Origin of the sequence: Mesorhizobium sp. LNHC209A00 (assembly GCF_000502915.1) — a bacterium.
Lineage (GTDB): Bacteria > Pseudomonadota > Alphaproteobacteria > Rhizobiales > Rhizobiaceae > Mesorhizobium.
The window spans coordinates 1-96,779 of sequence record NZ_AYWT01000018.1; the positions used below are offsets into that span (position 1 = coordinate 1).

The following is a 96,779-nucleotide window of genomic DNA, read 5'->3' on the forward strand; positions in this document are numbered from 1 at the left end:
GATCATCTTGCCGACCGACTCGTCGCCATTGCCGGCGATCGTGCCGACCTGGGCAACTTCCTCGGAGGTCTTGATCTTCTTGGCAGCCTTGCCGAGCGCCGCGACGACTTCGGTCACGGCCAGATCGATGCCGCGCTTCAGGTCCATCGGGTTCATGCCGGCGGCAACCGACTTGTGGCCTTCCTGGACGATCGACTGCGCCAGAACGGTCGCGGTCGTGGTGCCGTCGCCGGCGATGTCGTTGGTCTTCGAAGCAACTTCGCGGACCATCTGCGCGCCCATGTTCTCGAACTTGTCTTCAAGTTCGATTTCCTTGGCGACGGTGACGCCGTCCTTGGTGATGCGCGGGGCGCCGAACGACTTGTCGATGACGACGTTGCGGCCCTTGGGACCGAGCGTGACCTTCACCGCGTCGGCGAGGATGTTGACGCCGCGCAGCATGCGCTCACGGGCATCGCGGGAGAATTTTACGTCTTTGGCAGCCATGTTTTAGCTCCTGGCAGGGGCTCGGATAGAGCCCGAAAAATTCGAGTTGAGGGTGAGGCCGATAATCAGCCGATGATGCCCATGATGTCGGATTCCTTCATGATCAGAAGGTCTTCGCCATTGAGCTTGACTTCGGTGCCCGACCACTTGCCGAACAGGATGCGGTCGCCGGCCTTGACGTCCAGCGGGACCAGCTTGCCAGCTTCGTCACGAGCGCCGGAGCCGACGGCGATGATCTCGCCTTCCTGCGGCTTTTCCTTCGCCGTGTCCGGGATGATGATCCCGCCGGCGGTCTTGGATTCGGATTCGACCCGGCGAACGACCACGCGGTCATGAAGCGGGCGGAACTTCGACTTTGCCATTTTTTCTTCCTCGAATGAGAACGGTGAGAAACAGTTCCTCCGTCCGGCGAAGCCGGACAACCTACAACATCCGGCGGCGCCGGAGCTGTGGTTAGCACTCACCAAAGGCGAGTGCTAAGGAGGCGGTGGATAGGCTTCCGACATGAGAGAGTCAAGACGCTGAGAGATTTGCACGGAGCCGGTATGATGATTTGGCGGCTGTCCTGTTGCCGCCGAGGTGCAGCGCAGTTGGCGGCATTGTTCGGCGGCCATCGGTCCGGCAATGGCGTTTCTTCGAAGGAGCAAACCGGCCACGCGGCGTCTTGCAGCCACATGCGCCGCCCGGCCCGATCATGCGAAAATAGGCCCAATATTCAGTAAAAAGGAAGGCTGGTCCGCCGATATCAATTGCTCTGACGAAGCTGGGTCGTCCCGGATAGTCCGTCCTCTGCAGAGTCGAGTATTCGAATATAGTCCGCCGCCAGATCGCAAATAAACATGACGATTACTATCGACGGTGCGTCAGACGCAGGAAGATTGCTATAGCTTCGTCGGAGCGGTCCGATGGTGACTGTGAATTTTCAATGATATACTGCGAAATGACGCATAATCTGGAACTGTTTAAGTTATTGAAATAACCGACGTTTTGGCGCCGGCTCCGTCGGATCAGCGAGGCACTGACACACGGAAATGTCAACCACCGGTGAATCGGGACTCTGATTCGGAATTGATGAATCGCCGATGAGATTTCGCTGACAGCGAGCAGGATCGGCCCGACGTGCTCGCGCGGCGACGCGCCTGGTTCAAGGCCCAGCCTGATCTCAATCCCGAACGGTTGGTCTTTATCGACGAGACCGGCGCATCGACGAAGATGGCTCGCCTGCGTGGACGGGCAAANGAAGCCTACCGGGATACGATCCTAGCGGTGATCGAAGGTCAGGACGACATCACACTGGTCGAGTTGGCTGAATTTCTCAGGGCGGAGCATGCGGTCGTGTTCGCGCCGAGCACGATCTGGCGCTTTCTCGACCGTCACTCGATGACCTTCAAAAAAAACAGCGCACGCCAGCGAGCAGGATCGGCCCGACGTGCTCGCGCGGCGACGCGCCTGGTTCAAGGCCCAGCCTGATCTCGATCCCGAACGGTTGGTCTTTATCGACGAGACCGGCGCATCGACGAAGATGGCTCGCCTGCGTGGACGGGCAAAGCGGGGCATGCGGTGCCGATCTCCGATCCCGCACGGGCACTGGAAAACGACTACTTTTACAGGCGCATTGCGCCTGACGGGCATGACTGCGCCGATGGTCCTCGACGGATCGATGACGGGTGAATGGTTCGCCGCTTATGCCGAGCATGTATTGGCGCCTACGCTTCGAGTTGGTGACATCGTCATCCTCGACAACCTGCCCGCTCACAAAGTCGCCGCCGCCCGGCAAGCGATCGAAGCGGCCGGCGCGCGAATGCTCTTCCTACCGCCTTACAGCCCCGACTTTAACNCGATGACGGGTGAATGGTTCGCCGCTTATGCCGAGCATGTATTGGCGCCTACGCTTCGAGTTGGTGACATCGTCATCCTCGACAACCTGCCCGCTCACAAAGTCGCCGCCGCCCGCCAAGCGATCGAAGCGGCCGGCGCGCGAATGCTCTTCCTACCGCCTTACAGCCCCGACTTTAACCCGTGTATGGATGGCTCCTGCGGGTCAAGGGTATCGGATCGGGTTTGGTGAACAGGTCGGTTGCGGCCATGTATACGGCGTCTGAATGTGCAACGGGATCGCTGCGCGCCCTGATGAATATCCGCTTGGAGAACAGGTCCCACTCAATCGAGCGCGCTCGAGGCGCTTCGGATTAATCGGGGTGTCCTGGTTCTTCGTCTCCGTTTGTTCGCCATCACCTCACTTTGCCCTGACCATTCCGAGAGCCTGNGTCCTGGTTCTTCGTCTCCGTTTGTTCGCCATCACCTCACTTTGCCCTGACCATTCCGAGAGCCTGTCAGGCTGACTGCGGCTCGTAACGCGATCCGTCCCTCAGGACGGCGAATATTGTTCGTGCCATGCGATGCGCCAAAGCGACGGCGACGATCTTCGTCTTCTTTCGCATCAGCATGCCCGATAGCCAGTCCGAGCTCGGCTCGCGCTTGAGTCTGCATCTGAGCATGATCTGCGCCATGGCGCCCAGATACAGCAAGCGTCGGATATAACGATTGCCCATCTTCGAGATCCGGCCCACCCTCTGCTTGCCTCCGGTGGAGTGCGGCTTGGGAGTGAGGCCGAGCCAGGCGGCATAGTCCCTTGCGCTGCCGAAATTGTCGACATCCGGCGTCGTCGCCGCGATGATCGTCGCCGACAGCATCCCCACACCTGGGATTGTGGCTAGACGCTGGCTTGTCTCGCTTTGCGCGTAGGTCTCTTCGAGCTCGTCGGTCAGCCGCTCGATCCGCTTGTCCGTCTCGGCCAACTGATCGAAGAGCAAACTCACAGGCATTCGAGCTACTTCCGGCAGTTGATCCAGTTGATCCTTCAGTCGATNGCTGGCTTGTCTCGCTTTGCGCGTAGGTCTCTTCGAGCTCGTCGGTCAGCCGCTCGATCCGCTTGTCCGTCTCGACCAACTGATCGAAGAGCAAACTCACAGGCATTCGAGCTACTTCCGGCAGTTGATCCAGTTGATCCTTCAGTCGATTGACGTTCTGCGCGCCCTTCGCCGCGATGACGCCGAACTCCGTCATGTGGGCCCGGATCGCGTTGCCGATCTGCGTGCGCTGGCGAACCAGAAAGTCTCGCGTGCGGTGAAGAACCAGAACCGACGAGCAGGCTTCGCTCTTGATGGCGACAAACCGCATGGAGGGGCGTGTCACGGCTTCACAGCTGGCGGCCGCATCCGCAGCATCCGTCTTCCCGCGCTTCACGTAAGGCTTCACATAGGAGGGCGGCATCAGCCGGNGAACCAGAACCGACGAGCAGGCTTCGCTCTTGATGGCGACAAACCGCATGGAGGGGCGTGTCACGGCTTCACAGATGGCGGCCGCATCCGCAGCATCCGTCTTCCCGCGCTTCACGTAAGGCTTCACATAGGAGGGCGGCATCAGCCGGACGTCGTGCCCCATCTCCAGAAGCCTGCGCCCCCAATCGTGAGAACCTGCGCAAGCCTCCATGCCGATCAGGCATCGTGGACGCTTCTGGAAAAACACCAGCAACTGGCTGCGGCGAAGCTGACGGCGTACGAGAACCCGACCGTTCCCATCGACACCATGGATCTGGAAGACACTCTTTGCGAGGTCGATGCCAACTGTGGCAAGTTCTGACATGGATGGCTCCTTTGCTCGGGACGACAACATCCCAACTATGGCGCAATGCGACGCCGNGAGCAGGAGCCATCCACACCATCAATCGAGAATGCCTTCTCCAAGCTGAAGTCGATCCTCAGGAAAGCCGCCGCACGCAACATCCCCGAGCTTTGGGACGCAATCCGCGACGCCTTGCCACGCTTCACCGCCGAGCAGTGCTCAAACTACTTCTGCGCCGCAGGATACGAGCCTGAGTGATCAGATTCTGCTCTAGGNCTTCACCGCCGAGCAGTGCTCAAACTACTTCTGCGCCGCAGGATACGAGCCTGAGTGATCAGATTCTGCTCTAGGCGCCCGCCGCCACGTGCGGGCTACGCCGGCATCAACCGGCGGGCAGATGCGCCGAGGGCAACAAGCGCGCCTGACGCAACGCGGCAAGATCAGCCGAGCCGGTGCAGAAGCAGGCGACGGCCAACTGGCGGATGACGATCTCGAAATGCGCGACAACCGCCTCGGTGGATACCGTAGCCGCGCGCAGCACGCCGGCCGCCTGCCCGGCGATGTCCGCGCCCAGGCGGATGGCCTTGGCCACGTCGACGCCGTCGCTGATCCCGCCCGACGCGATCAGCTTCACCGCTGGCAGCGCCCGACGTACCGCCTGCACGCTGGCCGGGGTCGGTATCCCCCAATCGGCGAACGCCATCGCCACTGCGCGGTCGGCGGCATCGCGGGCGCGCTCGCCCTCCACCGCGGACCAACNCTCCACCGCGGACCAACTGGTGCCGCCGGCGCCGGCGACATCGATCACCGCCACGCCCGCCTCGACGAGCGCACAGGCTACCGAGGGGGACAGGCCCGACCCCACTTCCTTGGCCACGATCGGCACGCCCACGCTGCGCGCGGCGCGAGCGATCTGCGCCAGGACGCCGCGCCAGTCGCGGTCGCCCTCCGGCTGTACCGCTTCCTGCAGCGGATTGAGATGGACGATGAGTCCATCGGCCTCCAGTGCATCCACCGCGCGGCGCGCGAGGTCCAGGCCCTCGGCCTCGCGCAGTTGCGCGGCGCCGATATTGGCCAGCAAGGGAACGTCTGGGGCCAGGCGGCGCAGCGCGCGCGTCAGCCCCTGGGAGTTGCGGGATTGCAGGCTTACGCGCTGCGAACCGACGCACATGGCGATCCCCAAGGCTTGCGCTGCTTCGCTCAGATGCCGGTTGATGGCCTCGGCGCGTGGCATGCCGCCGGTCATGGAACTGATCAGCAGCGGCGCGCGCATAGGCTTGCCCAGCAGGGAGGCGCTGAGGTCGATCTGCGTCAAGTCCAACTCGGGCAATGCGCAGTGTTCGAAACGAATGTACTCCCAGCCAGTGGCCTTGGCCCGTGCCGTTCGCCGATCCAGCACGATGTCCAGGTGGTCGTCCTTTCGCCGGCTCAAGTTGGTGTCGCTGATGCTCGCTCCATCCGCGTCATCGGGCGACGGCGTTGCGTCGGATCGGACCGACGGCAGCGCGCGGACGCCGCCGTCTCCCGCGCGTTCAGGCCGGCGCACGCTCGCCTCCGCCCGCAGCGTCGCTGCGGTAGCGACTGGTTGAGGTCTCGTAGTACTGCGGGCGGATGGCCGCCATGGCTTCGATCAGCGGTCCCCACGGCGGGGGAAAGCGTTCTTGCGCCATCACCCGGTGCAGCATGCGTGTGTGGCCGGCCAGCTCGTCGTTGAGGAACTCCACCACAGGCATGGCCGGATAGCGCTGCAGCAGCAGGATCGCCGCGTTGTCGGCCTCGCCGGCCGATCTATCCTTTTCGCGTCCATGCAGATCGTTCTGCAAGCGCCCTATCGCGGAGATGAGCCGCAGGACCTGGCGAAACCCCGGACGCGCGCGCAAGGTCGCCATGTCCAGCCCCCACAGCAACGACAGGCAACAGAACACGTTCGTGTAGGCGATCGAATCGATGCCGTTGTGCAGGTACTCGGCGTAGGACCAGCGTTCCGCCCCTGCCGCCTGCGCGTGTCCGGCGCGCAGCGCCGCGCAGTAGCACCGGGTATCGTCGAGAAGCTGAGCATAGTCGCGACGATCGTAGGCGAGCGCGGCCAGCGAAGCGCGCAGCACAGCACAGCCCTCGAATCCGGGGAGCGCGCACGGCACGCCCTGCCCCAGCGCCTGCTCCACCGCGGCGAGCTGCTCCGGCGCGATCAGGTCAAGGTCGTTGCAATCGTCGAGCCAGAACAGCAGCGCCAGTTCGCGATAGAAGGCCACGATCAGCGTTTCGTCCAGCGGATCGCGGCCGGTGCGGGCGCTGGTGTCGCGCAGGCTCGGATGGATGCGCTGTAGGATGTACTGGCCGCCCCGGACTGCTTCCACGCCATGCTCGTCGGCGAACCCGGTCAGGGAACGCCCCCACTCCAGCACCTGCTGCAGCGCGCGATCGGTCGGGATCATGGCCCGGCTCCTGTTCCCTCAGCCGAGACGCGCCGCCCCCAGCGAAGCGCCAGCCACAACCCGGCGAGTTCGGCCACGCGCACCACCCGGGTGGGGCAATACAGTTCCTTGCCGATCCACAGCGGCGTCTGGGGCAATGCATGGGCTGCGTGGCGGGCGAGCATCCACTTCAGCGTGCGCGCCACCGCCTGCGCGATGCGCCGTCGCCCTGCCGGCTCTTCGCTCCCGTCCATCACGTGCAACGCGAACAGCGCATAGGCGGTTTCCTCGAATGTGGACGCGCGACCGGCGCCCCAGCCGCCGTCGTCGCGCTGCGCCTGTAGCAGCGCCGCCATCGCGCGCTCGTCGCGCCACTGGGGCTTGCCTTGTGCCAGCGCAGCGATCGCACGCGCGGTGGGATACAGCCAGGAAACGTGCCATTTTTCGTTGTCCCATAGACCGTGCGGGTTGCGATTGGCCTCGACGTAGGCGCTGGTGCCGGCGGCGGGTTTTCCTAACATTCGCAACGCATGCAGGGCATGGATGTTGGTCGACACCGAGGCATTGCGCTCGCCGGGGAAGGTGACGAACAGCTCGCCGACTTCGAACTGGCGCAACGCGTCGGCCGCCGGGTCGCGGCCTGCAAGGCGAAGGACGCACAACGCAACGGCGGTGTCGTCCGCATCGGCCGCGAAGTGCAAGGCCGGGCCCAGACCGCGCACGCCCAGGCGAGCGTCGAGCTGCGCGATGATCACTTGCACCGCCTCAGCGAGCGCGGGATGCGCGAACAGACCGGCCAGATGCAGGGTGTACAGCGACCAGCATGGCTCGAACACATTGATCGGCCAGACGTCGGGAACGACACCTTCGATGCCGGTGCGCGTTGCCCGCGATGCCGCCTGCAGATAACCGTCGGTGCGCCAGACTTGCGCCGTTCTTCCCTGTGTCACGGCGTGCGCACGCCACGCGGCGGTGGCCGCCGGACTGATGCCGATGCTGCCGTCGTCGTCCGGGCATGCGGTGGCCGGCGACGTCCCCCAGGCTTCCCAGGAGTGCAGCAACGGATGGCCGCTCGGCAACGTCGCCACATCCCCCAGCTTTACCAGGCGTGCTTGCCGCAACGGCAACAGCGCCGGGTGGCGCGGAAACGCCAAGCCGCCCAGCAAGGATGCGGCCTCGTTGCACAACTGCGGCAGGATCAGCTCCGCGCCGATGGGCGCGTCTTCCGGCACCGAATGCGCGTAGGGATCGGGCTGGCGCTCGAGGAACCGGATTGCAGCCCGGGCTGCGTCGGGAGCGTCGGCAGCGTCGGGAAGAGGATCGGCACGCTGCAATGCCAGCAACGCCGCCCAGGTAGGCGCATGGCGAAACAGCGGGAAGTCCGCACTTCCCCATCCGCCATCGGCCCGTTGCTGCGCGATGAGCCACGCGTATGCGTCGTGCCGACCGGTGACGTTGCCGTCGAACTGCAGAGCTCGCGCCGTGTCGTATACGGACGGACCGACGCTGCCGCCGTCGCTCATCTCGCTCAGCAGGTGACGCAATTCGGAAAGGATCTGTTCGGACAGCGCGTTCACGCGGGATGTTCCTTCTGCAGAGGGCTAACGAGAACAGAAACGGGCAGACGTCGCGCACGTCGCCGCCGACACGGACACAGTGCAGCATGCAGCGCCCGCCGGCCGATCGCACCAGCACAGGGGCGAGTCCTTACGGATGGGCGCGCTCATGCGTATGGCGCGGACAGATAGACGTTGGCCCGCTGCAGCATCTGCGCCAACCCTTCCGCACGCGGCCCCAGAGGGGCGATGGCCTCCCCGGCGTCGTGCAACAAGTACAGGGCGAACTGGCGCGCAGCCTGCAGCCCCATGATCGACGCGCAGGTCGGCTTCTGCGACGCCGCGTCCTTACCGGGGGTCTTGCCAAGAGTCGCGGTATCCGCCGTCGCGTCGAGAATGTCGTCGGCCATCTGCAACGCCAAGCCATAACATGCGGTGTAGCGATCGAGCGCACTGTACAGCGCAGCGTGCGCGGCATCCTCCGCGATGGAGTATAGCGCGCCCATGCGAACCGACGCGCGCACTAGCGCTCCGGTTTTCATCCCGTGCATCGCCAGGATCCTGTCCAGCCCGGCGTGCTTTCCGACCAACGACAGATCGATGGCCTGCCCGCCTGCGGCACCCTCGGCGGACACCGCCTGCGCCAGTTCGCGCACGAGCGCGATACGGTTGTCGCCCGGCGCATCCAGGCTCGCCAGGGTGAGGAAGGCGTGGGCCTGCAGCGCATCGCCGACCAGGATCGCAGTGGCTTCGCCGAACTTTACGTGCACGGTCGGAAGGCCGCGGCGAAGCACGTCGTCATCCATCGCAGGCAGGTCGTCGTGGACCAGGGTACAGGCGTGCATCATCTCGATGGCGGCGCCGACGTCGTCGAGCATGTGCGCCGGCGTGCCCGCCAGTGCGCCGGCAGCCAGACAGAGTAAGGCGCGGGTGCGCTTCCCGCCATGCAAGGTGGCGTAGCGCATGGCCGCCATCAGCTCTGTCTCACCGTCGTCTTCAGCGCAGAGCAGACGCCCCAGAGCCTGTTCGACCCGCTTTGCGCCGTCCTGCATCCAGATCTCGGGGAGCAGCCCGCCAGATGCGCCGCGCGCCTGCGCGCCCAATCCGCCGGATGCGGAAACGCCGCTTCGGTCGCGTGGAGTGGAACCGGTCTGCATGTTGTTCATGTCCTTGTAGCTGAGACGGCCACGGCGAGCGCAAGCCGTCACACGAGTGCGTGCGCTGAGTGCAGCAATGCGCCCGCCGGCGCCGCTGCCTTGCCACACAGGGCATGCGATGCCAGCTCACGAAAAGCCTATTCGAATTTTCATTGACGGATGTGCGGTAGGGTAATAGCGCCGGCCTTTTTCGACGTCGCTCAGCAACTGCGGCCGCACCCCGGCCTTGTGCATGGTCAGCGCCAAGGCGATGCAGAACTGCACCATTTCCAGCCATACCAGGTGGTAGCCGATGCAGACGTGTGGGCCAGTACCGAACTGCAGCATGTCCACGGGCCGGATCGGCTCCGTGCGTTGCAGCCACCGCGCCAGGCGGAACTGATCAGGCGCCTCGTGCAGCAGCGCCGAGGTCGAGAAATGCAGCAGCGGGATGCATAGATGGGTGCCTGCGGGAATGCGCCGTTGGCCGAGTTGCAATTCCTGCAGCGCGCGACGCGGCAGGAGCGTGGTCGCCGGATGCAGGCGCAGTGTCTCGCGGAACAGCGCCTCGGCGACCGGACACTGCGCCAGGTCCGCGTGCCGGGTCGGCACCGCGCCCACGCGTTGCGCCTCCTCAACCAGGGCGTCCCACAGCACAGGCTGCCGCGCCAGCTCGATTACAATCCAGGCCATCGTCGAGGCAGTGGTGTCGTGACCGGCAAGCAGCAGCAAGCGAATATTCGCGACCAGGACGTCATCGGAGAGCGGACCGTCGCTGCGGTCGAAGGCGCTCACCATGTCGTTGATCAACCCGGTGCGCGCGGCATGCGCGCGTGCGTCGCGGACGAACTGGCGCAACTGCGCGTCGATCCAGTCGCGGGCGGCACGGCCGCGCCGCAAGGGCAGTCCGGGCAGGTCGACCGGTGGCGCGACGATCAACTGCAGCAATTGCCGGTACTTGCGATGCCATCCCGGCAGGTCCTGCGCGGGGATTCCCATGAGGCTGAAGATAAGCTTCAGCATCAGGTCGCCGGTTTCGCGCAGGATGAGTACCTCGCCGCGGGCGCGCCATGCCTGCACCCGCGCCTGGATGACGGGCGCGAACAGGTCGCCGATCCCGGCCTGGGTCAGCCCCCTGGGCAAGAACGCTGCCTTGATGGCATCGCGCGCCTGCCGGTGCGCGCCGCCGTCCAGCGCAACCAACGTTCCGCCAAGCAATTCGGGCGCGATCTCTTCGATCAGCGCCGAGGACACGTCCTTGTGCCTGAGCAGTGAGAATGCGTCCGGATCCACACAGGTCATGAGATGTCCGGCAGGGCCGAAATCCAGCCAGAAGTGGCTGCCCAGCGTGCGTTGCGCGCGCCGCAGCAGGCGCGGCAGGTCGCAGACAATGGCGGGAAGATGCCCGACCAGGGGGAAAGCGCCAGGCATGACCGGGATGTCGCATCGCAGCCGGTGCCGACGGTTGAGTGGATTGAGCAGCATGTCCATCAGCAGCGCGCCGCCGCCGCCGATTCGGTGTCGCCTGCAGGGCGCGCGGCGCAGCTGTTGCCACCGTCGGCATATGTCGGCACATGCGCCAGCATGCCGCCGTCGATGCACACGAGCTGGCCGGTGATGAACGCAGCATCGTCGGAGAGCAGGAACGCCACCAGCGCGGCCACATCCTCGGGGCGGCCGACGCGCTGCAGGAGCTGGTGCCGGCGCAGATGCCGTTGCATGCACTCGTCCAGCTTGGCGAGGAGACGCTCGGTCATGATAAGACCCGGCGCAACCGCGTTGCAGCGTATCTGAGAGTGACCGTACTGGGTGGCGAGCGAAGCCGAGAGCATGTTCATCGCCGCCTTCGACGCGGCGTAGGACGTCTGCGCCGTGTCACCGCTGAGCCCTTGGCACGACGACATGTTGACGATCGCGCCACCGCCGCGGGCGATCATCCGTGGGATGGTCTGCCGGCAGCAGAGCAGCGTGCCGCGCAGATTGGTCGCCATTGTCTGGTCCCAGACTGCCAGGTCCAGGTCGAGGATGGCGCGGTCGCGCGGGGTCAGATGCATGGCGCTCGCATTGTTCACCAGCAGGTCGACCCCCCCGAAGTGCCGCTCCGCCGTCTCGAACAGCGCTGCCACCGCCTGCTCATCGGCGATATCCATGGCTATGGCCAGCGCGTGGCCTGCTTCGGCCGCGATCTGCGCGGTGCAGGCGATGGCCGCCGGGCCATCAATGTCGGCCACCACCACTCTGCCGCCTCCGCGCGCGATGGCGAGAGCGCATGCCTTGCCGATGCCGGCGCCAGCGCCGGTCACCACGGCCACCTTGCCTTCAAACCTTCCCATCGTGTCTCCTGAATTGCATTGGTCTTTCGCGGCATGCCGCTGGGCCTGCGTCGGAGAAGGCGCCGGGTCGGCGCTGGCGCACTCGTCATGGCCAGCGTCGCTTTCGATGACCCGAATGGCGGCGACCGGGCACTGGTTCGCCGCAAGCCGCACGGCGGCGTGCAGCGCCTGCGGGACCGTCGCAACGCACACTTCGGCCACGCCGTCCGGTTCGCGCTGGCGAAAGGTGCCCGGCAGCGTCAGCACGCACTGCCCGGTCGTTCCGCACAGATCCTGATCGACCAGGACGCGCATCTCAGCCCTCCTGCCCATGCAGCCGTACCGGCAGCGCGCGGAACGTCCTAAGGAACGCGGAGGGCTCCCGGGTCGGCTGCTCGGCCAATGCCAGCGTGGGGAAGCGCGCCTGGATCCGCGGCAGGCTCTCGGCCAACTGCACCCGGGCCAGTTGCGCACCAAGGCAGAAGTGGATGCCGTGGCCGAAGGTCAGCATGATCTTCCCGTCGATCGACATGCCAGGACTGGTGCCGTAGAACCGCACGGCATCGAAGCGATCGGGATCGGCGAAGGCGTCCGGGTCGCGATTGCCGGCCGCGATCAGCACGCGCACGTCCGCGTTCTTCGGGATCACCACGCCGCCCAGTTCGATGTCGCGCTGGGCGATACGCGGAATGGAGCTGAACATGGCGGGCGCGTCATAGCGCAGGGCTTCTTCGACGAAAGCCTTCACCCCCACGGCATCTCCCTTCAGCCAGTGCCGCTGTTCGGGATACGCCAGCATCGCCAGGACCGCATGGCCGATGGCCGCGGCAGTGGTGGCGAAGCCGCCCAGCAGCATGCCCCAAAGCATGCTGATCAATTCCGCATCCGACAGCGTCTCGGCATCGTCGTCGTGTGCGCCGACCAGCATTGACACGATGTCGTGGCGGGAGTCGGCGCGCTTGCGCTGTATGAGGTCGCCGAAGTAGGCCTGCACCCTGGCGCTGGCCGCGTCCCCTGCGGCGAGTTGGGGATCGCTGGCGTGCGGGCTCAGGCCTTCCAGAATGGCGCTGATGCCGGTGATGAGCCCGAGAATGTCATCCGGGGGCATGCCGAACAGTTCGCCGAAAACCAGCATGGGCAAGGCCAGCGCGAATTCCTGATGCAGGTCCACTGCCTCCCCGCGCTCCAGTGCGGGCGCCATGCCGTCCAGGCGCGCTGCGACAATGCGAGCGATGGTCGGCCTCAGCTTGTCGATCTGGCCGATGGTGAAATCGCGCGAGATCAGCCGGCGAAGACGCGTATGCGTTGGAGGTTCCTTCATCGCTAAAGTGGACGCCAGCAAACTTAGCGACAGGCTGGTCGCCGCTCGCGGGAAATAGCGCGCCAGTTCGCCTGGCGCCGGCCCCCGAAAAGCATCGCCCGTGGCCTTGAGCGCCCAGTAGATGTCGGCGTGGCGGCTCAACAGAAAGAGGCCCGACGCCGCGCGATGTACCGGATCGTGCTCGCGCAACCACCGCATGAATGGGTACGGGTCCTGAATGCACGCTGGCGACGCCAGTTCGGCGAAGGCGTCCCGGCATGCTGCCGTGGTTTCTTGCACGTCCATCTTGGTCACCTGTTGGCTGGCTGATCTGATCGGCGCGCGGCAGGCGCGCCGGCAATTCGAGAACATCGCGATTCCTGGTGGCATCCGAGCATCACCAGAGCACCGGGAACTCCTCGAACCCACCAGTGATGATCTCCTTGCGCAACTTCAGTTCTTCGGGCGCCACGGCCAGGCGCAGCGCGGGAAAGCGCTGGAAGATCGAACCGAACACCGCTTTGAGTTCCAGCCTGGCCAGCGCCAAGCCGACGCAGTTGTGCGGCCCGTAGGAGAACGCCAGGTGCGGGTTTTCGTCACGTCCTATGTCGAAGATTTCCGGGTAGTCGAAATGGCGCGGATCGAACGACGTCGCCGGCAGGCCGACCAGCACCTTGCTGTCCGCGGGAACATGCACGCCCGCGATGGTCACGTCGGTCCTCGGATATCGCATGATGCCGTCCCAGCCGGCGCCCGGCGGGTACATGCGCAGGATTTCCTCTACCGCCTTGTCCACCAGGGATGGATCGCCGATCAGGCGTTCGCGCTGTTGCGGATGGCGGAACATGGCCAGCAGGCCGAATTCGATCTGCGCGACGGTGCTCTCGTGCCCCGCCACCAGCATGCCCGCCGCCAGGCCGATCGCCTCTTCCTCGGTCGCCTTGCCCTGGTCGACCGCCGCGAGCAGATCCGTCAGCACGTTGTCGCCCGGATCCTGGCGCTTGTCCCGCATCTTGCCGCGAATGTAGGTGCGGAGTTCTTCCCAGGCCAAGCGCGACGCGCTTCGCGGGCCGCTTTCATGCTGGTGCGTCATCACCTCGTCGGACAGCCCAGCGAAAAAGGCGTGGTCCTCGTAGAGCACGCCCATCAGCGCGCCAATGACCATGGCTGGAAGCGGAAAGGAGAGGTGGCGCCGCAGATCGGCGGGCTGGGGCTGGGCCGCCAGCGTCTCAAACAACTGCGCGGCGATCGCCTCGACCTGCTGCGCGAGCTGCTTCACCCTGCCGTTGCTGAAGGCCGGCGCCACGATCGTGCGTAGCCGCGTATGCTCGCCCCCCTCGTGCGAGACCAGCCATCCTGGCGAACCGAGAATCACCGAATCCGGGGTGAATGCGGCCGGCGGCATTCCCGCGGGCCGGAACGCCGCGTCGGACAACACCGCCTTGGCCTCGCCATAGCCTGTGACCCACCAGCCTTCGTGCCCGGACGGGAAGCGCACGCGATGGATCGGACCGTTGGCCCGCAGCGCCAACATCTCGGGCGAGGGCTCAATGTGATCGACCCGCCACATCGGCAGCGTCGGCAAAGGTTGTTCGGGCATGATGGCACTTCACTCGGTAGCGATGGAAGGGCGGAAGGTGACCGGCGGACGCTGCGGCAGCGAAGACCTAAGACGGCATGTAGACGACGTCGTCCGGAGGCAGACCGATTATCAAGATCGGCTAACGCGTAACTGTCTAGGCACATCGCGCGGCGAGATGCAGAACATTATCCTGTACCTTCGAGGTCAGGATAAAGTCCGTGTGGTGAGCCTTTGACTCGCCGCCGGCCAAGAGTTCCTGCGCAAGCGTCGACAAGGGCGGCGAGCTGTTGGGTAAGGGCTTTCGCCGAGGCCCCCCTGCCCATAGACGCTATCCGACGCAGATTTGACATTTTGCTTTTCTTTCTTCGTTCCATTCGTGTCATCCACGAAATGAAAGTCGGTCGGCGGCTCCCGGCCCGCAACGAAGGTGCTTCAAATCTCGTGCCAATTTGGCCGCAGCAGAAAAAAATCGTGGCAGCTTCTCAGCGGCTTAGCCTGAGGCCAGAGAAGAACTAGGCGAAATAAGCCGGTGTCGCGGGCCACAAAGGCGACGGAACAGTGTCGGACAGAACGCCTCGGGCGACCTTTAGGTCGGGCCTGCGACATTCTGGTCCAGTTTCGAACATAAGAGGGCGGCAAACAGACACGATTGGGGAATTCGATCCTCACGGCGCCAAGGCGCTTGCCCAAGAGCGCGCGCTCATGTTGCTGCGAGAGGCGCGTGTTCGCGATAGCCGTGCTGCGCACCCATGAACGCTAGCGGCACACGCTACGACTGGAGTGCCCGCCAGCCTCAGGTGGTGCATCGGCTCGGCTTCCGGTTCTTCTTTGCCCAGCCGGGGCTGAAGCGCCGAATATCCGCACCATTCAGCATCGTTGTTGCCTATGTGACGAGGCGGCATAGCGCGCTCCCGGTCTTCTAAGACACGGCCTCCGAGAAGAAGGGGGCGGTCCAACAGCACCTCTATTTGAAATGGCACGCCGCTTGCTGCTCCTGGTTAGAGCACCATCAAATTACGATGAAAGCGACTTGCACCATGCCCGACGCGCGAAGCTCTAGACAGTGGCCTGAGGAGACGGTGCCCGTTCCCGCTGAACATCGGGACATCGTCTCCTCCGGAAGGCCGTTCTCGGTGGCCGCTTTGCGCATGGCTGGTCCGATGCCGGCACGCCAACACGGACCGCTCGCGCAAATGCCGTTTACCGGTTCTGTTCAGCATGGGAGTGCCCAAGGGCCCCGTCAAAGGGTCACCCAAGCCAAGGCCGGCGGGTCACTGCCACACGACAACACGCTGAACCAGTCCAGTGACCCGAGTCTGCGTGAAGTGACATTTCAGGTCGCCACATGCTTGAGATATTGGCTACTGCCGGCCGCTATCCCTTTTCCCCGGGCACGATCGCGGGTGACCGATCCCGCTTCCGGCGCCATAGCAGTGGAAAGCAAGCGGCTCGACGGTCTCCAGCTCGCTCAGATCGATTGCGTTCGCGTGGCCAAGACCAGCCGCCAAGACGTTCCCATCCGTCGGGATGGAAAAGGAAGTTGTGAGCCGCCGAGGCCCTCATTCCGTGCCCGAGCATACGAGCCTTTGCTCGGAATTGCGCCAGCCTATGCCAGAATTCAACGGCAGTTTTCTTCTTTAGGAGCAACTTGATGACAGTTCAAAAGAAAGTTCCCTTCGTCACCTTTCTCACGCGCGTTCACGATAAGTCAGTCCAGGGGCCAAATCCATATCGCTGGGAAGAAAAGACATCTGACGACTACTTTGCCGGCAAGCGGGTCATCCTGTTCTCGCTGCCTGGCGCCTTCACACCAACCTGCTCGACCTACCAATTGCCCCAGTTCGAAGAGCTCTATGATGAGTTTGAGAAGGAGGGAATTGACGCGATTTACTGCCTCTCAGTCAACGACGCCTTCGTCATGAATGCGTGGGGGAAGTCCTTGGGCCTGAAGCAGGTCGAGCTCATCCCCGATGGCTCAGGCGAGTTCACACGCAAAATGGGCATGCTGGTCGCCAAGGACAATCTCGGCTTCGGGATGCGCTCTTGGCGCTACGCCGCCCTGATCAACAATGGCGTGGTGGAGCACTGGTTCGAGGAGGAAGGTTTCTCCGACAACTGCGAGGCCGACCCCTATGGCGTCTCATCCCCGCAAAACGTTCTCGAAACGCTGAAAGCCGCCGCTTGACCTAGAAAACGTCTCACTGGTGCCAGTGCCGGCCCCAAGAGGCTCCTCGACAGGATTATCGCGCTCACCATGCAATCCTCAGCAAGCCTGCTTCAACGCCAGAAGCAATCCATGGTGGCATCGCCTCAACTCATTGAGTCGATTCGCTTGCTGCAACTGGCGCATACTGAACTGCATCAGTTCGTGGAGCGGGAAATTGAGAAGAACCCGCTCTTGGAATCTTTATCAAGCGATGGCGGGCCTTTTGACGACGTTTCGATTTCGGGAGCGGATCAGCCTGTCGGCCCTGGGGCAAACGCCGTTGAAGGACCGACCGGGGGAGGTTCGCCTGAACGGCTCGGGCAATGGAAATCACTTCGCAACACGACCAACAACCCGCCCGGCAATGGCCCTTCCCTCGACGAGTATGCCACCCTCGCCGAAACATTGCACGACCATGTCGCTCGTCAGATCGCCCTCACTGCGTTCACACCACAGGAGCGGCTGATCGCTGGCCAGCTTGCCGCCGATCTGGAAGACACTGGCTATCTTCGGGCAAACCTTTTGGAGCTGGCCGAGAGCCTGAATGTCCATGAGGCTGTTGTGGAACGGGTTCTCGGAACCTTGCAGCAATTTGATCCACCGGGAGTTTTTGCGCGAAGTCTCAGAGAATGCCTCGAGATTCAGTTGCGCCAGCGAAATCGGCTCGACCCGGCAATGGCAGCTTTGGTTGCCCATCTTGAAAAGCTTGCGCGACGGGATTTTGAGGCACTGAAGCAGCATTGCGGCGTCGATGAAGAAGACCTTCTCGACATGATGCATGAGATTCGGGCGCTCGATCCCAAGCCTGGGAACAGATTCGAATCCGGTGCGTCTGAATCAATCATACCCGACGTCTGGGTCACGCCCTCGCCGCAAGGCGGGTGGCAGATCGAACTTGATCCCGCCACGCTGCCAAAGCTGCTGATCAACCAAACCTATTATGCCGAAGTCACGCGTCAAACTGCCCAAAATTCGAAAGATCAAGCATTTCTCGACGAATGCTTGCAAAACGCGAACTGGCTAATCCGCAGCCTCGATCAGCGCGCCAAGACGATTGTTAAGGTTGCGGCTGAAATCGTGCGTCAGCAGGATGCCTTTCTGGAACATGGCGTCGCCCACCTGCGGCCTCTCAATCTTAGAACCGTCGCTGACGCGATCGGCGTGCACGAGTCGACGGTAAGCCGGGTGACCTCGAACAAGTACATGCTTACCCCGCGCGGAGTCTTTGAACTGAAGTATTTTTTCACCGTCGCGATCGCGTCCTGCCAAGGCGGCGATGCGCACTCCGCCGAAGCTGTCCGGCATCGGATCAAAGCGATCATTGCCGCAGAATCTCCCGGCGACGTGCTTTCCGATGAGGACATCGCTGTCCGGCTGAAGGAAACCGGCATCGATGTTGCGCGCCGCACCGTCACAAAATATCGCGAAGCAATGAACATCCCCTCCTCCGTGCAACGCCGCCGGGAAATGCGCTTGTGTTTTTAGATTTGGGTCAAGGCAGCCAACATCACGTTGCATTGCATCAAAGTGGAGACTTCGTTCATGACCCAATCCGCAGCAGGCGTCATGGACGCTGTTCTGCACGACCCAGAAAAGCCCGTCCCACCGTCTGGTCCCGCATGGGGTGCAGTCATTTCGCTTTCCTTGGGCACATTCGGGCTGGTCACGGCAGAGTTTCTGCCTGTCAGCCTGCTCACGCCCCTCGCGCATGATCTCGGTATNGCGGCTGGACAGGCGATGACGGCGACAGCTATCGTCGGGGCGATCTCGGCGCCGACGGTGGCCATCATCACAAAGCGCCTGGACCGCAGGACCGTCATGTGGACCATGACGCTGCTGCTGATCCTGTCGGACGTTCTGGCGGCCGGCGCGTGGTCGCTGGCGGTTCTCCTGACTGCACGCGTCGTGCTCGGCATAGCGCTCGGAGGCTTCTGGTCGATGTCGGCAGCACTGGCGATGCGGCTCGTTCCAAGCCACCTCCTGCCGCGCGCTATGTCGATCATCCTTACCGGCGTTTCCGTAGCTACCGTCTGCGCAGCTCCAATCGGCGCTTATGTCGGCGATATCTGGGGATGGCGAAGCGCCTTCATGCTCGCCGCAGCCGGCGCCGCCGCTACACTGCTCGTGCAACTCATAACCATTCCGAGACTGCCTCCGATTGGAGTGGCTAGCTTCCGAAGCCTGCTGGATGTGGCCAAGATTCCGATGGTCAAGGTTGCGCTTTTGGTTGTCCTGCTGGTCGCTTCCGGCCACTTCGCCGGAATCACCTATATCCGCGCCTTCCTTGAGAAGATTCCCGCGCTGGATGTCGAGACGATCTCGCTTGTGTTGCTGGCTTTTGGCATCGGCGGATTCTTCGGCAATTTGGCCGGCGGGCTGCTGGCCGAGTACAGTCTCAAGGCAGTCGCGGCCCTTGCACCGCTGCTCATAGCGCTAGCCGCTGTTTCGCTGCTGACGGCGGGAGCATCGGCCTTGGCCTCGGCGATTGCTGTTGCCGCGTGGGGGTTTGCCTTCGGCGCGGTGCCAGTGGGATTGCAGACGTGGATGGTACGGAGGGCCGTTCCCGAGCAGGCCCAAAGCGCCGGTGTGCTGCTGGTCACAGTATTCCAAGTGGCAATCGCAGCCGGCGCGATTTTCGGCGGACTATTGGTGGAGAATGCGGGGATTACCAGCGCCATTGCCTACAGTGCTGTTGCCACGTTCGTCGCTGCCCTCATAGTTTTCCTGCTCGGCCCGAAGCGCGAAACCTAGACCGCCTGACAGGAGAGATCTCAGCAGCGCAGCGGAACGAGAGTTCCAATCGCATGCACGGCGCGGCGCTTCGATTACGCATAGACCAGCGCAAGCGCCTCGCCGGCTTCACCTCCGGGCCACGCGACCTTCCCGCCAGACACGCGAACCTCGCCGGCGCCGGTTTCCATTTGGCGACGGTGAGCGCTGCCGGCGCGATTGAACCCTTGCTGGCGGTCATATCCTTCACGACAAGCCGCGCCGGCCATGCCCACAGAACGCCGGTGACGATGCCGCTCGAATAGCGCAGACAGGTCGGGAATTGCCAGTCGTGTCAACGGCGGCCGGATTACCCTCGACCTCGCGCACCTTGTTTCGGCCGCAGACTATCGTTCGGCAGCTTGATGATGTTGACCGCATAGCCTAGGAGCTATATATGACTTGGGAAGTCGTTTTTGGCGATGAGTTCGATGGGGAGTTCGAGGCGTTGCCCCAGACAGTCCAAGATGAGCTATTGGCCTCGGCTAAGCTGCTCGGTGTGTTCGGGCCCCAGCTGGGGCGACCGCATGCGGATACCTTGAATGACTCGTCGTTCGCGAACATGAAAGAACTTCGCTTCGACGCTGATGATGGTGTCTGGCGGGTTGCGTTCGCATTCGACCGGAAGCGGAAGGCGATCCTGCTCGTCGCCGGCGATAAGTCGGGCGTGAGTGAGAAGCGCTTCTATAAAAGTCTGATCGCCAAGGCGGACAAGCGCTATCAAGGGCATCTCGACCGTTTGGCGGCGGCGAAGAAGGTGAAGAAGTGATGGGACGCAAGCTTGACGACCTAATCGCTGCGCTCCCCGAGGATCGTCGGGAGCGGGTCGACGCGCGTTTCGAAGAGTTAAGGGGAGAAGTCGAGAGTCTCGGCGATTTGCGGCGTGCCGCTGGAAAGGCCCAGGCCGAAATCGCTTCGGTCCTCAAGATCAAGCAGCCTTCGGTCTCGAAGATCGAGAAACAAGCCGACATGTACTTGTCTACTCTTAAAAGCTACGTCGAGGCGATCGGGGGGCAACTCGAACTCGTCGTTCGCCTTCCCTCGCGCGCGCCCCTCCGTATAGAGCGGCTCGGCGACGTCGTGGCTCCCAAAGCCGTCTCCGTCCGTAGCGTTAAAAGAGCGGCAGGTGGACGTAGTCGCACAAAGGCCGCACGCGCCGGCTGACCTCACTCTGTTTCGGCTAAAGACTACCGATGGGGCGAGATGGTCTCGTCGATGCAAGGAGTAGGTATGAGCAACGTCCTAGTTAAGCCAAAGACCGACCTGCCCGCCGTCACACTGCCCGACGTGACCCCTCTCTCCTCGCCCATGCTAGCCCAACTTACCGCCGCGTTGGGAGTCCCTCGCAATGTGCTCGCCGAGGACGACCAGATCGCCCATGCTTGGTCCCAGCTCCCACGCCTGATCAAGAAGATCCCTCCGCACCTGCGCGATGAGCGGATCGTCAAAATGTGTGTCGCCGTCGCCAGCGGTCTGTTCGACGCAGCCATCAACTACGTTTGGAACGCGGCCGTGGTGGAACTGCGTGACAAGGTGCGACGGTTCGGCATCAACGTCGTCCCTCAGATCCTCGACGACAAGTCCTTCGACGAGGACACGCTCCTCGACCTCAAGGACGCCGAGCTGCTCGACCTCTGCCGTAAGCTCAACCTGATCGGTGACGACGACTTCTTCTTCCTCGATCAGTGCAGGGCCACACGCAACAGTTTCTCTATCGCACACCCAGCTGCGGGGACGGTCGACGAAGACGAGTTCCTGAGCTTCCTAAGCCGCTGCCAGAAGCATGCGCTCTCGAGCGCCCACAACCCTAAGGGGGTGGACACAAAGTCCCTGCTCGCCGCGCTGAAAGCAACGAAGTTCAAGAAGGATCAACGACAAGAATGGGAACGCCGTATCCAGGAAACATTCGAGGCCCAGCGCGAACTGATCTTCGTCATGTTACACGGCATCTACTGTGACCCAGCGTCGGGAGAGGAAGCCCGCCTGAACGCCATCGCAATCTGCGAATCGTTCAGTAACGACCTTAGCCCCCGGACCAGGTCGGCGCTGGTGGATCGACACCAGGACTATAAGGCAAAAGGCGACGAAGCCCGTCAGAAGGCTTCGCTGCAGTTCTTCGAGACGCTGGGCCAATTGTCGCTGCTGAGCGAAGCCGAGGTTCACAGTATCTTCACATCAGCGAGTAGGAAGCTCTTAAGTGTGCACAATGGCTGGGATAACTTCCACAACGAGCCGCCCTTCGCCGATCGGCTCCTCAAGCTGTCGCGGAAAAACCGCGTTCCGGAAACAGCGCAGGCCACTTTTGTGGAGGCAGTCGTGACGGCAGCTACTGGCAACTCATACGGCGTCTCGAACGCGGCGTCGCCGTCCTACAATGAGATGGTGAAGTCGTTCTCGCCAAACGAGGTCAAGCTGATGCTGGATCTACCGAAGGCCTCAACCCTCGTGGCAAGTCGCATCACATCGAACAGCGGCTGCGAGAAGCGGTTCCGCTCGCTCGTCGCTCTCGTTGATGCCAAGACGGTTCCCACGGGCTCGAAGAGCCTTTACGCAAAATGGGTTCCTAAGCCTTGATTCGCTGCGTTCCCGCTGACCCTGTTTCGCCCCTAGACTACTGTATGTAGGTGACCGGCAACCCGCTGGTTCGCAAAAAGGGGACGGCGAGGTTGAACGAGGAAGAACCCCCGGGATCAGATCCCGTCGCCAAGGCGTTTGCCTTCTTGTCCAAAGCCCAGAAGGCAGCCGAGGCGAAGGACGCACTAGGCATGATCGAGGCGCTTCATGCGAGTGGCTACCTCGCCGGTCTGAAGCGTATGCTCCAGTCCAAATGGTCCAAACTGCCCGCGGCCGATGTCGACGATAGCGTCGCCGAGGCGGTCGAAGGCGCGTATTCCGCTGTTTCGACAGGACGCAGGGTCGGCAGCATAGGTGCCTGGCTCTGGAAGGCGGCTGACAACATCGCGAACGGCCGATGGAACCGCGGCCACCTCGATATGCGTGAGATCGATGACGCGTCGGACTGCGCCGGCGAGATCGAACTATCCCCCGACGAGCGACGCGAGGCCGACGACCTTGCCGAATACCGGCGGACCGAAGCAGTGCGATTCGCACGCCAACTGCTCAGCGCGGTCGGTCACGGTCAAGTTCGGGACGTGATGGAACTCGTCATCGAGGCTGTCGAGGCAGGCGAACCCGACCTCTCTGCTGAAGTTGTCGCTGACACACTCGGCATTGGCCGGGACGCCGCGCGCGCGCTCATGTCGCGCGGGCTCGACCGGCTCAAGACCGCCGCTCGAACCCATGGGATCGAACTGCCCGAAGAAATCCCGTCCGACTTGGGCGCCAACGACAACGCCGAGTTCGAAGAGGAAACCTACCAATGAATGACCTCTCCAATGAGTTCCGCGAGCTTATCGCTGCAGCAGAGCGCGTCTCTGCCGACATGGGGAAAATCGTCCGCGACGTATTGCAGGCTGGCCTCGATCAGCCTCTCGACCGAGACGAGGCTCGCACCCTGCTTGGTCGCGTGCTCACGGTCATGCGCGAACGCGCCGAGGCGCGCGAGGATCGTGTGGTTGCAGCACAGATGACGGCGGATATCGACACGCTCATTGACCGCGTCGAGGCAGTGCGTGTCGCACTCCGCCCTCAGAGCCCAGCCGACCAGCCAAGTATACAGCTTGTCAGCTATAACGGAGTCCAACCGCGACCCATCCGCCCCACGCCTGTGTTCCACGAACGGAGCGTCCCGGTATGGGAGGGCTTCGTCCGCACGCGTGACATCAATCTTTGGGGTGAGAACCAACGTATCGATATCCACCTGAACCAATTCTTCCAAGTCCATGGTCGGACGCCGGAGGCAGACGAGCTGTTGGCGATCATGCTCGGGAAGATGAGTCTGCCAGGGCTCGCTGAGGACGACCAGTTCGAGATTGAAGTGCTGGCACGCAGCATTGCGGCAAACGGCGTCCGCAAACCCCCCATAATCGACCGGGAAGGCAACCTCCTGGACGGCAACCGTCGGATCACGGCTTGTTACTTCATTTTGAACAGCAACGACTTCGACGCTGACCAGAAGCGACGCGCCGAGTGGGTGCAGGTATGGCAGCTGACAGAACACGCAACCGAGGACGACCGCGAGGCAGTCATCGTGTCGCTCAATTTCGAGCCAGATCACAAGCAGGACTGGCCTCAGTACGTGAAGGCGCGGAAGGTCTACGAACACTGGCAGGCCCTCCTCGCGCTAGAAGGACGCGCCAATCCAGCGCCGGCACGGCAGAAGGATATCCGCCGGGCGATCGCTCGCAAGTTCGCGATCGCCACGGACGAGGTCAGCCGTTATGTCGGGATGATTGAACTCGCATCGGAGTTCGAAGACTACCATGTCACGGAAGGAAAGAAGGACAAATACGCCGTCAAGCATAAGGCAGAGAAGTACTTTCAGTACTTCGATGAGCTCGGGAAAGGTCGGCGTAATGGCGTGCTCGCAGCCTTGAACGACGATGAGAGCTTCAAGAGCCTCGTCTACGACCTGCTGTACGACGACAAGTTTAAGAACTGGAACCAGATCCGCGAACTACGCGCCGTCTCCTTAGATGATGAGGCTATGGCGTGTTTCCGTGAAGCCGGACAGCGCAACCGGAAGGAGGGGCAACAACTAATCGATACGGGGATCGCGCTCTCGAAAGCAAATCGAGAGGTCGAGCGTACGGTCGGAGCCAACAAGCGCGTAGAGGTCTTCACGAAATGGCTCGAGAACGCGCCGGTCAAGATTTTTCGGCCAGGCCCTCCCGATGCGCTCTCCCAGGAGAACCTTCACCGCCTGTATCGAGCACTAAAGCTTGTTGAGAGCTACGTCGTGCCTTCCGATGCGTCGACCTCGAGCGAAGCCCACCATGCGGGATAAACAGTGGGTTGGTCAGACCGCCGCCGATGTACGTGTCGGCGACGGGCTCGATGGTCTGTACTTAACCGAGAGAGACTCCCGAGACGCGTTAGGCCTGTTAGCCACTGTTAAGGCCGCGCTTGGTGGAGGCAACTCGGTGCGGCGCTCTGCGAACGGAGTGTTCGTGCCGCACCAGCTTGCCAGTCAACTCGAGCGGACTGACGATCTTATCCTGCGGTGGACTCCGGAGGCACGCCGCTTCGTTGAGAACAGGCGTCGTGCCTCCGAGGTCTTCGACGTAGCGGTGCGTCACGTCCAACGGCTCAAGGCTGAGGGGTCGGGCGCGGCCCGGGCTGAGGTCGAGGACAGCGCGGGTCTCGCCGTTCTCGACGCGCATCAGGTGCTTAATGTCGCGGCCATGACGATCAAGGAGGGGTTCGGGCTCTGCGTTTTCGACGAGCAGGGCGCGGGCAAGACAGTCACCCTTATCTACGCGTTCGACCTTCTTGCCGCTAGGAATGAGGCTGATCGCGTCTTGATCATTGCGCCCAAGAGCATGGTGCCCGAGTGGCCGAAGGACTTCGGGCGGTTTAGGCCAGACCTCTACCGCATAGCAGTGGTCTCAGGGTCTGCACGCGAGAAGCGTCGTGTTTTGCAGGATGACCCCGAGGTACTGGTCACTAACTTCGAAACTGCGGTGAGCATGGAGGGAGAACTCTCCGCACTTCTCCGCAGCCGTCCAGGCCGGACGGTACTCGCAGTCGACGAGTCGTTCTTTATCAAGTCCATGGACGCGCGGCGAACCCGCGCCATCCGGCGGCTCAGGGAGTGGTGTGGTCGCGCTTACGTGCTGTGCGGGACGCCCGCGCCGAATGCTCCACAGGACCTTGTCCAGCAGTTCAGCCTGGTCGACTTCGGCCTTGCCTTCGAAGGTCTCGAAGTCCCTACTGATCGAGCGGAGGCAGCTCCCGTCGTGCAGTCCGTCATCGACAAGCGTGGCCTCTACACTAGACACCTGAAGGCGGAGGTCTTGCCCGACCTCCCAGCGAAGAGCTTTCAACGCATCTTCGTCCCGCTCGCCCGGCAGCAGCGACGCCTCTACGAGCATACCCTTAACGAGTTGGTCTCCGATATCGAGCAGACCGACGAGAAGGAGTTCGGGCGTCGATACGCCAACTTCCTCGCCCGCAGATCTGCGCTCCTCCAGCTGTGCTCGAACCCCTCTGCGATCGATCCCTCATACAGCGAGACGCCCGCGAAGCTCGAAGCGCTAGACGCCGTGGTCAGCCGGTTGATGTCTGCGAACGAAAAGGTGCTGGTGTGGTCGTTCTATACGCAGTCGATCACAGCCATTGTCGAGCGCTATAAGGCGCATGGAGCCATGCGCTACGACGGGCAGGTTACCGACATCGACACGCGTAGAGAGACGGTCCGCCGCTTCCAGGAGGACAACGAGTCGATGATCTTGGTGGCCAACCCGGCGGCTGCGGGTGCCGGCCTCACGCTACACCGTGCAAGATTTGCAGTGTACGAATCGCTGTCCAACCAAGCGGCGCACTACCTGCAGAGTCTCGATCGCATCCATCGGCGCGGCCAGCAGCGGGACGTTGAGTATCTCATCTTGCTCTGCGACAAGACCCTCGAGATCCAGGAGTATGAGCGGCTCGTGACCAAGGAACTGGCCGCACAGTCGCTCCTCGGAGACGTGGTCACCCCTCCGCCCACCCGGGATACTTTCTTGGAAGAGGCTCGAGCTGCCGCTGACCTCCTGATGAAAGATTGATAATGGGTGTGCCAAGTCAACAGCACGACGCGCTGCGACTGACGGACACATTGGCAGTCATTGACGGGTTCTAGACTAAGCAACCGTGACTTTCCCGCGCTTCGCCTACACCTGTACGTCCGCCCGGGCAGAAGGGTTGTCGCGGCTCTCCGCATGGGATGGCTTGGTGCGACCAGCAACTTGTCAACCCGCATTGCTTTGGCGCTGGGAGTATCCCGCTGAGGGACAGAGTGCCCAAAGGGGACACTCTGGGCACTTGGGACGCATGGGTCGGCACAGCTCTCGACCGTGCTGGAGTACATTTACGTGGTAGTCGTACCGACAGTCCGGCGGCACCGCTGGTTCCAGATTCGCGACGAAAAGCCGGCTCGGCGCATCTCCAACAAGCATCAGTCGGCGGGACACGCGAGCAACGTGCGTATCGACCGGGAGCAGCTCGCGACCGAGGCTGTACATGAGCACGCACTTCGCGGTCTTCAGTCCGACGCCGGGCAGCGTCGTGAGGAAAGTCTCTGCGTCTCTGTCCGTCATCCGTTGGAGCGGTTCGAGTGTGACCTCGCCAAAGTCTCGGGCGAGTTGGTTGGCGATAGCCACCATACGTGGCGCTTTCTGGTTGGCGAGACCGGCATCTCCGATGAGCGCTTTTAGGACAGTCAGATCCATTTTCAGCAGTTGCGACCAGTTAGGCACAGCTGCCTTCAACCGGTTGTAGACACGCTCATAGCTCGGTCCTGTCGTCATCTGGGACAAGAGGATAAAAAAGAGCTCGTCGAGAGCGTCGTCTTTGTTATTCAGCCGCGGCGAGCGGTACCTCGCCTTCAGCAGGCCAGTCACCCGCCGCGCTTTCTCCGTCACAGATCGTCGGCTCCTCGTACAGCTCAGGGACCTCCGCGACTGCGGGCAGGCGCATAAGCGCGCGGAGTTCATCTTCAATCTCAGGCGCCGCGTATGCAAGCGCATCTCGCCGCAGCCGGCCTGGTTCTTTGTACCAGCCAGTGATCGTCTCTGTCTCGGTATCGTTCCGCATACGCGGTGGGTTCACGATTGTCCGAGGACGTTTCATGAGCTTTGTCAACAGATCGAGGTTGAAACACTCGACGTGCCCAAACCGTCCGGCAACCGAAGGCATAGACATGATGTTGCGGAGTGCACGGCCGGCTGCCTCGCCGAGGCCGAGAGGGACAGCGTTACCGACTTGCTCATATTTTTTGCGAACTGGGCCGGCGAATATCCAGTCGTCGGGGAACTCCTGGACACGAGCATACTCACGTACACTCAGCGGACGCAGCTCGGTCGGGTGACAGAGGCTCGTCGCTTTGCTATCGGGACGGGTCGTTAGAGCCGGACTCGGTCGATCCCAGGCAAGGCGGCGGAAGAAGCCAGACCGACCGCCCCATGAGTCGAACGCGCGACCGAGCGCCTCTTTGCGCACCTCATGTGGCAGGTCGCGCCAGTTGCCGCCCTCAGGCACCTGTTTCAGGAACTTCTCCCTGGCCGGGGAGAACGTGTAGAATTCTGGAAGCGGATCCGTGAGGCCGCCTACGGCATCCCGTAGAGTGCGCCATCGGGATTTGCCTTCCGCACCGTCCCGCGTATGCGTCGGCACCGGCATCTTGAGGGCTTCACCGTCGCGGCTCCCCAGCAACAGGAGACGTTGCCGCGTCTGGGGAGTCCCGTAGTCCGCGGAGTTCAGGATGTCGAAGACAGTGTAGTATTTCAAATCTCGCAGGTGCTCCACGACGACCTGGAATGCCGAACCGAGCTCTTCGTCAGGTGCAAGGGGCGGGTGTCCCGGACCACGCTTGCTCAGCGGCCGGTGCCGGGCGGCTGCCGACAGAAGCCCGCGAACGTTCTCCATGACGAAGAACCGCGGCTGGCTCTCGCGCACCACCCGGACGAAATGCTCGAAGAGCTCCCCGCGAGGATCAGCGAGCGAGCCGCGTGCTCCGGCCGTGCTAAAAACCTGACACGAAGGGCCGCCGGCAACCACAACAGGGTCACCCGGCCTTAGGCCGGCTATCTCAAGGATCTCCTCTGTCGACACGCCCTCGATAGGACGGTCGATCAGCGGCAGATCCGGCCGGTTCTTCCGGATCGTTGCTACCGCATAGGGGTTGCACTCCAGAGCCACAGCCACACGGAAGCCAGCCCTCTCCAGGCCAAGGTCCAACCCCATAGCCCCTGAGAAAAGCGAGATGACCGGGAGATCCGGCGCGTCAATTGCGTCGGCCACTCTGCACCTCCAAGCCAAGTTGTAATTGCCCGCGGTTCACGTCCTCGAAGAGTCGGGTGAGGGCGAGTTCGATCACGTAGCGTTTCGTCAGCCGCGGGTGTCGACGGTCGGTGACATCTAATAAGCCCTCATAGATCTTAGGCTCGACCGTGACCGTGAGCCGCGGCTCGTCCTTTTTCATATCGCGTAAACCCCCAAGTGCTTCGGCACAAGAATACACCAAGACTCACCAAAGGTCACCAAATATCTGGCCCCGGTAGCGGGATTGCGCCGGGCGAGGCTCCAGTGATCAGACCTCATTGCGTGATCGAGGCGAAACTGTGCACCGCGAACAATCACGGCGGTGAACCGCGGCCGTGTAGCCGCCGCAACCGCCAGGCAGGCGAGCAGCAACGGCCCGGAGAACACCAGTTGCTCGGCGGCGATGGTGCGGGTCGCATCCTGCACCGCTATCATGACGGCGCCCGCCGAAGCATGGCGAGTAATCGGACAGCATGCACAGCATTCAATCCCCGAAGGGGGCAGTCGACAAGAGACATATGGCGCGGCGCGAGCTCTGACGCTGTACGACTGACGCAAGCGGCTCTCAATCCTGGGCGTTGTCCTTGGTCCGTGTGAGGCGGCTTTCGCCTTCCTCCGGGCCGAAGCAGCTTTCGAAATCATTGCAGTCCCGGCAATTGGGGGAGCTGCACAGCGAAAAGCCTTCGGCCTCGCAGAGCTTGCGATAAAAGTATTTTTTCCATTTCATGTTTTGGGTGTTGCCGGCCGCCAGCGTCGGAAAATGCCAGGCGAGCAGGCGGCCGAGGTCGGTTCGATTGAAAAGGCCAAGGTCCTGCCAGAGGTGGTCATTGCGCATGGCACGCCGGGCGATGATCTTGGCGAAGCGGGCGCTCGCCGGGTCGCCATGTCGGGCATGCGCCAGCAGCAGTCCATGCAGAAGTTCTTCTTCCAGATCCGGCTCGGGCTCGCTCACCTCTTTCAAGCCAAACGCGTTGATAGGAAAACCAGGGAAACAGCGGACCAGGACATCGCGCAACTCGGCGCGCGAAAGTCCGGTTGCCTCCGTCGCCGTCGCCTCGCCGGCCTCGATCTCCTCGAGCGCACGTGAAAGCACACAGGCAAGCACATGCTGGTCGAACCTCCTCTCCAGCTCAATGTGCGGCCATTGGCCGGTGCTGAGCCGGGCATAATGTTGGGCAAATATGGTGCGTTCTCCTGGGTTCGTCCTATCAATTCATGCAGAGACCCGGCCTGCCGCAACATGGGCCGGGCAGTTCTTCGGGTGTACGCAGTCGCGGATCGCCTCGCGGTCGAGTAGTTCGGCAATTCTCGTCTGGTCCACTCGGCTCTGTCGCAAATTTTGTGATTGGAAGGAGGCGTTTCGCGAACCGCGGGGCCCTGCCGTTTGCGCCTCACGGGGAACACAGGCGCCGGAAATGCCCCTGCACAGTTGGACGTGAACCGTGCGGGACAGAGGTCGCGTGCTGAGTGCGGCCACATGGTTCAAGCCCGCCAGACTCTCGGTTGAATGAGTCCTCAAAGCGCGCAGCGGGTGAGTTCCAGCGCACGTTCAGGACAGGATCGCACGCCTCGTGATGCAGGCAGTTCCTCCCCTTCCGCAACTTCAATGTCACCGAGCAGGATGTAACCGTCATCATCGAGTTTGAAGATGTCAGGCGCTTGCGCCGCGCATCGCGCGTGGCCCTGGCATTTGGCCTTTTGGACGATGATGCGCATGGCACTGCCTCCATTGTTTGTGCCCGGCTCGGGGCGGGCCTAAGACCAGTCCAGGATCAAATTTTCGATCCCGAACACATGGCCGCCAGAAGTTATCGGCGCCGTACCCTGCTTGATCCTGAAAGCCGGGATGCGCGCCAGCCACTCCTCCAGACCAATGACAATCTCCCGCCGGGCAAGGTGTGAGCCAAGGCAACGGTGGGGACCATAGCCAAACGCTGCGTGGCGGTTGTCCTCCCGCTCCAAATCAATCGTGTTGGGGCATGCGAATTCCGCCGGGTCACGATTGGCAATCATAGTGGCGCAGGAAACATAGTCCCCCTTCCGGATCGGCGCGCCTTCGAAGTCGATATCTTTCGTGGCCACGCGGATCAACTGAATGGGCGGATAGGCCCGCAGCAATTCTTCGGTTGCGAGCGGGATGCGATCCGGTTCGCTCCGCAGCAATTGCTGATCTTTGAGGTTGCGTGCGAGGTACGCCAAGTCAAAGCCTATAGCTGCTGCGACCGTGTCGAGCCCAGCGACGAAGACAAGCACGCCGATGCCGCGGACTTGGGTGTCCGTCAGCCGGCGGCCCTCGACCTGTGCCTGCACGATAAAGGTCATGAAATCGTCAACCGCCTCCTGGCGGCGCATGGCTGCAAGTTCGTCGATGAATGCCACGATCGTCCGGGCAGCCACAGGTCGTTCCTTATCGTCGCCGTGGAGCAGATCTTTCCCCCAGCCGACGAATGTATCGAGTCGGTCATGAGGCAACCCCAGAAAGCGAAGAAAGGTGCTCACCGCGAAAGGAAATGCAAAATCCTTCATCACGTCGCAGCTTGTGCCCGACGCGGCGATCCTTTCGATCAGCTCGACCGCCCGTTCGCGGACAGCCGGTTCCAAAGCCAACACCAGCTTTGGCGAAAGCAGCGGATTGAGCAGTGAGCGAAAGACGCCATGGGCCGGTGGATCGAGCTCAAGCGGGATCGTCGGCCAGTTTTCACCCAGTATGGAGGAGAAGATGCTGCGATGGCTGGAAAAAGTCTCTGCGTCCTGCAGCACCTTGCGCTGGTCCGCGGCACGGGTGATGACCCAGGTACCCCGGCCATCTTGCGTGTTGTAGCGGGAATAAAAGATCGGCGGCCCGTCATGGACGCGAGCGACAGCTGCGTGTGGATCCCCGTTGGGTGTTGGTGACATGCCTGGCGATGTGAACAGGCTGAAGTCCCTCACCATTTCGGGCGGGACATGATCTGGAACGGGGTTGGTCGCCATTTTGCTTTCTCTACATTGGCGTTCATGGCTCGATTGAGATCGTACCGCTGTTCATAAGTCGATTTCCAGCATGGCTACGTCTCTTGTCGGGCGCCTTCTAGATTCTGTCGGCCGATACAGCCCACCTGCACCAGCGCGGATGAGATCGGTTGCGAAGTCAATCAGAAGGGGCATCTCCGCCGCGCTGCGGTCATGAAGCAAAGCCGCCGCTTATCCCCGTTAGGGTTGAGAGGCTGGTCAATCACCGCTGAACTCCGTGACGCACTGCTGATGCCCTGCTGATCAAATTGTCGAAGCAAGTCGCGTGCCGGATAGGCGTACCCATGGCGCTGCACCAAGCGACGCCGCCTGCACTGGGCCCGCCGCCGCTAAGTTGATGATCACCTGTCCATCATTCTTAGGAAAACGTCCGACAACCGACATCCACGGTCGGTCTTGTCGAGTCCGCGACATCGGGCTGTTCGGCCTGGCTGCTGCTGCACAGCCTTCCGGTCGAGGATCGAGGAGATTGCTCGCACGGCCCGGATTGAGCAACGACGCGATCCAGCGCAAGGATCGGGTGCGGTCCGACAAGGTACGACGGCGCTTGCGCGCGATGATCGAAATTATCAACAAGGTCGAGCCGCGCTTCGGTTCGGCGCTGATAACTTATGCGTGGTATCGCTCGCAGCCGCTGCAAGGATTTCCGGTCAGATGGCGATACACTCGTGCGCAGCGGTCCGGCCGACGACGAACCTGACTGTATCGACGCGGGCAATTCCGGCGTGCACACCTAACCGTGCGTATGCGCTACGACGGCACATGGACCTAAATTTCCTCGCGAGCCGCTGTCGGAACGTGGTGCCGAGTCCTATAGCGGCCGGTTCAATCCGAGGGCCTGTCGGCACATTCTATACATCCCTGTCGCTCGGACCGGGAATGCGTGGCAGACTCTCGGCCAGAAACCGCCAGTCGCTGCGCTCGCGTTCGCCTTCCTTGCGCGTGCCGAAGAACTGGATGATCATCTTGCCGTCGGCGCCATAGGCTTCAATGGACGTGACGTGACCGTCCCTCGTCGGCTTGCGCACGGCCCAGACCTCGCGGATGTGATGGGTCCTCAGATGCAGATGGAAGGTCTCGTCGAGCACATTGATCCGCGGCCCGATCTGCTTGACCGACTTGATCGGGCCGGAATGGATCTGGATGCAACCACGATTGCCGACAAAGCACATGATAGGCATCTCGTCTTCGGCCGCCTGTTGGAACAGGGCGCCAACGGCATCATTGTCGAGCAGCCAAGCGTAATCTTCGTCGGCCATACGCATTGCCTGGCAGCGGCTGAGCTTCAGTGTCTTCAACATATGGTAGAACTGATGCACGTCGCTCAGCCGGCTCCAGTGCTCGCGTAGGTCGTCGGCCGTGGCGGCTTGGTCTGGACGCACTGCTTTATCGCGCGCACCGCCCGCTTCGACCGATATGATCGGCTCCTGGTCGTAGGATACGAGCTCTGCCGTCAGATCCTGATAGGCGTGCAGGTTCGAGGCGGGCCTGAGATGTACTTTGTGCATCGCCTCGCCGGCGGCATCAAAGAATTGCAGGCTGCGGCGGATCTCGGCTCCCTCGCGCTTCTCGACGGCGAAGCCATACGCCCACGCTTTCGGGAAGATGCGCAGGTCGATGTCGTCGCCGAGCACCATGGCATGCTGGTTGCCGGTGACCACTTTGTCGTAGACGCCGATCTTTTGGTGCACGGCACTTTCGTTGCGGGTGAGCGCCATCACCTCGCCGACCGCTTCGAGGCCCGTCAGCAGATCATCGACGCGCGGCTCGATGCGCACCGCGCCGTGACCACAATGCGCCGCGACCAATTCGGCTTCCGAAATGCCCAATCGAGCGGCGAGATCATGCTCCCGGATTTTCGGATTGTCTTTGCACGCCCGCCGTATTTCGTCGGGCGACGGTTTCTGGCCCTGGTCCATGTCTTACCCCTGGTTCTACCTACGTGTAAGGATCAGCTGCCCTGCCGGGGAATCTTCAGCCGATAGGGCGGCCGTAATGCTCGCCCCTGATCTGCTGTTGGCCCGTGAACAAAGTGTCGCTGGACAGCGTGCACACGGCGTCGCACCCCCGCGAAAACCGGTGAGCAGGCACATGCCGATGGTATCCCGTTGAGCCGGTCGGCGGCTACTGGGCGGTGGTGAGCGAGTGTGGGTGTTGTCCCAATCGGCCAGGCGGGCATTCGGATGCCACGGGCGGCGCTGCTTTGCCAAGCGAGGCGTATCTGACCCGGTCCTGACATGTTGCTCCCTTGCTTCGCCCCATCCATCGCGAGGGCACCCACGGCATGATTGTGGATCGGCATGCTCTTGCCGCCTCGCCAAACGGAGCCTCAAAAACCGTGCCAATTGCGCCGAAGCAAGCTCAGAAGAAGTTCTGTATTTGGTGATGTGAGTTCAACCAAGAACTCAGGCCCAATATCCCTCGTGGCAGACCCGACAAACCCGACAGTACGTGTCGGTTGGCCGACAGCTTCGCAGCAATGCACTCACAAGAAGCACGGCAGTGTCAGAGATGCCGCGCTGTGTTGAAACGTTTTTTTCGCTTTGGCACGGTGCATGCGACGTGATGCGCAAGCAGGTCCCGGACTGAGGAGAATGGAGCCATGATTACGCTCACCGACAACGCTGTTGCCGCCTTCAAGACTGCTCTTTCCCGCGCCAGCGAGCCGGCGGAAGGCTTTCGCATTGTGGTCGAGGCCGGCGGCTGCGCCGGCTTCAAATACTTAATGGGCCTGGAGAGCGTGTCGCGCGAGGGCGACGCGATCACTGACACAGATGGGATCAAGCTGTTCGTGGACGCGGGCTCCCAACCCCATGTAGCCGGCATGACCGTCGACTTCCTCACCGGGCTCGAATCCTCCGGTTTTGTCTTCGATAACCCCAATGCGCCCGAGAAGTGCGGCTGCGGCAAGTCCTTCAGTTAAACGCCCGAAGCGCCTGTGCGGCCGACAGACTGATTTTGCGGCAGAGGAGACTTATATGGCCGGCACGACAGATGCGTCCTAAAGAACAAGGAAACCGGATCTCGGGACCGCCATTCGCTTCCGGTAGGGTGCAAAGAACGCCGCCTCCCGAAACAGCTCGGGTCCTGGTGTCACCCGAGCTGCTTGCGGACAGATCGCGCTGCTGTGCCAAATTCGGCTCATCGAAGACCTTATCGCGTTCGGGCCGTCCTTACCTGCGGGCTGACGGCGGCCACTGCGAACATGTCCATCTCGACGGAGATCCGGTCTGCGTCAAACACTCCGGGCGTCTGCGCGGGCTGCCAGTTCAGGCCCATTATCATCAACGGCATGCGCCAGAGGCTCAACGAGTCAGTCCGCGCCGCGTCATTCTGGTCAACTGAGGATCGCACCTATGAAGCCTGTCTACCTCGACAACAACGCAACCACACGGGTCGATCCTGCAGTCCTGCAAGCGATGTTGCCGTTCTTCAGGGATCAATTCGCCAACCCTTCGTCGGCGCACGCTCTTGGCGCCTCAGTCAGTGCGGCGGTGACAAAGGCGCGGAGGCAGTTGCAAGCGCTCATCGGCGCGGAGTTCGACGATGAGATCACCTTCACCTCGGGTGGGACAGAAAGCGACAATGCAGCGCTTCTTTCAGCGCTCGAGGCGGCGCCCAACCGAACCGAGATCGTTACGTCCGCGGTCGAGCATCCCGCCGTGCTGACGCTTTGCGCGCATCTTGAGAAGACCCGCCGCGTCAAGGTGCACAGGATCCCGGTGGATTGCCGTGGCCGGCTCGACCTCGACGCCTATATGGCCGCCCTCACCGCACAGGTGGCAATCGTTTCCATAATGTGGGCGAACAACGAGACTGGTGTGATCTTCCCCGTGGCCAGGCTTGCCGAGTTGGCCAAGGAAGTGGGCGCCCTATTCCATACCGATGCTGTGCAGGCGGTCGGCAAGCTTCCGATGGACCTGAAGTCGACCTCAATCGACATGCTGTCGCTCTCCGGCCACAAGCTGCACGGGCCGAAAGGGATCGGTGCGCTTTTCGTAAAACGTGGCGTGAACTTCCATTCGCTGATCAAGGGGGGCCACCAAGAACACAACCGGCGTGCCGGCACCGAGAATACGCCCGGCATAGCCGGGCTCGGGACGGCGGCCGAACTCGCATTGAAATTCATGGACGACGAGACCACACGGGTAAAGTCGCTCCGCGATCGTCTGGAGGGCGGGATCCTCCAGCGCATCCCAGGCACCTGTGTCACTGGTGATCCCCTGCAACGGTTGCCCAACACCGCAAACATCTCCTTCGAACATGTCGACAGTGATGGAATTCCACTTCTCCTCAGCCGCATTGGCATCGCGTGTTCCTCTGGCTCGGCCTGCACCTCCGGCTCTCTGGAACCAAGCCATGTCCTAAGCGCGATGAAAACGCCGCACGCGGCAGTCCGCTTCTCCTTGGCGCGGGACAACAGCGAAGAGGATATCGACCGGGTGCTCGAGGTCATGCCGGCAATCGTGGGGAAGCTGCGCAGCTTTTTCGGTTCTGGGCCGGGTAATCCGGTCTATGCGTGAGCGGCAGAAGAACAGGCTACCGGTCATGACCCGTCATGTCTCTCTCAACGATACGACCTTGCGCGATGGCGAGCAGGCCCCGGGCGTCGCCTTTACCACGACGGAAAAGCTGGAGATCGCCGAGTCTCTTGCGGCGGCCGGCGTCACAGAGATCGAGATCGGCACGCCGGTCATGGGCGCCGACGAGATCGAAACAATTCGCGCCGTGGTCGCGCGGCGTCTCCCGGTTCGGCTCATGGCCTGGTGCCGGATGACGTCGCTGGATCTCGATGCAGCGATCGAGAGCGGCGTCCACGCCGTCAATCTATCGCTGCCAGGGTCGGACATCCAACTTGCCGCCAAGCTCGGCCTCGACAAGGCGGGGGCGCTCCAGGTCATCGATCATATGGTCAGGCGCGCCGCCGCCGCCGGCTTCTTTGTCGCGGTGGGCTGCGAGGATGCCTCGCGGGCCAATCGGGATCATCTCGCCCGCGTCATCGAGACGGCTGCACGCGCCGGCGCAAGCCGCGTCAGGCTAGCCGACACGGTCGGTGTTCTCGACCCGTTTTCGACCTTCGAACTTGTCGCCCAGCTCGTGGCGCGGTCTCCAATCGACCTTGAATTTCATGCGCACAACGATCTCGGACTTGCTGGCGCCAACACGCTAGCCGCGATCCGCGCAGGCGCGCGTCATGCCTCCGTCACCGTCCTGGGGCTCGGCGAGCGTGCGGGCAATGCCGCGCTGGAAGAGGTGGCCGCCGCGATGGCGGTCTTCGGCGGCGCGGATACCGGCATCGAGCTGACCGCATTGCCCGGCCTGGCCGCCGAGGTGGCCTGGGCCGCCCGCCGGCAGACCGCGGCCACTAAGCCGGTCGTCGGCGCCGATGTTTTCACCCACGAATCCGGCATTCACGTCGCAGGGCTGCTGAAGGACTCGCGTACTTATCAGGGGCTTGATCCGGCTCTCGTGGGCCGCTGCCGGCGGATCGTCATCGGCAAGCATTCCGGCGCCACTGCGATTGCCCATGTGCTGACCGAAAGCGGTCGCGATCTCGACCCGGATCTGGCAGCCGCTGTGGTGGCCCGCGTCCGGCGCGAGGCGGCCGAGACCAAATCGACGCTCACTGCAACTCAACTGGTCGAGCTCTACGACAAAATGTGCAGCGAGGCGTCCCTCTTCGAGCTGTGCGGGTCCAGGTCAGCCGTGCGCGCGCGCGCAAAGGCCACAGTTTTGCGACCAGGGAGAATGCAATGAATTGTTCCGCTGACAGCCGCCCCATCGATGTCACAGACATCCTCGCACGACTGAAGCGCCTGTCGGCCGCGGAGGAGTTCTTCTCAGTCCTTGGCGTCTCCTATGACCCCAAGGTGATGAATGTCTCGCGGCTCCATATAATGAAGCGCGTGGGCCAATACCTTGCCGAAGAGGATTTCTCCGGTCTGCCCGACCAGGTGATTGCCGCGAGGGTGCGCGCGACGCTCGAACGCGCTTACGAGGATTTTGCGATTTCCTCGCCGCTCACGCATCGGGTCTTCAAGGTGCTCAAAGACCACGATCCGAACAAACCTGCCGCGCCGGGTCACACCTTTGTCCCGTTCGACTCGGTACTGAAGCGGTTCGGACGGGAATGAGCGGCGACAAGGGTTGCGACGCGACAATGTCGAGCAGCCGACAAATCCGGTCATCACCACAGCGCCGTCAGAAGCAACCAGCCGAAGTTGTAGGAAGGGGGCAGCGCAAGAGACTTGGCACGAATTATGCGGATCAAGGAGATAACCGCAATGCCCGCACCCGGACAGGAGCCTAGAGAAACCGCCAATGCACATCGTAATCTGCATCAAGCAGGTGCCGGACTCGGCACAGATAAGGGTCCATCCGGTGACGAACACAATCATGCGCCAGGGTGTTCCGACCATCATCAACCCTTACGACCTGTTCGCCCTCGAAGAAGCGCTCAGACTGCGCGATGCCTATGGCGGCGAAGTCACTGTGCTCACCATGGGTCCGCCCATGGCAGAGGACGCGCTGCGCAAGGCGCTCGGCTACGGCGCCGACCGAGCGGTGCTCTTGACCGACCGCTATTTTGCCGGCTCCGACACGCTGGCGACCTCGTTCGCCCTTTCCCAGGCAATCGCGAAGGTCGGCGAGACGTTCGGCACGCCAGACCTCGTCTTCACCGGCAAGCAGACGATCGATGGCGACACCGCCCAGGTCGGGCCCGGCATCGCCAAGCGCCTCGGACTCCTGCAACTGACCTATGTCGCGAAGATCCCCTCTATTGACCTTGCTGCAGGCGAGATCAAGGTCGAGCGCCGCTCCGAAGGCGGCACACAGATGCTGAAGAGCAGGCTGCCTTGTCTCATCACCATGCTAGAAGGCACAAACGAGATCCGCCGGGGCTCGATCCACGACGCCTTGTGCGCCGCGCGCAGCCAGGTCTTGAAATGGAGCGCGGCCGACGCCGGCATCGAGGATCTCACCAAATGCGGCCTGCGCGGCTCACCGACGGTCGTCAAGCGTGTTTTCGCCCCTCCTGCTCGAGCTGAAAAGGCGGCACTAATCGACACCGCCGAGAAGGCCTTGCGCGATGTCGCTGACGAACTCATCACCGCAATCTTCACCCGCCAGCCGGCGCTGGAACATGAGCTCGCCTTCAACGGCGGCGCGTGACGGCAAGGAGCAAAACGATGTCGACCGCGAACCGCGAAACCCCTCGCCCTGCCGCCGACCGCGCCGGCATAAAGAAGGAGCTGCCCGCCCATTTCAAGGACTACCGGCACGTCTGGGTCTTCATCGAGCTCGAACGCGGCCAGGTCCATCCCGTATCATTCGAACTGCTCGGCGAAGGCCGCAAATTAGCAGACAAGCTTCAGGTCCAGCTTGCAGGCGTCGTGCTCGGACCGCCTGGAGAGGCCGTCGGGAACGCCGTTGCCGAAGCATTCGCTTATGGTGCTGACCTTGTCTACATCGCCGAGGCGCCCCTGCTCGCCGACTATCGGAACGAGCCTTTCACCAAGGCGATGACGGATCTGGTCGATACCCACAAACCCGAAATCCTTCTTCTCGGTGCCACCACACTCGGCAGGGATCTTGCCGGCTCCGTGGCGACGACCTTGCAGACAGGGCTCACGGCCGACTGCACCGAACTCGATGTGGATACCGACAGTTCGCTCGCCGCCACGCGTCCGACTTTCGGCGGTTCCTTGTTGTGCACGATCTATACGCTCAATTTCCGCCCTCAGATGGCGACAGTGCGGCCAAGGGTCATGCCCATGCCGCAGCGGACGGATAAACCGGTCGGGCGTGTCATCCGGCACAAGCTCTCGCTTGCCGAGGACGAGATCGCTACCAAAGTCCTCGGCTTCCTGCCGGACAATCAGTCGGCAAAGGCAAACCTTGCCTATGCCGACGTCGTGGTTGCGGGAGGCCTTGGTCTTGGCGCGGCGGAGAACCTGCAGCTTGTGAAGAACCTCGCGCGAGCAATCGGCGCCGAGCATGGCTGTTCGCGCCCGTTAGTCCAGAAGAGCTGGATGCCAGCTGATCGGCAGATCGGCCAGACTGGCAAGACCATCCGGCCGAAGCTTTACATAGCGGCCGGGATTTCCGGCGCCGTCCAGCATCGGGTTGGCGTCGAGGGGGCGGATCTCATCGTGGCCATCAACACCGACCCGAACGCGCCGATTTTCGATTTCGCTCACCTCGGAATCGTCACCGACGCGATCCGCTTCCTGCCGGCACTGACGGAAGCCTTCACCCGGCGGCTGTCGCCCCACAGTCGCGATAAGCTTGCGAGCTAAGGGACGGACATGATCGAGGAAAACTTCGACGCCATTGTTGTTGGGGCAGGCATGTCCGGGAACGCAGCTGCTTACACCATGGCCAGCCATGGCCTAAAGGTGCTGCAGTTGGAGCGCGGTGAATATCCGGGCTCCAAGAATGTCCAAGGTGCCATCATGTACGCGAACATGCTGGAGAAGATCATCCCGGATTTCAGGGACGATGCGCCTCTCGAGCGGCATTTGGTTGAACAGCGGCTTTGGGTGATGGACGACACATCCCATACCGGGATTCACTATCGGTCGGACGACTTCAATGAGGCCAAGCCCAACCGATACACAATCATCCGTGCCCAGTTCGACAAATGGTTTTCGCGTAAGGTGCGCGAGGCCGGCGCGACGGTTCTGTGCGAGACGACCGTGACGGAGCTCATCCGTGACGCCAAGGACAGGGTGGTCGGAGTCCGCACAGATCGGGCCGGCGGAGCCATCTACGCGGACGTGGTCGTTCTCGCAGAAGGTGTCTGCGGACTGCTTGGCACGCGAGCCGGCCTGCGCCAGATGCCGAAGCCACAAACCGTGGCGCTCGCCGTTAAGGAAATGCATTTCCTGCCCGAAGAGGTCATTGAGCAGCGGTTCGGCGTCAAGGGCGATGAAGGCTGCGTGATCGAGGCGGTGGGCACGACCTCCCGCAGCATGGCCGGGCTCGGCTTCCTCTACACCAACAAGGAGTCGATCTCACTGGGCATCGGCTGCCTCGTCTCCGATTTTGCCGGGATGGTCGAGAGCCCCTACGTTCTCCTTGATGCCTTAAAGAGCCATCCTTCGATCCGGCCGCTGATCGCCGGCTCGGAAGTGAAAGAATATTCCGCACACCTCATTCCCGAAGGCGGCTACAAGGCTATTCCGCAGCTGTTTGGCGATGGTTGGGTCGTGGTCGGCGATGCCGCGCAACTGAACAACGCCATTCACCGCGAGGGTTCGAACCTCGCCATGACCTCCGGCCGCATCGCGGCTGAGGCAATCATCGAGGTCAACAGCCGCAACGCTCCAATGACCAAACGAAATCTCGCTCTTTACAAGGCCATGCTGGACAAGTCCTTCGTGGTCAAGGACCTAAAGAAATACAAAGATATGCCGGCCTTGCTCCACACCAATTCCTGCAATTACTTCACAACTTATCCGCGGTTGATGTCGCAAGCCGCGCAGAACTTCATGCGTGTCGACGGCACGCCGAAGATCGAGAAGGAAAAGGCGACCACGGCGGCCTTCATCAAGGCGCGCTCGCGTTGGGGGCTGGTCAGCGACGCGGTCCGCCTTGCATTGGCGTGGCGCTGAAGGGAGACGAAATGACGATCGCAGTGACAAAGTCACGTGTCGAGGACAAGCTTTACCAGAACCGCTACTTGGTGGATTCCGGCCGTCCGCATATCAAAGTGCGACCGCACGAGAGGCCAAGCGCGAACTTGCTCGCGCTTACCCACGTCTGCCCGGCGAAATGTTATGAGTTGAACGACAAAGGTCAAGTGGAGATCACTGCTGACGGCTGCATGGAGTGCGGCACCTGCCGGATTTTGTGTGAGACCAGTGGCGAGATCGAGTGGAACTATCCACGCGGCGGTTTCGGAGTCCTCTTCAAATTCGGATGACCGACGCACGCACGTATTAAGAGGGGTGATCTTGATACAGTTAGGTCTCGCCCAACGCCAAGTCTATTTTCTTTGCTTCGATCGTCGCTTTGACGAAGAGAAGCTCGTGAATACTATGCTTTCAGAATTCAGATAAAAAAGGAGGAGCACTCTGGACGACAACCCCTGAGGTGTTTCCATGACCCACGGACCGCAAGATCGGGTCGACGAGGTTGGACCTCGGGAGACCCGCCCTGAACCGCCCAGCAAAAGCATGCCCCAATCAGATATCGCGCTCAGAGGACTCTACGAGATATCGAAGGTGCTGACCGCCCCCAGCGAGCTGGAGATTACGCTCGCCAATGTCGTGAACGTCCTGCCTTCATTTCTGCAGATGCGTCACGGAGCAATCGTTGTCCTGGACGCTGAAGGAGAGCTGGAGATTGCCGCGACTGCCGGCAATACCCACGTACGTCAATCAGGCACTCGCCGCGTCATACCACAGGCCGTAACAGATCAAATCGTCGCTACGGGGACGCCGCTCTTCATACCGGACGTGCGCAAGTCCCAACTATTTCAGGCTGACCTTCAAACGTCTTCGAGCATCGGAACCATCCCAATTGCCTTTATCGGTATCCCGCTAAAGGCTGATCATGATATCCTTGGGACATTGTCGATCGACCGCGCCGGAGACGGCGCCACCGACTTTCGCGACGACGAGGCCATTTATTTCCTGACGATGGTCGCCAAGCTTGTCGGCCGGACCATCCGCCTCCATCGCGCCCTGAGTACAGATCGTCAGCGGTGTGGCCATGAGCAATCGGGACCGGAGAAATCGCCCAACGAGGGGAGGACGTACGACCCTGCCCGGCATGCGGATGCCAAAATCGACGGGATCATCGGGGAAAGCCCCGCACTCAAGCAGGTGCTCGAAACCGGCTCGGTCGTAGCAGGGACCAATTCCACCGTGCTTCTGCGGGGTGAAAGCGGCACCGGCAAGGAATTCTTTGCGCAGGCCATCCATAAGCTCTCACGTCGGAGGAAGAAGTCTTTCGTCAAATTGAACTGCGCCGCACTGTCTGAAAGCGTTCTGGAGTCAGAACTGTTTGGGCATGAAAAGGGCGCTTTCACGGGTGCTATCTCCCAGCGCGCCGGTCGTTTTGAATTGGCAAATGAGGGAACGCTGCTACTTGATGAAATCGGCGAGATTTCGCCGGCCTTTCAAGCCAAGCTGTTGCGTGTCTTGCAGGAAGGCGAGTTGGAGCGAGTCGGCGGCACCAAAACGCTACAGGTCGACGTGCGCCTCATATGCGCCACCAACAAGGACCTCGAGGCGGCCGTCATAAAAGGGGAGTTCAGGGCCGACCTTTATTACCGCATCAATGTCGTGCCAATTATCCTGCCTCCGCTCAGAGAGCGAACCGGCGATATTCCGCGCCTTGCGAACGCCTTCCTCAACCGGTTCAACAAGGAGAACGATCGCACACTAGCCTTCGCGGCGCCGGCGCTTGACCTGATCTCGCAATGTTACTTCCCTGGTAACGTCCGCGAGCTGGAGAACTGCGTCCAAAGGACGGCCACACTTGCGCGCTCAAGGACGATCACTCCATCCGATTTCGCCTGTAAGAAGGGCCAGTGCCTTTCCTGGCTCCTCTGGAAGCGAGCCGACCGCTCGAATGGCGGCAATGCCATCGACGATCTCGCACGGGTCAACGCAGTGCCGGTCGGATTGCGGCTGCCGGCCAGTTGCATCGGTGCCTCCGCAGGCAAGATATCTCCCCTTACGGCCGGCGATCCGAACGATCCCGCTTGTCCCCCGCGTCTGGCGGAACGCGACCGGGTGATCGACGCGATGGACAAGGCCGGTTGGGTTCAGGCCAGGGCGGCTCGTATCCTCGGCCTCACGCCGCGGCAAGTCGGCTACGCCCTGCGCCGGCATGGTATCGTGGTGAAGAAATTCTAGACGTCGTGATGACGTCAACCGTAAGCAGCCCGGAGTGGTCTCGCTCACGCTCTGCGCGCCCGAGGCTGCTAGCCTCGCGACCCTATTTGCGTGTCCACTGTCGTAAGCCCGACAAAGGTTTGTCGGAGCAATCCGAAGAAATCTGACACGACAAGCCTATTCGTGAACCGAAACAGCTCTTTGAGCTGGCATAGCTCTTGCGCTTTGAACTGCGACATCACGCAGCAACGGAGCCGTTCATGTCTGCACCGGCAATTACGCTTGAGAGCCTCAGCACGACATTCGGTGACCAGTTGCTTGGCACCATGAAACCCGGTGGCTGCGCGTCATCCTGCGGCTCGTCGACAAAGCCCGACGACACGGATCCGGCTGTCTGGGAGAAGATCAAGGATCACCCCTGCTTTTCAGAAGAGGCGCATCACTATTTCGCGCGCATGCACGTCGCGGTCGCGCCGGGCTGCAACATCCAGTGCAACTACTGCAATCGCAAATATAACTGCGCCAACGAAAGCCGGCCTGGGGTGGCCTCTGAAAAGCTGACGCCCGACCAGGCGCTACGCAAGGTGATCGCGGTCGCCAACGAGGTGCCGCAGCTTTCCGTCCTCGGCATCGCCGGACCGGGCGATGCCTGTTACGACTGGAAGAAGACGAAGGCAACCTTCGCGCGGGTCGCCAGGGAAATCCCAGACATCAAGTTTTGCATCTCCACGAATGGGCTGGCGCTGCCGGACCATGTCGATGAGCTTGCCGACATGAATGTCGATCACGTGACGATCACGATCAACATGGTCGACCCTGAGGTCGGTGCAAAGATCTATCCTTGGATCTTTTACGACCATCGCCGCTACGTCGGCATCGAAGCCGCCCGGATCCTGCACAAGCGGCAGATGTTGGGCCTGGAGATGCTGACCGCGCGCGGCATCCTCACCAAAATCAACTCGGTGATGATCCCGGGCGTGAACGATGAGCATCTGATCGAGGTGAATAGATGGGTCAAGGAGCGAGGCGCGTTCCTGCACAACCTCATGCCGCTGATTTCTGACCCGGCACACGGCACGCATTACGGACTGAGCGGGCAGCGCGGCCCAAACGCAATGGAGATGAAAGCTCTTCAGGATCGTGTCGAAGGCGGCGCCCAGTTGATGCGCCACTGCCGGCAGTGCCGGGCAGATGCCGTCGGCATGCTTGGCGAGGATCGTGGCCAAGAATTCACGGCCGACCGGATTCCCGGCGAGGTCACCTACGATGCCAGCAAGCGTAACGCCTATCGGGAGCTGGTCGCGCAGGAGCGCCGTGATCACGTGGCGGCCAGAAGCGAAGCGATCGGATTGGTCAAGGCAGCGAGGCCCGGCAAATCCGTCCTCTTCGCGGTGGCGACCAAGGGCGGCGGCCGCGTCAACGAACATTTCGGCCATGCGAAGGAATTCCAGGTTTACGAAGCCTCGCCGAGAGGCATCAGCTTTGTCGGGCATCGCAAGGTCGAGCAGTATTGTCTCGGCGGCCGGAGCGCAGAGGCCACCCTCGATGGCGTCATCGCAGCGCTGGAAGGCGTAGACATCGTGCTGTGCGCCAAGATTGGAAATTGCCCGCAGGATCAGCTCGCGGAGGCTGGAATACAAGCGACCGATGCTTATGCCCATGACTATATCGAGACCGCAATCAGTGCGATTTGCGCCGCCGCATCTGGAACTCCCGCACTCGCGGCGACGGCCTGAGCTGTCTCATTCATTCGGACCAGGAGTTAAAATGGCTTTCAAGATCATCGCATCCCAATGCACCCAATGCGGCGCCTGCGAATTCGAATGTCCTTGCGGCGCGATCAAGTTCAAAGGCGAGAGCTACGTGATCGAGTCACAGAAGTGCACCGAATGCGAGGGGGTCTTCGATGCGCAGCAATGTGCCTCGGTATGCCCGGTGCCGAAGACCTGCGTTCCTGCGTGACCACATGGGCTGCCGACATGGTTGGGCTGCCTACGCAGGACGCCTGGAACGCCTTGTTCACAATCTGCAGCCCCACGAGAAATGAGGGAACGGACATGTCGCTCGGACGCGAAGAGGAGATCGAAATCCGCAGGCCGCCACGCTTCATGCCGGGAGAGCGGGTACGTGCTACTCGCCACATAAAGAATGACGGCACCTATCCTGGCAGGGAGATCGGCGAAAATCTCGTGCGGAAGGGCGACGAGGGATATGTGCGCGACATCGGCACCTTTCTCCAGCAGTTCTTCATCTATGCGGTCGAGTGGATCGACCGTGGCACCGTCGTCGGCATGCGAGCGCGTGAACTGATGAGCCTCGACAAAGCCGAGGCGTCCTGCAGTGCTGAAAGCAATTCCAATGAAGGGACGGCCAGATGAAAGTCATGATCCGCAGGACCGATGCTGGCTTGTCGGCGTATGTTCCCAAAAAAGACCTCGAAGAGCCGATCATCAAGCTCGAGAAGGAAGAGTTGTGGGGCGGAACTATTACGCTCAGGAACGGGTGGCGGCTCCTCCTACCCGATCTTCCACGGGATACGCGTCTGCCGATCACTGTCGAGGCAAGGAAGGTTTCCGAAGAGGACTGATGCTGCCCCTAGGTGCGTCGCGAGGAAACGAGCATGAACACGATCCTGACATCGGACCACCTCGTCATAGTGCGGGACAGTTTTGCCGATAAGCTGCTTGACTTGGCGAAGGAAGCGCTCGCCGCCGATGAGGTGATCCCCTATCTCGGTCCGGGTCTTCTTGGGTTGAACTGTGCGGAACCGCCTGTGCCGCATACTCCGGAGGTCGTTGCCGCGGCACTCAATGCACGGGCGCCCGCCCCTTCCAGGATCCGCACCAATATGTGGTCGGTTGCGCAGTTCATCGAACAGCGCCGGCATCGCCGGACGCTTCAAGCTTGGATGACCGAGATATTCGCAGCGCCGGTGAGGCCAACCCTCCTCCACGCCTGGATCGCAAGGCTGCCGCTCTCCCTCATCATCGACAGCTGGTATGACAGCGCGATGCGCACGGCTCTCGTGGAGACCGGCCGAACGGACGTCGTTGAGATACAAGGCGTCACGCGGGCGAACGAAATCGGCAACATTTGGACGAAAACCTACGATTTGTCCGGGAGGGAACTCGACGCTCGATCGGGGGCAAAGACGGTCCTCTATGCACCTCACGGGAGTAGTAGGCCCTCGCAAAACTTTCTCGTCGCAGATTCCGACTATGTCGAAGTCCTGACCGAAATTGATATCCAGACACCGATCCCAGACGTGGTGAAGGAACGGCGCATCACCCGTGGATTTTTCTTCGTTGGCTGCCGCTTCAACGATCAGATGCTGCGCACCTACGCCAGACAGATCATGAAGCGCTCCCGCGGTCCCTACTGCACTGTAATGGACGCGGAAACCCTGACCAGAAACGAAGCGCGTTTCCTTGCGGCAAGCGGAATCACGGTGATCGACATGCCACTTAGTCAAGCGGCGGCTCGGCTTCTGGGAACGGGCAAGGCTGCAGGTTGTGGACAGGATTAAAATGGCGGTCGCCTTTGATGATGCGTCCTTCGGCTTTCCTCGAAGGCGCAAAATGCAGTCGGGAATACACCCGTGAACAGTGATGCTGTCGGCAGCGCAACGAACGCTCTGAATTCGTTGACCCATGTTGAAGCGGCCCGCTGGGGCCGGGATTTGAGTACGCTGTTGCGCATAACGCGTATGAATTTTCGGCATCCCTGGCAGGTCGCCTTCGCTATGGGCTCGACGATCATGGCGGCAATCCTCCAGTTGCTCATTCCCCAGCTTCTCGGCCGGGCTGTCGACCAGGCCCAGACAGCCATGGGGGGCGGTGTCGCCGGGAGCGCGGCAGGACAAGCGCTCTGGACCCCGGCTCTCCTGCTGCTCGCCGTCAGCGCGCTACGCGGCCTTTTCACGATGGCGCAGAACTATTTTGCCGAAGCCGTCGGGCATCATGTCGCGTACGAACTGCGGCTCGCCTACTACGACAAGATCCAGCGTCTCAGCTTTTCCTTTCACGACCGGGTCCATTCAGGCGATCTGATCACCATCGGAATGCTCGATCTCCAAGGCGTGCGGATGTATTTTTCCACCGCGCTCGTTCGCGTGGTCCTGCTCACCATGCTGATCGGGATCGGCGCCTACATGATGACCTCGACCGATCCCATGCTCGGCCTGGTCGCGCTGAGCTTCGTGCCTTTTGTCGCCTGGCGCTCATCGACCACACAGCTTAGGCTGCGCGCCACCTGGCTCGACCTCTATGAGCGCCTTTCGGTACTAAGCCGCGTGATGAAGGAAAACCTCGCAGGCATCCGCGTGGTCCGCGCTTTTGCGGCTCAATCCTATGAGATGCTGAAGTTCGACCGCGCTTCCAAGAACGCGCTCGGCCTCGCCAAGGATCTCGTTGACATCTACGTACCCAGCACGTCGGCGATGACCTTGTCCTTCTTTTTCGCAATGGGATTGGTGCTTTGGATCGGTGGCAACAAGCTCGTCGCTGGCGAGATCAGCGTCGGAACCATGGCGACCTTCCTGACCTTCATGACCATCCTGCAAATGCCAGTCCGCCAGATCGGCCTCATGGTCAATGCCTTTGCCCGCGCTTCCAGCTGCGGTTCGCGGCTTTTCGGTCTCCTCGATCAGGAGATCACGATCAGGGATGCTCTCGAGGCCAGACCGCTTGAGATAAGCGACGGCACTCTGCGCTTCCACAATGTCTCATTTGCGTACCCCAATGTCGAAAACCGCGCCATTCTGAAGAACCTCAGCTTTGAGGCCCGGAGAGGCGAGACGATCGCGATCGTCGGTCCCCAGGGTTCCGGCAAATCGACGATGGCTCATCTGATCCCCCGCTTTTACGACGTGACCGGTGGCGCCATCACGTTGGACGGCCAGGACATACGCAATGTCACCCTCGAGAGCCTTCGCAAGGCGGTTGCCGTTGTACAGCAGGATGCGTTCCTATTCACCACCACGATCGAGAACAACATCGCTTATGGCGACCCCTGGGCGAAGAGACAGCGAATTGAACACGCTGGCGAATTCGCCCAGCTCCACGACTACATTCTAGGGCTCCCAGCAGGGTATGAGACGGTCGTGGGAGAACGCGGCGTCTCTCTCTCTGGCGGCCAGCGCCAGCGTCTCACGATTGCTCGCACCATGATGCTGCGCCCCTCTGTCGTCGTTTTCGACGACTCGATGGCCGCGATCGATGCTGGCACCGAGCAGCGCATTCGCGCGGCGACGCGGCGCTTCGCCAAGGATCGGGTGACGATCATCATCGCGCATCGGCTGAGTGCGCTTATGCATGCCGATCAGATCCTTTTTGTCGATAACGGCGAAATCGTAGAACGCGGCAAGCATGAAGAGCTTCTGGCGAAGCGGGGACGCTACAAAGCCCTTTACGATCTCCAGACGCGCCCAGGTGATATCATATGACCCAGTATGGGGGCGCCCGCTGATGGACCAAGGCCCCGGCGAACTCGAAGCCGAACGTGACGACGGCAGACGCCCTCCGCGCGCGGTCGTCGGCTCGCACCGGATCGAGGAGGAGATGTTCGGCCGGGCTTTCGACAAGAGCATCCTCCGCCGGATCTGGGGCTTCGTCCATCCCTATCGGGCAAAGGTAGTTGTCACGATTGTCGCGATGCTGATCTTCACCGGGACGCAGCTTCTCATCCCCTTGATCATCCGCTACGCGATCGACAACGGCATGAACCCGGCAGGGAGCGATCGCTCAGCCCAGCTTGCGGCCGTCGGCGCGTTCCTTTCGGCGATTTTGGTCAATTTCGCCGCCGGTTACATGCAGGAAACCTTGGATGGGAAAATTGCCGAAACTGTCCTGTTCGACATCCGCCGCGCCATGTTTGGCCATCTGCAAAAGGTTTCGCTCTCTTTCATGGACAAGACTGAGGTCGGACGCCTGATGTCGCGCCTGCAAGGCGACGTTAACTCCATACAGGAGTTCCTGGAAACCTCGGTATATTCCCTAGGCGATGTTGCACTTCTCTTCGGCATCGTATTCGTAATGCTGTGGCTCGACTTTCGCCTCGGCCTCCTGACGCTGTCGGTTCTGCCGATCCTGGTGATCGTCCGCATTGTCTGGCTGCCGCGCGCCCGCGACGCCTTCATGGCTGCACACGAAACCAATTCCGTCGTCAATGGCGCGCTGGCCGAAGCCATTCACGGCGTGCGGACCATACAGTCGATGGATCGCCAGCAGGTGAATTTCATTCTTTTTGACGACCGGGCCCATGCCAACCTCAGGACCCAACTGATCGCTGCCAGATATGCACTGGTCATGGTGCCTATCGTCGATGGCCTCACCGGCCTCGCCTTGGCCGCCGTTATTGTGGTTGGCGGCTCGATGGTCGTGAATAGCGGTGTAGATGTGGGCGTGTTGGTAGCCTACCTGTTTTACATCCAGCGCTTCTTTGACCCGATCCGCTCACTCACCCTGCAATATTCGATCATGCAGCGCGCCATGGCCTCAGGCAAGCGCCTGACCGATGTGCTCGACGTCAAGATCGATGTTCAGGACAAACCCAATGCCGAGGTGCTTTCGCCCGAAATGGACGGCTCGGTCGAGTTTAGGGACGTCACCTTCGGCTACGATCCGAACCGTTCGGTTCTGAAAAATGTCTCCTTCAGGGTCAATCCCGGCGAGACGGTCGCACTGGTCGGACCGAGCGGTTCTGGCAAATCGAGTGCGATGGCCCTGGTCCACCGCTTCTATGATGTTCAGCAGGGTCAGGTGCTGGTCGGCGGGCATGATGTGCGCGACCTCACCCAGGAATCGCTCGGCCGCCAGGTCGCCATGGTGCTGCAGGAGCCATTCCTGTTCACCGGGACGGTCTTCGAGAACATTCGATACCAGAAGACGGACGCCACGCGCGACAAGGTGATCGAGGCGGCGAAGGCGGTCGGCGCGCATGACTTCGTCATGAGCCTCGCCGACGGGTATGAGACCCAACTTGGCGAACGCGGCGACAACTTATCTCTCGGCCAGCGCCAGCTTATCAGTTTCGCCCGCGCCCTCGTCGCTGACGCCAAGATCCTCGTGCTCGACGAAGCGACCGCCAACATCGACAGCTACACGGAATTGCAGATTCAGAAGGCTCTGATCAAGCTGCTTGAAGGGCGGACTGGCCTCGTCATCGCCCACCGTCTCGCCACGATCCGGGGGGCCGACCGCATCATCGTGCTTCAGAATGGCCAAGTTGTTGCGACTGGCAACCACGATGAGCTAATAGCTATGGGCGGCCTGTATTCCAAACTCTACTATCTCAACTACGCCTCCTTCGACGACATTCCCGAACACGATACCACCGTCCAAGCTGGCTCCCAGACCTGAGTTTTTGGCGGCTTGTGGTAGTGGCGTTGACTTTCGGGCGTGTCGGCGGACCACTCAGGCCACCGCAGACGGCTAGCAGGCAGCATTCAAGGACAAGCACTCCTCGCAGTTCGTGAAGACCGGCTGCGAACGATTTCCTCCAGCATCGTATCCCGACCGCGGTGCACCCCCATCATCGGGCGAGCTCGCTCCCGTTGGTGGCTGGGCGCAGCAAAGCCGCTCGCGAGCGCGCCCTCAACAGCGCCGTAGCGAGTGGCGGCTTTGCTACCGCCGGGCCGCTGATGAAGCTGGATGGGGGGCGCCGCACCGACGCCGCCCCAGGCGAGAAGAACCTCTGCGGCGGGCTATGGGCAACGGCTAGCGCGTGCGCGACGAGCAGACGGGTGCCTGCATCGTGACGCGCTCGGCCATCATCTCCTTAGGATCATGCAGGTTCACAAGATGGCCCAGACGCCAGCCAACGCACAAACCTGGTATTCTGCCGCCGGCTCGTCGTCAGTTTGGCCTCCCTCCCGATTGCCCGTCCCCACCACGTGCACGCTAGAGCACGTGGATGTGAGGGAGCGCTGTACAACGATTCAACCTCAGACTGCGAATTTCATGGTCAGCCAAATCGAGCCATGATTTCGGATTTAATGGTCGTCGCGGTGTACAGGGAAGCATCTAGCGGCAGATTTCCAAATGCCAGTTGACAAAGCAGGTAGTTGGCACCTGCCACTTCCAACTGACCTAACAGAGCTTTTCGCACAGATTCTGCTGATCCTACCACGCACAATTCACTCTCGACTGCCGCATCGAAGGTCAGCGGCAGGTTTGGTGGAGTGGGGATAGCGTTAAGCTCGTAAAGGAATTGAAAGCTCTTGAGCCAGCGTTCGTAAGCAGGTGCCGCGAGCGAATAGGCATGTGTGTCACAACGCCCAACCACGACCATGCGGAGCAATCCGATAAATTGCGCCTGATCCCCCGCGCCAGCGTTGTCCTCTCGATAGGCGCGGAACGCATCAGTAGTTTTGCGAACAGAAGAGGAAGGTCCTACACACGCGATATTTGTTCCATTCGCAGCCGCCCAAGCTGCGGACTCGGGTCGATTGGCAGCGACCCATGTCGGCGGATGTGGACGCTGATGAGGTCTTAGCGTCAAAGGAACCTCATTGAGATCAAAATGGCGGCCTTGATAGCATAGCGTGCCGACCTTCATCGGATTAACAAGTATTTCCATGAGGATTTCGCTGGCTTCGGCATAACGGCCCGGCACCGCGTCCGCACCAATCCCGAAGTAGCCCAATTCGATCGGGAGAGCACCGCGCCCTATGCCCAGTTCGAGCCTGCCACCGCTCAACTGGTCCAGCATACAGATCTCTTCGAACGCACGCAGCGGATGATAAAGCGCAAGCAGCATCACCAAGGGTCCGAGACGCAAGCGCCGGGTGCGCTGGGCGACGCTCGATAAGAACAGATTCGGCGATGGACCTCTCCCATGGGGAGTACAGTGGTGTTCTGCCAGATGATAGGCATAGAACCCTAGCTGATCGCACGCCTCTGCTAATATCAGGCGATCTTCGTACTGCCGGGCGATATCGCGGCCATCCTCGTCCAGATGATCGAAGATGCCGAACGCTAGGTTTGAAGGAAAGACGTTTGTCACTCGATAAGTCCCCGATTTTAAAAGCAGGCTGTTCTCTTGCTGGGACGACCAAGCAAGTCGGAAGAGATGTGTGTGATCGCCGATTAGCGTCAGCGTAACGAAGAAGCAGAGCCTGACGCTTCCCTGCCCTTGGAGCTTGGCACCGTTAAGCTTCCAGCAATGTCGCCAGCGGCAGCAAGAAATGCATCCATCTGCTCTTTTGCGCCGATGCTGACGCGGATGCAGTGTTCCAAGCCTTTGTCCGGAAAAAACGCGACAAGTATCTTTTGCCTTTCCAATGCTGCTTGCCACCATGAGCCGTCCTGTCCCGCGGGGACACGGGCCAGCAAGAAATTTGCGCGGGAGGGCGTTACGGAAAATCCGAGTTGCGACAGCGCGACTGTCACTCGCTCTCGTTCATCCTTAATGTGCTTGTGGTTCTCTGCGTAGGCGCCGCGATGCGCAAGCACGCTGATACCAACGGCATGCCCGATGACGTTCATGTTGAAGACGTTCTGGATGTTTCGCAGCCTGCCAATAATTTCAGGGTGACCGAAACCGAAACCGACGCGAATGCCGGCGGCGGCATAGCTTTTCGAGAATGACCTCAAGATCAGAACGTTCGGATACCGGTTGATGAGGCGCAGGCCATGATCGGGTGCAAAGTCGACGTAGGCTTCATCAAGGACAACCAAGCGGTCCGATTGTGCTACGAGGCGTTCGATATCGCTTATGGGGAGGAATGTTCCGGTCGGATTGTTTGGATTGGCCAACATAATGAACTTGGCGTCTTTTGCCGGACCGGAAAGCAATTGCTCTATTGGCAGGGAATGAGCTTGACATCCGATTTCGAGAAACTCGGCGCCCTGAATCATGGCAAGTTTGCGGTTGAACGAAAACCCTGGCGACATCATCGCAACCTTATCGCCAGGCGCGAGGAAAGCTCTGTAGATGAGTCCGAGCAGTTCAGACGACCCGTTGCCTGCGATGACCTGATCCCTGGAAACGCCATAGGTGCTGGACGCCGCTTCCCTCAAGCTGATGTTATCGTCATCCGGATATAGATACTGGCACTTGAGGGCCGCCACTGCACTTTGCATTATGATTGGCGGCAACGGAAACGGGTTCTCATTCGTATTCAGCTTGACAAAATTTCCGTCCGGCGCTGGTCCGTTGGACGGCAGAGCATCTAACTGTCGCGTCACTGGCGGAAGAGCCGAAAGCACAGTTTGCAGTTTTGCATCGGACATATTTAACTCCGTTCAGTCACACAGGGGGCATCCGTATGAGCTCGCAACGAGAGCAACATGGCGGACAGGATTGACGATGGAAGCGTTGCCTCTCACACGATGGTCGCAACGCAGACACGGGAATTCGGCCAGGCTGTCCTCGGTGAATCGAGTGGACGCGGACGCGGATCTGCATCGCTGCCGCAAGGCGCTAAGCAGCTCAGCTCATCTCCTCGGTTTCAGATACGCTTGATCTCGACGCCGTATTTCCTTAGCACGTAGCCAATCTGGCGCGGGGTCAGTCCAAGGAGGCGCGCTGCCTTTGCCTGCACCCAGCCACATCTTTCCATGGCAGCAATGACACGCTCTATGTCGGGGTTCCTCGCGCCAATTGGGTGTGTTGCACCGGCACGCGGGACTGTAGTCGCTGCCGCATCCGGCGGCGTGGCCGGATTCGCTGACTCCGGCAGGATCGGCGCTGGTTGCAGCGCGGCCATGCCCGATCTGCACTTCCACAGCGCCTCGGCAAAGCATTGGCCTTGGGAGCAGGCAAAGTCGTTTCTCCCGATTGAGAGTCCCTCGGCCAGGATCGCTGTCCGGTGCACGCAATTTTCAAGCTCGCGAATGTTGCCGGGAAACTCACATTTCATCAGCACTTCAATCGCACGCGGGTCGAAGGTGAGCGTACAGCCGTTCTCGTCGTTGAAGTTCTTGAGAAACTCAGCTGCGAGGAGCGGAATATCGCTGCGCCTTTGGCGCAATGCTGGTACCAGCAAGGGGACCACGTTGATGCGGTAGTATAGGTCGGCGCGGAACTCATTCCTTGCAACCGCCTCTTCCAGGTTCCTGTTCGTGGCGGCAATCACGCGAACATCGACCTTGATGGTCTGATTGCTGCCGACGCGCTCAAACTCCTGCTCCTGCAGCACGCGCAGTAGCTTTGCCTGGAACGAGGCCGAGATCTCGCCAATCTCATCCAGAAACAACGTCCCCTTGTCAGCGAGCTCAAAGCGCCCCTTGCGGGAATTGAATGCGCTTGTGAAGGCACCCTTCTCATGACCGAACAATTCGGATTCCAAAACTGTCTCTGGGAGCGCTGCACAATTGAGTTTAACGAAGGGCCGCTTGGCGCGCGGCGACAACTCGTGAATTGCCTTGGCAGCCAGCTCCTTTCCGGTACCGGACTCGCCTCGCAACAGAACGGTGGTTTTTGCCTTGGCTACGACCGCGATCTTCTCCAGCAGCGCGCTTATCGCCGGACTGTCACCGATCATCCCCTCGACATGAACCTTTTTGCGTCGGGGTGCAGGGTGCTTAACACCAGAAAATTTCGTTTGCAGCCGGTCTTCCAACTCCGGCGGTCGCTCGCGGTCGCCCGCGGAGAAACGATGCAACTTGACTGTCTGTCCCACCATGTTGGCAATCATGGTGAGCAGCCGGACATCGTAATCGAGCCGATAGCTTGACCTGCTTTCCAAAGCCCTGTCCATAGTCAGCGCGCCTACCGCGTTCCCATCAACACGAATGGGAACGCCGATGAACGACACGGTGTCGGAGGCCCCAAGCACCTCGATGTCAGCGGCAGTGAAGGCCGGATGCATCGCTATGTCCTCGGCGATGAGCGGCGTGTCCGTCGTCACAATCTGATCGATGGCGTTGCGCGGCACGCGCGACCGGGAGGGCTCATTGCTGTTCGTGTCGCAGTCGCCGGCCACGGTGATGTCCAGTCCGCCCTCGGCATCGCAGAGAGCGATGATGCCGTGCCGCATCTGCACAAACGAGTGCAGGAGATCAACGACCTTGGTCAACGTGAGTTCGAGCCGGGCGGGATCGGTGAGTATTTTCGATATTTCGAAGATTCCGGTGAGGGCGCGCTCGTGCAATGCCCCATTCGCAGGATTCGTCTCGGACGTTGGACAACCCCTTATCGCATCCGGCAGCGATATGCCGCACTCGCTGGCATTTTGTTCTGATTTGCGAATGTTGTGGTGCATGTGATCCTCGATCTCGCGCCATCAAACGTAGGCCGGCGGCATGTGCGCCCGCGACGTCGCGAGCAAGCGCGAAAATACTCCGACGTGAACTCGTGGCGCCGCCGTTTGGTCGAGTGCAAAGCGGATCGAACCCTGATGCATCGCTTGGCTCTCCCCTCCACGAAGGCTTGGCCATGGTCTCGGCTTGCACCAAGGCAACCACACGTTGTTCTCAAAAGACTGGAGCGAGGCGGGATAGTCAATCGAGCTTTCTTTCATTCGTGAAAGGAAACCTCGCGGCATATGATAGAATTCATCAATTCTGTTTTTGCCATTGAACGACGGAAATACTTGCGCCGGCGATGCGGTGCCGAGCGGCTGACCGCGCCGAGTGTAAATGCCGGGCCGTGCCATTCACCAGCGCCGAGGAGGGGCGGGAGCGATAATAACCGCCAACGACACTGGTCGGTTGCCGGCAACCGCCATTTTTTCTCGAGTTGATCATGCGGCGGCGGTGTCGCGTGTGAAGGCGCGAAGCTGGCGTCGAGTACGGCTTCGTAGGCGGTGCCTCGCAATTTCTGAATCGCATCGTCGTGGTCAGCACCAACGGCGTCAATCTCTACGTCTCGACGTCGCGCGGGAGCGTTGCAAAGAGCACAGCAATTCTCCGCTCTGATGCCACCGATGAACCGCGAGCCAGAGGGATCGACCGGCAGCACTCTGTCAGTGAACATCAACGGGTCGTGCTGGACCCTCGTCATTCCGCCTTGTGCCAGCGCATTCATCCCATCATGGGTGCCACGGCTAGTCAGGGAAAGCGAAGCTCTCGGCCTCCTCTAGACCAACGGATGGGGCTTATAACAGGCGACCTATTTGGTACGCGCTGGCGCCAGCGATGCGGCCGGCTAAAACGAGGAACCCACCACGCTCTGTGCAGCAAAACCGCTAGCCAGAGGGATCGACCGGCAGCACTCTGCCAGAGACCATCAAGGGCGTGCCGGACCGCGGCCTATCCCGCTGGTCTGACACCGCATTCCTCTAATTTGGCGAGCCCACGTCAGTTCAGGTCATGCGGATTCATCTGGCATGGGTATTGCGGAGGCGTTGGTGCAGCGTTCGACCGGAGCGCCGCGATAGGGAGAAGCCCGGGAGAAGTCACGCCACCTCGATCCGGTCAGGGAGAGAGAAACAGTGTCAGCTGCACAAGTTCGCGGCGCGAGTCCCGCGCCCCGCAAACCCTTCTACACCAAGCTCTACGCCCAGGTGCTTGCCGCCATCGCGCTCGGCGTCGCAATTGGGTATTTTTATCCGGAGACCGGCGAGAGCCTGAAGCCGCTGGGTGATGCCTTCATCAAGCTGGTCAAGATGATCATCGCGCCTGTCATCTTCCTGACAATTGCCACCGGCATTGCCGGCATGAACGATCTTCATAAGGTCGGCCGGGTCGCCGGTAAAGCAATGGTCTATTTCCTCACCTTCTCGACGCTCGCGCTGATCGTCGGCCTCATCGTCGCCAATGTCGTCCAGCCTGGCGCCGGCCTCAACATTGATCCGGCCTCGCTCGATGTCCAGGCCGTGAATACCTATGCCGCAAAAGCCAGCGAGCAGTCGGTCACCGGCTTTCTGATGAACATCATCCCGCCAACGATCGTCGGTGCCTTCGCGGAAGGCGACATCCTGCAGGTGCTGTTCTTCTCGGTTCTGTTCGGCATGGCGCTTGCGATGGCCGGAGAGCCGGGCAAGCCTGTCGTTTGCTTCCTTCAGGCGCTCATCGCGCCTGTCTTCAAGCTCGTTGGAATTCTGATGAAGGCCGCGCCGATCGGCGCTTTTGGCGCAATGGCCTTCACCATCGGCAGATATGGCATCGGTTCGGTGGTCAACCTCGCGATGCTGGTCGCGACGTTCTATTTCACCGCCTTCCTCTTCGTGTTCGGGGTTCTCGGCGCGGTCTGTCGCTACAACGGCTTCTCGATCTGTTCTCTCATTCGCTACATCAAGGAAGAGCTGCTGCTTGTCCTCGCAACGTCCTCCTCGGAGGCGGCGCTCCCTTCGCTGATGCAGAAAATGGAGAAGGCGGGCGCCAGGCGTTCGGTTGTGGGTCTCGTCATCCCGGCCGGATACTCATTCAATCTGGACGGCACGAATATCTACATGACGCTGGCGGCCCTCTTCATCGCGCAGGCGACGAACACGGATCTGTCCATCGGCGATCAGGTGCTGCTGCTGCTCGTAGCAATGCTTTCCTCCAAGGGCGCTGCAGGTGTCACAGGCGCGGGCTTCATCACCCTGGCGGCTACGCTCGCCGTAGTTCCGAGTGTTCCCGTTGCTGGGATGGCACTGATACTCGGCATCGACCGCTTCATGTCCGAATGCCGGGCGCTGACGAATTGCGTCGGCAACGCAGTGGCATCCCTCGTCGTCGCCCGCTGGGAAGGAGAATTGGACCGAGCACAGATGAAAGCCGCCTTCTGCGGTCATCAGCTTGCCGAGGCATCAAACCGGCTACCCTCCTCCCAATAAGGTGGGCGGCCCACGACCTGTTAAGTCGCCTAGCTGGTCACATGAACTGAACGACCGACCCGCAGCCTCTAAACGGCTCCTCACGGACCATGTAGCCGAAGCGCTAAATGTGTGAGTGCAAACCGTCACCGCCCTTTAAGCGAATGAGCCTTTCAGTATACCCGGCCGGTTTACGTCTGGAATGATGTTCGTCCAACACGCTGTTGGCCATTCGTATGGGACGTTTTCACTTTGCCACCCGAAACCGAAACGCGTTAGGCGACAGAGAGCCGGCCCGCGTCAAAAACCGATCAGAATAGGGACCTATGACCAAGCGCCCCACAATTGCCGATCTCGCCCGCGAAGCCCGAGTCAGCGTAGCAACGATCGATCGGGTTCTGAACGCCCGCCATCCGGTGCGAGAGGAGACCGCGCGGCGGGTCCACGACGCCGCCCACGCGATCGGCTATCATGCTGCCGGGCTAATCAAGCAGCGCTTGCGGCGAGACCTACCGCACTACCGTCTGGGCTTCATCTTGAGAAAACCGGCCCAGCATTTCTACCAAGATTTTGCGCGCGAGGTCGAAGCATCGGTCAATTTGGCCCAGTCCTTCCACGGCATTCCGCTCGTCGAATTCGCCCCGTCACATATGCCGAGCGACCTGATCGCACGGCTCAAGGATTTGGGCGCACGCTGCCATGCGATCGCGATGGTGGCACCGGACCACCCGAAAATTACAGCAGCGGTTGAGGACCTCAAGGCCAAAGGCATTCCGGTTTTCTCGCTGCTTTCCGACTTCGCCGCCGGCGTACGACAGGGGTATATCGGCCTTAACAACCGCAAGGTGGGGCGCACGGCCGCTTGGATGGTGTCGAAGGTCGCAAAACGGCCCGGCAAAGTGGCGGTTTTTGTCGGCAGCCATCGTTTCCAGGGGCACGAGCTCCGTGACGTCGGCTTTCGCTCCTATTGCCGTGAGAACGCGCCCACGTTCGAGGTGCTGGATCCTGTCATGAACCTCGAGAAACGGCAGATCACCTACGAGGCAACGCTTGATCTCATGCAGCGAGAGCCCGAGCTCGTCGGCTTCTATGTCGCCGGCGGCGGCATGGAGGGCGCCATCTCCGCGCTCCGAGAAGAGGGCAAAAGTCGCGATCTCGTCGCGATCGTGAATGAAATCACGCCGGAGTCTCGGGCGGCGCTCGCAGATAATATCGTCACGATGGCGGTCGCCACGCCAATGCGCCGACTTTGCCGGGAGCTGATAACGCTGATGACGCGGGCTATCGAGACCGGCACCGCTGAAACACCCGGACAGACATTTCTCCCGTTCGACATCCATCTGCCGGAAAATATATGAAACTCATGGGCTCTATCGTGAGCGGGGAGTTTCCTTTCAAACGAGAGAAAGTTGAATGATGATCCCATCCCGCGGGGTGGCCGCACCCACGGACCTCAGCCGGGCAGAATGTAGCGCCGATTAGATGAACGGATCGGCCACGCGTTCAGGCAGAAGCGCGGGGTCAATTGCCTGGGTCCGCAGCGTCAAGCTCGACCGGCTTCATTGCCAAGTGCCCGACTTTCTCGGTGCAGGGGACTGTCGTCGACGCCAGTAGCCGAGCGAGGCTGGCACAGATTGGATCGACCACGTCGACCGCCATCTCCTCGCCTGGCCGCGCGTGAAAAGCCGCGGCAAGGCCTGCGACGTTGGCATTTAAGTGGGGCTGAGCATCTTCTGGGACTCCGCAAGCAAAATCGGAGGCGGCAGTCAATTCAGTAGCTACCCCGGGCGTGTGTTCTGCTCGTTCCTGGCCGTCGTACTTGACGAGCAACTGCGCCGCTCTGCTGGGCAAAGGCCCGGTGTTTAAGTGGGGCTTAACATCTTCCGGGACTTCGCACGCGAAATCGAGGTGGCAGTCGGTACCAACAACCGCAAGGTCGGATCGGCGTGCCCGAGGGGCTCAATGATTTCAGGCAAAGGCGCCAGGCAAGATGCCTCCCGCACCATCATTTCCCGCATCCACATGCTTGCCGGATCAGTATTGTGAAGCTCAGGCCACTGGACGGCCTCCGTGAATGCGGGAGGAGGAAGTGGCGGCGGAAGTTGGACAATCCGCAGGGGTGTTGTTTTTGCGAAATGCTGCGCCAGCCGTAGGGGCATGGTCCCGATGCGGTTGGTGCCTGACAGGACGGGCGCGATCAGGCTAAAGCCCTGTACGACGACCTCGACACGTCTCTCGAAACCGTGCTCGAGCAAATACCATTCCTCCATGGTGGGCTGCCGGGTGTGCCTGAATTTGAGCACGACATGCCCCATCGACAAGTATCGCTCGAATGTAAGTGGCTCTGACAGCTGCTTGTTCGTGCCGCAGCCTACGCACACGAGCATATCTTCGAACAGGGCTGCGCGAGGATGTTTCGACATGAACACTTCCGGCATAATCAGAAAATCAAGGTCGCCGCGCCGGAGAAGCTCCTCGGGGTCGTCGCAAATAGGCAGACATTCAAAGCGAACGGCGGGAGCTTCCCGCGCAGCACGCTCTACGATCTTCTTAAAAAATACGAGCGTGATGTAATCGGAAAGCATCATCCGGAAGAGACGATCCGATTTGGCCGGGTTGAAAGCGTCGGAGGAAATAATCGATAGCTGGATGTGCAGCAATGCCTCCCGGACTGCTGTGGCGAGCCCGTCGGCGCGCGGTGTCAAAATGAGCTCGCGGCCGTTCATCGTAAATAGCTCATCGTTGAAATAGGCGCGTAACCGAGCAACGGCGGCGCTCATGGCCGGCTGGCTCAGGTTGATACTGCGAGCCGCGGCAGTGACTTTACGCTCCCGCATCAGAGCGTCCAGCACAACGAGGAGATTTAGATCGAGTCCCTTGAAACGCATGTCATGTTCTATCCAACGTGTGGATGCGTATCATTCAAACAATCAATTTTACGAATTTACGAGCCATGCATTAGAGGAACGTTAATGAGCGACGTCAAGCTCAAATCGACGACACGGGCCGGAACTTCGAGAGAGCGTCTGGCTCACCTTCGCCAACGACAACGGCTGAATGCAGCCAACAGCGCCGCTTTGGTCGGGTAATGCGGCCGCAAAAAACTAATATGAAGAGAGGTCCTGAATGCGCCATCAGGTGCAGTGGAAGTTGTGCTGGGAAAACGAGTTGCAGCTCTCCGATCACGTTGAGCTCGCCGAGTTCTTTCGTGATACGTACGGGCCGACTGGGGCGTCCAACGCAGAACCGTTCGAAGGTAGTCGAAGCTGGGCCGGAGCCAGGCCTGAACTCCGCGTGATCGCCTATGATTCAAGTGGTGTAGCGGCTCACATGGGCATACTGCGCCGTTTCATCAAGGTTGACGCGGTCGACCTGTTGGTGGCTGAGCTGGGCCTGTACGGGGTACGCCCGGACCTTGAGGGTCTCGGAATCGCCCATTCGATCCATGTCATGCTTCCAATACTGCAGGAGCTTGGCGTTCCATTCGCTTTCGGAACGGTCCGGGACGCGCTGCGGAATCATGTTGAGAGGTTCGGGCGGCGATACAGGCCTTTGGCCGTTTTGTCGGGAATTCGCGTGCGCTCGACCCGACCAGAGGCCCGCCTCGACCTGCCGCCCACACGCATCGATGAGGCACTCACCATTGTTCTGCCGGTTGGACGGCCGATCAGCGAATGGCCCACGGGCACGATGATAGATCGGAACGGACCAGAGCTATGAGCCGTCCCGATTGCTTGTACGAAGTGCGCCGTGAGTGCTCTGACGGCACCGGCCGTCGCAGCGTTTATCTGACGTTTGACGACGGTCCCAATCCACTTTTCACACCGGAGATTCTCGATGTGCTGGCAGAGCAGCGGGTGCCGGCGACTTTCTTCGTCATCGGCGCCTACGCCTTAGAGCACCCAGATCTAATCCAACGGATGATCGCAGAAGGGCACGAGGTAGGCAACCACACGATGTCTCATCCGGATCTGTACCAATGCGGTTTCGGCGAAGTGCAACGTGAGGTCTTTGAAGCGAACGACGCCATCATGAGAGCGTGCCCGCAGGCCTCGGTGCGCTATGTTCGCGCGCCCTACGGCGCCTGGAGCGAAGAAGTCTTCACAGCGTCACAGATCGCCGGGCTGGCGGCCCTCCATTGGTCCGTCGACCCTCGAGATTGGTCTCGCCCTGGGGTCGACGCGATTATCGATAAAGTGCTCGCCTCTGTCCGGCCGGGCGCAATCGTACTCTTGCACGACGGATGCCCTCCCGGCGAGTTGGGCCGGGGCGCTCACGCCGGTCTGCGCGACCAGACGGTCACGGCGCTGTCCCGGCTGATTCCAGCATTGCGTGAGCGCGGATTTGTAATCCGCTCACTTCCTCAACATCACTGAACAAACGAGATCCCATGACTCTTCTTGGTACAACCAGCACTGTGGCCATATCGCTTTATGCGCTGCTCTCGACTGCTTATAAGAGCATGCAGGGGCTTTATGCTCTGCCGACAAACGACTCATCGGCGTTGGAGGTTCTCGTCGGCTCCGATCAACTGCCCAGCGTGGATGTCATCGTCCCCTGCTTCAACGAGGATCCGCGCACGCTTTCAGAGTGCCTGGCTTCCATTGCCGACCAAGAATACGCCGGAAGACTTCGGGTCTATGTGGTTGATGACGGTTCTGGAAATCGCGAAGCCTTAGGAACTGTCCACGAAGCCTACGCGCGCGACCCTAGGTTCGACATCATTTTGCTTCCCGAGAATGTTGGAAAGCGCAAGGCGCAGATCGCCGCGATACGCCGCTCATCAGGGGATTTGGTGCTTAACGTTGATTCAGACACGTTACTCGCGTCCGACGTCATTGCCAAGCTTGTACCGAAGATGCGAGATTCAGCGGTCGGCGCAGTCATGGGTCAGTTGACGGCCAGTAACCGGACCGAGAGCTGGCTGACCAGGCTGATAGACATGGAGTACTGGCTGGCTTGCAACGAGGAGCGCGCGGCGCAGGCTCGCTTCGGTGCCGTTATGTGCTGTTGCGGCCCATGTGCCATGTACCGCCGGTCTGCGCTCCTTTTGTTACTGGACCAGTACGAGTCGCAGTTTTTTCGGGGCAAGCCAAGCGACTTCGGTGAGGATCGCCATCTTACTATCCTGATGCTGAAAGCAGGCTTTCGAACCGAGTACGTTCCGAGCGCCATCGCGGCCACAGTCGTCCCGAACAGACTAGGGCCGTATCTGCGCCAACAACTCCGTTGGGCACGAAGCACATTCCGGGACACGCTGCTTGGGCTGCGCTTGCTGCCCAGCCTGAATAGCTATCTCACGTTGGACGTGGTCGGACAGAATCTCGGCGCGCTACTCCTCGCCGTATCGGTATTAACGGGCCTCGCACATTTCGCACTGACAGGCTCTGTGCCTTGGTGGACAGGACTGACGATTGTGTCCATGACCATGCTCCGATGCAGCGTGGTAGCATTTCGTGCCCGACAGTTTCGATTTCTGGGCTTTTCGCTGCACACGTTCATCAACATCTTTCTCTTGCTTCCGTTGAAAGCCTACGCGCTGTGTACATTGAGCAATAGCGATTGGCTGTCGCGAGGCTCTGCTGTCGCTACATCGAACACTGGGGGAAAACAGGCCCCCACCCAAACTCCGATCACTGGTTCCAGCAGGGCAGAATTCTCGCCCCATGCGGCTCCGCTTCGCAGGCTCAATCTTGCGCGGGATTCTTCGGAATTAGTGCTGTCGGGCAACATTTGCGGCGACGAGTGATCGCTAATTACCTAGTGGACGAGAGGTGCACGAGTTTGACCCAGAACGTGAATCATCAGTTGCTTGATCGGGAATTGGCCGCAGACGATCCGTGGCTTCTCGACGGCAATCCGTTCGAGCGGAAGCGCCACACGCAAATGCTCCAGCTGGCGCTTGCCCAAGGCTCCATTTCAAATGCCCTCGAAGTCGGGTGCGCTGCCGGCGCATTCACGGAAAAACTAGCCCCCTACTGCCAAGGGCTCACCGTCATCGATGTCGTGGCGCAAGCGATTGCTCGAGCACGTCAACGGATAAACGAGCCGTCGCGCATCAACTGGATAATCTCCGATGTTCAACAGTTTTCGACCGACGAGTTGTTTGACCTGATCGTTGTGGCGGAGGTCCTCTACTATCTCGAAGACATAGCCGAGATGCGCGCGGCCGTCAAAAACCTGGTGCGGGTGCTTGCGCCTGGCGGGCATCTGATCTTCGGATCGGCAAGGGATGCTAATTGCCGTCGCTGGGGTCACGCCGCTGGTGCTGAGCCGGTCATCGCCATGCTGAACGAAACGTTGATCGAGGTAGAGCGTCTTGAGTGTCGGGGCGAGTCGGTCAACGAAGACTGCTTGCTCGTCCGTTTCCGAAACCCGCTTTCCGCTTCCTGATGAATCGAATCTATCGCCGTTAACCTGGAGACACTATGCGCATCTTTGCTATCAAGCTGACCCATGATGGGGCGATCGCCCTGGTCAAGGATGGACGGCTCGTCTTCTGCGTTGACCAGGAAAAGCGGCACAACGATCCGCGTTACCAAGCCATCGACAATCTCTACGCAATTGTCGCCGCTTTACCGGAACAGGGGCTAAATCCTTGTGACGTCGATCAGTTCGTTATCGACGGCTGGGATGGCGAAGACGAGTCACAGTTTCAGGTCCGGCAGGCAACCAAGCAACCGCCAGTCTTGGCGTCCCTCTCGGTAAAATGAACCCATGTCCATGGTAGCGATCGATCTTACTGACGTAAGCAAAACTTATGACAAGCTCGTCGTCGACAGACTGTCGTTCCGCGTTGCGGCGGGGGAATGCTTCGGGCTCTTGGGACCGAACGGCGCGGGCAAAAGCACGATTGCGCGTATGGTCCTCGGCATGACATCGCCCGATGCGGGGAAGATTACTGTGCTCGGCGTTCCAGTGCCGGCGCGCGCGCGTTTGGCACGTATGCGCATCGGCGTGGTTCCGCAGTTCGACAATCTTGATACCGCGTTCACTGTACGCGAGAACCTGTTGGTGTTCGGGCGCTACTTCCGGATGAGCAGACGCCAGATCGATGCGGTCATACCATCGCTGCTTGAGTTCGCCCGCCTCGAGAACAAAGCGGATGCGCGCGTCGCCGAACTGTCCGGCGGCATGAAGCGGCGCCTGACGCTCGCGCGTGCGCTGATCAATGACCCGCACTTGCTGGTGATGGACGAGCCGACCACCGGCCTCGATCCGCAGGCCCGCCACCTGATCTGGGAACGGCTGCGATCGCTGCTGGCGCGGGGCAAGACTATTCTTTTGACTACCCATTTCATGGAAGAGGCCGAGCGGCTGTGCGATCGGCTGTGCGTTATGGAGGAGGGGCGCAAGATCGCCGAAGGCCGCCCGTCCGCACTCATTGACGAGCAGATCGGCTGTGACGTGGTCGAGGTCTACGGCGGCAATCCGCATGAACTGGGTGCGCTGATCCGGCCGTACGCACAGCGCATCGAGGTGAGCGGTGAGACGCTTTTTTGCTATGCACCCGATCCGGAGCAGGTGCTGGCGCAGCTACGCGGGCGCGCGGGTCTACGCCTTCTGCAGCGTCCCCCCAATCTCGAGGATGTGTTTTTGCGGCTAACCGGGCGCGAGATGGAGGACTGAACAATGGGCGAACGTTATGCGGCGGGCATGCCCGCCAATGCGTGGAATTGGGTCGCGGTTTGGCGCCGCAACTATCTCGGATGGAAGAAAATCGGGCTTGCATCGGTGCTCGGCAACCTCGCCGATCCGATGATCTATCTGTTCGGTCTCGGCTTTGGAATCGGAACAATGATAGGTCCCGTTGAGGGCACTTCGTACATTGCGTTTCTCGCGGCTGGCATGGTTGCCACAAGCGCGATGGCATCGGCGACCGCTGAAACGGTTTACGGGAGTTTCGGCCGCATGGGCGACCAGCGCACCTGGGAAGGAATGCTATGCACTCAGCTGACGCTCGGCGATATCTTACTCGGCGAATTGGCGTGGGCAGCCACCAAGGCCCTGATGGCGGGCACAGCAATCACTATTGTTGCCACCACGCTAGGCTACGCATCGTGGCCATCCATCCTCTGCTTGCTGCCAGTCATCGCTCTCAGTGGCCTCGCCTTCGCGAGTCTAGCGATGGTCGTCACGGCGCTTGCGCCCAGTTATGAATATTTCATATTTTATAATACGCTTGTTATAACACCCATGCTCTTCCTTTGCGGCGCGATGTTTCCGGTCAACCAATTGCCCGGCGCTTTTCAGGACATCGCCTCCTTGTTGCCCCTCGCACATGCAATTGACCTCATTCGTCCGGCGATGCTTGGCCGTCCGGCCGGCAGCATGGGCCTGCATATCGGCGCGCTTTGCATATACACGGTTTTGCCGTTCTTCCTATCGGTTGCTCTGTTTCGTCGTCGGCTGATGCGTTGACGCTCTCACCATTCGTGAAATTGATTGTTTGGGCGATACCCATCCACGCGTCGGATAGGTCAATGCATGCGTTTTAAGGGACTCGATCTAAATCTCCTCGTTGTGCTGGACGCTTTGATCAGGGAGCGTAAAGTCACCACCGCAGCCCGCAGTATTAACCTGAGTCAGCCGGCCATGAGCGCCGCCGTCGGTCGGTTACGCGCCTATTTCAGCGATGAGCTATTTACGATGAACGGCCGCGAACTCATTTTGACACCGCGCGCGGAGGGGCTCGCCACAGCAGTCCGGGAGGCATTGCTGCACATCCAGCTGTCGATTATTTCCTGGGACCCCTTTAACCCGGTCGGATCGGATCGTCGCTTCCGCATCATCCTTTCCGATTACCTCACGCTCGTATTTTTTAAGAAAATCGTAAAGCGTGCTGCGCGGGAAGCTCCCGCCGTCCGCTTCGAATGTCTGCCTATTTCCGACGACCCCGAGGAGCTTCTCCGGCGCGGCGACGTTGATTTTCTGATTATGCCGGAAGTGTTCATGTCGAAACATCCTCGCGCAGCCCTGTTCGAAGATATGCTCGTATGCGTAGGCTGCGGCACGAACAAGCAGCTGTCAGAGCCACTTACATTCGACCGATACTTGTCGATGGGGCAGGTTGTGCTCAAATTCGGAGACACCCGGCAGCCCTCCATCGAGGAATGGTATTTGCTCGAGAACGGTTTCGAGAGACGTATCGAGGTCGTCGTACACGGCTTTAGCATGATCCCGCCCCTTCTATCAGGCACCAGCCGCATCGGGACCATGCCGTTGCGGCTGGCGCAGCATTTCGCGAAATTAACACCCTTGCGGATTGTCGAACTTCCGCCGCCACTTCCTGCCGCATTCACGGAGGCCGTCCAATGGCCTGCGCTTCACAATAATGATCCGGCAAGCCTATGGATGCGGGAAATGATGTTGCAGGAGGCATCTCGTATGATTGCCCTGCCTAAGAGCACCGGACGTCTCAGTTGTCGGCCGAATTGAGAAACTGACCCCTCGGTTATGAGAGGAGGCATGGATGGCGATTGGGATTGGGCGATTCCTGCATTGTCGAGAACGATGCAGGGAGAGCAGATCCTTCAGCCTGAAGAGGTGGCAGCGATGCTGCGGGGCATGAGGTTGGCGGGGAACCGACGGGCGAAGGAATTCGGGTGCGCGCGCAACACCGTGCCTCGGCATCTAAGCGAGGGCGGGACTGTTCCGTTTCGCAAGCCCGTGCGGCCGACGGCGTTTGACGGACTGGACGATTGGCTGCGGGAGCGCTTCTTCCCCCATGGGTCGAGCCGGATGACGATCTCGACCTGCTCCAGATGCACCGGGAAACCTTGCGCGGTCGCGCAGCACGTCGCGGCTCGCCTGTCGGTCTTGCGGTCTTGCGGCCTCGAGTTCGGACTCAATCGCGCCGAGCCCGGTCTGGATTCGAAGGCGAAGGCCTGCTGGGCACGTTCGAGCTTCTCGGAGCTGCGACCGAAGCGGCGCGCTCCAGCTGCTTGACCATCCCTGAAGGTCGGCGAGCCTCTCCTGGGCACGCTCGTTGAGTGTCGCCATCCGGACGATCTCGGCCTTGAGTGTTCGCTCCGGAGTTGTTGTAGTTCGGCCTTCTCCGCCGCCATGGGGACGAATATCGCCTTGAGCGGAACGATTTCGTGGAGACGGGCCAAAGCGCTTCTCGTCATGACGCCGACAAAAGCTTATTTTGCACGGCCAGAGGCCCGCCTTTTGCGCCTGAGTCACTTCGCCACGGCCTATCCGGCCGACGTCGGACGCCGTCTGCGATCGGCTTAAGCGCGCCAGTCCATGCCTTCGACGAGCGCCATCAGTTGGGCGCGGCAAGCCGGATCACGCCGTTCTCCACCCGCGGCCAGCGGAACTTGTCCTCGTCCAGCGCTTACGGTGCGGGTATGCCGGCGTCGAGCAACAGAGAGAAGTTTGGGGCGGAACTAGGACGGCTTACGAAGTGTTGTCCCGGTCCAGTTTGAGTGTCCAATCTTCAGATCGATGCTTGGGCGACCAGATTCCCCGCCGCCTGCGAGCCCGCTACTGCTCAGCGGAAGGGCGAAGTGAACGTGAATGCATCCATTTCGTAAATGTGTGTCTATCCAAGCAATCGATTTCTCTAATTACCCGATGAGCAATATGAACGCGTCAGGCAGGGTGCATCATCAGGAGTATTTTTCGATGGCAAACATTATCGAGGGTAGCCCGGATGCCGAAACACTCCTCGGCACCAAGGGTGAAGATTGGATGGAGGGTTTCCAGGGCGGTGACTGGATTGACGGTCGTGGCGGCAACGACGAGATCTCGGCTGGCCCGGGCAGTGACCGAGCCCTTGGCGGCGAGGGTAACGACCGCATCTTCGGCGGAGATGGCTGGGACGATCTCTCCGGCGACAACGGCCGCTTCAACGCGCGCATCTCCGGTGAGGACAATGACAGGCTCAGCGGCGGGCCCGGCCAGGATGTCCTCTACGTGGGTGACGGCCAGGATACGTTGACCGGGGGCACCGACAATGACACGTTCGTGTTCCAGTTCCACAATCCGGTGCCTGGGGTCGATCCGAGTGTCGGGTCGAAGCCGGACATTACCACTATCACCGATTTCAACCCGGCGGAGGACAAGTTCGCCTTCGATGCGGTGGGCCTCTACAACGACGGTTTTGGCGCGAACTTCGTCAACAACGCCAGTATACAGTCCGGCTACCCGGTGAGCAGCTTCTACAGTGGCGCGGCCTCGGGTGCGAACGGCGAACATGTCGTGGTAATCACTGGCGAATCTTTCAACTCTGCTGATGAGGCAGCGGGTGCGATCTCCGGCGAGCACGCCGGCGACATCATTGTCTACCAAAGCAGCTACACCGACAGAGTCGCAACTCTGGCCTATGTCACCGGCGACGGCAGCGCGCACGAGTTCGCCCACCTGGGCGGTGTGGTCACCGTGGCCGACCTAGGCCTGACCGCGTCGGACTTCACCTTCGTTTGATCCAGAAAACCGATACGGAACCGCGCCCCGCCCCCCTGGGCGGGCGCTTTCCCGTCTCCGCTACTTGCGATGGGCCGGGGCGCCCGGGAGCAGTCGCAGCGTGTACAGCTTGACGAAGCCCTGCACGTCGCGCTGGTCGTACACCGAAATCTCCCTGAAGGCGTGGAGGCGGAAGCCTGTTCGGGCCCTTGCGGCCGGCCACGATGAATCCCTTCCAAACCTTCAGCCGGACGGTGTTGTTGTTGACCCGCTCCATTAGATGCCAAACCAAACATATTCGGCGGGAGCACTGATCCTGAATCAGCGAGTCGGTTGCCGCTCGGGGAGCAATATAGGGAGCTGGGTCGCCAGATCCTCACGGAGACCTACGTGAGTAACCATTCCTTGAAGGATTCAGCTTTGAGACCTTTCCCTCTGACTTCCGCTATTTGGGGAATTCTGTTGATCAGCGGCGTGGTCAACGTGCTTGCGCTGATCTCGCCGCTGTTCATGCTTCAAGTCTATGACCGCGTTCTGGCAAGTGGCAGCGTATCGACGCTGGTGGGGCTCGTCGTGCTTGCTGCGGGGCTTTATGCGTTCCAATGCTTGCTCGACATTTTGCGCGCCCGCGTGCTGCTGCGGATTGGCGAGCGTTTCGATGGAGAGTTTTCCGGACGCGTTCACAATGCGATCGTTCGCCTTCCGCTTTCAACGCGCATGCCGGGCGACGGCTTACAGCCGCTTCGCGATCTCGACAATGTTCGCGGCTTCTTAGGTGGAAACGGTCCGACAGCGTTCTTCGATCTGCCATGGATGCTGTTTTATCTTGGCATTTGCTTCCTCCTTCATTTCTGGATCGGCATGACGGCACTTATCGGGGCGGTCGGTCTCACATCTCTGACACTCCTTGCCAACACTCTCTCGCAACGGCCGATAAGCGATACCGTTTCCCACAACATGGCACGCAATGGTCTGCTGCAAGCAGCGCGTTGCAATGCCGAGGTCGTGCAAGCTCTCGGTCTTGGAAAGCGGATCGCTGCCCGATGGCAAAAGGCCAATGCCAAGTTTCTGGCCGCCAACCGGAAAGCTGGGGACGTGGCAGGTGGGCTGGGTGCCATTTCAAAATCGCTGCGCGTGCTGCTGCAATCGGCCATTCTTGCCGTCGGCGCGTACCTTGTCATCAGACAGGAGGCTACGGCCGGGGTTATGATTGCCAGTTCGATCATGATGGGGCGTGCGCTGGCTCCGGTCGATCTGGCCATTTCAAGCTGGAAACCTTTCCTCATGGCGCGCCAGGGTTGGGCGCGGCTGGAGGACCTCCTGGAAAAGGTTCCTGAATCCGCTGCCGTTATGCCAATGCCTGCACCTGAACGCGAACTGCGCCTCGAAGGCGTGACAATCGTTCCGCCCGGCGCAAGGAAGCCGACCGTGACCGGCCTTGCGTTTGCCATTCAGGCGGGAAGCGCACTCGGGATCATCGGTGCATCGGGCTCGGGCAAGTCGACACTCTCGCGCGCCATCGTCGGCGCATGGGCGCCGGTCGCCGGAAAAGTTCGCATCGACAGCGCAAGCCTCGATCAATGGGACCGGGAAGCACTAGGCCGTCATATCGGCTATCTGCCGCAAGGTGTTGAACTGTTCGACGGCACCATTGCCGAAAACATCGCTCGTTTTGAAGATAATCCTGACCCTGAGGCTATTGTCGCCGCGGCGAAAGCAGCGGGCACGCACGAACTGATCCTCCGATTTGAGCACGGCTACGAAACTCCGATCGGTGAGGCCGGATCGGCACTTTCCGCCGGGCAGCGCCAGCGTATCGGTCTTGCCCGTGCTCTTTATCGAGACCCTTTCCTTGTTGTGCTGGATGAACCCAATGCCAATCTCGATTCGGAAGGCGAGGCTGCGGTCGTTAAGGCGATCGCCTCCGTGCGCGAGCGCAAGGGCATTGCGGTTGTCGTCGCCCATCGGCCCAGCGCCATCCGCGCCGTGGATTTGGTGTTGGTGATGGAAGGTGGACGGCAGCGAGCATTCGGTGCGCGTGGTGAAGCGCTTTCCAAAGTCCTGAAGGGGACAGCGATGGCAAGAGGCGCTGGCGTCAAGGCCATCGAATCTACACAGGATAACGTGGGAGAGCGCGCTGACATGGAGGATCCCGGTGTCCGGCATTCATCAGAACAATGACGTTTCCAGCTCCATTCGCCGCCACCTGGTGGCGGGCCTTCTGGCGAGCGTAATCTTTGTGGGAGGAGCCGGAGCCTGGGCGACCTTCACGAATCTCTCCGGTGCGGTTGTCGCGTCCGGACACTTTGTCGTCGATTCCTATGTCAAGAAGGTGCAGCACCCGACCGGCGGGGTGGTGGGAGAAATCCTGGTGCGCGAAGGCGATAAAGTAAAAGCCGGCGACATCCTCATGCGGCTCGATGCCACCCAGACGCGCGCTAATCTCGCCATAGTCACCAAGCGGCTCGATGAGCTCGCCGCCTACCAGGCACGACTCGATGCTGAGCGTGACGATCTCGCGGAGATCGCCTTCCCGGACTGGCTGCTCGCCCGAAGAGATGTTCCGGACGTAGCTTCGGCAATACACAGCGAGACGCTGCTGTTCGAATTCCGCAGACAATCCCGCGACGGAAAGCAGGCGCAACTGGCGGAACACATTACTCAATATCACCACGAGATCGAAGGATTCGAGGCGCAGGAAATTGCCTGTGAAAAAAGGATCGAGGTTCTCCTAAAGGAAATTGCTGTTCTGAGTGGGCTGCGCGACCAAGGCATTGTCTCGGACCAACGGTTGAACAGCCTGAAGATCCAGGTTGCCACTTTCGGTGGCGAACGCGGTGAGAAGATCGCAGATCAGGCACAGACAGCAGCCCGCATAGCCGAAACGCGCCTGCAGATCCCGCAGATCGATCAGGATTTCAAGACCGAAGTCGGCCAGGAGCTCAGAGAGGTTCAGGCGCAGGTCGGGGAGTATGGTGAGCGCAAGGTGGCGGCTGAACAAGAACTGCGACGGATCGATATCGTCGCGCCGCAATCAGGCACCATTCAACAACTCGCAGTTCATACGGTCGGCGGAGTGATTACGCCCGCCGATCCGATCATGCTAATCGTGCCGGAAGGCGACGATCTTGCGCTTGAAGTACGAATCACCCCGAAGGACATCGACCAAATCCAGCTTGGTCACAAGGCCGTGCTGCGGATGTCAGCCTTCAATCTGAGAACCACGCCGGAATTGAACGGATATGTCAGCCGGATCGCAGCCGATCTGGCGACGGACGAAAAAAACGGCATTTCGTATTACCTGGTGCGTTTATCGGTTCCGCATGCGGAACTGACGAAGCTCAAGGACCTGACGCTCGTGCCCGGCATGCCGGCCGAAGCGATGGTCAAGACGGGCGAGCGTACGGCGCTTTCCTATTTTGTGAAGCCGCTGTCGGACCAAATCAGTCGGGCATTCCAGGAGGAATGAAAGTAATCTGATCTGATCCCCAGAAACTGGACCGTTCAGAATTGGAGTTTTCCGCTGTAGTTTCCCGGCTGGGAGAGGAGCGGAAGCGATGAAAGCATCGAAGTTTTCGGACGCGCAGAAGGCGTTCATTCTGAAGCAGGGCGGATGGGTTTCCTGTGGCGGAGATCTGCCGGAGGGCCGGGATCAGCCAGGCGACCTATTTCAACTGGAAGAAGAAATATGACGGGCTGCTGCCGACAGAGATGAAGCGGCTGAAGCAGCTCGAGGAGGAGAACGGCAAGCTCAGAAAGCTGGTCGCCGACCTGTCGCTGGACAAGGAGATGCTGCAGGACGTGATCCGCCGAAAACTGTGAGGCCTGGTCGCAAACGCGAGCTGGTGGCCGATACCTGTGCTGATTGGAACGTGTCGATCCGGCGAGCGTGCCGTGTTCTGGAGTTCGACACCTCGACCTATCACTACAAGTCCCGCCGCCGTGACCAGGCCGGCCTCGAAGCTCGGATCAAAGACATCTGCGCGACGCGGGTTCGCTATGGCTACCGGCGCGTGCACGTGATGCTCACGCGGGAGGGCTGGGACATCAACATGAAGCGGACCTATCGCATTTACAGGGACTTGGGCCTTCAACTGAGGAACAAGACGCCGAAGCGCCGGGTGAAGGCGAAGCTGCGAGACGATCGCCAGCCAGCCGTCGAACCCAACGACGTCTGGGCGATGGACTTCGTTCACGACCAGCTCGCGACGGGCAAGAAGATCCGGGTCCTGACTGGCATGTATGGACGGCCTCCGCGTGGCAAGGGCTTTCTGATATTGATGACAGGTTGGTCGGGTGCAGGCATGTATTCGGCCTTTGAGTGCGGCCTGTTCATGCCGCTGGCCTTGATGAAGTCCGCGGATCGGATCCCAGACAGGTCAACGCGCTTTTTGAGCGGCACCCACTGAGCGGGTTTTTCCGATCCCGGTTCGACCGTCCGTCATCACACCATCAGCACCTCACCAACCTCTGTGCTTCCTCTGCGACTACGTCACTACGCCGGTGAATCCGCGAAGCGCTTGCCCGTAGTCATCAGCGCCCAGACGATCCGGGCCATCTTGTTTGCCAAGGCCACCGCAACGACGTTGTACGGCTTTTTCGCCAGAAGCTCGGCAGCCCAGCGAGTGGGTGCCGCTTTGCCCTTACGNCAGAAGCGAAGCACGGCATGGGCTCCCACAACAAGAAGGCGACGGATGTAGGGATCGCCTTGCTTGCTGATCCGCCCGAGCCGATCCTTTCCTCCGGATGAGTTCTGTCGCGGCACCAGGCCAAGCCAAGCCGCGAGTTGCCGGCCGGATTTGAACAGGGAAGCATCTGTCACGGTCGCAACGATTGCGCTGGCGGTGATCGGACCGATGCCGGGGATCGTTTCGAGGCGACGGCTCAACTCGTGCGAACGATGCCAGATGTGAATCTNCGGTGATCGGACCGATGCCGGGGATCGTTTCGAGGCGACGGCTCAACTCGTGCGAACGATGCCAGATGTGAATCTGTCGGTCCAGCTCACAGACCTTCTCGTGCACCTCACGCAATTGCTGTACCAAAAGAAAGAGGGCCGATCGGGCAAGCGGGGGAATGAGGTCGTGCCCCTCGTCCTCAACCAACGCGACGAGCATGCTCAGCCCTGTAGCACCCTGACGAGTGATGATGCCCAACTCCGCCAAGTGGCCGCGCAAGGCGTTCACCAGCATTGTCCGCTGCCGGATCAAAAGCTCGCGGACGCGATGCAGCATCAACACGCTCTGCTGCTCCTCGCTCTTTGTCGGAACAAAGCGCATCGTCGGTCGCGTGACCGCCTCGCAGATTGCCTCGGCATCCGAAGCATCATTCTTCTGCCGCTTCACGTATGGCTTGACGTATGACGCAGGCATCAGGCGAACCTCATGCCCCAGAGCCGTGAGGACACGAGCCCAGTGATGGCTCGTTGCGCAGGCTTCGATGCCGATCAAGCACGCCGGCAAGGATGTAAAGAATGCGACTACATCCTCGCGACGCAACTTCCGGCGGACAACCACTGCGCCCTGCGCGTCAACGCCGTGCACCTGAAACACGTGCTTGGCGACATCCAGACCGATGGTGCTAACCTTCTCCATGGACGGCTCTCCCTCATGTGACTTTCGACAGCCACACTTTGGCACATTGCGATGCCGGGAGCGGAGGCCGTCCACCTCATCAGGTCAGTGGCTTCGTGGCTGATGCGCGTCGTCTTGTCGTCCGGGAAGCGCCGGGCAATCTGCTCCGCTCCAGGCCCTGGCCCATCGCCGATCCTTTCGCGGGCATGCGGCGGCCCTNGGGAAGCGCCGGGCAATCTGCTCCGCTCCAGGCCCTGGCCCATCGCCGATCCTTTCGCGGGCATGCGGCGGCCCTTCCACGAAACGGCGGGACCAGGAACGGGAGCGCCGCTCGGGGCCTCGACGACGCCGGCAAGTCTCTCTTCGACATAAATGCGCAAGGTTGTGTTGAGCGCAAGCTTGGTCGGTTCGCCCTCGGCGCTTGTGGCCGCCAGCGCGCCCTGCGCGGCCAGCTTGCGCCAGTGGAAGAGCCGGTTGGGCTGGACGCCGTTGCGACGCGCGACAAGGCTTACCGTCACGTCCTGCGCGTAGGTATCCTCGACCGTCGACAGCTTCTCCGCCGTCGTCCACCGCCGCCGTCGCTCACGACCGTCCAGGATCTCTATCTTCGGAATGCTACCACTCATAGCCACGACATTACTCCTATCCCTTATAGTCCCTTATCAAGATGGAGATCTATGTCCGGGTCATTCGGGGGCTATTTCACTCGTCGTCCGGGACCTCGGTGAGGATGAAGACTGGCTCGCCGAAGTCGCTATCGAAATGGAACCCGAGGACGGTCTGATCTGAGCCTACGGCTCCCCGACCACGAAGACGGGGTGATGGCCTTCTCTCTCGCCGGATGGATACGTGCTTGACCGCCACGCCCACGAAACATGAGGAAGACGAGTCTGCGGCGAAGGGCTATGCTGTTTTTGCGCAACGACTTCGTTCGCGATGCGAGGCGATGAGGCCGACATCAAGGCGCCCATCAATGCGCTCTACTTAACGCGGCTCAACCCTCCCTTACGCGACCTCGAGGAGGTACGGACCCGACCCCCTCAAGTTCCCTGTGGCCCTGTCGTCATCGGAACCGAGGCAGGTCGGTTCGCGACACATTGCCCGTTCGCCTCCTGCCCGGCACGATCGCTTAAGTCATTGGTTTCCGGGGGAAAATCTTTTCTATGGGCTTCTGTGGAATTGGCACGAGTATTGCGGCTAGCTGCGGTGAGGGACGGATGCGGCATGGCGCTTAGGTCGGCTACCAGTCCAGCGTAAAGCCCTTCCCACTATCTCAATGGAGAGAGTTATTCCATGAAGTTGCACGCCATGAACTCCGCGAGGGCAGCCACGTGGGTACTTATTGGAACCTTTCTTGGTACATGGATATTTTCTGCAGGGAAGTTGATCGGCAGCGATATCCCCGTTCTGCAGGTTGTTTTCTTCCGCTACATAGGTGGCTTCATACTACTTTTGCTGGGCATAGGATTCTCGAACACCGGAATGCGCTCTTCATTCGTGAGCGCCCGCCCTAACCAGCATCTTATGCGCGCCTTCTTGGGGTCGAGCAGCATTGTGTGTTCATTGTATGCAGCAAGCCATATGCCTCTATCTGATGCCGGAGCAATTAACCTCACAGAGGGTATATTTGTCGTCCTCATGGCCGCCACGTTTCTTAACGAACGCGTATCAGCATCACGCTGGTTGGGTACAGTAATTTGCTTGCTTGGCGCTCTTGTCGTTATGCGTGCAGCTGGCAGGGACCACAAAGAAGAGACCGCTAGACTGTTGATAAACGTGGCGAGTTGGCCAGCAGCAGCAGCCTTCGTCGGGGCGCTCTTGGAAGCCTGTGACTTTGTTTTGATGAAGACGCTTTCGGCCAGAGAGCCGGCAGTAACAATGATACTTCACGTAAATGGCTTGAGCGCATTATTTTTACTTATTCCAACCTTGGTTTGCTGGCACGCGCTCACAGCATACCAACTGTCGTTGCTCGCCCTCCTTGGACCGGTCGCGATCGCAGCTCAGTATTGCAATGTTAAGGGCTTCCGCCTTGCTGAAGCGTCGTTGCTTGGTCCAATCCACTATTCCAGCGTCCTGTTTGCCGGACTGATTGGTTATTTGGCGTTCGGGGAGCAGCCAAGTCTAGCGTCAATAATGGGGAGTGTACTGATCATAATTGGCGGATTTGTCGTAACAAATGCGCCCGCTCAGACAAGAACACCCAATGAGCTACCCTGATAAAGGTATCGATTTCGCACACAAAAATACACGCATGGAGGTGCTCTGGCTATTCCATATTATTATCTATCGTGTATTCCACCACGTGGCGCTGCTTCGGGGACCGAGCATCGCCTCCGGAAGGTCAGCATTACTGGTGAAGCACTGGGCAACCATAAGGGCGCCCCACCATCGTTGCAGCAGCGTAAGGAACCGCTCCATGCTCAGTACCGAAAAGTCACACAAGAAGGCCGGCAAAGTCCTTGATCGTAGCAACGCGATATATGTCAAAACCGTACCTCGCAAGGGTCGCGGTGTATTTTCCAATATCCCTTTCAAATACGGAGATGTAATTGAGCGAGCGCCGACATGGGGATTTGAGGAGATGGACGCAGAACTTGTCGAACGTACTGGGCTATTTGAGTATTACTTTGTTAGATATGATCGCCAACAGAGGAATGACCCGATGAGCGGCTACGTTGTTTTCGGTTTTATTTCAATAGTCAATCACTCTTTTACTCCAAATACAAAAATAGTGTGGACCGATGAGGAATCCGGTGCGTGGGCCAGCATCGTGGCAATAAAGGATATAAAGGCGCACGAGGAAATCACACATCGCTATACAAATATCTCGGATTATCCTCCTAATATTAAATTCGTGGCGTGAAAGTGAAATAGTGGTATTCGAGGGCTTCGGCTGCTGACGGACAGCATACAATTGTCCTATTGTAGGCGGGTGAAGGAGGCGGAGGTCGTCAGTGGTGTTCGCGCTGGCCGTCCCACCGAGGTCGCCGAGAAGCTGAAGGCGCTGGAGCGGAAGAACCGGGAACTGCGTTAGGCCAACGAGATCCTGCGCTCAACAACCTTGCGCATTTATGTCGAAGAGAGACTTGCCGGCGTCGTCGTGGCCCCGAGCGGCGCTCCCGTTCCTGGTCCCGCCGTTTCGTGGAAGGGCCGCCGCATGCCCGCGAAAGGATNTCGTGGCCCCGAGCGGCGCTCCCGTTCCTGGTCCCGCCGTTTCGTGGAAGGGCCGCCGCATGCCCGCGAAAGGATCGGCGATGGGCCAGGGCCTGGAGCGGAGCAGATTGCCCGGCGCTTGACGATCGACTTCCCGGACGACAAGACGACGCGCATCAGCCACGAAGCCATCTATCAGGCCCTCTTCGTTCCGGGCCGCGGAGTGCTGCGTCGCGAGCTGATGACATACTTGCGAACAGGACGTGTATTGCGGGTCCCCAGGGCGCGCGTACGTTGGCGAGGCAAGGGCTTTGTCGTGCCAGAGATCATGTCAGCCAGCGTCCGGCCGAAGCGGCCGACCGCGCGGTGGCGGGATACTGGGAGGGAGAACTCATTCTCGGTTTTGGCAGTTCGGCGATCGGCACGCTGGTCGAGTGACGACGCTCTTCACGATGCTGCTGCATCTTCCCCGCCACGTGGGGCACTGCGAAGCTCCTCGCACAGAACGGGCCTGTGCTCGCGGGACATGGAACTGAGGCCCGTGCGTGACGCGATCACGCGCACCATCATCCGAAGAACTGCATTGTTCGCTGCCGTGGGATGAGGGAGCCGAAACTGGCTCAGCACGATCGTCTCAAGATCGACGCGGGTGTCCAGGTACTTCTGCGATCCACAAAGCCCATGGCAGCGCGGCATCAACGAGAACACCAATGGCTGCTGCGTCAGTACTTCCCCGAAAGGCACCGACCTGAGCATCCACAGCGCCGACGAGATCGCCGCCGTGGCAGCGGCCCTCAATGGCCAAGGGCCGGCGTCGAGCCTTCGGTCGGCAGTGTCGGTGATCCTACGACAACGCACTCGCCGAAAGCATCAACGGCTTCTACAAGGCCGAGGTTATCCATCGGCGTGGGCCGTGGCGGAGCTTCGAGGCCGTCGAGTTCGCCACGCTCGAATGGGTCGACTGTTCAGCAATCGCCGGCTGCTGGAGCCCATGGGCAACATCCCGCCGGCCGAAGCCGAGGAGCGCTACTACGCCATGCTGGCAGCGCCGGCCGTGGCAGCGTGACCTCAAACGAAACGGCCTCCGGCAAACCCGGCGCGGTTCACTAAGCACGATCCAGTCTGTTATAGTGACTCGCCCAAGGACGCCTCGAATATTTCAAGCCCTTGGGTCATGGTCTCGGAGTCGATCGTAAGTGCAGGTAAAAACTTTATGACCTGATCAATGGGTCCGCATCGTTCTACGATCAGCCCCTTACCAAATGCCGTTCGTGCCGTAGCCTCCGCGATTTCGGCCCGTTCACAGTCAAATCCCAATGCCATGCCCCGTCCTCGAACAGCGAAACTGTTCCCATGTTTGAGGGAAATCGCCTCAAGTCGGCGCCGCAGTAATTCCCCTATGCGTAGCACACCCTGCGAAAAAGTTTGTTCCCGCCAATAAATATTTAAAGCTGCAGTAGCACATACGAGCGCTAGGTTATTTCCTCGAAACGTGCCGGTGTGCTCTCCCGGTTCCCATGCGTCCACCTCTTCTTTTATCAACAATACTGACAGAGGCAGACCGTACCCACTTAGCGATTTCGATAACACAACGATATCTGGCAACAATCCTGCGAATTCGAAGCTAAAGAATTCGCCCGTTCGACCACAGCCCATTTGGACGTCGTCAACTATGAAGAGGGCATCCACGTCTCTAGCAACGGCTTGAATTGATTGCAACCATTCCTTGTGAGCGACGTTGATGCCCCCTTCGCCCTGTACAGATTCGACCAGAATGGCAGCTGGAGAATCGATTCCACTGCTCTTGTCCAGCAATAATTTTCGTATGTATTCGGCCGTGTCAACATATGGTCCAAGATACCCATCATAAGGCATGAAAGTTACACCAGATAAAGAAGCCGCACTGGCCTTACGATGAAAGCGATTGCCCGTGGCAGCGAGCGCTGCTAGACTCAGACCATGATATCCATTCGTGAAGGAAATGATATTTTGACGTCCTGTGACTTTGCGGGCGAGCTTTAAAGCTGCCTCCACTGCGTTTGAACCTGTTGGCCCCGTGAATTGAAACCGATATTTCAGACCCCGTTTGCGAAGAATGACAGAGTCGAAGGTCTCCATAAATTCAAGTTTGGCAGGAGTTGCCATGTCAAGCCCATGGACCACAGCATCCGAGGATAGATAGTCCGTCATAGCCGCTTTGATCTCATGATTGTTGTGGCCGTAATTCAGTGCTCCAGCACCGGAGAGGAAATCGATGAATTTTCGACCGTCCTCAGTTAACATGATAGAGCCGTGCGCTTGGCTAAAAAAGGTGGGGAAGGAGCGTGAGTATAACCTGACGTTCGATTCCATAGCTTCGAAGGCCTGCATATTGAGGCACTGGCCACTAGTTGCACCCATGGTTCTGTCCCTTTTCAAGTGATACTCGACACAGCTAGCCCGCTGTACTGACTACACGAACGGTTACAACCGACACGCACCGTGCTTCCCTTTGAAAACATCTCATGATCTTCGGCCTCGACGATGAGCGTCAACGCATTCTAGGTGCTGGATAACAGCCTCGAGGAGAGAGTTTCAATAATCGTGCCAACTGCGCGGAGCGAGGTCAGGACAAATTATTTGATAGTTAAGTCAATGCGTTAAAAACGAATACACCTCCTGGATACAGGTGAACATGGTCGCGTCGGGGTTTCGACAAACACGACAGCAGGTGTCGGTTGCACAGGCGCGCAGGCCCCCCATCAGATCCTATGAGGAGGGTAGATAGCGACTTGCGCTGTGGCAAAGTGAGATTGCTGAATCAACACCCCATCCTGGAGGCAAGCATGCCCGTTGCAGCTCACCAATCCGAAGCGCCGACCATTTCATGGAGAAGGAGATCTACGAGCAACCGGAAGTCGTCGCCCTGCGCTCGGTCACTATATCAACGTCATAGAGAATCGCGCCGATGCGATTTCCAGCATCGATTTCGCCAGAATCCCGAGCCTGGCGATCTCTGCCTGCGGCACCGCCTATCTCGCCGGACTGATCGGAAAGTACTGGTTGGAGCGCTATGCGCGCCTGCCGGTCGAATCGACATGGCGTCCGAATTACGCTACCGCGAGATCCCGTTGTCGCCGCAGTCGGCGGCTCTTTTCATTTCGCAGTCGGGCGAAACCGCCGATACGCTGGCATCGCTGAGGTACTGCAAGGAGCTTGGGGCTGAAAATTGGCGCCGTCGTCAATGCCGCGAATCGACCATCGCTCGGGAGGCCGATGCGGTCTTCCCGATCCTTGCAGGCCCGGAGACGGGCGGTCCGGCGCGGCCTTGAACACGCGATGATAATCATCGACATGTCGGCTTGTATAAGGAAGGCTCCGAACAAGCGTTTCGCAGCGGCCGCCTGATGGCGGAGACTGGCTGCGCCTCCGTCTGAAGCGCACTCGGGAGGCAGAGCCTCGATCGTTCGGCGAGCGCTTGTCGCTATGGAGACATGCCTTACTGCCCTTGCCACTTCGCGATGCGCAAACTTTTTGCTCAGTTCAGTTTTGGCCTTCGCACCTGCACAAAATTATGCAAAACCGTTCACCGCTTTAAAATTTGACGCAAGGGAAGCGTGCCGATGAGTGTGGCTGTCGAAACAAGGGCGCTGACGCCGCCGGAAATTGCAGCGCGCAAGGGCAAGGATCGGATCGCCTGCCTGACCGCATACACGACACCCGTTGCGCAGCTTGTTAATCGCCACTGCGACATCGTTCTCGCCGGCGATAGCTCCGGCAATGGTGCTTCACGGTCTACCGTCAACGCTGAGGGTCACGCTCGACATGATGATCATGCACGGCAAGGCGGTGCGCCGCGGCCTTGATCGGGCTCTGATGGTCGTCGATATGCCGTTTGGCTCCTATGAGGAAGACCGGGAACAGGCTTTTCGCAATGCCGCGCGGCTGATGGCGGAAACCGGATGCGCCGCCGTCAAGTTGGAGGGCGGCGAGAGCATGGCCGAGACGATCCATTTCCTCACTGCCCGCAGCATCCCCGTTATGGCCCATATCGGGCTGACGCCGCAATCGGTCAATGTATTTGGGGGCTACAAGGTCCAGGGCAGGGGCGAAGACGGCGACAGAATTTCCGCGCCGCGATTGCAATTGCCGAAGCCGTGGCGTTCGTCGTTGTGCTGGAAAAGGTCACTGACCCGCTCGCCCAGAGAGTAACCGCTGAAGTCACGATGCCAACGATCGGGATCGGCGCCTCGGCCGCCTGTGATGGACAGATCCTGGTCGTCGACGACATCCTGGGCATGTTCACCGATTTTCGGCCGAAATTCGTCAAGCGTTACGCCGAACTTGGTTCAGAAGCCGATGCCGCGATTGCGGCTTACGCGGCTGATGTGCGGGAAGGGCGCTTTCCGGCGGCCGAACATCTCTACGCCGATCCGCCGAAGGCCGGAGACGTCGCATGAGCGTGCCGATCGTTCGAACCGTTGCCGAGCTTCGCACCGTTGTCGCGGGTTGGCGCTGCTTGGGCGCCAGCCTCGCTGTGGTGCCGACCATGGGGGCTTTACATGAAGGACATTTGACACTCGTGCGTGCCGCGCTTCAGAAGGCTGACCGGGTGATCGTGACGCTGTTCGTCAATCCGAAGCAGTTCAACAGTGCGGCCGATTTGGCCGCCTATCCGCGCACCGAAAGCGAAGATGCTGCAAAGCTCGCTCCGCTGGGCGCACATCTGCTTTATGTTCCGGATGCGACTGAGATGTATCCCGCTGGCTTCGCCACGACCGTTTCGGTGTCCGGTATCAGTGAGGGCCTGTGCGGCGCGTTCCGGCAGGGCCATTTCGATGGCGTGGCGACCTTCGTTGCCAAACTCTTTTTGCAGACCAGCGCTGACTACGCGTTTTTTGGCGAAAAGGACTTTCAGCAGCTTTACGTCGTCACGCGCATGGTCCGGAACCTGGATATTCCGATCACCGTTGTCCCTATCCGACAGTCCGCGAAGCTGATGGTCTCGCTCTATCATCACGTAATGTCCGGGCTCTCGCCAGCCGAGCGGGCCATTGCCCCAAAACTACCATCGGTCCTGCTCGAGAAGGCGGAGCAACTTGCGCGCGGCTCTCCGGTCATGCCAACACTTGCCGAAGCGCGCGCAGCAATTCTGGCCGCAGACTATCGCGAGGTCGAATACCTGGACTTCGCGCGAGGCAGACCTGCAGCCGATGACAAGCCTTGACCGACCGGCGCGCCTCCTTGCAGCAACTTGGCTCGGCGACACCCGGCTCATCGACAACGTCAGAACATTACCGACCGTTTCAACAAGTGAGCAAGCTTCGCCGCGTTGAGACACCTCCGCAAAGAAGGTTCTTCGAGCAAAAGTAGGAAAGCAATGGGGGCGATGAGGGCGACAAGATCGTACGCGCTGTATCGGTGCGCGATCGTTTGGCCATCGGTGCGGGTCCCGTTCGCCGCAAGCAGCAGATTGGCTGCGCTCATGCCGTGAGACTGACCGCCGCGTCTACACGTCGGGGCGGCGCACAGCAGAGGCATTGAGTTCAAGGCACGGCGAAGGACATGCAAATTGTCTTTGAGACATTTCTAGAAAAGCTGTCGGAAAACGCCGATGAGACCGACTTCCGCGACGCCATGGCTGGTGCGGCCCCAAGCGCGGCTGGGCCTGGGAGTTCTTGCGGCGCAATCCGACATTCCGGCATGATTTGGCCATTGCACTGGAGCGGGCCGAATGGTTGGAACACCGGACATCGCTCGACATTATTGCGTCGCGCGTCGACCTGGCGCGCTCGGCGTTCTGTTTCGCGGACCCCCTTGGGCGTGACAAAGCCGTATTTCTGCAACGGCTGTGGGCACTCGAATGTCTCAACAGTCTTACGGCGGACGGGCGACTGCCAAAAACCCTGTTTCTGTCGGAAACGCGCGGTCGCTGCCTCCGCTTCTCCTGCAGGCGCTCGACGGTTCGCTAGCGGGGGCTTCGCACCGGGAAATCGCCGAAGCGCTGATCGGCAAACTGCGGGTCCAGGACGACTGGAAAGATCCTCGCGACCATCTGCGCGACCGCATCCGCCGCGCCATTCGCCGTGGTCATGCGCTGATGAATGGCGGGTACAGGGCGTTCGTTGCTTGAGCGCGACGGAACGCATTGCCCATTTCGTCAGCTGGCGAACAAATCCTTGTAACCAGTCGTGACCATCCAGTTCGCACGGTCGAGATGACTTCGAAGAACCTTCCGGGCGCGCTCCGTTTCGCATGCCGGATCGATGCCGAGGATCAGATGCGCCATCTCTTGTTCGCTGGCGTCGTCGGCGGAAGCGTCCAGGAGCCTCATGTAGGTTGTAAAGTGCTCCTTGTCATAGGCTGTGAGGCCGTCCGACCATGGGCCTTCGTCGCAATCGGCGTGTTCGATTTAGGCTGTAACATCGCTGGATGATATCTCCGGACAATGCCCCCCGCGAAGACCTCCGCCAGCGGATTCCGACGCTCAATCGCTCAATCACCACCACCTGCACGACGGTCTCACCTTTCGGGATTCCTGTCCGTCAGCGCGAACCGCGCCGCGGAAGCGGCGGTGTAGCGAATGACCGTTTCCCGACCCAGCAAGGCCGCTCCTCGAATGATCCGGGTCGATTCCCTTCTGTAGGGCCGACCATAAAAAGGGCGCACGAGGCGTCCTCATTTCAGATCGGCTGTCGGAAAGCCGCCTTCGCCTTCGCTATCAGAAGCGGTAGGTGACACCTGCGCCTATCAACCACGGATCGAGAGCGGCCTTCCCCGTCAGCTTCGCGCCGTCCACCGTGACGTTGAAGTCTGGCTTGAGGAAAAGTTTCTTCACGTCGAAGTTGACGCCCCAGTGCTGATCCACCATGTAGTCGAACCCGACCTGCAGCGCGGTGCCGAACGTGTTCTTAACCCTGAGAGCATCGGCGCTGCCGGCATCCTGGTTATAGAAGATCGTGTAGTTCACGCCGGCGCCAACATAGGGCTTGAACGCGCCAAAATCAGTAAAATGATACTGCAATGTGAGCGTGGGCGGCAGCAGCCAAACCTTGCCGATATTGCCTAGCCCGCCGATCGCTCCTTGGCCCTCGATGTTGGAATAGGTGGTGCCGAGTATGAGTTCGGCGGCGATGTTGTCCGTGAAGAAATAGGAGATATCGAGTTCCGGCGTCACAGTGTCCGAATAGGAAAGACCGGAGCCGGGCACTGCATGGACGTAGCCCGAATCTTCAGTGATGACCCCGAACGCACGCAGCCGGATCTGCCAAGGGCTTGGCGCTTCCGTGACCGAGGCTCCTGCCTGCGGGACGCACGCGGGGTGCGCAAGGTCCGCCGCGACGGCCTGCTGTCCCACCGCCATGAGGATCACGGCAGCTGTTACTCCTCGCGCCACGCCCATTCGCTTTCTCGCCATGGTATTCTCTCCTTGCTCATCAGAAATGATGCGATGCACTATGAAAAATCCTGCTGGAGTCGACGGAGCGCTGATGCGCAGTTTGCGTGGGACAGCGCACACATTCTGTCCTCACTTGTTGAAACGTTGCTCTGGCTGGGTCCGGTCGCCTATCGAAGGCGACCCGCCTGCCAGCCGATCGCACTGCGAAGGAATTTGTTGCCCAGGGCAATAAATGCGGCCCGCCCCCGACTGTTCTTGCCGTAGCCATGCCCGCCCGCGCTGGCCTCGTAGAAGTAAGCCGGATAGGCCAAGAGCCTGCAGCTTTGCGGCCATCTTGCGCGCGTGGCCCTGGTTGACGAGGTCGTCCCGCTTCGTGGTGGCGAGCAGGACCGGTGGATACGGCTGTCCCGGCGTCGCGGCGTGATAGGCCGAGATTTCCTTCAGGTCGTCAGCCTTGTCGGGATCGCCATATTCGTCGATCCAGATCGCGCCCGCCAAAAGCCTGGTGTAGCGGCGCATGTCGACAAGCGGAACTCTGCAGAACAGTGCGCCGAAACGCTCAGGATAGCGTGTTAGCATATTGGCGATCAGCAGACCGCCATTACAGCCGCCCTCGGCGGCAATCCGCCTCGGAACCGTAATGCCCCTTCGCACGAGGTCGGCGGCAACCGCGGCGAAATCGTCATGGGCGAGACGCTTGCCCTCCCTGCGACCGGCCTCGTGCCAACGGGTACCGAACTCGCCGCCGCCCCGGATGTTCGCCAGCACACACGTGCCGCCGCGTTCGAGCCACAGCTCGCCGAGGGAAGAGTTGTAGTGGGGCAGGAGCGATATGCCGAGCCCGCCGTAGGCGGTGAGGTGAACCGGGGCATCCCCACTCACGTTAGCCGGGCCGATCTGCGTATAGGGGATCATCTCACGATCGGTCGAGACTGCCTCGTGGCGCGTGACCACCAGCCCGGATGCGTCGAAACTCTCCGGTTCGCGCTTCATGATCACTGGTGCTCCGAGAGACGCCGCGGCATTGAGGTCGAATAGGAGAAGCTGCGGCGGCGTGATCGGGTCCTGAGCCGAAACGAGCACCTCTCCATTGCTCTCGTGACATTCCGCATCGAGTGACCAGAGGTGAACAGTCCCTTCGGCGGGCACGGTGTCCAGCACTCGGCGCGTCCATTCCCGGCGGCCGGGGGTGAACATCTCGAAACGCGGAACGAGGTTGACGAGGTAGGAGATGATGAGCTTCCCGTCATTCCAGAAGAACGACTGCAGAGAGCGCCTGTCGCCTGGTTCAAAGACGGTGCCAAAATCGCGCTCGCCCGCGATAAAGGAGGAGAGGGAGATGCCGATCAGCGCGTCCCCGGCATGGGTCATCCCTCCCACTGTCCATGGCTTGCGCGGCTTTACCGCCAGCCAGTCGCCGAAGCCGCTCCACGAGGCGTCCCAAGGAAGGTCGATCTGCATCTTCGGCCCGCTTCTGTCACCGATTCGGCCGATCTTCTCGAAGCAAACCGGCGTCTCGATGAACCAAAGGCGCTCGCTCTCGGCGGTGCGATCCAGTTGGCCAGACACGCCGTTGGACTCGAGACCGGTCTCAAAGATTAGCGGTGCAGTGAGCGGATCCGCGCCACGCTTCCACAACCGAACGGTGCGCGCGTAGCCGGAGCGGGTGGCCATGCCCTCACCAAGCGCACTGGAAAGCAGAAGCGTGTCGGGGTCGAGCCATTCAATGCTGCCCTTGGCCTCGGGGAGATTGAAACCGTCGGCGACAAAGCTCAGAGACACAAGGTCGAATTCCCGATGCACGACCGCATCGCTGCCGCCGCGCGACAGGCGCAGAACGGCTCTTTGCCGTCTCTCCGGTTCGAGGGACGCGCCGCCCCAGACCCAGTCCTCTCCGTCGCTAGCGGCGAGGGCGTCGAGATCGAGCAGTAGCTCCCAATGGGGATCCACTTTCATGTAGGCGGCAAGGGTGGTCCGGCGCCAGAGTCCGCGCGGATTTCCGGCATCTTGCCAGAAATTGTAGAGGTACGGGCCGCGGCGGGTGATCAAGGGAATCTTGTCAGGACGATCGAAAATCGCTGTCAGGGCGTCGTTGTCCCGCTCGAATTGCGTTCCACCGAAGTGCTCCAGGGTCCTGGTCGACTGGCTGGCGGCCCAGTCAAGTGCCCGTTCGCCTTCTACATTTTCGAGCCAAACATAGGGATCATCGTCGGGAGCATCCAGCGTTGGGCGAAAATCGAATGCGGTCATGTCCGGATAACCCGAAGAGTGATGTCGCCTGGAAAACAGGCGCAAAGTCTTCCGTCGGCCCGGGAAAGCTCAGTTTTCGCGGCTGCGACCGCATGTTCGGTGCGCATGATCATGGGATGATTTCTCCTCTGTCCGTGCCGCAACGCGTTTTGCGGACTGCGTTGCAGGTGTCGTGCCAAATGAGAAAATCGCTTCACAACAATGACATGGCTCTGATTGCGGTGTGTCTCATGTCCGACTTTGTTGAAGACCCGACAACGAGTGCAGCCGTGACCGCCTCATAGAACCTCCTGTGCGAGCTCGGTGGGCACTGCGGAATAAGCAGTGAAGCTCACCGCGAAACTGGCCGAGCTTCGGATCGACATCGGCGACGGGGCGATCGACGATCACTACGTCGCCGGTCTCGGGCGCGGCACAGCCTGACGAGCTCCGCGGCGGCGATCATCGAATACCTGCGTACGATGGCTCCATTCTGGCCCACCGGTGGGCGCGCAAAAGACCGCTTTGCGGCCTCATCCCTCCGCCTGGATTGAGTCGCAGCGGCCGAATGGCGCACGTGCTTTTGGAACCGGCAGAGTGGTCATAACGCAATTGTCTTCCGGCTATCTTTCCAGAGATTCGACAATCCAGTTGGTGAAGGCCCATATCGCACAATCATTGATGCGCTTAGGTCTGGGCATGCGCCCATCACATCTCATCAAGAGCATCGATCCGACACCGACATAGAGAATTGCTTCTCCATTTAGAGGCCTCGCGGCGGACGGGATTGCGTCACTCTTCATGATCGGATGTCGCCCTATCGAGCCAGTGCGACGGCACGATAGGGCGAAGGATCTGGCAGCTCTTGCAACTGCCGACCTCGATGGGAGAAGCCATATCGCGATCTGTCCGGCAGAGACACCAGGTTATGTTGCCGTCCGTTTATGAAGGTTCGTGCTGGTCTCAATAAGCGAAGTATTCTGGTGCAGAAAGGTGCCCGATTTGCTATTCGGAAAAGGCGATGTCGACGTGCATATGGGCGCGGCCGTGAGCGTCCCACTTAATGTCGGATTTCCGACAGGACAGCAAATCCGCCAACCGTTGTTTAATAAGGCTTTCCTTCTCTGGCATGGCTTATGCGCGGAATTCTCCGAATGCATCAACGAGACGTCCTCAATGATCATGCGCACCGAAAATGCCGTCGCCGCAGTGAAACCGCGCTCTCGCCTGCTATCAAGTCGCCGAAAGGCCGGTGCGCCATGGTTGAGGCGGGCGATTGCACCGGCTTCAAACAGCTTAATAGACTTGGAAAGCGTCTCGCGTGACGGCGCGGGCATCCAAACGGGCGGAAAGGACATACATCGTTGCCCCACGTCGCCGGCATGACCCGTCGATTGTCACTGCGCTGGAATGCTCGGGTATACATGCGCCGACCCGAACGCGCTGGACAAATCCTCGCAAACTCGGTCGGCACCGGGGCTCGCAAACGCTCGCGAGGAGCCCAATCACTGTGGCCGATATTCGCCGCGAACAAGCCGCCTAGTGGGAAGACGCTATAGGAGGAAGCAGGTGGAGTCATCTTGCGTTGGGATCGGTGCTGGCCCGTCCAATTTGAGCCTTGCGTGTCAGATACACGAGCAAGTTGGGAAAGGGGCAGTGTTCCTGGATCGGCAGGTCGACTTCCGCTGGCATCCAGGCATCGCATTCGATTCCTCAGAGCTCCAGGTCAGCCACTTCAAGGACTTGGTCACTCTAGTGAATCCGCGATCAGCCTACACTTTTGTAAACTTCCTGCATGAGAACGGGCGTCTGTATCACTTCCTGAACGCACAGTTCGAAGCCGTGCTCAGAGTGGAGTTCGAACAATACCTGAACTGGGTCTTCCACAGGAACCCACTTGTGCGTGGCGGCGAGACAGTGCGCGAAATCCGCTTTGACGGCGAGTTTCAGGTACGGACGGATAAGGCGGTCCTCGGCGCCAGAAACGTTGTGGTCGGCATTGGCAAGCAGGCGCAAATTCCGCCTCAATTTCAGGGCTGGATTGGACGCAACCTGTTCCACTCATCGGTTTTACTGCACATCCACCCTGAGGTGCGGAGAAAGCATGTCTGCGTGGTCGGCGGAGGCCAGTCGGGAGCCGAGGTGATGTTGCACCTTGTCGGCCTGCCGAACGAACGGCGGCCTGCCTCGATCACTTGGGTCTCGCAGCGCGAAAACTATCTGCCTCTGGACAACAGCCCGTTCACAAACGAGTTGTTCATGCCCTGCTTTTCGGATCGCTTCGCGGCGATGAGCGAGTCGCAGCGTAAGCTGCTCCTGCGGCGTTTCGTGCTTGCTTCGGACGGCATTTCGGAAAGCACGTTGCGCGCGATCTATCAGGCGCTGTACCGCCATGCATTTTTCGAGCCAAACCGATGCGACATCACACTGCGGCCGGGCTGCACCGTCTCGCACTGCATCAACGCCGGACCGGGTCACAGGCTGACCCTGCAGCATGGCATGGACGAGGTCGAAGAAGTCACGGCTGACATCGTCATCCTGGCCACCGGTTACGAGAACGCGGTCCCAAGCTTGTTGGAACCGATCATGGGCCGCTTGGAGCAGATCGACAATGAATTAGCTATTCGCGAGGATTTTTCGGTGAGCTGGGACGGACCGTGTGACAGACGCATCTTCGTACAAAATGCGAGCCTCGGGCAGCGCGGCCTGGCCGATCCGAACCTAAGCTTGCTGGCCTGGCGCGCGCGTCGCATCCTCGATAGCCTTCTTGGGCGCGCGCCATGCGCGAACCTCGAGCATCCTGGCTTCATCACCCATACCTCGATCGAGAGCTGGCCCGCCCCCGCAGCCGAAGAAATGGGCAGCGGGATATGACTCTTCTACTTTTGCACATCAGCGGTCCAGCATACTGGCAACGATGTCCGCCTCCGCTGCGGCGAAGGCCGGAGTCTTCTCCGATGTCACCGCGCCCCAACAAGCCCTTTGGCCAAGCGGCGCATCGCATTATTCTGGGGGCGTGCATTTCCCCCGCGGTTTCCAACACCGTACCAGGTCGCTCACTCGAAAGAGCGCCGTGGTCTTGGCGGCCATGGCTGGGTCGGCAGTTAGCGGATGGCGCGGGCCTTTAGCGATGCGTGTCGTGGTTGGACCGGGTGAAGCGATTGATACGGCCCAATTTACGGAACCCCTGGATCCGGCTGAGCCTGACATAGGCTATCTCGCGCCGAGCTTCTGCGGACAATATCCGCCGGAGCGGAACGCACTTAGCATCGCCGTCCCACATCACGTGAGTTCCGTCTCCGTGGACCCGCAACTTGATCAGCGCCCGACTGCCCTAATTGGGATGTCCGACCAACCAGTCTTTCCAACAGGAGGCTCTTCGCATGTTGACTGATGCACAAAGAGAAAAGTGGCAGAAGGACGGATACGTCAGGCTCGAAAGGATCTTCGATCCAGCGGCTCAGGAAGATATCTCTACCTTTGTCGAAGATATGTCACGCTGGGCCGTCAGCGATGATAAATGGCTCATGTGGTTCGAGAAGACGACGGACAATCGAAAGATCACCTCCAAGATGGAGAATTTTCTCGACTTCCATGGTCCATTGCGTCGTTTGCTCTTAGAAGATCAGCGCATAAAGTCAGCGGTCGAGGATTTGCTTGGCGAAGCTTCGCGCAGGCTCAAGGAGTTGCTGATTTTCCACTATCCAGACAGCGGCGGCTATCTCCCGCATCAGGACATTTATCACATTCCACACAAACTCCCCGACCGCATGGTCCATGCGGTGGTTGCCATAGGCGTCGACGACTCCGACCCGGAAAACGGCGGGCTTTTTTTCAGCCCCGGCAACCACGAAAAGGGGGTGTTTCCTATGGATGCCGGTGGGGTGATCTATCCTCATGTTGCCGAAAAGTTCTCCTGGGAACCCGTACTATGGAAGGCTGGCGACATCTTCATCTTCGACGATTACGCACCGCACTACTCACGACCGAACAAAAGCAATCGTTCTCGGCGGACGCTCTACTTGGTGTTCCAGCGTGCTTCAACTGGCGGGCCGACCCGCGCTGAATATAACGTGCTTAAGCGCGCCCTTAACCCGCCCGAGGGCAAAGTGGCCGATCTCGACAATCTCAAGCCCCCAAATGGCATCTTCTATCGCGATTGAGCTCACGCAGGCCAGGCGGAGGCATGCACAGACTGATCGACGGCACAAAAATGCGCGGACGGTATGGCCGTCTGATTTGCGGGCTCGCGGAGCATCGACCGCAGCCCGTTACGACGCTTTGGCACGTGGATTGTGGAGGTGGTCGCAGGCGGTCTTCTGTGTGCCTACAGCCCGACCAGTGCCCCCCTTGGTCGCCCGCTTGCCGGCCCAGAGCTGCACTATCCTAGCCGGGCCGCCAATGGTCGGACTGCCGTTTCTCTCCACGAATTGCACGGGAGGCTGTTGCGTTGGCAGCCGAAATCCCACTGCTTCAACAGGTTAGGTTCGTTGTCATGCGCAAGTACACGTTTTCTCGAACGGAGCTGTCGCTGGCGTTCGGTATCGACACGGCCACGCTTGGAACGGGCAGCGCTCGCACGGGGTTTTCATTCGGAAAGGTTGGACCCGGCGTCACATCCGAGCCCCATCGGCACGACGAAATCGAGGCCTTCGTGGTCCTGTCTGGTGCGGGCAAGGTCACCACCGACCGGGGGGAAATCTCGGTCGAGGCGGGCGATGTCGTTCTGTTTCACCCTTTTGAAGCGCATGTGCTGCGCAACGATGGGGACGAAGACCTAAATTTCGTCGATGTCTACTGGCGAGACGACGACGCCGCTCATCATGTCGCTGCAAAGCTCACGGCTCCCCGCGCGCCGACTTTCGTCTTCTCCACGCCGCCGACGCCAAACGGCGATCTGCATCTGGGGCATCTTTCCGGCCCCTATTTTGGCGCCGACGTCTACACGCGCTTCCTGCGCATGAAAGGGGTCGAAGCCTATCATCTGACTGGGAGCGATGATTTCCAAAGCTACGTCGCGACACGCGCCGATGCCGATCAATCGACTCCTGCAAACGTGGCGCGCTACTACGCCGACGAGATACGCGCCACGCTTGCACTTCTCGATTGTGAGCTCCACAGCTTCCAAGCCACAATGGGCGATGACGGTTACGGCGAGTTCCAAACCGCGTGTTTCCGGAGTCTTCTGAGCAGCGCGGCGGTAGATTTGCGCCAGAGCCCTGCGCTTTTTGATGCTGTGACAGGCCACTATCTTTACGAGCCGGATGTTGGCGGCCTCTGCCCCGATTGCGGCGGCTCCGCCGCTGGCAACATCTGCGAGGAATGCGGTGCCCCAAACCTTTGCCACGACTTAGGTGCAGCGCGGTCACGGAAGTCTGCCGAGGCGCCGGTGGTCGGCTCCCTCCGCCGTCCGGAACTTGCCATGGACCAATGCTACGACAATATCGACCGGCATCTAAGAGCGTCGGGCGTCCCGCTACGGATCTTGGATCTCTTCGCGCGCCTGCGCCAACGCGGCGACTTCTCAGTACCCATTACCCACCCCTCGGACTGGGGCTTGCCGGCCGAGGGGTTCCCGGGGCAAGTGATCTGGGTGTGGCCGGAGATGGCATTCGGTTTTCTGTACAACATCCAGGCGCTCGGCCGCTCGATGGGTCGCGACTGGAAGGCGAAGATGCCCGGCAACGACTGGCAGATTGTCCATTTCTTCGGCTTCGACAATTCGTTCTACCACGCGCTACTCTACCCCGCTCTTTACGCCGAGGTCTTCTCCCACTGGACGCCACGCATCCGCTATCACGTCAACGAGTTCTACCTGCTAAACGGCAAGAAATTCTCAACCAGCTGCCGCCATGCGGTCTGGGGCAAGGAGGTTCTGAGCCCAAAGACCGTCGACGTCGTGCGCCTTCATTTGGGCCTGACACGCCCGGAAGGTGAGCGGACGGATTTCACGCTGGACGCACTGCGCCGCACCGAGAACGAGGTGTTCCAAAGCATCTGGCTGAACTGGCTTGAGGCGTTGAACCAGGAAATCAAGCACGATTTTGCCGGCCGTGTACCGGATGCCGGCGACTGGAGCCCGGTCGACCGCTCCTTCTTTGCTCGCATAGAGATCTATCGCGCTGCGATGGAGCGCGCCTATTCGGACGAAGGCTTCTCGGTTCGGCGCGCGGCCACTCAGGTCTGCGAATTCGTGCGCGATTGCGTGATCTACCGCGGGGCGCGAGACTTTGCGGCGGCGCGACGTTTCTATCCTGCCCGCAATCGGACTTCGCTAGCCCTTCAGACGACGGCCGCTGCGATCCTGGCACCGACACTCGCTCCGCTGATGCCCCGCTTCGCCAAAACGCTGGCGCGAGGCATCGATGGCGCCTTTACCGAAACATGGCCCCGGTCCGTCCAGCGCCTTGCGCCCGGGACGCGCTTTGATCTCGGACCCGTGTTGGTGTTCTACGCCAAATCCGGCAATCCTCATCTCGATGACGAGGAAACACTATGAGCCCAAAGGTGCACCAGTGAGCTGTCCCGATCTCGACCAGATCTGCGCGGCAATCAAAGCCGACGATGCCAAATATCTTGACTCGCTGTCACTGGCGAGGGAAGCCGCTCTGAACGGTAGAGACTAGTTAGCTGACCTGAACCAACGCGTCGTCAAACAACCTGGCCCGCCCCTTCAAGGACTGCTCGGCCGATCGCTTCCCAGCCCTTGCTGTTCGTGTCGAAAATGCGTGTGGGCTCGACTGGGCTGACCAACCTCTTCGGCATCGGGATTTCCGTCCTCCAGCCGGTCAAGGCTGTCATTCGGTTCGACCCGCTTGGTCAACCTGGCGCGCCCTGGACCGTGCGCCGATCACCAATGTGGATGCGAATATATGTGAATTGTAGGATCGCTCCTCGATTGGGAGCTGAGGGGCGGTCTGCAGCCGAGCAAACACGCAATCCTGAGGAGCCCCCTAAAATAGCTGGATGTATCTCTCGACGAGACAAGCGTCTGCATTGTCGGCGAAGACGGCGCGCATGCCGCGTGATGGTACCTTCGATTCTGTCCGAGCGTGTACCGGCGCGGCAGGCAGCCGAAGAACAGCTGAGCTACTGATATCGGAATGGAGCAGGTCCAAATTCTGCCCCTGAAGCCGGATATTGCTCAATCAGCGTTGACGATGGCTTGGTGCACAAGCTTCCAACCAGACCGCGCAACGACAGCCCGTCGCCTGAGGATAGTCGGCCAGGGCCGCCAAATCGCAAGCGTATCCTCCGTCGCATTGGAGATCGCTCGCTTCTTGGTAACCCGTCTGTGAACCCTGCAACCCGATGCTTCAGATGCCGCCCATGCAGAGGTATTTCATTTCGAGGTAGTCCTCGAGGCCATGGCGGGATCCCTCCCGCCCGATGCCGGACTGTTTTATCCCACCGAACGGCGCCGCTTCCGAAGACATCCGGCCGGTATTTACCCCGACCATTCCATATTCCAAGGCCTCGGCGACACGCCAGACACGCTTCAGTTTAGAGGCATAAAAATACGCCGCGAGGCCGTAGATCGTTTCATTGGCATCACGCACGACCTGATCCGCATCGTTGAAGCGAATAATCGGTGCGAGCGGCCCGAATGTCTCTACTTGCGCCACGGTCATCTCGCTGGTGACACCGGTCAGGACCGTTGGTTGGAAAAGCGTGCCATTCGTGCCGACGCGTTTGCCCCCGCATCGAATTGCGCCGCCTTTAGCTACGGCATCGGCAATATGGGATTCAATCTTGGCCAAAGCCTGCTTGTCGATGAGAGGCCCGATGTCCACTCCGGGAGCGAAACCGTCACCAACTTGAAGTTGGCGAGCCCGTTCCACGAATTTCTCGACGAACTCGTCGTGAACGCGCGACTGGACGTAAAGGCGGTTCGCTGAAACGCAGGTCTGGCCGGCATTGCGGTACTTCGCCTGGATCGCACCGTCAACCGCGGCATCGATATCGGCATCATCGAAGACGATGAAGGGTGCATTGCCGCCGAGCTCTAGGCTGACTTTTTTGATCTGGTCCGAGCACTGGCGCATGAGTAGGCGCCCGATCTCAGTAGACCCGGTGAAGCTGATCTTGCGGACCTTGGGATTTGTGCAAAGTTCGCGGCCGACCGCGTCACCTTCGGACGCATAGATCAGGTTGACGACGCCTTCGGGGAAGCCTGCCTGATGGGCGAGGGCGAACATTGCTCCAGCCACGAGCGGCGTCTGTTCAGCGGGCTTGAGGACAATCGTGCAGCCCGCCGCGAAGGCTGGCGAGATTTTGCGCGCCACCATCGAAGCCGGGAAATTCCATAAGTTATCGTGCCGACCACCCCGATGGGCTGCTTGATCACCAGCATTCGGCGGTCCGTCGATGGTGCGGAGATCGTCTCGCCATAGACGCGATTTGCCTCCTCGGCGTACCATTGCAGATACGCCGCAGCATGCGATATCTCCGATTTGGCCTCGGCAAGCGGCTTGCCCATCTCCGCAGTGAGAATTGCAGCGAGATCGTCGGTGTGGTCGATGATCAACTCATGCCATCGCCATAGAACATCGCTGCGCTCACGCGCGGTAAACCCTGCCCATCCAGGCTGCGCGACATAGGCCTTCTCGATTCCAGCGCATGTCTCTTCGACTCCCATGTCAGGTAGTTCTGCCAGCACTTCGTCGGTCGACGGGTTGAGGACCTCGAATGTCCGCTCTCTAATGCGCGTGCCAAGTGCCGGCAGGCGATCGATGGGTCCAAACAGGTCAGGGGATCTCAGGTGACGGATCATCGGCGGGCACTGGAGTGAGCCCCGCGGGCCGGACAGAGTCAGGCCGCTGATTTGACCGTTTGCCGGGTGTGTTGATCCTCGAATTGCATTGGACTGAGATAGCCGAGTGCTGAGTGAAGCCGTCGGCGGTTGTAGACCTCCTCAAGGAAATGCGGAAGGTGTTCGATGACATCGGCGAACGTCTCGAACGCCATCGGATAGACGGCCTCGACTTTGAGCGTCTTCATGAAGCTTTCCGCCTTTGCGTTGTCGTAGGGATTGCCGCGCCGGCCCATGGAACCGACCAGGCCGTGGGCGGCAAGGTGATCGCGATAGGCTGTCGCGGCATATTTGGCGGATTCAAACGGTCGTCGCAACAGGGTCGGTTTCTCTTTTCATGAGCCATTGGTCAAGCGCTTCAGCTGGCG

The 96,779-nt window shown here is 60.4% G+C and carries 74 protein-coding genes and 16 pseudogenes; 57 read left to right on the top strand and 33 right to left on the bottom strand.

Annotated elements, in window-relative coordinates:
* Positions 1-486: TCP-1/cpn60 chaperonin family protein (locus tag X739_RS0135550; RefSeq protein WP_280940066.1), on the bottom strand; the 486-nt coding region annotated here is incomplete at its 3' end.
* Positions 487-551: 65 nt separating this feature from the next.
* The gene (groES, locus tag X739_RS140310) at positions 552-848 is read right to left on the bottom strand and encodes a co-chaperone GroES (protein WP_006203049.1); all 297 of its coding nucleotides are present in this window, start codon (positions 846-848) and stop codon (positions 552-554) included.
* Between the two features lie 736 nt (positions 849-1,584).
* Between groES and X739_RS1000000169590 the strand changes: the two are divergent.
* Positions 1,585-1,722: pseudogene (locus X739_RS1000000169590) on the top strand (IS630 family transposase); the annotation flags it as partial.
* Positions 1,699-2,506 (top strand): annotated as a pseudogene (locus X739_RS1000000170080) (IS630 family transposase); the annotation flags it as partial. The pseudogenes X739_RS1000000169590 and X739_RS1000000170080, both read left to right, overlap by 24 nt.
* A gap of 313 nt (positions 2,507-2,819) precedes the next feature.
* On the opposite strand, the pseudogene X739_RS1000000170785 reads toward X739_RS1000000170080, so the two are convergent.
* A pseudogene (locus tag X739_RS1000000170785) lies at positions 2,820-3,359 on the bottom strand (IS110 family transposase); the annotation flags it as partial.
* Between the two features lie 169 nt (positions 3,360-3,528).
* Positions 3,529-4,131 (bottom strand): annotated as a pseudogene (locus X739_RS1000000170790) (transposase); the annotation flags it as partial.
* A gap of 81 nt (positions 4,132-4,212) precedes the next feature.
* On the opposite strand from X739_RS1000000170790, the pseudogene X739_RS1000000170795 reads away from it, so the two are divergent.
* A pseudogene (locus X739_RS1000000170795) lies at positions 4,213-4,368 on the top strand (IS630 family transposase); the annotation flags it as partial.
* A 124-nt stretch (positions 4,369-4,492) separates the two neighbouring features.
* Here the strand turns inward: X739_RS1000000170795 and fni are convergent.
* The 9 genes and pseudogenes from fni to X739_RS140265 all read right to left on the bottom strand — a co-directional run bounded on the left by fni (position 4,493) and on the right by X739_RS140265 (position 14,428).
* Positions 4,493-5,557, bottom strand: coding sequence for a type 2 isopentenyl-diphosphate Delta-isomerase (fni, locus tag X739_RS140295; protein WP_031252413.1), 1,065 nt, complete (start codon positions 5,555-5,557; stop codon positions 4,493-4,495).
* A gap of 85 nt (positions 5,558-5,642) precedes the next feature.
* Positions 5,643-6,545 carry a hypothetical protein gene (locus X739_RS140290; RefSeq protein ID WP_023795950.1) on the bottom strand — a complete coding sequence of 301 codons (903 nt, stop codon included), beginning with the start codon at positions 6,543-6,545 and terminating at the stop codon, positions 5,643-5,645.
* Positions 6,542-8,101 carry a hypothetical protein gene (locus X739_RS140285; protein WP_023795951.1) on the bottom strand — a complete coding sequence of 520 codons (1,560 nt, stop codon included), beginning with the start codon at positions 8,099-8,101 and terminating at the stop codon, positions 6,542-6,544. Before X739_RS140285 ends, X739_RS140290 begins: the two co-directional genes overlap by 4 nt.
* Before the next feature lie 146 nt (positions 8,102-8,247).
* On the bottom strand, positions 8,248-9,237 hold the full coding sequence (locus X739_RS140280) for a polyprenyl synthetase family protein (RefSeq protein ID WP_023795952.1): 990 nt from the start codon (positions 9,235-9,237) through the stop codon (positions 8,248-8,250).
* Positions 9,238-9,363: 126 nt separating this feature from the next.
* On the bottom strand, positions 9,364-10,707 hold the full coding sequence (locus tag X739_RS140275) for a cytochrome P450 (protein WP_023727162.1): 1,344 nt from the start codon (positions 10,705-10,707) through the stop codon (positions 9,364-9,366).
* Entirely contained in the window at positions 10,707-11,549 is an 843-nt protein-coding gene (locus X739_RS0135570; protein ID WP_023727161.1) for an SDR family oxidoreductase, read from the bottom strand. The genes X739_RS140275 and X739_RS0135570 overlap by 1 nt, the downstream gene beginning before the upstream one ends.
* A gap of 6 nt (positions 11,550-11,555) precedes the next feature.
* Positions 11,556-11,843, bottom strand: a pseudogene (locus X739_RS1000000171415) (ferredoxin); the annotation flags it as partial.
* Between the two features lies 1 nt (position 11,844).
* Positions 11,845-13,134: a cytochrome P450 gene (locus X739_RS140270; RefSeq protein WP_031252414.1), complete on the bottom strand. Its 1,290-nt coding sequence runs from the start codon at positions 13,132-13,134 to the stop codon at positions 11,845-11,847.
* A gap of 91 nt (positions 13,135-13,225) precedes the next feature.
* Entirely contained in the window at positions 13,226-14,428 is a 1,203-nt protein-coding gene (locus tag X739_RS140265; protein ID WP_023795954.1) for a cytochrome P450, read from the bottom strand.
* Positions 14,429-16,061: 1,633 nt separating this feature from the next.
* Between X739_RS140265 and X739_RS140255 the strand changes: the two genes are divergently transcribed.
* The 11 genes from X739_RS140255 (at position 16,062) to X739_RS1000000170800 (ending at position 26,701) form a co-directional block, all read left to right on the top strand.
* Positions 16,062-16,595, top strand: coding sequence for a peroxiredoxin (locus X739_RS140255; protein ID WP_023766875.1), 534 nt, complete (start codon positions 16,062-16,064; stop codon positions 16,593-16,595).
* 69 nt (positions 16,596-16,664) lie between these two features.
* Positions 16,665-18,101, top strand: a complete 1,437-nt coding sequence (gene rpoN / locus X739_RS0135580) for an RNA polymerase factor sigma-54 (protein WP_031252415.1) — start codon at positions 16,665-16,667, stop codon at positions 18,099-18,101.
* Positions 18,102-18,158: 57 nt separating this feature from the next.
* Positions 18,159-19,367 (top strand): MFS transporter, encoded by a 1,209-nt coding sequence (locus tag X739_RS140250; protein ID WP_031252416.1) that lies wholly within the window; start codon positions 18,159-18,161, stop codon positions 19,365-19,367.
* A gap of 53 nt (positions 19,368-19,420) precedes the next feature.
* Entirely contained in the window at positions 19,421-19,651 is a 231-nt protein-coding gene (locus tag X739_RS140245; RefSeq protein ID WP_023795958.1) for a hypothetical protein, read from the top strand.
* A 131-nt stretch (positions 19,652-19,782) separates the two neighbouring features.
* Positions 19,783-20,154, top strand: coding sequence for a type II toxin-antitoxin system RelE/ParE family toxin (locus tag X739_RS140240; protein ID WP_023766880.1), 372 nt, complete (start codon positions 19,783-19,785; stop codon positions 20,152-20,154).
* Positions 20,154-20,549: an XRE family transcriptional regulator gene (locus X739_RS140235; protein WP_023766881.1), complete on the top strand. Its 396-nt coding sequence runs from the start codon at positions 20,154-20,156 to the stop codon at positions 20,547-20,549. The genes X739_RS140240 and X739_RS140235 overlap by 1 nt, the downstream gene beginning before the upstream one ends.
* Positions 20,550-20,615: 66 nt before the next feature.
* Complete coding sequence (locus X739_RS140230) at positions 20,616-21,959, top strand: hypothetical protein (RefSeq protein ID WP_023795959.1); 1,344 nt, start codon at positions 20,616-20,618, stop codon at positions 21,957-21,959.
* A 191-nt stretch (positions 21,960-22,150) separates the two neighbouring features.
* Positions 22,151-22,768: a hypothetical protein gene (locus X739_RS140225; protein WP_156939986.1), complete on the top strand. Its 618-nt coding sequence runs from the start codon at positions 22,151-22,153 to the stop codon at positions 22,766-22,768.
* On the top strand, positions 22,765-24,291 hold the full coding sequence (locus X739_RS140220; RefSeq protein WP_023795961.1) for a hypothetical protein: 1,527 nt from the start codon (positions 22,765-22,767) through the stop codon (positions 24,289-24,291). The genes X739_RS140225 and X739_RS140220 overlap by 4 nt, the downstream gene beginning before the upstream one ends.
* Positions 24,281-26,053: a DEAD/DEAH box helicase gene (locus tag X739_RS140215; protein ID WP_023795962.1), complete on the top strand. Its 1,773-nt coding sequence runs from the start codon at positions 24,281-24,283 to the stop codon at positions 26,051-26,053. Before X739_RS140220 ends, X739_RS140215 begins: the two co-directional genes overlap by 11 nt.
* Positions 26,054-26,359: 306 nt before the next feature.
* A complete protein-coding gene (locus X739_RS1000000170800; protein ID WP_245273950.1) occupies positions 26,360-26,701 on the top strand; it encodes a hypothetical protein in 342 nt (113 codons plus the stop codon).
* A gap of 139 nt (positions 26,702-26,840) precedes the next feature.
* Here the strand turns inward: X739_RS1000000170800 and X739_RS01000000166615 are convergent, their stop codons facing one another.
* The 6 genes from X739_RS01000000166615 to X739_RS140185 form a co-directional block, all read right to left on the bottom strand.
* Positions 26,841-28,286 (bottom strand): DNA cytosine methyltransferase, encoded by a 1,446-nt coding sequence (locus tag X739_RS01000000166615; protein ID WP_023795964.1) that lies wholly within the window; start codon positions 28,284-28,286, stop codon positions 26,841-26,843.
* The gene (locus X739_RS140205; RefSeq protein WP_023766888.1) at positions 28,270-28,467 is read right to left on the bottom strand and encodes a hypothetical protein; all 198 of its coding nucleotides are present in this window, start codon (positions 28,465-28,467) and stop codon (positions 28,270-28,272) included. The genes X739_RS01000000166615 and X739_RS140205 overlap by 17 nt, the downstream gene beginning before the upstream one ends.
* Positions 28,464-28,742 carry a hypothetical protein gene (locus X739_RS140200; RefSeq protein WP_023795965.1) on the bottom strand — a complete coding sequence of 93 codons (279 nt, stop codon included), beginning with the start codon at positions 28,740-28,742 and terminating at the stop codon, positions 28,464-28,466. Before X739_RS140200 ends, X739_RS140205 begins: the two co-directional genes overlap by 4 nt.
* 130 nt (positions 28,743-28,872) lie before the next feature.
* Positions 28,873-29,490 (bottom strand): nitrogen fixation protein NifQ, encoded by a 618-nt coding sequence (locus X739_RS140195; protein ID WP_031252419.1) that lies wholly within the window; start codon positions 29,488-29,490, stop codon positions 28,873-28,875.
* A gap of 332 nt (positions 29,491-29,822) precedes the next feature.
* Positions 29,823-30,023, bottom strand: coding sequence for a ferredoxin (locus tag X739_RS140190; protein WP_023770879.1), 201 nt, complete (start codon positions 30,021-30,023; stop codon positions 29,823-29,825).
* Between the two features lie 39 nt (positions 30,024-30,062).
* The gene (locus X739_RS140185) at positions 30,063-31,280 is read right to left on the bottom strand and encodes a cytochrome P450 (protein WP_031252420.1); all 1,218 of its coding nucleotides are present in this window, start codon (positions 31,278-31,280) and stop codon (positions 30,063-30,065) included.
* A gap of 435 nt (positions 31,281-31,715) precedes the next feature.
* On the opposite strand from X739_RS140185, the pseudogene X739_RS1000000170805 reads away from it, so the two are divergent.
* Positions 31,716-32,056 (top strand): annotated as a pseudogene (locus X739_RS1000000170805) (hypothetical protein).
* Between the two features lie 114 nt (positions 32,057-32,170).
* Here the strand turns inward: X739_RS1000000170805 and X739_RS140180 are convergent.
* Positions 32,171-33,238: a hemin-degrading factor gene (locus tag X739_RS140180; protein ID WP_031252422.1), complete on the bottom strand. Its 1,068-nt coding sequence runs from the start codon at positions 33,236-33,238 to the stop codon at positions 32,171-32,173.
* Positions 33,239-33,921: 683 nt separating this feature from the next.
* Here X739_RS140180 and X739_RS140175 point away from each other — a divergent pair.
* The 16 genes from X739_RS140175 (at position 33,922) to X739_RS140100 (ending at position 50,526) form a co-directional block, all read left to right on the top strand.
* The gene (locus X739_RS140175) at positions 33,922-34,242 is read left to right on the top strand and encodes an iron-sulfur cluster assembly accessory protein (protein ID WP_023795970.1); all 321 of its coding nucleotides are present in this window, start codon (positions 33,922-33,924) and stop codon (positions 34,240-34,242) included.
* Between the two features lie 433 nt (positions 34,243-34,675).
* Positions 34,676-35,842 carry a cysteine desulfurase NifS gene (nifS, locus tag X739_RS140170; RefSeq protein ID WP_023795972.1) on the top strand — a complete coding sequence of 389 codons (1,167 nt, stop codon included), beginning with the start codon at positions 34,676-34,678 and terminating at the stop codon, positions 35,840-35,842.
* Between the two features lie 25 nt (positions 35,843-35,867).
* On the top strand, positions 35,868-37,076 hold the full coding sequence (gene nifV, locus X739_RS140165) for a homocitrate synthase (RefSeq protein WP_023795973.1): 1,209 nt from the start codon (positions 35,868-35,870) through the stop codon (positions 37,074-37,076).
* The gene (nifW, locus tag X739_RS140160) at positions 37,073-37,453 is read left to right on the top strand and encodes a nitrogenase stabilizing/protective protein NifW (RefSeq protein ID WP_023795974.1); all 381 of its coding nucleotides are present in this window, start codon (positions 37,073-37,075) and stop codon (positions 37,451-37,453) included. Before nifV ends, nifW begins: the two co-directional genes overlap by 4 nt.
* A gap of 187 nt (positions 37,454-37,640) precedes the next feature.
* Entirely contained in the window at positions 37,641-38,492 is an 852-nt protein-coding gene (locus X739_RS140155) for an electron transfer flavoprotein subunit beta/FixA family protein (protein WP_023795975.1), read from the top strand.
* 17 nt (positions 38,493-38,509) lie between these two features.
* Entirely contained in the window at positions 38,510-39,619 is a 1,110-nt protein-coding gene (locus X739_RS140150; protein ID WP_023795976.1) for an electron transfer flavoprotein subunit alpha/FixB family protein, read from the top strand.
* A gap of 9 nt (positions 39,620-39,628) precedes the next feature.
* Positions 39,629-40,936: an FAD-binding protein gene (locus X739_RS140145; protein WP_023795977.1), complete on the top strand. Its 1,308-nt coding sequence runs from the start codon at positions 39,629-39,631 to the stop codon at positions 40,934-40,936.
* Positions 40,937-40,947: 11 nt separating this feature from the next.
* Complete coding sequence (locus tag X739_RS140140) at positions 40,948-41,247, top strand: ferredoxin family protein (RefSeq protein WP_023678245.1); 300 nt, start codon at positions 40,948-40,950, stop codon at positions 41,245-41,247.
* A gap of 253 nt (positions 41,248-41,500) precedes the next feature.
* On the top strand, positions 41,501-43,189 hold the full coding sequence (gene nifA / locus X739_RS140135) for a nif-specific transcriptional activator NifA (RefSeq protein ID WP_023795978.1): 1,689 nt from the start codon (positions 41,501-41,503) through the stop codon (positions 43,187-43,189).
* A 239-nt stretch (positions 43,190-43,428) separates the two neighbouring features.
* The gene (gene nifB / locus X739_RS140130) at positions 43,429-44,904 is read left to right on the top strand and encodes a nitrogenase cofactor biosynthesis protein NifB (protein ID WP_023795979.1); all 1,476 of its coding nucleotides are present in this window, start codon (positions 43,429-43,431) and stop codon (positions 44,902-44,904) included.
* Between the two features lie 31 nt (positions 44,905-44,935).
* Positions 44,936-45,130 carry a 4Fe-4S dicluster domain-containing protein gene (locus tag X739_RS140125; RefSeq protein ID WP_023795980.1) on the top strand — a complete coding sequence of 65 codons (195 nt, stop codon included), beginning with the start codon at positions 44,936-44,938 and terminating at the stop codon, positions 45,128-45,130.
* A gap of 95 nt (positions 45,131-45,225) precedes the next feature.
* Entirely contained in the window at positions 45,226-45,546 is a 321-nt protein-coding gene (locus tag X739_RS140120) for a nitrogen fixation protein NifZ (RefSeq protein WP_023760366.1), read from the top strand.
* Entirely contained in the window at positions 45,543-45,755 is a 213-nt protein-coding gene (gene nifT / locus X739_RS140115; protein WP_023795981.1) for a putative nitrogen fixation protein NifT, read from the top strand. The genes X739_RS140120 and nifT overlap by 4 nt, the downstream gene beginning before the upstream one ends.
* A 33-nt stretch (positions 45,756-45,788) precedes the next feature.
* Positions 45,789-46,694 carry an SIR2 family protein gene (locus X739_RS140110; RefSeq protein WP_023795982.1) on the top strand — a complete coding sequence of 302 codons (906 nt, stop codon included), beginning with the start codon at positions 45,789-45,791 and terminating at the stop codon, positions 46,692-46,694.
* Between the two features lie 72 nt (positions 46,695-46,766).
* Positions 46,767-48,611 carry an ABC transporter ATP-binding protein gene (locus tag X739_RS140105; protein ID WP_031252430.1) on the top strand — a complete coding sequence of 615 codons (1,845 nt, stop codon included), beginning with the start codon at positions 46,767-46,769 and terminating at the stop codon, positions 48,609-48,611.
* Between the two features lie 22 nt (positions 48,612-48,633).
* Entirely contained in the window at positions 48,634-50,526 is a 1,893-nt protein-coding gene (locus X739_RS140100) for an ABC transporter ATP-binding protein (RefSeq protein WP_023795984.1), read from the top strand.
* A gap of 604 nt (positions 50,527-51,130) precedes the next feature.
* Here the strand turns inward: X739_RS140100 and X739_RS140095 are convergent.
* From X739_RS140095 to X739_RS1000000169605, 4 genes are all read right to left on the bottom strand, one after another.
* On the bottom strand, positions 51,131-52,171 hold the full coding sequence (locus tag X739_RS140095) for an LLM class flavin-dependent oxidoreductase (RefSeq protein ID WP_023795985.1): 1,041 nt from the start codon (positions 52,169-52,171) through the stop codon (positions 51,131-51,133).
* An 89-nt stretch (positions 52,172-52,260) separates the two neighbouring features.
* Complete coding sequence (gene hisC, locus X739_RS140090; protein ID WP_031252432.1) at positions 52,261-53,400, bottom strand: histidinol-phosphate transaminase; 1,140 nt, start codon at positions 53,398-53,400, stop codon at positions 52,261-52,263.
* Between the two features lie 218 nt (positions 53,401-53,618).
* Complete coding sequence (gene nifA, locus X739_RS140085; RefSeq protein ID WP_031252435.1) at positions 53,619-55,373, bottom strand: nif-specific transcriptional activator NifA; 1,755 nt, start codon at positions 55,371-55,373, stop codon at positions 53,619-53,621.
* Positions 55,374-55,627: 254 nt separating this feature from the next.
* Positions 55,628-56,137: a hypothetical protein gene (locus X739_RS1000000169605; protein ID WP_156939988.1), complete on the bottom strand. Its 510-nt coding sequence runs from the start codon at positions 56,135-56,137 to the stop codon at positions 55,628-55,630.
* Positions 56,138-56,543: 406 nt separating this feature from the next.
* On the opposite strand from X739_RS1000000169605, the gene X739_RS140080 reads away from it, so the two are divergent.
* Together X739_RS140080 and X739_RS140075 are read left to right on the top strand one after the other, a co-directional pair.
* Positions 56,544-57,872, top strand: coding sequence for a dicarboxylate/amino acid:cation symporter (locus X739_RS140080; RefSeq protein WP_023770900.1), 1,329 nt, complete (start codon positions 56,544-56,546; stop codon positions 57,870-57,872).
* A 305-nt stretch (positions 57,873-58,177) separates the two neighbouring features.
* The gene (locus tag X739_RS140075) at positions 58,178-59,209 is read left to right on the top strand and encodes a LacI family DNA-binding transcriptional regulator (RefSeq protein ID WP_023736284.1); all 1,032 of its coding nucleotides are present in this window, start codon (positions 58,178-58,180) and stop codon (positions 59,207-59,209) included.
* A 504-nt stretch (positions 59,210-59,713) separates the two neighbouring features.
* Here X739_RS140075 and X739_RS140065 read toward each other — a convergent pair.
* Positions 59,714-60,739 carry a LysR family transcriptional regulator gene (locus X739_RS140065; RefSeq protein ID WP_023795989.1) on the bottom strand — a complete coding sequence of 342 codons (1,026 nt, stop codon included), beginning with the start codon at positions 60,737-60,739 and terminating at the stop codon, positions 59,714-59,716.
* Positions 60,740-60,977: 238 nt separating this feature from the next.
* Between X739_RS140065 and X739_RS140060 the strand changes: the two genes are divergently transcribed.
* The 13 genes and pseudogenes from X739_RS140060 to X739_RS1000000168590 all read left to right on the top strand — a co-directional run.
* Entirely contained in the window at positions 60,978-61,571 is a 594-nt protein-coding gene (locus tag X739_RS140060) for a NodA family N-acyltransferase (protein ID WP_023795990.1), read from the top strand.
* Complete coding sequence (gene nodB / locus X739_RS140055) at positions 61,568-62,227, top strand: chitooligosaccharide deacetylase NodB (protein ID WP_023795991.1); 660 nt, start codon at positions 61,568-61,570, stop codon at positions 62,225-62,227. Before X739_RS140060 ends, nodB begins: the two co-directional genes overlap by 4 nt.
* A 14-nt stretch (positions 62,228-62,241) precedes the next feature.
* On the top strand, positions 62,242-63,600 hold the full coding sequence (gene nodC / locus X739_RS140050) for a chitooligosaccharide synthase NodC (protein ID WP_023795992.1): 1,359 nt from the start codon (positions 62,242-62,244) through the stop codon (positions 63,598-63,600).
* Between the two features lie 35 nt (positions 63,601-63,635).
* Positions 63,636-64,244 carry a nodulation methyltransferase NodS gene (gene nodS, locus X739_RS140045; protein WP_031252438.1) on the top strand — a complete coding sequence of 203 codons (609 nt, stop codon included), beginning with the start codon at positions 63,636-63,638 and terminating at the stop codon, positions 64,242-64,244.
* A 35-nt stretch (positions 64,245-64,279) separates the two neighbouring features.
* Entirely contained in the window at positions 64,280-64,564 is a 285-nt protein-coding gene (locus tag X739_RS140040) for a carbamoyltransferase N-terminal domain-containing protein (RefSeq protein ID WP_023795994.1), read from the top strand.
* A 4-nt stretch (positions 64,565-64,568) separates the two neighbouring features.
* Complete coding sequence (gene nodI / locus X739_RS140035; protein WP_023736276.1) at positions 64,569-65,480, top strand: nodulation factor ABC transporter ATP-binding protein NodI; 912 nt, start codon at positions 64,569-64,571, stop codon at positions 65,478-65,480.
* Between the two features lie 3 nt (positions 65,481-65,483).
* Positions 65,484-66,272 (top strand): ABC transporter permease, encoded by a 789-nt coding sequence (locus X739_RS140030; protein WP_023770906.1) that lies wholly within the window; start codon positions 65,484-65,486, stop codon positions 66,270-66,272.
* A 66-nt stretch (positions 66,273-66,338) separates the two neighbouring features.
* Positions 66,339-67,289, top strand: a complete 951-nt coding sequence (locus tag X739_RS140025; protein ID WP_023770907.1) for a LysR family transcriptional regulator — start codon at positions 66,339-66,341, stop codon at positions 67,287-67,289.
* A gap of 30 nt (positions 67,290-67,319) precedes the next feature.
* A pseudogene (locus X739_RS1000000170810) lies at positions 67,320-67,580 on the top strand (hypothetical protein); the annotation flags it as partial.
* A gap of 903 nt (positions 67,581-68,483) precedes the next feature.
* Positions 68,484-69,284 carry a hypothetical protein gene (locus X739_RS140015; protein WP_023795997.1) on the top strand — a complete coding sequence of 267 codons (801 nt, stop codon included), beginning with the start codon at positions 68,484-68,486 and terminating at the stop codon, positions 69,282-69,284.
* 384 nt (positions 69,285-69,668) lie between these two features.
* Positions 69,669-71,444 (top strand): type I secretion system permease/ATPase, encoded by a 1,776-nt coding sequence (locus X739_RS140010; RefSeq protein ID WP_245273951.1) that lies wholly within the window; start codon positions 69,669-69,671, stop codon positions 71,442-71,444.
* On the top strand, positions 71,419-72,732 hold the full coding sequence (locus X739_RS140005; protein WP_023795999.1) for an HlyD family type I secretion periplasmic adaptor subunit: 1,314 nt from the start codon (positions 71,419-71,421) through the stop codon (positions 72,730-72,732). Before X739_RS140010 ends, X739_RS140005 begins: the two co-directional genes overlap by 26 nt.
* Before the next feature lie 88 nt (positions 72,733-72,820).
* Positions 72,821-73,498, top strand: a pseudogene (locus X739_RS1000000168590) (transposase); the annotation flags it as partial.
* Positions 73,499-73,758: 260 nt separating this feature from the next.
* On the opposite strand, the pseudogene X739_RS01000000166625 reads toward X739_RS1000000168590, so the two are convergent.
* Positions 73,759-74,857: pseudogene (locus X739_RS01000000166625) on the bottom strand (IS110 family transposase).
* Complete coding sequence (locus X739_RS1000000171240) at positions 74,743-75,462, bottom strand: transposase (RefSeq protein ID WP_023796004.1); 720 nt, start codon at positions 75,460-75,462, stop codon at positions 74,743-74,745. Before X739_RS1000000171240 ends, X739_RS01000000166625 begins: the two are co-directional and overlap by 115 nt.
* Positions 75,463-76,129: 667 nt before the next feature.
* On the opposite strand from X739_RS1000000171240, the gene X739_RS140000 reads away from it, so the two are divergent.
* The 4 genes and pseudogenes from X739_RS140000 to X739_RS01000000166630 all read left to right on the top strand — a co-directional run.
* Positions 76,130-77,056 (top strand): DMT family transporter, encoded by a 927-nt coding sequence (locus X739_RS140000; RefSeq protein ID WP_023796005.1) that lies wholly within the window; start codon positions 76,130-76,132, stop codon positions 77,054-77,056.
* A complete protein-coding gene (locus tag X739_RS0135620; RefSeq protein ID WP_198026173.1) occupies positions 77,043-77,702 on the top strand; it encodes an SET domain-containing protein-lysine N-methyltransferase in 660 nt (219 codons plus the stop codon). Before X739_RS140000 ends, X739_RS0135620 begins: the two co-directional genes overlap by 14 nt.
* Before the next feature lie 198 nt (positions 77,703-77,900).
* Positions 77,901-78,791, top strand: a pseudogene (locus X739_RS1000000170820) (IS30 family transposase); the annotation flags it as partial.
* An 8-nt stretch (positions 78,792-78,799) separates the two neighbouring features.
* Positions 78,800-79,058, top strand: a pseudogene (locus tag X739_RS01000000166630) (integrase core domain-containing protein); the annotation flags it as partial.
* Between the two features lie 59 nt (positions 79,059-79,117).
* Here X739_RS01000000166630 and ectB read toward each other — a convergent pair.
* A complete protein-coding gene (ectB, locus tag X739_RS139995) occupies positions 79,118-80,362 on the bottom strand; it encodes a diaminobutyrate--2-oxoglutarate transaminase (RefSeq protein ID WP_031252447.1) in 1,245 nt (414 codons plus the stop codon).
* 490 nt (positions 80,363-80,852) lie between these two features.
* On the opposite strand from ectB, the pseudogene X739_RS139990 reads away from it, so the two are divergent.
* The 4 genes and pseudogenes from X739_RS139990 to X739_RS1000000170090 form a co-directional block, all read left to right on the top strand.
* A pseudogene (locus tag X739_RS139990) lies at positions 80,853-81,285 on the top strand (SIS domain-containing protein); the annotation flags it as partial.
* 520 nt (positions 81,286-81,805) lie between these two features.
* A pseudogene (gene panB / locus X739_RS01000000166635) lies at positions 81,806-82,431 on the top strand (3-methyl-2-oxobutanoate hydroxymethyltransferase).
* Positions 82,428-83,198 carry a pantoate--beta-alanine ligase gene (locus X739_RS03520; RefSeq protein ID WP_023796014.1) on the top strand — a complete coding sequence of 257 codons (771 nt, stop codon included), beginning with the start codon at positions 82,428-82,430 and terminating at the stop codon, positions 83,196-83,198. Before panB ends, X739_RS03520 begins: the two are co-directional and overlap by 4 nt.
* Positions 83,199-83,834: 636 nt before the next feature.
* Positions 83,835-84,104, top strand: a complete 270-nt coding sequence (locus X739_RS1000000170090) for a DUF2285 domain-containing protein (RefSeq protein WP_023796016.1) — start codon at positions 83,835-83,837, stop codon at positions 84,102-84,104.
* A gap of 27 nt (positions 84,105-84,131) precedes the next feature.
* Here X739_RS1000000170090 and X739_RS0135645 read toward each other — a convergent pair whose 3' ends face one another.
* The 3 genes and pseudogenes from X739_RS0135645 to X739_RS03510 form a co-directional block, all read right to left on the bottom strand.
* Positions 84,132-84,383 (bottom strand): DUF2285 domain-containing protein, encoded by a 252-nt coding sequence (locus X739_RS0135645; RefSeq protein ID WP_031252449.1) that lies wholly within the window; start codon positions 84,381-84,383, stop codon positions 84,132-84,134.
* Positions 84,384-84,692: 309 nt separating this feature from the next.
* Complete coding sequence (locus X739_RS139985; protein WP_280940067.1) at positions 84,693-85,373, bottom strand: OmpW family protein; 681 nt, start codon at positions 85,371-85,373, stop codon at positions 84,693-84,695.
* A gap of 164 nt (positions 85,374-85,537) precedes the next feature.
* Positions 85,538-87,620: pseudogene (locus tag X739_RS03510) on the bottom strand (prolyl oligopeptidase family serine peptidase).
* Positions 87,621-89,168: 1,548 nt separating this feature from the next.
* Here X739_RS03510 and X739_RS139980 point away from each other — a divergent pair.
* The 3 genes from X739_RS139980 to X739_RS139970 all read left to right on the top strand — a co-directional run bounded on the left by X739_RS139980 (position 89,169) and on the right by X739_RS139970 (position 94,098).
* Positions 89,169-90,473, top strand: a complete 1,305-nt coding sequence (locus tag X739_RS139980) for a lysine N(6)-hydroxylase/L-ornithine N(5)-oxygenase family protein (RefSeq protein ID WP_031252452.1) — start codon at positions 89,169-89,171, stop codon at positions 90,471-90,473.
* Between the two features lie 509 nt (positions 90,474-90,982).
* A complete protein-coding gene (locus X739_RS139975; protein ID WP_023796023.1) occupies positions 90,983-91,762 on the top strand; it encodes a phytanoyl-CoA dioxygenase family protein in 780 nt (259 codons plus the stop codon).
* Between the two features lie 332 nt (positions 91,763-92,094).
* Positions 92,095-94,098: a class I tRNA ligase family protein gene (locus X739_RS139970; RefSeq protein ID WP_023796024.1), complete on the top strand. Its 2,004-nt coding sequence runs from the start codon at positions 92,095-92,097 to the stop codon at positions 94,096-94,098.
* Positions 94,099-94,915: 817 nt separating this feature from the next.
* Here the strand turns inward: X739_RS139970 and X739_RS01000000166645 are convergent.
* Together X739_RS01000000166645 and X739_RS139960 are read right to left on the bottom strand one after the other, a co-directional pair.
* Positions 94,916-96,372, bottom strand: a pseudogene (locus X739_RS01000000166645) (NAD-dependent succinate-semialdehyde dehydrogenase).
* A gap of 38 nt (positions 96,373-96,410) precedes the next feature.
* Entirely contained in the window at positions 96,411-96,728 is a 318-nt protein-coding gene (locus tag X739_RS139960; protein ID WP_023796028.1) for an integrase core domain-containing protein, read from the bottom strand.
* Positions 96,729-96,779: the final 51 nt, after the last annotated feature.

Coding starts and splice junctions, on each gene's coding strand:
- X739_RS140215 (WP_023795962.1), top strand. CDS start 24,281: ATGCGGGATAAACAGTGGGTTGGTCAGACCGCCGCCGATGTACGTGTC.
- X739_RS140125 (WP_023795980.1), top strand. CDS start 44,936: ATGGCTTTCAAGATCATCGCATCCCAATGCACCCAATGCGGCGCCTGC.
- X739_RS140155 (WP_023795975.1), top strand. CDS start 37,641: ATGCACATCGTAATCTGCATCAAGCAGGTGCCGGACTCGGCACAGATA.
- X739_RS140040 (WP_023795994.1), top strand. CDS start 64,280: ATGCGCATCTTTGCTATCAAGCTGACCCATGATGGGGCGATCGCCCTG.
- X739_RS140110 (WP_023795982.1), top strand. CDS start 45,789: ATGAACACGATCCTGACATCGGACCACCTCGTCATAGTGCGGGACAGT.
- X739_RS140000 (WP_023796005.1), top strand. CDS start 76,130: ATGAAGTTGCACGCCATGAACTCCGCGAGGGCAGCCACGTGGGTACTT.
- X739_RS140075 (WP_023736284.1), top strand. CDS start 58,178: ATGACCAAGCGCCCCACAATTGCCGATCTCGCCCGCGAAGCCCGAGTC.
- X739_RS140120 (WP_023760366.1), top strand. CDS start 45,226: ATGTCGCTCGGACGCGAAGAGGAGATCGAAATCCGCAGGCCGCCACGC.
- X739_RS140245 (WP_023795958.1), top strand. CDS start 19,421: ATGCACGGCGCGGCGCTTCGATTACGCATAGACCAGCGCAAGCGCCTC.
- X739_RS140100 (WP_023795984.1), top strand. CDS start 48,634: ATGGACCAAGGCCCCGGCGAACTCGAAGCCGAACGTGACGACGGCAGA.
- X739_RS140065 (WP_023795989.1), bottom strand. CDS start 60,739: ATGCGTTTCAAGGGACTCGATCTAAATCTCCTCGTTGTGCTGGACGCT.
- X739_RS140205 (WP_023766888.1), bottom strand. CDS start 28,467: ATGAAAAAGGACGAGCCGCGGCTCACGGTCACGGTCGAGCCTAAGATC.
- X739_RS140180 (WP_031252422.1), bottom strand. CDS start 33,238: ATGGACCAGGGCCAGAAACCGTCGCCCGACGAAATACGGCGGGCGTGC.
- X739_RS1000000169605 (WP_156939988.1), bottom strand. CDS start 56,137: ATGAATGCGCTGGCACAAGGCGGAATGACGAGGGTCCAGCACGACCCG.
- X739_RS140270 (WP_031252414.1), bottom strand. CDS start 13,134: ATGGACGTGCAAGAAACCACGGCAGCATGCCGGGACGCCTTCGCCGAA.
- X739_RS139970 (WP_023796024.1), top strand. CDS start 92,095: ATGCGCAAGTACACGTTTTCTCGAACGGAGCTGTCGCTGGCGTTCGGT.
- X739_RS140265 (WP_023795954.1), bottom strand. CDS start 14,428: ATGCCCGAACAACCTTTGCCGACGCTGCCGATGTGGCGGGTCGATCAC.
- groES (WP_006203049.1), bottom strand. CDS start 848: ATGGCAAAGTCGAAGTTCCGCCCGCTTCATGACCGCGTGGTCGTTCGC.
- nifT (WP_023795981.1), top strand. CDS start 45,543: ATGAAAGTCATGATCCGCAGGACCGATGCTGGCTTGTCGGCGTATGTT.
- X739_RS140290 (WP_023795950.1), bottom strand. CDS start 6,545: ATGATCCCGACCGATCGCGCGCTGCAGCAGGTGCTGGAGTGGGGGCGT.
- X739_RS140185 (WP_031252420.1), bottom strand. CDS start 31,280: ATGGCGACCAACCCCGTTCCAGATCATGTCCCGCCCGAAATGGTGAGG.
- X739_RS140275 (WP_023727162.1), bottom strand. CDS start 10,707: ATGGACATGCTGCTCAATCCACTCAACCGTCGGCACCGGCTGCGATGC.
- nifS (WP_023795972.1), top strand. CDS start 34,676: ATGAAGCCTGTCTACCTCGACAACAACGCAACCACACGGGTCGATCCT.
- hisC (WP_031252432.1), bottom strand. CDS start 53,400: ATGTCCGATGCAAAACTGCAAACTGTGCTTTCGGCTCTTCCGCCAGTG.
- X739_RS140175 (WP_023795970.1), top strand. CDS start 33,922: ATGATTACGCTCACCGACAACGCTGTTGCCGCCTTCAAGACTGCTCTT.
- X739_RS140225 (WP_156939986.1), top strand. CDS start 22,151: ATGATCGAGGCGCTTCATGCGAGTGGCTACCTCGCCGGTCTGAAGCGT.
- X739_RS140280 (WP_023795952.1), bottom strand. CDS start 9,237: ATGCAGACCGGTTCCACTCCACGCGACCGAAGCGGCGTTTCCGCATCC.
- X739_RS1000000170090 (WP_023796016.1), top strand. CDS start 83,835: ATGTCTCAACAGTCTTACGGCGGACGGGCGACTGCCAAAAACCCTGTT.
- X739_RS0135620 (WP_198026173.1), top strand. CDS start 77,043: ATGAGCTACCCTGATAAAGGTATCGATTTCGCACACAAAAATACACGC.
- nodC (WP_023795992.1), top strand. CDS start 62,242: ATGACTCTTCTTGGTACAACCAGCACTGTGGCCATATCGCTTTATGCG.
- X739_RS140030 (WP_023770906.1), top strand. CDS start 65,484: ATGGGCGAACGTTATGCGGCGGGCATGCCCGCCAATGCGTGGAATTGG.
- X739_RS140145 (WP_023795977.1), top strand. CDS start 39,629: ATGATCGAGGAAAACTTCGACGCCATTGTTGTTGGGGCAGGCATGTCC.
- X739_RS140240 (WP_023766880.1), top strand. CDS start 19,783: ATGACTTGGGAAGTCGTTTTTGGCGATGAGTTCGATGGGGAGTTCGAG.
- X739_RS140190 (WP_023770879.1), bottom strand. CDS start 30,023: ATGCGCATCATCGTCCAAAAGGCCAAATGCCAGGGCCACGCGCGATGC.
- X739_RS140255 (WP_023766875.1), top strand. CDS start 16,062: ATGACAGTTCAAAAGAAAGTTCCCTTCGTCACCTTTCTCACGCGCGTT.
- ectB (WP_031252447.1), bottom strand. CDS start 80,362: ATGCAGGCCTTCGAAGCTATGGAATCGAACGTCAGGTTATACTCACGC.
- X739_RS03520 (WP_023796014.1), top strand. CDS start 82,428: ATGAGCGTGCCGATCGTTCGAACCGTTGCCGAGCTTCGCACCGTTGTC.
- nifA (WP_023795978.1), top strand. CDS start 41,501: ATGCCCCAATCAGATATCGCGCTCAGAGGACTCTACGAGATATCGAAG.
- nodB (WP_023795991.1), top strand. CDS start 61,568: ATGAGCCGTCCCGATTGCTTGTACGAAGTGCGCCGTGAGTGCTCTGAC.
- X739_RS0135570 (WP_023727161.1), bottom strand. CDS start 11,549: ATGGGAAGGTTTGAAGGCAAGGTGGCCGTGGTGACCGGCGCTGGCGCC.
- X739_RS140150 (WP_023795976.1), top strand. CDS start 38,510: ATGTCGACCGCGAACCGCGAAACCCCTCGCCCTGCCGCCGACCGCGCC.
- X739_RS140200 (WP_023795965.1), bottom strand. CDS start 28,742: ATGATAGCGGTGCAGGATGCGACCCGCACCATCGCCGCCGAGCAACTG.
- X739_RS140235 (WP_023766881.1), top strand. CDS start 20,154: ATGGGACGCAAGCTTGACGACCTAATCGCTGCGCTCCCCGAGGATCGT.
- X739_RS140140 (WP_023678245.1), top strand. CDS start 40,948: ATGACGATCGCAGTGACAAAGTCACGTGTCGAGGACAAGCTTTACCAG.
- X739_RS140230 (WP_023795959.1), top strand. CDS start 20,616: ATGAGCAACGTCCTAGTTAAGCCAAAGACCGACCTGCCCGCCGTCACA.
- nifB (WP_023795979.1), top strand. CDS start 43,429: ATGTCTGCACCGGCAATTACGCTTGAGAGCCTCAGCACGACATTCGGT.
- X739_RS140060 (WP_023795990.1), top strand. CDS start 60,978: ATGCGCCATCAGGTGCAGTGGAAGTTGTGCTGGGAAAACGAGTTGCAG.
- X739_RS140025 (WP_023770907.1), top strand. CDS start 66,339: ATGCGTTTTAAGGGACTCGATCTAAATCTCCTCGTTGTGCTGGACGCT.
- X739_RS139985 (WP_280940067.1), bottom strand. CDS start 85,373: ATGGGCGTGGCGCGAGGAGTAACAGCTGCCGTGATCCTCATGGCGGTG.
- X739_RS139975 (WP_023796023.1), top strand. CDS start 90,983: ATGTTGACTGATGCACAAAGAGAAAAGTGGCAGAAGGACGGATACGTC.
- nifV (WP_023795973.1), top strand. CDS start 35,868: ATGACCCGTCATGTCTCTCTCAACGATACGACCTTGCGCGATGGCGAG.
- X739_RS140220 (WP_023795961.1), top strand. CDS start 22,765: ATGAATGACCTCTCCAATGAGTTCCGCGAGCTTATCGCTGCAGCAGAG.
- nodI (WP_023736276.1), top strand. CDS start 64,569: ATGTCCATGGTAGCGATCGATCTTACTGACGTAAGCAAAACTTATGAC.
- X739_RS140015 (WP_023795997.1), top strand. CDS start 68,484: ATGGCAAACATTATCGAGGGTAGCCCGGATGCCGAAACACTCCTCGGC.
- nifW (WP_023795974.1), top strand. CDS start 37,073: ATGAATTGTTCCGCTGACAGCCGCCCCATCGATGTCACAGACATCCTC.
- rpoN (WP_031252415.1), top strand. CDS start 16,665: ATGCAATCCTCAGCAAGCCTGCTTCAACGCCAGAAGCAATCCATGGTG.
- nifA (WP_031252435.1), bottom strand. CDS start 55,373: ATGCACCACAACATTCGCAAATCAGAACAAAATGCCAGCGAGTGCGGC.